Source organism: Citrobacter sp. Cb004 (assembly GCF_030337065.1).
Taxonomy (GTDB): Bacteria; Pseudomonadota; Gammaproteobacteria; order Enterobacterales; family Enterobacteriaceae; genus Citrobacter; species Citrobacter braakii.
This window is the reverse complement of sequence record NZ_JAOWCH010000056.1, coordinates 1-115,343: the sequence shown is the minus strand read 5'-3', so window position 1 is coordinate 115,343 and position 115,343 is coordinate 1. Positions and strand designations below refer to the sequence as shown.

Annotated in this window: 107 protein-coding genes, 2 tRNA genes and 2 pseudogenes; 57 read left to right on the top strand and 54 right to left on the bottom strand. The window is 51.9% G+C overall.

Annotated elements, in window-relative coordinates; translation table 11 throughout:
* Positions 1–79: 79 nt before the first annotated feature.
* The 4 genes from OGV65_RS11715 to queF form a co-directional block, all read right to left on the bottom strand.
* On the bottom strand, positions 80–1,447 hold the full coding sequence (locus OGV65_RS11715; RefSeq protein WP_019077586.1) for an L-serine ammonia-lyase: 1,368 nt from the start codon (positions 1,445–1,447) through the stop codon (positions 80–82).
* A 53-nt stretch (positions 1,448–1,500) separates the two neighbouring features.
* The gene (locus OGV65_RS11710; RefSeq protein ID WP_016154247.1) at positions 1,501–2,790 is read right to left on the bottom strand and encodes an HAAAP family serine/threonine permease; all 1,290 of its coding nucleotides are present in this window, start codon (positions 2,788–2,790) and stop codon (positions 1,501–1,503) included.
* A 562-nt stretch (positions 2,791–3,352) separates the two neighbouring features.
* Positions 3,353–4,717 (bottom strand): nucleotide 5'-monophosphate nucleosidase PpnN, encoded by a 1,365-nt coding sequence (gene ppnN / locus OGV65_RS11705; protein ID WP_003840366.1) that lies wholly within the window; start codon positions 4,715–4,717, stop codon positions 3,353–3,355.
* Positions 4,718–4,830: 113 nt separating this feature from the next.
* Positions 4,831–5,679: an NADPH-dependent 7-cyano-7-deazaguanine reductase QueF gene (gene queF / locus OGV65_RS11700; protein WP_016154246.1), complete on the bottom strand. Its 849-nt coding sequence runs from the start codon at positions 5,677–5,679 to the stop codon at positions 4,831–4,833.
* Positions 5,680–5,747: 68 nt separating this feature from the next.
* Here queF and syd point away from each other — a divergent pair, with 68 nt between their 5' ends.
* From syd to OGV65_RS11650, 10 genes are all read left to right on the top strand, one after another.
* Positions 5,748–6,293 carry a SecY-interacting protein gene (gene syd, locus OGV65_RS11695; RefSeq protein WP_131346696.1) on the top strand — a complete coding sequence of 182 codons (546 nt, stop codon included), beginning with the start codon at positions 5,748–5,750 and terminating at the stop codon, positions 6,291–6,293.
* Positions 6,294–6,924: 631 nt separating this feature from the next.
* Positions 6,925–7,254, top strand: coding sequence for a YqcC family protein (locus OGV65_RS11690; protein WP_016154244.1), 330 nt, complete (start codon positions 6,925–6,927; stop codon positions 7,252–7,254).
* A complete protein-coding gene (gene truC / locus OGV65_RS11685; protein WP_047499384.1) occupies positions 7,254–8,036 on the top strand; it encodes a tRNA pseudouridine(65) synthase TruC in 783 nt (260 codons plus the stop codon). Before OGV65_RS11690 ends, truC begins: the two co-directional genes overlap by 1 nt.
* A gap of 19 nt (positions 8,037–8,055) precedes the next feature.
* Positions 8,056–8,505, top strand: coding sequence for a flavodoxin (locus OGV65_RS11680; RefSeq protein ID WP_047499385.1), 450 nt, complete (start codon positions 8,056–8,058; stop codon positions 8,503–8,505).
* 324 nt (positions 8,506–8,829) lie between these two features.
* Complete coding sequence (locus OGV65_RS11675; RefSeq protein WP_286454979.1) at positions 8,830–10,503, top strand: DUF8093 domain-containing protein; 1,674 nt, start codon at positions 8,830–8,832, stop codon at positions 10,501–10,503.
* Complete coding sequence (locus OGV65_RS11670) at positions 10,481–10,897, top strand: hypothetical protein (protein WP_137352542.1); 417 nt, start codon at positions 10,481–10,483, stop codon at positions 10,895–10,897. Before OGV65_RS11675 ends, OGV65_RS11670 begins: the two co-directional genes overlap by 23 nt.
* A gap of 569 nt (positions 10,898–11,466) precedes the next feature.
* Complete coding sequence (gudP, locus tag OGV65_RS11665; protein WP_016154241.1) at positions 11,467–12,819, top strand: galactarate/glucarate/glycerate transporter GudP; 1,353 nt, start codon at positions 11,467–11,469, stop codon at positions 12,817–12,819.
* A gap of 2 nt (positions 12,820–12,821) precedes the next feature.
* Positions 12,822–14,162, top strand: coding sequence for an enolase C-terminal domain-like protein (locus tag OGV65_RS11660; protein ID WP_181627440.1), 1,341 nt, complete (start codon positions 12,822–12,824; stop codon positions 14,160–14,162).
* Between the two features lie 20 nt (positions 14,163–14,182).
* Entirely contained in the window at positions 14,183–15,523 is a 1,341-nt protein-coding gene (gudD, locus tag OGV65_RS11655) for a glucarate dehydratase (RefSeq protein ID WP_016154239.1), read from the top strand.
* Between the two features lie 81 nt (positions 15,524–15,604).
* Positions 15,605–16,747, top strand: a complete 1,143-nt coding sequence (locus OGV65_RS11650) for a glycerate kinase (protein ID WP_016154238.1) — start codon at positions 15,605–15,607, stop codon at positions 16,745–16,747.
* Between the two features lie 59 nt (positions 16,748–16,806).
* Here the strand turns inward: OGV65_RS11650 and barA are convergent, their stop codons facing one another.
* Positions 16,807–19,554 (bottom strand): two-component sensor histidine kinase BarA, encoded by a 2,748-nt coding sequence (barA, locus tag OGV65_RS11645; protein WP_216403491.1) that lies wholly within the window; start codon positions 19,552–19,554, stop codon positions 16,807–16,809.
* A gap of 57 nt (positions 19,555–19,611) precedes the next feature.
* On the opposite strand from barA, the gene rlmD reads away from it, so the two are divergent.
* From rlmD to eno, 5 genes are all read left to right on the top strand, one after another.
* On the top strand, positions 19,612–20,910 hold the full coding sequence (gene rlmD, locus OGV65_RS11640) for a 23S rRNA (uracil(1939)-C(5))-methyltransferase RlmD (protein ID WP_141875590.1): 1,299 nt from the start codon (positions 19,612–19,614) through the stop codon (positions 20,908–20,910).
* 100 nt (positions 20,911–21,010) lie between these two features.
* Positions 21,011–23,245, top strand: a complete 2,235-nt coding sequence (relA, locus tag OGV65_RS11635; protein ID WP_047357898.1) for a GTP diphosphokinase — start codon at positions 21,011–21,013, stop codon at positions 23,243–23,245.
* Positions 23,246–23,375: 130 nt separating this feature from the next.
* The gene (gene mazG, locus OGV65_RS11630; protein ID WP_286454977.1) at positions 23,376–24,167 is read left to right on the top strand and encodes a nucleoside triphosphate pyrophosphohydrolase; all 792 of its coding nucleotides are present in this window, start codon (positions 23,376–23,378) and stop codon (positions 24,165–24,167) included.
* Positions 24,168–24,391: 224 nt separating this feature from the next.
* Entirely contained in the window at positions 24,392–26,029 is a 1,638-nt protein-coding gene (gene pyrG / locus OGV65_RS11625; protein WP_016154233.1) for a glutamine hydrolyzing CTP synthase, read from the top strand.
* Positions 26,030–26,116: 87 nt separating this feature from the next.
* Positions 26,117–27,415 carry a phosphopyruvate hydratase gene (eno, locus tag OGV65_RS11620; protein WP_003034129.1) on the top strand — a complete coding sequence of 433 codons (1,299 nt, stop codon included), beginning with the start codon at positions 26,117–26,119 and terminating at the stop codon, positions 27,413–27,415.
* A 47-nt stretch (positions 27,416–27,462) separates the two neighbouring features.
* Here eno and OGV65_RS11615 read toward each other — a convergent pair whose 3' ends face one another.
* The 10 genes from OGV65_RS11615 to OGV65_RS11570 all read right to left on the bottom strand — a co-directional run bounded on the left by OGV65_RS11615 (position 27,463) and on the right by OGV65_RS11570 (position 37,118).
* The gene (locus tag OGV65_RS11615; RefSeq protein ID WP_286454976.1) at positions 27,463–28,098 is read right to left on the bottom strand and encodes a helix-turn-helix transcriptional regulator; all 636 of its coding nucleotides are present in this window, start codon (positions 28,096–28,098) and stop codon (positions 27,463–27,465) included.
* 249 nt (positions 28,099–28,347) lie between these two features.
* On the bottom strand, positions 28,348–28,863 hold the full coding sequence (locus tag OGV65_RS11610) for a fimbrial protein (RefSeq protein ID WP_200108213.1): 516 nt from the start codon (positions 28,861–28,863) through the stop codon (positions 28,348–28,350).
* A gap of 39 nt (positions 28,864–28,902) precedes the next feature.
* Positions 28,903–29,928, bottom strand: a complete 1,026-nt coding sequence (locus tag OGV65_RS11605; protein ID WP_286454975.1) for a fimbrial protein — start codon at positions 29,926–29,928, stop codon at positions 28,903–28,905.
* Positions 29,929–30,008: 80 nt separating this feature from the next.
* Entirely contained in the window at positions 30,009–30,509 is a 501-nt protein-coding gene (locus OGV65_RS11600; RefSeq protein WP_286454974.1) for a fimbrial protein, read from the bottom strand.
* Positions 30,510–30,540: 31 nt separating this feature from the next.
* Positions 30,541–31,077, bottom strand: a complete 537-nt coding sequence (locus OGV65_RS11595) for a fimbrial protein (protein WP_047499395.1) — start codon at positions 31,075–31,077, stop codon at positions 30,541–30,543.
* 39 nt (positions 31,078–31,116) lie between these two features.
* Positions 31,117–32,085 (bottom strand): fimbrial protein, encoded by a 969-nt coding sequence (locus OGV65_RS11590; RefSeq protein WP_286454973.1) that lies wholly within the window; start codon positions 32,083–32,085, stop codon positions 31,117–31,119.
* A gap of 67 nt (positions 32,086–32,152) precedes the next feature.
* Complete coding sequence (locus OGV65_RS11585; RefSeq protein WP_286454972.1) at positions 32,153–34,732, bottom strand: fimbria/pilus outer membrane usher protein; 2,580 nt, start codon at positions 34,730–34,732, stop codon at positions 32,153–32,155.
* A 59-nt stretch (positions 34,733–34,791) separates the two neighbouring features.
* Positions 34,792–35,466, bottom strand: a complete 675-nt coding sequence (locus tag OGV65_RS11580; RefSeq protein WP_370916317.1) for a fimbrial biogenesis chaperone — start codon at positions 35,464–35,466, stop codon at positions 34,792–34,794.
* An 88-nt stretch (positions 35,467–35,554) separates the two neighbouring features.
* Complete coding sequence (locus tag OGV65_RS11575) at positions 35,555–36,085, bottom strand: fimbrial protein (protein ID WP_047499397.1); 531 nt, start codon at positions 36,083–36,085, stop codon at positions 35,555–35,557.
* A gap of 400 nt (positions 36,086–36,485) precedes the next feature.
* Positions 36,486–37,118, bottom strand: a complete 633-nt coding sequence (locus tag OGV65_RS11570; protein ID WP_047499398.1) for a winged helix-turn-helix transcriptional regulator — start codon at positions 37,116–37,118, stop codon at positions 36,486–36,488.
* A 383-nt stretch (positions 37,119–37,501) separates the two neighbouring features.
* Between OGV65_RS11570 and OGV65_RS11565 the strand changes: the two genes are divergently transcribed.
* Positions 37,502–38,158: a winged helix-turn-helix transcriptional regulator gene (locus OGV65_RS11565; RefSeq protein ID WP_046276166.1), complete on the top strand. Its 657-nt coding sequence runs from the start codon at positions 37,502–37,504 to the stop codon at positions 38,156–38,158.
* Between the two features lie 113 nt (positions 38,159–38,271).
* Positions 38,272–38,943 carry a 7-carboxy-7-deazaguanine synthase QueE gene (gene queE / locus OGV65_RS11560; protein WP_016154229.1) on the top strand — a complete coding sequence of 224 codons (672 nt, stop codon included), beginning with the start codon at positions 38,272–38,274 and terminating at the stop codon, positions 38,941–38,943.
* 52 nt (positions 38,944–38,995) lie between these two features.
* On the opposite strand, the pseudogene OGV65_RS11555 reads toward queE, so the two are convergent.
* The 3 genes and pseudogenes from OGV65_RS11555 to queD all read right to left on the bottom strand — a co-directional run.
* A pseudogene (locus tag OGV65_RS11555) lies at positions 38,996–39,121 on the bottom strand (hypothetical protein); the annotation flags it as partial.
* Positions 39,116–39,237, bottom strand: a pseudogene (locus tag OGV65_RS25500) (hypothetical protein); the annotation flags it as partial. The pseudogenes OGV65_RS25500 and OGV65_RS11555, both read right to left, overlap by 6 nt.
* A gap of 146 nt (positions 39,238–39,383) precedes the next feature.
* Positions 39,384–39,746, bottom strand: coding sequence for a 6-carboxytetrahydropterin synthase QueD (queD, locus tag OGV65_RS11545; protein ID WP_043017394.1), 363 nt, complete (start codon positions 39,744–39,746; stop codon positions 39,384–39,386).
* Between the two features lie 305 nt (positions 39,747–40,051).
* Between queD and cysJ the strand changes: the two genes are divergently transcribed.
* The 3 genes from cysJ to cysH are packed head-to-tail and all read left to right on the top strand — an operon-like array spanning position 40,052 to position 44,313.
* Complete coding sequence (gene cysJ, locus OGV65_RS11540; RefSeq protein WP_279263816.1) at positions 40,052–41,851, top strand: NADPH-dependent assimilatory sulfite reductase flavoprotein subunit; 1,800 nt, start codon at positions 40,052–40,054, stop codon at positions 41,849–41,851.
* On the top strand, positions 41,851–43,563 hold the full coding sequence (gene cysI, locus OGV65_RS11535) for an assimilatory sulfite reductase (NADPH) hemoprotein subunit (RefSeq protein ID WP_016154216.1): 1,713 nt from the start codon (positions 41,851–41,853) through the stop codon (positions 43,561–43,563). The genes cysJ and cysI overlap by 1 nt, the downstream gene beginning before the upstream one ends.
* 15 nt (positions 43,564–43,578) lie before the next feature.
* Positions 43,579–44,313, top strand: coding sequence for a phosphoadenosine phosphosulfate reductase (gene cysH, locus OGV65_RS11530; RefSeq protein WP_103766735.1), 735 nt, complete (start codon positions 43,579–43,581; stop codon positions 44,311–44,313).
* A gap of 44 nt (positions 44,314–44,357) precedes the next feature.
* Here cysH and OGV65_RS11525 read toward each other — a convergent pair whose 3' ends face one another.
* Positions 44,358–45,401 carry an aminopeptidase gene (locus OGV65_RS11525; protein ID WP_016157334.1) on the bottom strand — a complete coding sequence of 348 codons (1,044 nt, stop codon included), beginning with the start codon at positions 45,399–45,401 and terminating at the stop codon, positions 44,358–44,360.
* A gap of 254 nt (positions 45,402–45,655) precedes the next feature.
* Between OGV65_RS11525 and cysD the strand changes: the two genes are divergently transcribed.
* The 10 genes from cysD to OGV65_RS11475 all read left to right on the top strand — a co-directional run bounded on the left by cysD (position 45,656) and on the right by OGV65_RS11475 (position 53,120).
* Positions 45,656–46,564 (top strand): sulfate adenylyltransferase subunit CysD, encoded by a 909-nt coding sequence (gene cysD / locus OGV65_RS11520; protein WP_003034152.1) that lies wholly within the window; start codon positions 45,656–45,658, stop codon positions 46,562–46,564.
* 9 nt (positions 46,565–46,573) lie between these two features.
* Positions 46,574–48,001, top strand: coding sequence for a sulfate adenylyltransferase subunit CysN (cysN, locus tag OGV65_RS11515; RefSeq protein ID WP_049040376.1), 1,428 nt, complete (start codon positions 46,574–46,576; stop codon positions 47,999–48,001).
* The gene (gene cysC, locus OGV65_RS11510) at positions 48,001–48,606 is read left to right on the top strand and encodes an adenylyl-sulfate kinase (RefSeq protein WP_019077557.1); all 606 of its coding nucleotides are present in this window, start codon (positions 48,001–48,003) and stop codon (positions 48,604–48,606) included. The genes cysN and cysC overlap by 1 nt, the downstream gene beginning before the upstream one ends.
* A gap of 47 nt (positions 48,607–48,653) precedes the next feature.
* Positions 48,654–48,977 (top strand): DUF3561 family protein, encoded by a 324-nt coding sequence (locus tag OGV65_RS11505; RefSeq protein ID WP_016154211.1) that lies wholly within the window; start codon positions 48,654–48,656, stop codon positions 48,975–48,977.
* Between the two features lie 215 nt (positions 48,978–49,192).
* Positions 49,193–49,504, top strand: a complete 312-nt coding sequence (ftsB, locus tag OGV65_RS11500) for a cell division protein FtsB (RefSeq protein ID WP_003034163.1) — start codon at positions 49,193–49,195, stop codon at positions 49,502–49,504.
* Between the two features lie 18 nt (positions 49,505–49,522).
* A complete protein-coding gene (gene ispD, locus OGV65_RS11495) occupies positions 49,523–50,233 on the top strand; it encodes a 2-C-methyl-D-erythritol 4-phosphate cytidylyltransferase (RefSeq protein WP_016154210.1) in 711 nt (236 codons plus the stop codon).
* Entirely contained in the window at positions 50,233–50,712 is a 480-nt protein-coding gene (gene ispF / locus OGV65_RS11490) for a 2-C-methyl-D-erythritol 2,4-cyclodiphosphate synthase (protein WP_016154209.1), read from the top strand. The genes ispD and ispF overlap by 1 nt, the downstream gene beginning before the upstream one ends.
* Positions 50,709–51,758 (top strand): tRNA pseudouridine(13) synthase TruD, encoded by a 1,050-nt coding sequence (gene truD, locus OGV65_RS11485; RefSeq protein WP_286454967.1) that lies wholly within the window; start codon positions 50,709–50,711, stop codon positions 51,756–51,758. Before ispF ends, truD begins: the two co-directional genes overlap by 4 nt.
* Positions 51,739–52,500 carry a 5'/3'-nucleotidase SurE gene (surE, locus tag OGV65_RS11480; RefSeq protein ID WP_047499412.1) on the top strand — a complete coding sequence of 254 codons (762 nt, stop codon included), beginning with the start codon at positions 51,739–51,741 and terminating at the stop codon, positions 52,498–52,500. Before truD ends, surE begins: the two co-directional genes overlap by 20 nt.
* Complete coding sequence (locus tag OGV65_RS11475; protein ID WP_003034172.1) at positions 52,494–53,120, top strand: protein-L-isoaspartate(D-aspartate) O-methyltransferase; 627 nt, start codon at positions 52,494–52,496, stop codon at positions 53,118–53,120. The genes surE and OGV65_RS11475 overlap by 7 nt, the downstream gene beginning before the upstream one ends.
* 32 nt (positions 53,121–53,152) lie before the next feature.
* Here the strand turns inward: OGV65_RS11475 and OGV65_RS11470 are convergent, their stop codons facing one another.
* Positions 53,153–53,380: a hypothetical protein gene (locus OGV65_RS11470; protein WP_223870215.1), complete on the bottom strand. Its 228-nt coding sequence runs from the start codon at positions 53,378–53,380 to the stop codon at positions 53,153–53,155.
* On the opposite strand from OGV65_RS11470, the gene nlpD reads away from it, so the two are divergent.
* Both nlpD and rpoS read left to right on the top strand, forming a co-directional pair.
* Positions 53,283–54,365 (top strand): murein hydrolase activator NlpD, encoded by a 1,083-nt coding sequence (gene nlpD / locus OGV65_RS11465; protein WP_230330220.1) that lies wholly within the window; start codon positions 53,283–53,285, stop codon positions 54,363–54,365. The genes OGV65_RS11470 and nlpD overlap by 98 nt on opposite strands.
* 62 nt (positions 54,366–54,427) lie before the next feature.
* A complete protein-coding gene (gene rpoS, locus OGV65_RS11460; RefSeq protein ID WP_000081498.1) occupies positions 54,428–55,420 on the top strand; it encodes an RNA polymerase sigma factor RpoS in 993 nt (330 codons plus the stop codon).
* Between the two features lie 79 nt (positions 55,421–55,499).
* On the opposite strand, the gene mutS is transcribed toward rpoS, so the two are convergent.
* The 12 genes from mutS to OGV65_RS11400 form a co-directional block, all read right to left on the bottom strand.
* Positions 55,500–58,061, bottom strand: a complete 2,562-nt coding sequence (gene mutS, locus OGV65_RS11455; protein WP_047414286.1) for a DNA mismatch repair protein MutS — start codon at positions 58,059–58,061, stop codon at positions 55,500–55,502.
* A 409-nt stretch (positions 58,062–58,470) separates the two neighbouring features.
* Positions 58,471–59,076 carry a hypothetical protein gene (locus OGV65_RS11450; RefSeq protein WP_103766740.1) on the bottom strand — a complete coding sequence of 202 codons (606 nt, stop codon included), beginning with the start codon at positions 59,074–59,076 and terminating at the stop codon, positions 58,471–58,473.
* A gap of 136 nt (positions 59,077–59,212) precedes the next feature.
* Complete coding sequence (locus OGV65_RS11445) at positions 59,213–59,887, bottom strand: Crp/Fnr family transcriptional regulator (RefSeq protein WP_103766741.1); 675 nt, start codon at positions 59,885–59,887, stop codon at positions 59,213–59,215.
* A gap of 24 nt (positions 59,888–59,911) precedes the next feature.
* Positions 59,912–60,385, bottom strand: a complete 474-nt coding sequence (locus tag OGV65_RS11440; RefSeq protein ID WP_047414279.1) for a FidL-like protein — start codon at positions 60,383–60,385, stop codon at positions 59,912–59,914.
* Positions 60,382–61,158: a winged helix-turn-helix domain-containing protein gene (locus OGV65_RS11435; RefSeq protein WP_103766742.1), complete on the bottom strand. Its 777-nt coding sequence runs from the start codon at positions 61,156–61,158 to the stop codon at positions 60,382–60,384. The genes OGV65_RS11440 and OGV65_RS11435 overlap by 4 nt, the downstream gene beginning before the upstream one ends.
* 69 nt (positions 61,159–61,227) lie before the next feature.
* Positions 61,228–62,415, bottom strand: coding sequence for an HD-GYP domain-containing protein (locus tag OGV65_RS11430; protein ID WP_047414275.1), 1,188 nt, complete (start codon positions 62,413–62,415; stop codon positions 61,228–61,230).
* Between the two features lie 68 nt (positions 62,416–62,483).
* On the bottom strand, positions 62,484–63,662 hold the full coding sequence (locus OGV65_RS11425; RefSeq protein ID WP_047499423.1) for a fimbrial protein: 1,179 nt from the start codon (positions 63,660–63,662) through the stop codon (positions 62,484–62,486).
* A gap of 29 nt (positions 63,663–63,691) precedes the next feature.
* The gene (locus OGV65_RS11420) at positions 63,692–66,196 is read right to left on the bottom strand and encodes a fimbria/pilus outer membrane usher protein (RefSeq protein ID WP_286454965.1); all 2,505 of its coding nucleotides are present in this window, start codon (positions 66,194–66,196) and stop codon (positions 63,692–63,694) included.
* A gap of 33 nt (positions 66,197–66,229) precedes the next feature.
* Complete coding sequence (locus tag OGV65_RS11415; RefSeq protein WP_223952813.1) at positions 66,230–66,895, bottom strand: fimbrial biogenesis chaperone; 666 nt, start codon at positions 66,893–66,895, stop codon at positions 66,230–66,232.
* A gap of 83 nt (positions 66,896–66,978) precedes the next feature.
* Positions 66,979–67,539: a fimbrial protein gene (locus OGV65_RS11410; RefSeq protein ID WP_131346667.1), complete on the bottom strand. Its 561-nt coding sequence runs from the start codon at positions 67,537–67,539 to the stop codon at positions 66,979–66,981.
* 917 nt (positions 67,540–68,456) lie between these two features.
* Positions 68,457–68,969: a YqeJ family protein gene (locus OGV65_RS11405; protein ID WP_016154204.1), complete on the bottom strand. Its 513-nt coding sequence runs from the start codon at positions 68,967–68,969 to the stop codon at positions 68,457–68,459.
* The gene (locus OGV65_RS11400; RefSeq protein ID WP_286454964.1) at positions 68,969–69,868 is read right to left on the bottom strand and encodes a winged helix-turn-helix domain-containing protein; all 900 of its coding nucleotides are present in this window, start codon (positions 69,866–69,868) and stop codon (positions 68,969–68,971) included. The genes OGV65_RS11405 and OGV65_RS11400 overlap by 1 nt, the downstream gene beginning before the upstream one ends.
* Before the next feature lie 342 nt (positions 69,869–70,210).
* Here OGV65_RS11400 and OGV65_RS11395 point away from each other — a divergent pair, with 342 nt between their 5' ends.
* Both OGV65_RS11395 and OGV65_RS11390 read left to right on the top strand, forming a co-directional pair.
* Positions 70,211–70,813 carry a helix-turn-helix domain-containing protein gene (locus OGV65_RS11395; protein WP_016154202.1) on the top strand — a complete coding sequence of 201 codons (603 nt, stop codon included), beginning with the start codon at positions 70,211–70,213 and terminating at the stop codon, positions 70,811–70,813.
* Positions 70,814–71,042: 229 nt separating this feature from the next.
* A complete protein-coding gene (locus OGV65_RS11390; protein ID WP_286454963.1) occupies positions 71,043–71,840 on the top strand; it encodes an EAL domain-containing protein in 798 nt (265 codons plus the stop codon).
* 108 nt (positions 71,841–71,948) lie between these two features.
* On the opposite strand, the gene sitD is transcribed toward OGV65_RS11390, so the two are convergent.
* The 4 genes from sitD to OGV65_RS11370 are packed head-to-tail and all read right to left on the bottom strand — an operon-like array spanning position 71,949 to position 75,386.
* A complete protein-coding gene (sitD, locus tag OGV65_RS11385) occupies positions 71,949–72,800 on the bottom strand; it encodes an iron/manganese ABC transporter permease subunit SitD (protein ID WP_016154200.1) in 852 nt (283 codons plus the stop codon).
* Positions 72,797–73,654, bottom strand: a complete 858-nt coding sequence (gene sitC / locus OGV65_RS11380) for an iron/manganese ABC transporter permease subunit SitC (protein ID WP_016154199.1) — start codon at positions 73,652–73,654, stop codon at positions 72,797–72,799. The genes sitD and sitC overlap by 4 nt, the downstream gene beginning before the upstream one ends.
* Before the next feature lie 2 nt (positions 73,655–73,656).
* Positions 73,657–74,472: an iron/manganese ABC transporter ATP-binding protein SitB gene (sitB, locus tag OGV65_RS11375; RefSeq protein WP_019077551.1), complete on the bottom strand. Its 816-nt coding sequence runs from the start codon at positions 74,470–74,472 to the stop codon at positions 73,657–73,659.
* Entirely contained in the window at positions 74,469–75,386 is a 918-nt protein-coding gene (locus OGV65_RS11370) for a metal ABC transporter substrate-binding protein (RefSeq protein WP_200051908.1), read from the bottom strand. The genes sitB and OGV65_RS11370 overlap by 4 nt, the downstream gene beginning before the upstream one ends.
* A 188-nt stretch (positions 75,387–75,574) precedes the next feature.
* Here OGV65_RS11370 and OGV65_RS11365 point away from each other — a divergent pair, with 188 nt between their 5' ends.
* Complete coding sequence (locus OGV65_RS11365) at positions 75,575–75,919, top strand: nitrous oxide-stimulated promoter family protein (protein ID WP_003825888.1); 345 nt, start codon at positions 75,575–75,577, stop codon at positions 75,917–75,919.
* A 106-nt stretch (positions 75,920–76,025) separates the two neighbouring features.
* Here the strand turns inward: OGV65_RS11365 and flhA are convergent, their stop codons facing one another.
* The 6 genes from flhA to hypA form a co-directional block, all read right to left on the bottom strand.
* Positions 76,026–78,104, bottom strand: coding sequence for a formate hydrogenlyase transcriptional activator FlhA (gene flhA / locus OGV65_RS11360; protein WP_046274830.1), 2,079 nt, complete (start codon positions 78,102–78,104; stop codon positions 76,026–76,028).
* Positions 78,105–78,310: 206 nt separating this feature from the next.
* Positions 78,311–79,321 carry a hydrogenase maturation carbamoyl dehydratase HypE gene (gene hypE / locus OGV65_RS11355; RefSeq protein ID WP_286454962.1) on the bottom strand — a complete coding sequence of 337 codons (1,011 nt, stop codon included), beginning with the start codon at positions 79,319–79,321 and terminating at the stop codon, positions 78,311–78,313.
* Positions 79,318–80,439, bottom strand: a complete 1,122-nt coding sequence (gene hypD / locus OGV65_RS11350; RefSeq protein ID WP_019077547.1) for a hydrogenase formation protein HypD — start codon at positions 80,437–80,439, stop codon at positions 79,318–79,320. Before hypD ends, hypE begins: the two co-directional genes overlap by 4 nt.
* A complete protein-coding gene (gene hypC / locus OGV65_RS11345; protein WP_003037411.1) occupies positions 80,439–80,711 on the bottom strand; it encodes a hydrogenase 3 maturation protein HypC in 273 nt (90 codons plus the stop codon). Before hypC ends, hypD begins: the two co-directional genes overlap by 1 nt.
* A complete protein-coding gene (gene hypB / locus OGV65_RS11340) occupies positions 80,702–81,574 on the bottom strand; it encodes a hydrogenase nickel incorporation protein HypB (protein ID WP_141875573.1) in 873 nt (290 codons plus the stop codon). Before hypB ends, hypC begins: the two co-directional genes overlap by 10 nt.
* 53 nt (positions 81,575–81,627) lie before the next feature.
* Positions 81,628–81,999: a hydrogenase maturation nickel metallochaperone HypA gene (gene hypA / locus OGV65_RS11335; RefSeq protein ID WP_016154191.1), complete on the bottom strand. Its 372-nt coding sequence runs from the start codon at positions 81,997–81,999 to the stop codon at positions 81,628–81,630.
* A 198-nt stretch (positions 82,000–82,197) separates the two neighbouring features.
* On the opposite strand from hypA, the gene hycA reads away from it, so the two are divergent.
* The 9 genes from hycA (at position 82,198) to hycI (ending at position 90,074) form a co-directional block, all read left to right on the top strand.
* Positions 82,198–82,656: a formate hydrogenlyase regulator HycA gene (gene hycA / locus OGV65_RS11330; protein ID WP_016154190.1), complete on the top strand. Its 459-nt coding sequence runs from the start codon at positions 82,198–82,200 to the stop codon at positions 82,654–82,656.
* Between the two features lie 141 nt (positions 82,657–82,797).
* Positions 82,798–83,409, top strand: a complete 612-nt coding sequence (hycB, locus tag OGV65_RS11325; RefSeq protein WP_016154189.1) for a formate hydrogenlyase subunit HycB — start codon at positions 82,798–82,800, stop codon at positions 83,407–83,409.
* Positions 83,406–85,232 (top strand): formate hydrogenlyase subunit 3, encoded by a 1,827-nt coding sequence (gene hycC / locus OGV65_RS11320; RefSeq protein ID WP_046274831.1) that lies wholly within the window; start codon positions 83,406–83,408, stop codon positions 85,230–85,232. Before hycB ends, hycC begins: the two co-directional genes overlap by 4 nt.
* Before the next feature lie 2 nt (positions 85,233–85,234).
* Positions 85,235–86,158: a respiratory chain complex I subunit 1 family protein gene (locus OGV65_RS11315; RefSeq protein WP_046274832.1), complete on the top strand. Its 924-nt coding sequence runs from the start codon at positions 85,235–85,237 to the stop codon at positions 86,156–86,158.
* Between the two features lie 17 nt (positions 86,159–86,175).
* Positions 86,176–87,885 (top strand): formate hydrogenlyase subunit HycE, encoded by a 1,710-nt coding sequence (hycE, locus tag OGV65_RS11310; RefSeq protein ID WP_016154186.1) that lies wholly within the window; start codon positions 86,176–86,178, stop codon positions 87,883–87,885.
* A 9-nt stretch (positions 87,886–87,894) separates the two neighbouring features.
* Positions 87,895–88,437 carry a formate hydrogenlyase subunit HycF gene (gene hycF, locus OGV65_RS11305; RefSeq protein ID WP_016154185.1) on the top strand — a complete coding sequence of 181 codons (543 nt, stop codon included), beginning with the start codon at positions 87,895–87,897 and terminating at the stop codon, positions 88,435–88,437.
* Entirely contained in the window at positions 88,437–89,204 is a 768-nt protein-coding gene (gene hycG, locus OGV65_RS11300; RefSeq protein ID WP_003037388.1) for a formate hydrogenlyase subunit HycG, read from the top strand. The genes hycF and hycG overlap by 1 nt, the downstream gene beginning before the upstream one ends.
* Entirely contained in the window at positions 89,201–89,611 is a 411-nt protein-coding gene (locus OGV65_RS11295; protein WP_003037385.1) for a formate hydrogenlyase maturation HycH family protein, read from the top strand. The genes hycG and OGV65_RS11295 overlap by 4 nt, the downstream gene beginning before the upstream one ends.
* Positions 89,604–90,074 carry a hydrogenase maturation peptidase HycI gene (gene hycI, locus OGV65_RS11290; protein WP_016154183.1) on the top strand — a complete coding sequence of 157 codons (471 nt, stop codon included), beginning with the start codon at positions 89,604–89,606 and terminating at the stop codon, positions 90,072–90,074. The genes OGV65_RS11295 and hycI overlap by 8 nt, the downstream gene beginning before the upstream one ends.
* Positions 90,075–90,148: 74 nt before the next feature.
* On the opposite strand, the gene OGV65_RS11285 is transcribed toward hycI, so the two are convergent.
* A complete protein-coding gene (locus OGV65_RS11285; protein WP_016154182.1) occupies positions 90,149–90,388 on the bottom strand; it encodes a SymE family type I addiction module toxin in 240 nt (79 codons plus the stop codon).
* Between the two features lie 272 nt (positions 90,389–90,660).
* Between OGV65_RS11285 and OGV65_RS11280 the strand changes: the two genes are divergently transcribed.
* Positions 90,661–91,125 (top strand): OB-fold putative lipoprotein, encoded by a 465-nt coding sequence (locus OGV65_RS11280; RefSeq protein WP_286454961.1) that lies wholly within the window; start codon positions 90,661–90,663, stop codon positions 91,123–91,125.
* A 76-nt stretch (positions 91,126–91,201) separates the two neighbouring features.
* On the opposite strand, the gene OGV65_RS11275 is transcribed toward OGV65_RS11280, so the two are convergent.
* Together OGV65_RS11275 and ascF are read right to left on the bottom strand one after the other, a co-directional pair.
* Positions 91,202–92,626, bottom strand: a complete 1,425-nt coding sequence (locus OGV65_RS11275; protein ID WP_286454960.1) for a 6-phospho-beta-glucosidase — start codon at positions 92,624–92,626, stop codon at positions 91,202–91,204.
* Between the two features lie 22 nt (positions 92,627–92,648).
* Complete coding sequence (gene ascF / locus OGV65_RS11270) at positions 92,649–94,103, bottom strand: PTS cellobiose/arbutin/salicin transporter subunit IIBC (RefSeq protein ID WP_049268536.1); 1,455 nt, start codon at positions 94,101–94,103, stop codon at positions 92,649–92,651.
* 264 nt (positions 94,104–94,367) lie between these two features.
* Here ascF and OGV65_RS11265 point away from each other — a divergent pair, with 264 nt between their 5' ends.
* From OGV65_RS11265 to hypF, 3 genes are all read left to right on the top strand, one after another.
* Positions 94,368–95,381: a LacI family DNA-binding transcriptional regulator gene (locus tag OGV65_RS11265; protein ID WP_103766755.1), complete on the top strand. Its 1,014-nt coding sequence runs from the start codon at positions 94,368–94,370 to the stop codon at positions 95,379–95,381.
* Positions 95,382–95,526: 145 nt separating this feature from the next.
* Positions 95,527–96,072 (top strand): electron transport protein HydN, encoded by a 546-nt coding sequence (gene hydN / locus OGV65_RS11260; RefSeq protein ID WP_003037366.1) that lies wholly within the window; start codon positions 95,527–95,529, stop codon positions 96,070–96,072.
* 94 nt (positions 96,073–96,166) lie between these two features.
* Entirely contained in the window at positions 96,167–98,407 is a 2,241-nt protein-coding gene (gene hypF, locus OGV65_RS11255; protein WP_286454959.1) for a carbamoyltransferase HypF, read from the top strand.
* Positions 98,408–98,518: 111 nt separating this feature from the next.
* Here hypF and norW read toward each other — a convergent pair whose 3' ends face one another.
* On the bottom strand, positions 98,519–99,652 hold the full coding sequence (gene norW / locus OGV65_RS11250; protein WP_286454958.1) for an NADH:flavorubredoxin reductase NorW: 1,134 nt from the start codon (positions 99,650–99,652) through the stop codon (positions 98,519–98,521).
* Complete coding sequence (gene norV / locus OGV65_RS11245; RefSeq protein ID WP_053389531.1) at positions 99,649–101,097, bottom strand: anaerobic nitric oxide reductase flavorubredoxin; 1,449 nt, start codon at positions 101,095–101,097, stop codon at positions 99,649–99,651. Before norV ends, norW begins: the two co-directional genes overlap by 4 nt.
* A 191-nt stretch (positions 101,098–101,288) precedes the next feature.
* On the opposite strand from norV, the gene norR reads away from it, so the two are divergent.
* Positions 101,289–102,806: a nitric oxide reductase transcriptional regulator NorR gene (norR, locus tag OGV65_RS11240; RefSeq protein WP_279263822.1), complete on the top strand. Its 1,518-nt coding sequence runs from the start codon at positions 101,289–101,291 to the stop codon at positions 102,804–102,806.
* Here norR and gutQ read toward each other — a convergent pair.
* The 7 genes from gutQ to srlA all read right to left on the bottom strand — a co-directional run bounded on the left by gutQ (position 102,803) and on the right by srlA (position 107,892).
* Complete coding sequence (gene gutQ, locus OGV65_RS11235) at positions 102,803–103,768, bottom strand: arabinose-5-phosphate isomerase GutQ (protein WP_235117352.1); 966 nt, start codon at positions 103,766–103,768, stop codon at positions 102,803–102,805. The two genes, norR and gutQ, sit on opposite strands and share 4 nt — an antisense overlap.
* Positions 103,761–104,534: a glucitol operon DNA-binding transcriptional repressor SrlR gene (gene srlR / locus OGV65_RS11230; RefSeq protein WP_003037350.1), complete on the bottom strand. Its 774-nt coding sequence runs from the start codon at positions 104,532–104,534 to the stop codon at positions 103,761–103,763. Before srlR ends, gutQ begins: the two co-directional genes overlap by 8 nt.
* Before the next feature lie 196 nt (positions 104,535–104,730).
* Positions 104,731–105,090 carry a transcriptional regulator GutM gene (gutM, locus tag OGV65_RS11225; RefSeq protein ID WP_016154172.1) on the bottom strand — a complete coding sequence of 120 codons (360 nt, stop codon included), beginning with the start codon at positions 105,088–105,090 and terminating at the stop codon, positions 104,731–104,733.
* A 97-nt stretch (positions 105,091–105,187) separates the two neighbouring features.
* Positions 105,188–105,967 carry a sorbitol-6-phosphate dehydrogenase gene (srlD, locus tag OGV65_RS11220; RefSeq protein ID WP_003037345.1) on the bottom strand — a complete coding sequence of 260 codons (780 nt, stop codon included), beginning with the start codon at positions 105,965–105,967 and terminating at the stop codon, positions 105,188–105,190.
* Between the two features lie 17 nt (positions 105,968–105,984).
* Entirely contained in the window at positions 105,985–106,347 is a 363-nt protein-coding gene (gene srlB, locus OGV65_RS11215) for a PTS glucitol/sorbitol transporter subunit IIA (RefSeq protein WP_286454957.1), read from the bottom strand.
* 13 nt (positions 106,348–106,360) lie between these two features.
* Positions 106,361–107,332, bottom strand: coding sequence for a PTS glucitol/sorbitol transporter subunit IIB (gene srlE / locus OGV65_RS11210; RefSeq protein WP_016154170.1), 972 nt, complete (start codon positions 107,330–107,332; stop codon positions 106,361–106,363).
* Positions 107,329–107,892: a PTS glucitol/sorbitol transporter subunit IIC gene (gene srlA / locus OGV65_RS11205; protein ID WP_016154169.1), complete on the bottom strand. Its 564-nt coding sequence runs from the start codon at positions 107,890–107,892 to the stop codon at positions 107,329–107,331. Before srlA ends, srlE begins: the two co-directional genes overlap by 4 nt.
* A 264-nt stretch (positions 107,893–108,156) precedes the next feature.
* Here srlA and mltB point away from each other — a divergent pair, with 264 nt between their 5' ends.
* The 8 genes from mltB to OGV65_RS11165 all read left to right on the top strand — a co-directional run bounded on the left by mltB (position 108,157) and on the right by OGV65_RS11165 (position 115,341).
* A complete protein-coding gene (gene mltB / locus OGV65_RS11200) occupies positions 108,157–109,236 on the top strand; it encodes a lytic murein transglycosylase B (protein WP_286454956.1) in 1,080 nt (359 codons plus the stop codon).
* A gap of 191 nt (positions 109,237–109,427) precedes the next feature.
* Positions 109,428–109,925 carry a nicotinamide-nucleotide amidase gene (gene pncC / locus OGV65_RS11195; protein ID WP_016154167.1) on the top strand — a complete coding sequence of 166 codons (498 nt, stop codon included), beginning with the start codon at positions 109,428–109,430 and terminating at the stop codon, positions 109,923–109,925.
* Positions 109,926–110,017: 92 nt separating this feature from the next.
* Complete coding sequence (gene recA, locus OGV65_RS11190) at positions 110,018–111,082, top strand: recombinase RecA (RefSeq protein ID WP_016154166.1); 1,065 nt, start codon at positions 110,018–110,020, stop codon at positions 111,080–111,082.
* A 69-nt stretch (positions 111,083–111,151) separates the two neighbouring features.
* Positions 111,152–111,652, top strand: a complete 501-nt coding sequence (gene recX / locus OGV65_RS11185; protein WP_016154165.1) for a recombination regulator RecX — start codon at positions 111,152–111,154, stop codon at positions 111,650–111,652.
* 128 nt (positions 111,653–111,780) lie between these two features.
* A complete protein-coding gene (gene alaS / locus OGV65_RS11180) occupies positions 111,781–114,408 on the top strand; it encodes an alanine--tRNA ligase (RefSeq protein ID WP_047499455.1) in 2,628 nt (875 codons plus the stop codon).
* A 238-nt stretch (positions 114,409–114,646) separates the two neighbouring features.
* Positions 114,647–114,832, top strand: coding sequence for a carbon storage regulator CsrA (gene csrA / locus OGV65_RS11175; protein WP_000906486.1), 186 nt, complete (start codon positions 114,647–114,649; stop codon positions 114,830–114,832).
* 336 nt (positions 114,833–115,168) lie between these two features.
* Positions 115,169–115,261: transfer RNA gene (locus OGV65_RS11170), tRNA-Ser, on the top strand.
* 3 nt (positions 115,262–115,264) lie between these two features.
* Positions 115,265–115,341 (top strand) — tRNA-Arg (locus tag OGV65_RS11165).
* The last annotated feature ends 2 nt before the right edge of the window (positions 115,342–115,343 follow it).

Below are 115,343 nucleotides of genomic sequence, written 5' to 3'. Positions count from 1 at the left end.
GTTGCGAAATAGCGTTATCCGTAGACCGGATGGCGGCGAGCGCCTCATCCGGCCTACAGATCCTGAAACGTGGTGGGACTTAATCGCAGGTGACAATCTTCATCGCCAGACCGCCGCGAGATGTTTCACGGTATTTGGCGTTCATGTCTTTACCGGTTTCGTACATGGTCTCGATGACTTTATCAAGGCACACGCGCGGTTCGCTGGTACGGCGCAGCGCCATACGTGCGGCGTTCACTGCTTTAACCGAAGCAATGGCGTTACGCTCAATGCACGGTACCTGCACCTGGCCGGCAACCGGATCGCAGGTCAGACCCAGGTTATGTTCCATACCGATTTCCGCCGCGATGCACACCTGCGTTGGGCTACCGCCCAGCAGTTCAGCCAGACCGGCCGCAGCCATGGAGCAGGCAACGCCGACTTCACCCTGACAGCCCACTTCGGCGCCAGAGATAGAGGCGTTCATTTTGTACAGTGAACCAATGGCGCTCGCGACCAGCATGTAGCGTGCCAGCGAGTTAGCGTTCACTTCGCGGATAAACTTGTCGTAGTACGCCAGCACGGCAGGAACAATCCCGCATGCGCCATTAGTTGGCGCTGTAACCACGCGTCCACCGGCAGCGTTTTCTTCGTTCACGGCCAGCGCGAACATGTTGATCCAGTCAACAACCGCCATCGGATCAGTGGTGGTTTTGTCGCTGCTGACCAGCATACGACGCAGCGCCGCCGCGCGACGTGGAACGCGCAGTTTGCCCGGCAATACACCTTCGGTGGTGATGCCGCGCTCAATCCCGCTGCGCATGACGTCCCAGACGTTGGCGAAGTGTTGTTCCAGCTCTTCTTTGCTGTGCAGCGCCAATTCGTTTTGCATCATCAGACCGGAAAGCGACAGGCCGGTTTCCTGGCAATGACGTTGCAAATCAGCCGCAGATTTATACGGATACGGCACGTTTACCGGAGAGTTGTTCGGTAAACCAAAATGTTCTTCATCAACGATGAATCCACCGCCAATGGAATAGTAAGTCTGGCTATAAATGGCTTTTTCGCCCGCCAGTGCGGTAATACGCATCCCGTTTTCGTGCAGAGACAGATTGTCCGCATGGAAATTCATGCACTTGTCGACCGGGAACTCGACCTCATGTTGACCGTCCGCCAGCAGCAAACGTCCATGAGTATTCACATCCTGGATAAAGGCCGGGATGGCATCAATGTCTACGGTATCCGGCAGATTACCCGCCAGGCCCATAATAATCGCGATGTCGGTATGGTGACCTTTCCCCGTCAGAGACAAAGAGCCATAGACATCAACCACTACGCGGGTTACGTCAGTGAGAATTCCGCGTGCAATCAGGTCATCCGTGAATTGTTTGCCTGCTTTCATCGGGCCAACAGTGTGGGAGCTGGAAGGGCCAATGCCGATTTTGAAAATATCGAATACGCTAATCATGAGGCGTCCATTGTGTATCGAGGTGCGCCGCCCCGAGGAGCGGCGCAGGGGAATTAACTGAACAGAGAGTAGAAAATAGCGGAGATAGCGATCAGGCCCATAATCACAACGAAGACGTTGCTGATATGGCCGCTGTATTTACGCATTGCCGGTACTTTCTGAATTGCATACATCGGCATCAGGAACAGAATCATCGCGATGATTGGGCCACCCAGGGTTTCAATCATACCGAGGATACTTGGGTTCAGCGTCGCCACAATCCAGGTGGTTACCAGCATGAACAGCGCAGTGATTTTGTTCAGTTTGTTGATTTCGATGGTTTTGCCTTTGCCGCGCAGAGACTTAATCACCATACCGTTGAAACCTTCACGTGCGCCCAGGTAGTGGCCGAGGAAGGATTTGGTGATAGCGATAATCGCGATGATCGGTGCCATCCAGGCAATGATCGGCGCGTTAAAGTGGTTTGCCAGGTAAGACAGGATAGAGATGTTCTGCTCTTTCGCTGCGGCCAGATCCGCTGGGGTCAGGCTAAATACGCAGCTGAAGACGAAGAACATAACGGTCAGCACCATCATGATGTGAGCGAATGCCAGAATCTTAGAGCATTTCTTCTCAGCTTCATCACCGTATTCTTCACGCTTCGCCACGGCGAAGGAGGAGATGATTGGTGAGTGGTTGAAGGAGAACACCATTACCGGAATTGCCAGCCACAGGGTCAACAGCAGTCCGTTGCCGGTGGTTGCTGCAGAGTCAAAGGACAGGGTTTCCAGAACGGCACCGCTCCACTGAGGGATCAGGTACAGCGCCAGCAGCATCAGGGCGGCAACAAACGGGAATACCAGGATGCTCATTGCCTTCACGATCATCTGCTCACCGAAACGCACGATGGTCATCATGCCGACAATCAGGATCAGAGACAGGATTGCGCGCGGCGGCGGCGTAATTGCCAACTGGTGGGTCAGGAAGCTTTCGACGGTGTTGGTGATTGCTACGCTGTAGACCAACAGAATTGGGTAGATAGCGAAGAAGTAGAGCAGGGTAATCAGTTTTCCTGCGCCTACACCAAAGTGTTCTTCTACAACTTCAGTAATGTCTTCACCCGGATTTTTACCGGACAGCACGAAGCGAGTCAGGCCGCGGTGTGCAAAGAAGGTCATTGGGAAAGCAAGGATCGCCATGATGATCAGCGGAATCATACCGCCTACGCCTGCGTTAATCGGCAGGAACAATACACCCGCGCCAATCGCCGTGCCGTAAAGGCCCAGCATCCACATGGTGTCTGTCTTGCGCCATGCGCTGCGGGTCTGGCCCGTAACGATAGTGCTGGTTTGAGTGTTTTCCATCTATTTCTCCTGGAGGAAGCTTAAAAAGTCGGGTTTGGGGTCAATCCAATGAGAAAATACCCGACTGTAAATCGAAATTCGTTGAGCGATTTTTTATATAATTTTTCGCCGTAATAATTTGCGGGCGGAAAGATACATTTTAGTAATGAATGTATCAGTGATCGCGATCCCAAATGCAATAATCCACCTTTTATGTGGATAAATTTGGACCATTAATCTGTTAAAAAATAGTCAAAGCGAATTTACGGGCGCGAAGGCTAACATTAACGACATATATCATGAAAGCGAAGGCGCGAAGATACGAGCGTTACGCTGTAAAAACTGTTGTTTTTAGAGGATTTTGGCGACTAATAATAATTTCCTAAGATAAATCACGGTTGAGTTTTAAAGGTAATCGTTTGCGTAGCGCGCTATTTTTAATGAAACATCATCGTTATTTATATTATCGTCTGAGCTATGTGGCTGGTATCACTAAAAAAAGCCGGGAGGCTGATGCGCCAAACCCGGCTTTGATATGGACAAAACTGTCACCGCGATAGCGTCTGCTGGCGGCTGTTGGAGGTTAGGCGCAAATCTCGTAGCAAGGGATATACGCGGAGCCTGGTAACTTCATACGATGCTGTGCAACAAAGCCCTGCAGGAGATCGTCCATGCGGCGCATCATTTCGCGGTCACCGTGGATTTTGTACGGGCCAAACTCTTCGATGGCGCGGATCCCGACTTCCTTCACGTTACCGGCTACAATCCCCGAGAACGCACGGCGCAGGTCTGCCGCCAGTACTTCCACGGGTTGATCCGGGTACAGCTTCAGGTTAGCCATGTTTTCATGGGACGGCTCGAACGGCATCTGCAAATCAGGCGCGATACGAATCGACCAGTTAAAGCTGTAGGCATCACCGGTGTCACGGCGGTTCTCTTTCACCAGCGGCATCGCTTTTTTCATCAGACGAGCCACTTCTGCTGCATCGTCTATGATAATGCGATAGTGGCGACGCGCATCTTCCCCCAGCGTGTGCACGATAAATTCGTCCAGCACGCGGAAGTAATCGGCGCTCTCTTTTGGTCCAGTCAGGATCAGCGGTAAAACCTGATCTTTGTTGGCCGGGTTCATCAGGATCCCCAGCAGATACAGCAGCTCTTCTGCTGTCCCTACGCCGCCTGGGAAGATGATTATACCGTGGGCGATACGCACGAACGCTTCCAGACGTTTTTCAATGTCCGGCATGATGATCAGTTCGTTAACCAGCGGGTTAGGCGGCTCAGCGGCAATGATTGACGGTTCGGTCATACCGATAAAGCGGCTGTCTTTGTATCGTTGCTGGGCGTGACCGACCGCAGCGCCTTTCATTGGCGCTTCCATCGCCCCCGGACCACAGCCGGTACAGATGTTCAGTTCGCGCAGGCCCAACTGGGTACCAACGCGACGGGCGTACAGGTACTCATTTTCGTTGATTGAGTGACCCCCCCAGCAGACGACCATGTTCGGCGCTTCACCCACGTGTAGCGCCCGGGCATTGCGCAGGATCGAGAATACCAGGTTGGTAATATGCACCGAGCTTTCAAGATCCAGATGCTGAAAGCGACCGGCGTTATGGATCTGGCCATTGACGAACAGAATGTCGCGCAGCACAGCAAACAGGTTGGCCTGCAGTGCGCGAATAATGCGTCCATCAACAAACGCATCTTCAGGCGGGTTGATCAGTTCCAGCTTCACGCCCCGTTCGCGGCGCAGCACGTTAATGTCGAAACTTTCAAAGCGTGACAGCAGCTCTTTGCTGTTGTCGGTCAAACTGCCGGAGTTCAGAACGGCAAGCGAACAGTTACGAAACAGTTGATACAGGTCGCTGCTGGCCGTGCGTTTAAGCATATCGACTTCCAGCTGCGACAACATGTCCATTGAGCCAAGCGGGCTAATATGTGTAATCAAGTAAACTCCTTATGGGACGCAACACGTCATTCCCTGTTGATTACAATAGCCCTGGCTTATGACCTTTCACAACCTTGCGCGCGGAATCCGGCACGCAAAATTGAGAAAAAAGATTACTGACGTACCAGGCGCCCCGTTGCTGGGGTGAAATCGGTGTTGGTGCGCCATGGGTTAATGTCCAGGCCGCCACGTCGCGTGTAGCGTGCGTAAACGCTCAGTTTCTCCGGCTGGCAGAAGCGCAGAATGTCATTGAAAATGCGTTCCACGCACTGCTCGTGAAACTCATTATGGTGACGGAAGGAGACCAGATAACGCAGCAGCTTCTCGCGATCGATTTTTCGTCCGCGATACTGAATCTGTATGGAGCCCCAGTCCGGCTGGTGGGTGATCAAGCAGTTAGACTTCAGCAGATGGCTGACCAGCGTCTCTTCCACCGCTTTTTCACCGCCAACGGCATTTTCCAGATACTCTGTGCTGAACTGGTAGTTATCGATGACAATATCCTGATTGTCGATACAGGTGCCGTTAAAGTGGGCTATCGGTTGTCCTTCCAGTTCGTCAAGACGGTACAGCGCTACGCTGACATCACCCTGAGCACAAGCGCGCAGATCGTTTTCCAGCGTCTGGCGTACCGCATCCCAGGAATCAAAACGCGTCTGGTTAAAACTGTTCAGGTAAAGCTTAAAGCTTTTCGATTCGATCAGATTTACGCTGGTGTAATCCAGTTCTACATGACCGACCGCTACCTGCGGTAAACCGTTGGCATTCAGCCAAGACAGTTCATATAGCGTCCAGATATCGGCACCGTGAAAAGGCAGATTATCGGCCTGTAAATCCAGCGGGTCGCGGTTCAGGCTGCGTGGAACGCCCTGCAGCAGGCTGGCATCGTAATTGTCACGGTAATCTGTTGATTTACCGAGAGTCAGGCCGTCAAGCGCCTGATGATTTTCATAAGAGGACATGTTTCACCGTCATAAACCAGATACACTATGCGACAAGTGTATCCTGGCTTTTGTGAAGAGAGAAATCAGTGGACGAATTGACAGCGCAGGCGTTGACAGCCTTTACGACACGTTATTGCGACGCATGGTACGAAAAAAACAACAGCTGGCCCCTCAGCGATGAGCTGTATGGCGTACCTTCTCCGTGCATCATTTCTTCCACAGACGATGCGGTATTCTGGCAACCTCAGCCTTTTGTCGGCGAAAAAAACCTCAATGCGGTTGAACGCGCCTTTGATATCGTGATACAACCAGCCGTTCACGCTTTTTACACCACCCAGTTTGCCGGGGACATGCACGCGCAGTTTGCGGATGAAAAACTAACGCTGCTGCAAACCTGGAGCGAAGACGACTTCAGGCGCGTTCAGGAAAACCTGATTGGTCACCTGGTTACGCAAAAGCGCCTCAAGCTGTCGCCTACGCTTTTTATTGCCACCCAGGACAATGAGCTTGACGTTATTTCGGTGTGCAATCTCTCCGGTGAAGTGTGCAAAGAAACGCTGGGAACCCGTAAACGAACGGTGCTGGCAGACTCACTTGCGGAATTTCTCACTCAGCTTAAGCCAGTTCTGTAATCCAGATTGCCCTGAACCTTGTGAGAGATCTCTTACAAACCCTGTAGGACATTGCCAGGTAATAAGTAAAGACTTAATGAACGGATAAAATAATTATCCCTTATTATTCATAAAGTTAATGTTTTATTGTCAACTTTCATACGAAAATAATCTTAAGGGAGTGTCTGTAAGCATCTTGTAAGACAAGGCGAAACAGGCGATTCTATATCTGTCGACAAGGAGTCGCACAACGAAGAGAACATCAGGATGATGGCTCTTCGGCAGGACACACCAGGACGGTGTTACAAGGACAGGCTTCAGGATGAAGCAAAGCGGAAAGCGCTGGATGCGTTAAGGGACACCTCCAGGATGGAGAATGAGAGCCGGTCAGGATGTTCGGCGGGTCAGGATGGCCAGGACACTTCAGGATGAAGTTTTCACATCGGGGTGATGTGAGCAGGATGCACAAGTTCAGGATGAACAAGGTCGCAAGACCACAGGAAAAGTTGTCACGGATGAGCAGGGAGCACTAAAAGTAGCTGGAACGCTGCGAAACGAACCGGGAGCACTGTTTTTACAGTGCTCCCTTTTTTTATTTCCCTTCACTAGTGCTATTCTTCGCGCCAGATTTTTCATCATTGAGGTTAATTTCATGACGACTCATGACCGTGTGCGCCAGCAGTTACACGCGCTTGAAGCGCTACTGCGTGAACATAATCACTGGCGGTTGGATGAGCCTGCAGAGCATCTGTTTACCAGCACGCAGCCTTTTTGTATGGATACCATGGAGCCGGTTGAGTGGCTGCAATGGGTATTGATTCCCCGCATGCATACGCTGATTGATAACGCTCAACCGCTTCCGCAGGCTTTTGCCGTCGCACCGTATTACGAAATGGCGTTGGCAGCCGATCACCCGCAACGCGAAATTCTGCTGACGGCATTGCAGGAGTTGGATGCACTGTTTACAAGTGATAACGCCTGATGCTGGAGATTCTGTATCAGGACGAATGGCTGGTCGCAGTTAACAAACCTTCGGGCTGGTTGGTTCACCGCAGTTGGCTCGACCGGGATGAGAAAGTGGTGGTGATGCAAACGGTACGCGACCAGATTGGCCAGCACGTTTTTACCGCCCACCGACTCGACAGACCGACTTCCGGAGTACTGCTGATGGGGCTGTCCAGCGAAGCCGGGCGGCTGCTGTCCCAGCAATTTGAACATCATCAAATTCAGAAACGCTATCATGCGATTGTGCGTGGCTGGCTGATGGATGATGCCGTGCTGGATTACCCGCTGGTCGAAGAACTGGATAAGATCGCCGATAAATTTGCCCGTGATGATAAAGGCCCGCAGCCTGCCGTCACCCATTATCGCGGTTTGGCGACGGTTGAGATGCCGGTAGCGACCGGGCGTTATCCGACGACCCGTTACGGATTGGTGGAACTGGATCCTAAAACCGGTCGAAAACACCAGCTCAGACGCCATCTGGCGCACTTACGTCATCCAATTATCGGCGACAGTAAGCACGGTGATTTGCGGCAAAACCGCAGCGCCGCTGAGCACTTTGGCTGTCAGCGTTTGATGCTTCATGCCAGCCAGCTTGCGCTGACTCATCCTTTTACCGGCGAACCGCTGGTTATTCGCGCCGGGCTGGATGATGTCTGGATGCAGGCGCTATCACAGTTTGGCTGGCGTGGACTTCTCCCTGAGAATGAAAGGGTTGAGTTCAACGGGCTGTCAGGTCAGGATGAGCAGATAGATTCTTAAGTCCCAGGAGATTACGGTTATGGCGGAAATTGGAATTTTTGTCGGCACGATGTACGGAAACGCGTTGCTGGTTGCCGAAGAGGCCGAAGCTATTTTGACGGCGCAGGGTCATAAAGCCACGGTGTTCGAAGATCCCGAGCTCAGCGACTGGCAGGCATATCAGGAAAAATATGTGCTGGTGGTGACCTCAACGACCGGACAGGGCGATCTGCCGGATAGCATCGTGCCGCTGTTTCAGGGGATCAAAGATAATCTCGGTTTCCAGCCAAATCTGCATTACGGGGTAATTGCGCTGGGTGACAGTAGCTATGTTAATTTCTGCAATGGCGGCAAGCAGTTCGATGCACTGTTGCAGGAACAAAGCGCCCACCGTGTTGGGGAAATGCTGCTGATTGACGCCAGCGAGCATCCTGAACCGGAAAGCGAATCCAATCCGTGGGTAGAAAACTGGGGAACCTTGCTTAAATAACCTTGCGCCCGGCAGCGCTTTGTTTGCACGGGCCTGTGACAAATGATGGACATGGAGAGAACAATCTGATTATCACTAAGGGAGATTTGCTTTAATTTATCTGTATTATAAATACAATCGCATAATTTTATTTGTAACCCGAATTTATAAAAATTAAATTCGGGTTTTTTATTATTTATGAGTTCAAAAGCACAAACAAATAACCCGGTTATCATGCTTTAATAAAAACAGGCCCAAAATCTGGATTTTGTGAATGAATTAATGAGGTGAATAAATGAGATAGAATGATAATAATTGGAAATTATTAAGCTAAGGAGATGCAATTTGTTTACTTTGTATAATTCACGGGATTTTAGCCAAAGCGCCAGATTAGAAGACTTCGAAAAAATAATTTCACCTAAAGAAGGTATTAGGTTAGCAAGGATATATTATGAACTTGATGATGATAAAAATCAGCGCTCAACTATATTTGGCCTGCCACAGAGAAAATGGAATGTAAACCGATATTCTTCTGGTGCGTATGAAAGGCCCTCTATTGGTAGATGTAATCGCATTTATGATGAGATACAACACAAATTAAGCGTGGGCTGGATAATAGCGATAGATTATGATGAGCATTGGTCCTGGGACAGAAATCCTTTTTATTTTGATCAGGACGGGGAGTTAGTTTATGAACCATTTATGCCTGATGTATTCGACAGTATCTTCGCAGAGAGAGTAAGGAGAGCTTATCAGGAAACCCTCGACAGGGGACTGGGAAGAAAAACCAGACCCACTCAAAAGATTGAGTATGGCGCACCAGGTTATCTTGAACCCACACTAAAACCTCTTGCCGTAGTACCAAGGCATTCATGTCCGGTTGAAGAGGATAAACCGTCTCGCGAACCTGTAGATGCAGGATTTTGTGTACTGCCCTATGAGGCCACACCGTCATCTTTCGAATCCAGCTTTTTTATTAATCCTCCGGATGGTACACGTGAGTTATATCACAAGCTCAATCCAGATATAAAAAAACAACCGGGTTCAATTCTGCTTGTCGTTGATCCTGAAAAGCAAGATCAGCAACAGATTGAAATATTGCAAAAAGCGCGTGATCGAATTGATAACGCGCTTGCACCATTAACACTGCCAGAAGCCCGTGTGTTACACAAAAATAGAGCTTCCGTGGATATTTTTTCTTCACAATTATACAGCGATGCTTTAGGACAAAGCGGGGATATCTTAGGTTACATAAAAGATACCGGTGGGGGGTATTATGAAGAAATAAATAAAACACTCAATGAAATACAGTCGCTTTATAAGAAAACATATAGTAGTAATTCTGGTCGTATTTCTGGAGAGGAGTTTTTTGGTCAACGAGAACGACTATTTAAAAAATTAGACGGTATTTTGAATAAATTCTCAAAAGAACGGCTAAATTTAAAACAATATGAAGATATAAAGCAGGCATTAGGTTTATCAACCAAATCGATTATGCATAAGTGGGATCAAACAGGAGTAAAGGATATTGAGGGATATGCAAGCTACATAGAAAAGTCAGCCAAACTGATAAAAATAATGAGAACAACAGGCTATGTAGGTGTTGGTCTTGATTTTGCGAGTTATACAACTAACGTTTATGAAGCTTGCGCAAAAGGACGTGAAAGCGAATGTAGAAAAGCAGCGATAACGGAGTACAGCAAATTCGGCTTCAAACAAACTGCAAGTTTTGCTGGCGGAGCTGCCGGGGGAATTATGGGGAGAGCCGCGTGTACATGGGTTCTGGGATTGATTACATCAGAAGCAGGAGGTATTGGCGCAAGTGTATGTTTGGTAAGTGGCATTGCTTCAAGTATTGCAGGAGGTAAATTTTTGGAAAAAATGGGTGAGAAACTAGGTGATAGGTTTGGTGGATTAGTGAATGACGATATTGATAATCCAGAACTTAAACTGTATGACCCAGATTCATTTAATGAAGCAGCAGGTATTCTAATATATGAAAAGATTTCTAACAGATAATCTAGATGTCATTAATATGAGCCTTGGCATAATGCTGGTTATTATAACTTTGATTTTAATACTTATTTCTTATGTGATAAATGATGAGAAGTATAAAAAAATAGTAATATTATACGAGGAGGAGTTTGGTCGTCTTCCTATCACTGCAAGTTTGGCGAGAACAGCAAGCTTAATTGGTACTCCCGGTATCTACTTTGCAAAAATAGATTTCATTATGTCTAGTCTGATTTTTCCCTATAACAGGGTTTTTAATAATGATATGAGTATTGAAGCATATCATTTTATTCGTTCCTTACCCAAAGAATTAACCACCGGGTTTAAAGTTGAAGCGGCGTTCTGGTTTGTTGAGTTTATTGTTCTGGCTTTTTTGGTGATCCTTTATTATTTTTTCTGAAAAATCGAATGTTAATAGGGACTCCAATAAACTAGAGTCCCTTTTTTATTTTTATTTTTATTTTTATTTTTATTTTTATTTTTATTTTTATTTCAATGTCCCATATTCCTGATCAACAATCTCACCATAATTAGCGGCAGGTAATAACCCCACTAAAAAACAATTGAGTCACGTTAGGAGTTGGTGCGCAATCTAAGAGATCAGCTTCCTAAACTGTTAGTCGTCATAAGTAGTAGCGCCTTAAACCCAGATGGGCACCGCTGGTTAGATGTTGCCGCTACTCGGCAACAAATCACCCACCAAACGCCAATTTCGTGAAGCATCTTCCATTCCCTTAGGCTTATGCCATAAACAACCTCATTCACCTCCCGCAATGTTGTGTTTTTGCACGGTGAGGGTAAGAGGCACTCCTTCATATACTTTTCCCGTCAGTTCCCGAAAAGGCAGCGAGTCAGAATAAAACGGCCCTGAGCTGTACCAAAACTGCCACACACTAACCTCTCATTCTGATCACCCTACAGGTGCTGTACAGAATGAACTGGCGAAAGCCAAGATTCAGGAGTGCAACAATGAGTTCATTAAGTCAGGCGGCGAGCAGCGCGGAAAAACGCACTAACGCTCGCTACTGGATAGTGGTGATGCTGTTTATCGTCACATCCTTCAACTACGGCGATCGCGCCACCTTATCCATCGCCGGCTCGGAGATGGCCAAAGATATTGGTCTGGATGCGGTAGGGATGGGGTATGTATTCTCCGCTTTTTCATGGGCCTATGTTATCGGTCAGATCCCCGGCGGCTGGTTGCTCGACCGCTTCGGTTCAAAACGTGTTTACTTCTGGTCCATTTTTATCTGGTCGATGTTTACCCTGCTGCAGGGCTTCGTCGATATCTTCAGCGGCTTCGGCATTATCGTTGCGCTGTTTACCCTGCGCTTCCTCGTGGGGTTAGCCGAAGCGCCATCCTTCCCTGGCAACAGTCGTATTGTGGCGGCGTGGTTCCCGGCGCAGGAAAGGGGCACGGCGGTCGCTATTTTTAACTCGGCGCAGTACTTTGCCACCGTAATCTTCGCGCCAATCATGGGCTGGTTGACCCACGAAGTGGGCTGGTCGCATGTGTTCTTCTTTATGGGCGGTCTCGGGATTGTTATCAGCTTTATCTGGCTGAAGGTGATTCATGAACCGAACCAGCATCCGGGCGTAAACCAAAAAGAGCTGGACTACATTGCCGAAGGCGGAGCGCTGATCAATATGGATCAGGCGGCAGCCAAAGCCAAAGTGCCGTTCAGCGTGAAGTGGGGGCAGATCAAGCAACTGCTGGGCTCACGGATGATGATCGGTATTTATATCGGCCAATACTGCATAAATGCGCTGACCTACTTCTTTATCACCTGGTTCCCGGTTTATCTGGTACAGGCACGCGGTATGTCGATTTTGAAAGCCGGTTTTGTTGCCTCGGTTCCGGCCATTTGCGGATTCGCAGGCGGCGTACTCGGCGGCATTATTTCCGACTGGTTGATGCGCCGTACCGGTTCGCTGAATATCGCCCGTAAAACGCCAATCGTACTGGGTATGCTGTTGTCGATGGTGATGGTGTTCTGTAACTACGTCAACGTGGAGTGGATGATCATCGGCTTTATGGCGCTGGCCTTCTTCGGCAAAGGTATCGGTGCGTTGGGATGGGCGGTGATGGCCGATACTGCGCCAAAAGAGATCAGCGGTTTGAGCGGCGGTCTGTTCAATATGTTTGGCAACATCTCCGGTATCGTTACGCCAATTGCTATCGGCTACATCGTAGGTACCACTGGCTCGTTTAACGGTGCGTTGATTTACGTCGGGGTGCATGCGCTGATTGCTGTAGTGAGCTATCTGGTGCTGGTGGGTGATATTAAACGTATCGAACTGAAACCTGTCGCAGGGCAATGATGATGACAACACAATCGAGTCCCATTATTACCGATATGAAGGTTATCCCGGTGGCCGGTCATGACAGCATGCTGCTCAATATTGGCGGGGCGCATAACGCATACTTTACCCGCAATATCGTCGTGCTCACCGATAACGCCGGAAATACCGGCGTCGGTGAAGCGCCGGGCGGCGAAGTGATTTATCAGACGCTGGTGGACGCGATTCCACAAGTGTTGGGCCAGGAAGTCGCGCGCCTGAATAAGGTGGTTCAGCAGGTGCATAAAGGCAACCAGGCCGCTGATTTTGACACCTTTGGTAAAGGTGCCTGGACCTTTGAACTGCGGGTAAATGCGGTGGCCGCGCTGGAAGCCGCACTGCTCGACCTGCTGGGCAAGGCGCTGAACGTACCGGTCTGCGAACTGTTAGGGCCAGGCAAGCAGCGCGATGCGGTCACCGTGCTCGGCTATCTGTTCTACGTGGGAGATCGCAGCAAAACCGATCTGCCGTATCTGGACAGCACGCCGGGTAACCATGAGTGGTATCACCTGCGTCACCAGCAGGCGATGAACAGTGAGGCGGTGGTACGTCTGGCTCAGGCTTCGCAGGATCGCTACGGCTTTAAAGATTTCAAACTCAAAGGCGGTGTGCTGCCTGGCGAGCAGGAAATCGACACCGCTCGCGCGTTGAAACAATGCTTCCCGGATGCGCGTATTACGGTCGATCCTAACGGTGCCTGGCTACTGGATGAAGCTATCTCCTTGTGTAAAGGGCTGAACGATGTTCTGACTTACGCCGAAGATCCGTGCGGCGCAGAACAGGGCTTTTCTGGCCGCGAAGTGATGGCCGAGTTCCGCCGTGCAACCGGCCTGCCGGTAGCAACGAATATGATAGCCACCAACTGGCGTGAGATGGGCCATGCGGTGATGCTCAACTCGGTAGATATTCCACTGGCCGATCCGCACTTCTGGACCCTTTCCGGCGCGGTGCGCGTGGCACAGCTATGCGATGACTGGGGACTGACCTGGGGCTGCCACTCTAACAATCATTTTGATATTTCCCTGGCGATGTTCACCCACGTCGGTGCCGCTGCGCCGGGCAACCCAACGGCGATCGACACCCACTGGATCTGGCAGGAGGGCGATTGCCGCCTGACCAAAAATCCGCTGGAGATTACACACGGAAAAATTGCGGTACCCGACGCGCCCGGCCTGGGCGTGGAACTGGACTGGGATCAGGTACAGAAAGCGCATGAAGCCTATAAGGCGCTGCCCGGCGGCGCGCGTAATGACGCAGGCCCGATGCAGTATCTGATCCCTGGATGGACTTTTGACCGTAAACGTCCCGTTTTCGGCCGCCACTAATTTTGAATAAGGACTTAATTATGAGCGCACAATTTACTACCCCAGTCGTAACCGCGATGCAGGTGATCCCGGTTGCGGGCCATGACAGCATGCTGATGAATCTGAGCGGCGCACATGCTCCGTTCTTCACGCGTAATATTGTGATTATCAAAGATAACTCCGGTCATACCGGCGTGGGTGAGATTCCCGGCGGCGAAAAAATTCGTCAGACCCTGGAAGATGCCATTCCGCTGGTGGTGGGCAAAACGTTAGGTGAATACAAAAACGTACTGAATGCGGTCCGCAATACCTTTGCCGATCGTGATGCCGGTGGCCGCGGTTTGCAGACCTTCGATTTACGTACCACTATTCATGTGGTTACCGGGATCGAAGCGGCCATGTTGGATCTGCTGGGTCAGCATCTGGGCGTTAACGTCGCATCGCTGCTGGGCGACGGCCAACAGCGTAGCGAAGTTGAAATGCTGGGTTACCTGTTCTTCGTCGGTAACCGTAACGCGACGCCGCTGCCGTATCAGAGCCAGCCGGATGAGAAATGCGACTGGTATCGCCTGCGTCATGAAGAGGCGATGACCCCGGATGCAGTGGTGCGCCTGGCGGAAGCCGCATATGAGAAATATGGTTTCAACGATTTCAAACTGAAAGGCGGGGTGTTGGCTGGGGAAGAAGAAGCGGAATCTATTGTGGCGCTGGCGAAACGCTTTCCACAGGCACGCGTCACGCTCGATCCCAATGGTGCGTGGTCGCTGAATGAAGCGATTAAAATTGGTAAGTACCTGAAAGGATCGCTGGCTTATGCGGAAGATCCGTGCGGCGCCGAGCAGGGGTTCTCAGGCCGTGAAGTCATGGCGGAATTCCGTCGTGCTACCGGCCTGCCGACCGCCACCAACATGATTGCCACCGACTGGCGTCAGATGGGACATACGCTGTCGTTGCAGTCCGTGGATATCCCGCTGGCGGATCCGCACTTCTGGACTATGCAGGGTTCTGTCCGCGTTGCGCAGATGTGTCATGAGTTTGGGCTGACCTGGGGCTCGCACTCTAACAACCACTTTGATATTTCGCTGGCGATGTTTACTCATGTTGCGGCGGCGGCGCCGGGCAAAATTACCGCTATCGATACCCACTGGATTTGGCAGGAAGGCAATCAACGCCTGACCAAAGAGCCGTTTGAAATCAAAGGCGGCATGGTGCAGGTACCGGCGAAGCCGGGTCTGGGCGTGGAGCTGGATATGGATCAGGTTATGAAAGCTCATGAGCTGTATCAGCAACATGGACTGGGAGCGCGCGATGATGCCATGGGAATGCAGTATCTGATCCCGAACTGGACGTTTGATAATAAGCGTCCGTGCATGGTACGCTAAGCGAACTGGGACCGCTCCCACAAAGGGGCGGTTTTTCTCCTGGTGTATGCTTAACACAGTCAACATGCGTAAGGATGCTTTATGAAAATAGTAATCGCACCGGATTCCTATAAGGAAAGTTTGAGTGCGCTTGAAGTGGCAACGGCTATTGAGCTGGGATTTCGTGAGATCTGGCCTGAGGCGAATTACGTGAAGATCCCGGTCGCGGATGGCGGTGAGGGAACGGTCGAAGCGATGGTTGCCGCAACGCAAGGCCACCTTGTGCATGTTGATGTTACCGGCCCTCTGGGTAAAACGATTCAGGCATTTTATGGTTTATCCGGGGATGAGCGTTCGGCGTTTATCGAAATGGCGGCCGCCAGCGGACTGGAGCAGGTTCCCGCAGGTTTACGCGATCCGCTGAAAACGACCTCCTGGGGAACCGGGGAGCTAATCCGTCATGCGCTGGACGCGGGCGTTGAACATATCATTATCGGCATTGGCGGCAGCGCCACCAATGATGGCGGTGCCGGGATGGTGCAAGCGCTGGGAGCAAAATTACTGGATGCGCAAAATAACGATATTGCTCATGGCGGGACTGGCCTTGAATCACTCGCCCGGATTGATATTTCTCAGCTAGACCCGCGCCTTGCCGCGTGCCGTATTGAAGTGGCCTGCGATGTGACTAATCCGTTGACCGGTGAAGAGGGGGCCTCTGCGGTCTTCGGTCCGCAAAAGGGGGCGACGCCGGAGATGATTCTTCGTCTTGATCGGGCGCTCACGCATTATGCGCAACTCATTGCCCGCGATCTGGACGTCAACGTGCTGGAATTGGCGGGTGGTGGCGCGGCTGGCGGTATGGGGGCGGCACTGTATGCGTTTTGCGGTGCGCAGTTACGCTGCGGTATTGAGGTCGTGACGGATGCGTTACACCTCGACGACTGCGTTGCGGATGCGGATTTAGTGGTCACGGGTGAAGGACGTATCGACAGCCAGACCATTCACGGTAAGGTTCCGGTTGGCGTGGCGAAGGTGGCAAAGCGTTACAACAAACCGGTTATTGGCATTGCCGGCAGCCTGACGGCTGATGTCGGTGTTGTACACGAGCATGGGCTGGATGCGGTTTTTAGCGTTATTTATACCGTTTGCACGCTGGATGAGGCGCTGAAGAACGCGAGTGAGAATGTGCGAATGACGGCGCGAAACGTGGCCGCGACCCTGAAAGCTGGTCAGCAATTACGTTGAATGATGTGGCATGAAGGCCGGATAAGACGCGTGAGCGTCGTCATCCGGCAATCAGATCTTTACCCTAACAACTTCTTCGCTTCGCGCGCAACGTTATCCATTTCATCCAGAAGCTCTAAAAACTCAGGCTCCAGCTCTTCTTCTTTGCTCCCGCTACGTAATTGCTGCTCAATCAGCTGACACAGGTTTTTCATGCGGGGAACGCCGCAATAACCGCAACTGCCATGCAGTTTATGGATCATATCCACCAGTCCTTCAGGGTTTTCACCTACCAGCTGTTCTTCAATTTTGTTACGCACTTCGGGCAGAAAATCGAGCAGCATTTGCAGCATATCCCGCGCCAGATCGTTTTTACCGGCGGCTTGCCTTAACGCCAGTTGCCAGTCGAGTGTGGTATTCGGATTGACGACCGGTTCAACAGCGAGCGCCCTCAGCGATGTGCTCGCGCCGGGTTTGTAGCGTAACAGCAGATTATGCAGCTTATCTTCTTCGATAGGCTTCGCCAGGTAATCGTTCATCCCGGCGCTGAGCAGCTTCTCTTTTTGCCCGGCCATGGCATGCGCGGTGACCGCAATGACCGGCGTCTGTTGTTGATGAGGAAGCTGGTGGATCAGTTCGCAGGCGCGAATACCGTCCATGTCTGGCATCTGAATATCCATCAGGATGAGATCAAACTGCATCTGTTTGGCGCGATCCACAGCCTGATGTCCGCTGTCGCAGAGCACGACGTGCTGCACTTTATCTTCCAGCAGTGCGCCAATCAGCTTGAGGTTCGCCGGGTTGTCGTCCACCGCCATGACGGTCATCGCAATTTTGCTCTCGTCTAACAGTAGCGGAGCCGCGCTGTGGTTCAGTTGACAATACTCTGTCAACGCTGGCAGTAAGCGGGTTGAGGTAAGAGGTTTCAACAGGCACGCCGCCGCGCCGCCCTGCTTTAATTTCTCAGCGTTGATCTGCGCATGGCAAGGCAGAGCCAGTAACAAAAAGTCTGTCATCGCCGCTGCGCTTGCCAGCCGCTCATGCTGCATGGTGAGCGGTTCGCGTAAAGTGACCGGTATGCCAAGCAGCAGAATATCGTAGTGATCCTTCGGCAGCCCGGAGAATGAAGGGCTGTAAATCACTTCCAGCGGTGTTTCACTCAAGATATCTAAAGTGCATTGCGCGGCAGTGGCGTTAGGTTCAACGTAGGCCAGCCGCTTTCCGGCCAGACAGTGCGTGGTTGAGCGATCCACGAGAACGTTAGGGTTGAGATCGAGGCTGATATGGAACCAGAACGTGGAGCCCCGGTTCGGCTGGCTGTGGAAGGAGATATCCCCGCCCATTTCATTGACCAGCTTTTGCGTAATGACCAGGCCCAGTCCGGTCCCGCCGTGGCGGCGGGAAATACTGGCATCGGCCTGGCGGAAGGCCTGGAACAGGCGTGACTGATCGCGCTCAGGGATGCCAATTCCGGTATCGCGGATTTGCACTTCAATTTGCACTTTCGTGTTACTGAGGGCGCGTTTCTCGACCAGAATGTCGATATTACCGCCTTCGGTAAATTTGATGGCATTGCCAACCAGATTAGTGATTACCTGCTGTAAGCGCAGCGGGTCCCCGATGACGTTGTCCGGCACGTCATTCTTAATATTTAGCGTCAGCTCAAGCCCTTTATCATGGGATGAGTGCGCTAACAGCGTGACGACGTCATCCAGCGTGCTACGCAGCGGGAATGGGATGCTTTCCAGAATCAGTTTGCCCGCCTCAAGTTTGGAGAAGTCGAGCACATCATTGATGATGGCCAACAGATTGTTGGCCGAGCGTTCAATCGTATTCAGGTGATCGCGCTGCGTCGTGTTGAGCTCGGTTTTAAGCGTCAGGCGGGTGAAGCCAATCACGCCATTCAGCGGCGTACGCAGCTCATGCGACATGTTAGCCAGAAACTCAGACTTAATACGCGCCGCTTCCTGGGCGCGTTTCTTCGCCAGATCCAGTTCGACGTTCTGGATTTCCATCTGCTCCAACGTTTCGCGCAGGTCAGAGGTGGCCTGGTCGATGTTGTGCTGCATCTCTTCATGGTAGGCCGCAAGTGACATCGCCATCGAGTTGATGCCATTTTTGAGCATATCCAGCTCGCCCAACATGAAACCTTCGACGCGGCTGTCGAGCTGGCCTCTACGTATTCGGTCAACGGTATTCACCATATTGCGAATCGGGCCAGTCACGTCGCGCATCAGACGCCAGCCAAAAATTAACGCAATACCGATACAAAACAGCATCATTACGCTGGAGATAAAGATCTCTTTATACTGCTGCAATCTTACTGACTTAAGGTCCAGTTCAAGCGCCACATACCCCAGCATATTTTCCGTATTTTTGGCGTCGCTGACGGCAGATTCATCCGGCGAATAGCTTTCCGATATAATTGGCGTTCGCAGGATCATAATATCCCCGAGCCGGGTGACGCTCAGCTTTCGGGGAAATGGTGAACCGGTTGCCAGCTGCATTTCAGACGGATCGAGATGAAAATTGGATGTGACAAACAGCCGGTTATTCTCGTCATAGACAGAAATTGCCCGCACGATATCGGAATGGCGACGATGCAGCACGCTGATAAGTTGGCCGATGGATTCTCTGTTTTGCAGATTCATGCCATATTCGCTGGAGACCGCGAGTGGCTCAATGATGCTGGCGCCAGCATCTTCCAGTTGACGCTGCAAGTCGTTATAGCGATGCACAACAAAAAAGATACTGAGCAGCAAACCAATCAGGACGGTCGGGGCCAGGATCAGAATCATCATGCGTGCGCGCAGGCTGTAGTTGGTCATGGAGTTCCGTTATGGGACAATTAGGGTCACACTGTTAAATAGAGAAATATCTCGTCGATGGCGCAATTCTACTCTGCAAAACGACGCGTGACGACGCGTCAGATCATAACCGTTACCGTCAATGACCTTGATCCTTTCGGCCAGGGCGTTGCTCGCCATAACGGAAAGGCGTTGTTTATACCGGAATTGCTACCTCAGGAAAGCGCCGAGGTGGTGATTACCGAAGATAAAAAACAGTTCGCCCGCGCGCAAGTAAAACGACGTTTAAACGACAGTCCGCAGCGTGAAGTGCCACGTTGTCCGCATTTTGGCGTGTGCGGCGGCTGCCAGCAGCAGCATGCCAGCATCTCGTTGCAGCAGCGTAGCAAAAGCGCGGCGTTGTCGCGTTTAATGAAATGTGAAGTGTCGGATGTTATAGCTGATACCCCGTGGGGCTATCGTCGTCGCGCCAGGTTGAGCCTGAACTATCGGCCAAAAGAACAAAAATTGCAGATGGGGTTTCGCAAATCCGCATCCAGCGACATTATCGATGTTAAACAATGCCCTATTTTGGTGCCCCAGCTTGAAGCGCTCTTGCCCCACATCCGGGCGTGTCTGGAAAGTCTGCAAGGGTTACGCCATCTTGGTCATGTCGAGCTGGTGCAGGCGGGGAGCGGAACCCTGATGATTTTGCGCCACACGGCGCCATTAAGTGTTCAGGATAAAGAAAAACTGGAATGCTTTTCGCATTCTCAGGGGCTGTCTTTGTTTCTGGCCCCGCAAAGCGAGATACTGGAATCAATATCAGAAGAGTCGCCCTGGTATGACTCAAATGGACTACGGTTAACCTTCAGCCCGCGTGATTTTATTCAGGTCAATGAAGGGGTAAACCAACAAATGGTGGCCCGTGCGCTCGAATGGCTGGATGTGCAACCTGAAGATCGCGTACTCGATCTGTTCTGTGGAATGGGTAATTTTACCCTGCCGTTGGCAACCCGGGCTGCAAACGTGGTGGGGGTGGAAGGGGTACCGGCGCTGGTTGAAAAAGGCCGGGAAAACGCGCTGAATAACGGATTACACAATGTGACATTCTTTCATGAAAACCTTGAGGAAGATGTTACCCGGCAGCCGTGGGCGAAAAACGGATTCGACAAAGTATTGCTCGATCCTGCGCGTGCGGGGGCTGCAGGTGTGATGCAACATATTATAAAATTAGAACCTATACGCGTTGTTTATGTATCCTGTAACCCGGCAACGCTGGCTCGTGACAGCGACGCTTTGCTCAACGCGGGATATGTCATACGGCGACTGGCGATGCTCGATATGTTCCCGCACACTGGACACCTGGAATCAATGGTCCTGTTTGAGCGTATGTAATAAATTTTGTACCCATTGGATTTCGGGTGGTAATGCAGCGTGAAAGACAATGGGTATGGCTTGTCGACTTCGACAGGCCAGGCCCCTTAAGGAGAGGACAATGGTTGCGGTAAGAAGTGCACATATAAATAAAGCTGGTGAGTTTGATCCAAAGAAATGGATCGCGAGTCTGGGGATCTCCAGCCAGCAGTCGTGTGAACGCTTAGCCGAAACCTGGGCGTACTGCCAGCAGCAGACACAGGGGCATCCGGATGCGGAACTGCTGCTGTGGCGTGGCGTAGAGATGGTAGAAATACTCTCCATGTTGAGCATGGATATCGACACGCTGCGCGCAGCAATGCTGTTCCCTCTGGCAGATGCCAACGTGGTCAGTGAAGACATCCTGCGCGAGAGCGTGGGCAAATCCATTGTTCATCTTATCCACGGCGTGCGGGATATGGCGGCAATACGCCAGCTTAAGGCCACTCATACCGATTCAGTCTCATCCGAACAGGTCGATAACGTTCGCCGCATGCTGCTGGCTATGGTGGATGATTTCCGCTGTGTGGTCATCAAGCTGGCGGAGCGGATTGCACATCTGCGTGAAGTGAAGGACGCTCCAGAAGATGAACGCGTTCTGGCGGCAAAAGAGTGCACCAATATCTATGCGCCGCTGGCCAACCGTTTGGGTATCGGGCAATTAAAATGGGAACTGGAAGATTACTGCTTCCGTTACCTGCACCCGGCTGAATACAAACGTATTGCCAAGCTGCTGCACGAACGTCGCATCGATCGCGAGCATTACATTGATGAGTTCGTCGGTCATTTGCGCTCAGAGATGAAAACGGAAGGCGTCAAAGCCGAAGTGTACGGACGTCCGAAACACATCTACAGCATCTGGCGCAAAATGCAGAAAAAGCAGCTGGCCTTCGATGAACTTTTCGACGTGCGCGCGGTGCGTATCGTGGCGGAGCGTTTACAGGACTGCTATGCCGCGCTCGGGATAGTGCATACTCACTATCGCCATCTGCCGGATGAGTTCGATGACTATGTCGCTAACCCGAAACCCAACGGCTATCAGTCAATTCATACGGTTGTGCTGGGACCGGGCGGCAAAACCATTGAAATTCAGATCCGTACGAAACAGATGCACGAAGATGCCGAACTGGGCGTTGCGGCACACTGGAAGTACAAAGAGGGCACCGCTTCAGGCGTAGCGCGTTCTGGTCATGAAGATCGTATTGCATGGCTGCGTAAGCTGATCGCCTGGCAGGAAGAGATGGCGGACTCTGGCGAAATGCTGGATGAAGTCCGTAGCCAGGTCTTTGATGACCGAGTGTACGTCTTTACGCCAAAAGGCGACGTTGTGGACTTACCTGCAGGCTCCACACCGCTCGATTTTGCTTATCATATTCACAGTGATGTGGGGCATCGTTGCATTGGCGCGAAAATTGGCGGGCGCATCGTACCGTTTACCTACCAGCTGCAGATGGGCGATCAAATTGAAATTATCACCCAGAAACAGCCTAACCCAAGCCGCGACTGGCTGAACCCTAACCTCGGTTACGTAACCACCAGTCGGGGGCGTTCGAAGATCCACGCCTGGTTCCGTAAACAGGACCGCGACAAAAACATCCTTGCTGGCCGCCAGATCCTCGACGATGAGCTGGCGCATTTAGGCATTAGCCTGAAAGAAGCGGAAAAGCACCTGCTGCCGCGCTACAGCTTCAATGAGCTGGATGAGCTGCTGGCGGCGATTGGTGGGGGGGACATTCGCCTCAACCAGATGGTGAACTTCCTGCAGGCGCAGTTTAATAAGCCAAGCGCAGCCGAACAGGATGCCGCCGCGCTGAAACAGCTTCAGCAGAAAACGCAGGCGCCGCAGAGTCGCCGTAAAGACGACGGTCGCGTGGTGGTGGAAGGGGTGGGTAACCTGATGCACCACATCGCGCGCTGCTGCCAGCCGATTCCAGGCGATGAAATTGTCGGGTTTATCACTCAGGGCCGCGGTATTTCCGTGCACCGGGCGGATTGCGAACAGTTGACCGAGCTGCGCTCCCATGCGCCGGAACGTATTGTTGATGCGGTTTGGGGCGAAAGCTACTCGGCAGGATATTCGCTGGTGGTTCGCGTCCAGGCTAACGATCGCAGCGGCTTATTACGTGATATCACCACGATTCTTGCCAACGAGAAGGTGAACGTGCTGGGGGTTGCCAGCCGGAGTGATACCAAACAGCAACTGGCTACCATCGATATGACCATCGAAATCTATAACCTGCAGGTGCTCGGGCGCGTGCTTGGCAAGCTGAACCAGGTGCCGGATGTGATCGACGCACGTCGTCTGCACGGTAATTAATTATTTAATAGGCCAGATAAGTTTGCATGCCTGGTGAGGCGCGTTAGCGTTGCCATCAGGCATTGCCATGTTGCCGGATATCGGCTGTCGTCTTATCGGGCTTCGCGTATTGAAATTTCAGGATATTCCAATGAACCAAATCGACCGACTGCTCGGTATTATGCAGCGCCTGCGCGACCCGGAAAACGGTTGTCCCTGGGACAAAGAGCAGACATTCGCCACTATTGCCCCTTACACCCTCGAAGAAACCTATGAAGTGCTGGACGCAATTGCGCGGGAAGACTTCGACGACCTGCGTGGAGAGCTGGGTGACTTGCTGTTCCAGGTGGTGTTTTACGCCCAGATGGCGCAGGAAGAAGGACGTTTCGATTTCAATGATATTTGCGCCGCCATCAGCGATAAGCTTGAGCGTCGCCACCCACATGTTTTTGCTGATGTTTCTGCCAGTAACAGCACTGAGGTGTTGACCCGCTGGGAGCAAATCAAAAGCGAAGAACGCGCCCAGAAGGCGCAGCATTCCGCGCTCGACGATATTCCCCGAAGTTTACCGGCGTTAATGCGCGCCCAAAAAATCCAGAAACGCTGCTCTAATGTTGGCTTTGACTGGAAAACATTAGGACCGGTTGTCGACAAGGTTTACGAAGAGATTGATGAAGTCATGTTTGAGGCGAAGCAGGCTGTTGTCGACCAGGCTAAACTGGAGGAGGAAATGGGCGACCTGCTGTTCGCGACGGTCAATATGGCTCGGCATTTAGGCTCTAAAGCTGAGATCGCATTGCAAAAAGCGAACGAGAAATTTGAGCGCCGTTTTCGTGAGGTTGAGCGAATTGTAGCGGCTCGGGGTCTGGAAATGACTGGTGTTGATCTGGAAACTATGGAAGAAGTCTGGCAACAGGTAAAACGGCAGGAAATTGATCTCTAAGGGATTTCGTCGGTCAAGGGCGATTTGTGTGATTTTTTAAATAACAAGCGCTTGATTTACGTCAAAAACATTTACCCCAAAGGGGCTATTTTCTCACTCCCGATGTTTATGTGAGCCTGGTGAAGAGGAGGAATAATGAAAGTTTGTGGCGCTCGTCATGTTCGGGTATACTACTTTCCCGTCTTGGTAATTCCATCGTTTCACCCTAACTTCTCAGGTCCAGCATGACAACGAACTATATTTTTGTGACCGGCGGGGTCGTATCCTCTCTGGGTAAAGGCATTGCCGCAGCCTCCCTGGCAGCCATTCTTGAGGCTCGTGGCCTCAACGTGACCATGATGAAACTGGATCCGTATATCAACGTCGATCCAGGTACTATGAGTCCAATCCAACACGGGGAAGTGTTCGTTACTGAAGACGGCGCTGAAACCGACCTGGACCTGGGTCACTATGAGCGTTTCATTCGTACCAAAATGACTCGCCGCAATAACTTCACTACCGGTCGAATTTACTCCGATGTCCTGCGCAAAGAGCGCCGTGGCGACTATCTGGGTGCAACCGTACAGGTTATCCCGCACATCACCAACGCGATTAAAGAGCGTGTCCTTGCCGGTGGCGAAGGTCATGACGTCGTTCTGGTTGAAATCGGCGGTACTGTCGGTGATATCGAATCCCTGCCATTCCTGGAAGCGATTCGCCAATTAGCGGTAGATATCGGTCGTGAACACGCGCTGTTCATGCACCTGACTCTGGTTCCTTACCTGGCCGCTGCCGGTGAAGTCAAAACTAAACCGACTCAGCACTCGGTAAAAGAGTTGCTGTCTATCGGTATCCAGCCTGACATTCTGATCTGTCGTTCCGATCGCGCGGTTCCGGCCAACGAACGTGCAAAAATTGCATTGTTCTGTAACGTGCCAGAAAAAGCCGTTATTTCAATGAAAGATGTCGATTCCATCTATAAAATTCCAGGCCTGTTGAAATCCCAGGGCCTTGACGATTATATTTGTAAACGATTCAGCTTGAACTGTCCGGAAGCTAATCTGTCAGAATGGGAACAGGTTATCTACGAAGAAGCGAATCCGGCAGGCGAAGTGACTATCGGTATGGTTGGCAAGTATATTGAACTGCCGGATGCCTATAAGTCAGTTATCGAAGCATTGAAGCACGGTGGTCTGAAGAATCGTGTCACCGTCAACATTAAGCTGATCGATTCGCAAGATGTCGAAACGCGCGGCGTTGAGATCCTGAAAGGTCTTGATGCAATCCTGATCCCTGGCGGCTTCGGCTACCGTGGTGTTGAAGGTAAGATCGCGACAGCGCGCTTTGCGCGTGAAAACAATGTTCCTTATCTGGGTATTTGCCTGGGTATGCAGGTTGCGTTGATTGAGTTTGCACGTAACGTAGTGGGTATGGATAACGCCAACTCCACGGAATTTGTGCCAGACTGTAAGTACCCGGTGGTGGCCCTGATTACCGAATGGCGCGATGAAGACGGCAACGTTGAAGTCCGTACCGAGAAGAGCGATCTGGGCGGCACAATGCGCCTTGGCGCCCAGCAGTGTCAGTTGAGCGACGATAGCCTGGTTCGTCAGCTGTACGGCGCGCCGACAATTGTTGAACGCCATCGCCACCGTTACGAAGTCAACAATATGCTGTTGAAACAGATTGAAGCTGCGGGTCTGCGTATTGCAGGCCGTTCCGGTGATGATCAGTTGGTCGAGATCATTGAGGTACCGAATCATCCGTGGTTCGTGGCCTGTCAGTTCCACCCGGAATTTACTTCCACGCCACGTGATGGGCACCCGCTGTTTGCCGGCTTTGTGAAAGCCGCCAGTGAACATCAGAAGCGTCAGGCGAAGTAAGAAGTAAAAAAGTTAGAACGGCAATGCACCCATCCGGGTGCATTGTTTGTCTGGAGTTTTAGTTTAACTTGTACTGAGGAAAATCTAATGTCCAAAATCGTTAAAATCATCGGTCGTGAAATCATCGACTCCCGTGGTAACCCGACTGTTGAAGCCGAAGTACACCTGGAAGGTGGTTTCGTTGGTATGGCAGCAGCTCCGTCAGGTGCTTCTACTGGTTCCCGCGAAGCACTGGAACTGCGCGACGGCGACAAATCCCGTTTCATGGGTAAAGGCGTACTGAAAGCTGTTGCAGCTGTTAACGGCCCAATTGCTCAGGCTCTGCTGGGTAAAGATGCTAAAGATCAGGCTGGCATCGACAAGATCATGATCGATCTGGACGGTACTGAAAACAAATCCAACTTCGGTGCAAACGCCATCCTGGCTGTGTCCCTGGCGAACGCCAAAGCAGCAGCAGCTGCTAAAGGCCTGCCGCTGTATGCACACATCGCTGAACTGAACGGTACTCCGGGCAAATACTCCATGCCGGTTCCGATGATGAACATCATCAACGGTGGTGAGCACGCTGACAACAACGTTGACATCCAGGAGTTCATGATTCAGCCGGTTGGCGCTAAAACCCTGAAAGAAGCCGTACGTATGGGTTCTGAAGTGTTCCACAACCTGGCTAAAGTTCTGAAAGCTAAAGGTATGAACACTGCAGTGGGTGACGAAGGCGGCTACGCGCCGAACCTGGGTTCCAACGCTGAAGCTCTGGCTGTAATCGCTGAAGCGGTTAAAGCAGCTGGCTACGAGCTGGGCAAAGACATCACCCTGGCGATGGACTGTGCAGCTTCTGAATTCTACAAAGACGGTAAATACGTTCTGGCTGGCGAAGGCAACAAAGCATTCACCTCCGAAGAATTCACTCACTTCCTGGAAGAACTGACCAAACAGTACCCGATCGTGTCCATCGAAGATGGTCTGGACGAGTCTGACTGGGACGGTTTCGCATACCAGACTAAAGTTCTGGGCGACAAAATCCAGCTGGTTGGTGACGATCTGTTCGTAACCAACACCAAGATCCTGAAAGAAGGCATCGAAAAAGGCATCGTTAACTCCATCCTGATCAAATTCAACCAGATCGGTTCTCTGACCGAAACTCTGGCTGCGATCAAAATGGCGAAAGACGCTGGCTACACCGCTGTCATCTCTCACCGTTCTGGCGAAACTGAAGACGCTACCATCGCTGACCTGGCTGTGGGTACCGCTGCAGGCCAGATCAAAACCGGTTCTATGAGCCGTTCTGACCGCGTTGCTAAGTACAACCAGCTGATTCGTATCGAAGAAGCTCTGGGTGAACAAGCGCCGTACAACGGTCGTAAAGAGATCAAAGGTCAGGCGTAATCCTGTTCTTTAACTCTTAACGTAAAAACCCGCTGCGGCGGGTTTTTTTATGCGTTCAGCGGAACTTGAAGCAGATAAATCTGCTGGCTGTTTTTATCGGCAAGTTTCTGAAGGAAGCAAAATAGCGCATGATTAGTTCGCAGATTAAACTTTTTGCGGATGATGTATTTATGCACATAGAGCGTTTTCTCTGAGATTGACATGTTGTGGGCAATCTCAGATGTCGTTATCCCCTGATAGATAAAGGACATAATACGCCTTTGCTGCCTGGTCAGGACTTTATGTGGACAATGAAAACATAATGTTTTCCCTGGCTGTATTTGCTTTTTTCTTGATTCCCGCCAGGCGGTTAATACTTTCTCTTTGACTGTCGACAGTGAGTCCTGTCGGTGAATAAAAATGATCCGGGCAATGCAAAAGGGCAGATCGGAAGGGGAGTCAATCACCTCATCGGTTAAGCCAATAATAATTCCTGTTGTCCTGTTTTGCAGTTCAGGAAAACACATGAGATGCTCTCCTGGAGCCAGAGAAATAACGACGATATCTGCCTTATCAAAGTTTTGTTGGGAGTAAGATGTTAAAAAAATAATGTTATTGGCGGTTATTCCAAAGAATATCTCTATAAAAAAATGTTTCAATCCATCGCAATAAAATTCGTAAGGGTCCTGTATAAGTATTATCATATTTAATATACCAGAAGCCAGCAGAGGCATTTATTAATAATAAGGGTATTTTTTATTAATTAAAATTAATTTGTACCAAAGAGTTAAACGTATTGGGAAGGGGGCAGATACCAGCCAGTAAAAAGGTCGCTGGACACAGGGGACAAAGTACCAGGATAGAATAATTCATTTGTTGCACCATGATAAATATCCTTTACACAGAAATAGTTCGGTTTACTGATGAGTCATTGTGAATTGCAAAAGGGTCACTTAATTGTAGGTAAAGTTGGCCTGAACGATACCAGAGATCGTCCCCGGCATCACATTGCCTTTGGAATAGGCCTGGGCACGTAAATTGTATGTAACGGTACGATCGGCGAGTACCGATTGAGTAATATTTGTATTATTTCCTTTCAGGTAACCGGTGCTGACCTGGATCAGTTCTATTGCAACGTTCGCCGTTCCGCTATTTTTATAGCGTACCGGAAAGTCGGGATCTTCCGTTCCGGTAAACGTCACGACTACGCTGGTGGTTCCCACCGGGCAACTGGCAAGGTTAATGGTAAAATTAACCGGGGTAGAGGTTGTACCTGCCACTGCAATATCTGCAGCCGGGATGTCTCCTAAATTAACATTGATATTGCTGCCACTGGCTACGACACACGGGGACGCAATAACTTTCCCGGTAATATTAATATTGGTGGGTTCGGCCCCGGCAATACTGATTGTCGTCCCCAGATACAGTCCTGCCAGCGCCAGATGAATGTACTTTTTATGAATATTCATTTTAATTCTCTCCTTGTATAACTCTGATGGCGAAGTTGCCTACTGATAAGTAATATTGAGCGTCGCAGTGGCGTTAGCGCTGCCTGCGGTCACGTTGTTTTTCGTCTGAAAATAGCGTGCGGTAAAGGCTCCCGGAGGAAATTCCTGCCCGCCTGCTGAGGTTTTCAGTACGATGTTGTTATCCAGCTTCAGGGGCGTATTGCCATACAGCAGTTGGATCCCGATTCCGCTCGCAACTCCTGACATTCCTGCTCCCGATAACGCCAGGATACTGTCATTGGCGGTCTCTGCACTTTGCGTCCCACTTAACGATGCGTTAATGCGGGCGCCCGCATCACAGTTCAGGTCTATCGTGAAGGTCCGATCGCCTTTGGTGGTTCCTGCTCCGGTAAAACTATCCGCTAATACCGGATCCAGGGGAACAGCGATACTCGAGTTATTTATTGCACAGGCCTGGACCGTTACCACCACTGACCCCGCACCTGACCAGATGGGATTTAAATCCCACTGCCCGCTTTGATTATTTAACGAATAGCTTGAGGTTACAGACGGTATTGTCGTTATTGCTCCTGAGGCGACATTGGGCTTTGTTTTCACAAATTGCAGTGATGCTCCCATGGATAAACCCTGCGTGTCCTTGTTAAGTATATGGCAGGTGTAAGTCCGGGTTGAGTTTGAAATATGATCGTCAAACTGCACCGGGCAAAAGGACAGTGAGCCTGAATTCAGGGCGAAATTATAACGAACGCCAATTCCGTCGATATTCGTGGGATAGACATCGGTATAACCTGCAACAGGGGCTGAATTAACCTGTAAACGCAAGTACACATCTCTGTCGGCGTCAGGATCCCCAAAGCAACCCAACCCCCATACTTCGCTGCCAATAGATCCAAATTTATCACTGAAGACATTCATGGTGGCGTCGTCACGTTGATAATTTAACGTTCCTGAGAACGTGTAATACCCGCCGGAATTATTACAGCTGGCCGCTTCAACAGAGGCAGTAAATGCATCGGTTAACCCAAGTACCAGGACGAATATATGATTCTTCTGTATCTGTAACATAACGCATACCCTCACCGCTATTTCAGGTGACTATTCTCAGCAACCCATTCAGAGCCTGGCTCTAAGCAGGGTGGTTTTGTTTATCGGTAAGTAAAATTCATTTGTACCAGGGAAGTAAACGTACCGGGGAGGGTAGTGTCAGAGACAATCACCCGACCAGCCAGTAAAAAGGTCGCCTTGCGCTGAGCGTCAACGGGGACGTTCATGCTGCTGCCGTTGCCCTGCACCTGCGCCTTGTTCGTGTCCCGGGCCATTTGCACGGCGGCGTTGGCGGCGGTCCCCGTATTGGCATACAACGTGGGATCTTCTGCTGCCGGTTGTCCGTTGAACGTCACGTCCACCGATGTCGTTCCTGCCGGGCATTTGAAAAGCCTTACCTCAAACGATTTCCACGCGGAAGCATTTCCGTCGGCGCGCATTTCATTTAAGCGGAGCTGGCCGAAATTAACGCTCTGGTTTTGCGAGGCGATATCGACTACGCAGGGAGAAGCCACAACATGACCACCGATATTGATCTCCGCGGCATATGCAGGGCACGCCAGACAAAGCGCCGGGAGAACATATTTCATTTGTTGCTGCATGATAAACACCCGTTGAGCAGAGAAGTCAGGTTTACTGATAGGTGAAGGTGACTTGTGAAACAGTCACTATCGTGCCGGGCATAACGTCTGCCGCTGCGGCAATGGCACGCGCGCCTATCGGGAAGGAGACTGTGCGGTCGGTTGCAACATTACGCTTTAATGTGGTTCCCGGACCTAAAAACTTACCGTTACCGGAACCCAGACTCTCTTTAAGCTGTACGTTAACATTGGTTGCCGTCCCGGTATTGGCATACTCCCCGGGGCTGTTCGCTGCTGGCGTTCCGGAAAAGGCCGCCGTTACCGATGTTGTGCCGAAAGGACAATCTTTTAAGATTAAATAAAAGATTTTGAATGTTGTGACGTTACCAGGCTGTGCCAGGGCGGTGGCCTGAATATCATCACCCAAATTAACATTGAGCTGTGATTTGGTGGTGTCAACGGTACAAGGTGAGGCGACGACTTTGCCGGTAATATTAATATTGACCGGATTGGCCCCGGCAATATTGATTGTTGCCGCTAAATACAGCCCCGCCAGCGCCAGATGAATGAATCTTTTATGAATATTCATTTTATTCCTCTCCTTGTATAACTCTGATGGCGGAGCCGTCTACTGATAAGTAATATTGAGCGTCGCAGTGGCGTTAGCGCTGCCCACGGTCACGTTATCTTTCGTCTGAAAATAGCGTGCGGTAAAGGCGCCCGGAGGAAATTCCTGACCGCCTGCTGAGGTTTTCAGCAGGATGTTGTTATTCAGCTTCAGGGGCGTATTGTCATACAGCAATTGGATCCCGATTCCTCTCGCAACCCCTGACGTTCCGGCCCCTGATAACGCCAGGATACTGTTATTGGAGGTCTCTGCACTTTGCGTCCCACTTAACGATGCGTTAATCCGGGTGCCCGCATCACAGTTAAGATTGATGGTAAAGGCAGTATCGCCTTTAGTTGTACCTCTTCCTGTAAACGCACTGCCTAAAGCATCAGGCAACGGTACGGTAATCGTTGAACTGTTTAGCGAACAGGCTAACTGAATAACCTGACCTGCGACGATACTTCCCCTGACAACCTCAAGGTTGTCATAGGTTTTTTGAAAATACAGTCCGCTATCAATATTTTTTGATGTTATCGGTCCGGTCTTATATAGCTCCACCGTTACGCCCTGACCCAGCCCGGAGCCATCGACAGGGATTGCACCCTGTCCCATTGTTCCTGTCCTGGGTGGGTTATCAAATGTATCTTGCGTGAACGCCGTATAATAGACCTTTATCCCGACGCCGGGGATGCCCGTATTATAGATATGGGGAAAACCGCTAATTGCATCGCGAAACATGGATACTGAAATTAATTCTCCCCCCTGACAACCGAGCCATGAGCCAGTAAAGGGCGGAAATAATTTTATCGTACCGATCTTCTGACCCACAGGAATATCACGTTGCGCATAGATTGTACCAATATCTATATTATCCCAGGCCATAACCCCCTTTTGTTGTTCGATACTGCAGGTGGCAAGCGCAGGAAATGCGCTGCATATCAGAAAAGCAGCGCTCCAGATAATTTGCTGAAATTTCATTTTGCTCATTGGTATACCTCAATACGCAACAGGTATCAGATAAAAAATTAATTTTTTGAACGGCTAAGTTATTTACTTAATGACATCGCTCGCTAATGATCTGAATATCGCTATTTTCCGGCGGCGCTTTATCCAGGGAATAATTCACCTGACACTGCTGCTCTGCACCGTTCCCCCATTTCACTCTTAGTTCGCCGCGGTCGGCCAGACCGGTCAGATACACCTGTCCGCCATCGCCAACGATAAATGCCTGGGCGCTTTTCTGCGCGGTATCGCTGACCGTCGCGCCAAATGGCACCGGCATTCCACCCTGTCGCAATAGCGTCATCATCACGCGCTGGCCCACGCTGGCGTTAAAGCTGGCCTGCACCACGGCTCCCCGCGTCGGCACCACGTTGCGGGTGGTCTGCATCAGCTCTACGTTATCGGGCAGCGTCAGCGTATTCAGCTGCACCTGGTTTTTACGGTAGGGCGAGGTATAAGGCACGATGGCATAGCCGCGCCAGTCGGTTTTCACCCCGCTCTGATTGCTCACGCCAACCCCGGAGGCTCCCGGAGCCTGAACCAGCGCCATGGTTTCACCCAGCGGTTGGCCGAAGGTGACGCCGCTGGCGTGCGCGACTATCCCGCCCTGTAGCCCGTAGTTCAGCCGCTGGCTGTTTTTGTCGTAAGCATATCCTGCAGTGACTTCAGCATAGGTTCCGCGATAGTCGGCGTTCAGATTGCCGCCGTTGCCCGTCCCCTGGCTGCCGTAACTCTGCTGGATGCTCCAGCTCAGGTTATTGCCCTCAAGCGTCGTACCATTGAGTCCCACGGTGTGATTGGTGCTCCCTTTCTGGCTGCTGCTGACGTTCCACGACGCGTGGGTATTACTTAACCAGTGGCTCAGTGGAATGCTGACGTTCAGTGAGAACACCTGGTCGCGCTCATAGACCTTTTCTTTGCCGGAGCCCCCGCTGCGCGACGTCGAGTTAATGTTATAGCTGTAATTAAGCCCGTAGCTGATGCCGTTCCAGCTATTGTTGTAACCGGCGCTCATCGACCGCAGGGTCCGGCCGCTGTTCCAGTAGTCTTCGTTTATCAGGCTCAGCGACAGCGAACCCGCTCTTTCCCACAAATTCTGGCTCAGCGACAGTTCAGTACGGTTACGCCTGCGCTCGAAAAACGTCGGGGTGTTCCCGCCGCGCCAGGTATCCATGACTTCTGCCAGCGTGTAATAGCCATCGGTCGAGTAGCGATAACCGGCAATGGCGAAGTTAGTCCCGGTTTCGACAATATTTTTGCTGTAGCGGATCCGCCATGACTGGCCTTTCTCCTTCGGCTGGCTCTGTATCTTCGACCAGCCCTGGGTGACGTCCAGCGAAAGCGCGCCAATTTCCCCCAGATTTTTACCGACGCCCAGCGCCAGCGACTGATAGTGGTCCGCGAACTGGCCGCCGCCATAGAGGGTAAAACCCCGGGGCAGGCCGTAGATCAGCGTCGCCTGGCTAAACGGCGTCTTTTCCACGCTGCGGTCATACGAACGATACTGGCCGCTGGTCAGTGAATATTTCAGCCGCTGTTCACGCTGGAGCACCGGCAGTGAGGCAAACGGTACGACGAGATTCTGCTCGCTGCCGTTATCTTCTTTAATCGTCACATAGAGATCCCCGCTGCTGCCGGTGGCGTACATGTCGTTGATTTCAAATGCGCCTGGTGCCACATAGCTCTGATAAATAACATACCCGTTCTGGCGGATAATCACCTGCGCATTGGTTCGCGCGATGCCTTTGATCGCCGGTGCATAGCCCTTCATGCTGTCGGGGATCATCTCCTCGTCGGACGCCAACTGCGCGCCGCGAAAAGGAACGCTGTCGAAAATATCGGACGGGGAGGCGCTGTCTCCCAGCACCAGCTGGCTCTTCAGGACACGAATATCACGGGACAAATAGCTATAGACGGTGTCCCAGCTGTCGCGACCGTTATTCTCCCGCTGAAAAGTCGTGTAATTACGCAGCCGCCAGGGACCGATATTCATGCCGGGACGCAGGTTGGCGTACTGGGTCGTACTGTCCGTGCCGCTACGATCCCGTGCCCGGGTACTGGCACCGTTCACGCTGTAATTAAGCAGCAGGGCGGTGATCCCATCATCCCACTGCGTTTCAGGAACGTAATCGCGTGGATTCATCACAATGGCGGCCTGCGGAATGCTCAACAGCAGTTGCTGCGCGCTAAAGCGAAACTCTGCGCGAGCATGGGGGATCGCGTCCAGCCTGGCGCACGGCGCGGCGGCATCGCCCAGATCCGGGAACAGGTCGGTTTTGACTCCCATCGCGTTAAGCTGGCTCACGCTCAGGCATGGCGACAGAAGCGCTTTCCCGTCCGGGCCGGGCTGCATGCTGAATTCCACTTCCCGGGTTTCCTGAAACTGGTTGTTAACAGAGATATCGACCCGGTAAACGCCCGGCGCCTGGCCGTTTTCCTCTTCAAATACGCTAAGATCGGTCTTTTCCTGATGCGGGTTGTCAATTTCCAGCATCAGCGGATTAAAATATTCCCTGGCGTGTGAGGCAAAAGTCGTTAAATTTAATAGTAAAAAGGGTGTCGAAAAAAGATAAATCAGCCTGCGGGTATTATTGGTTTGTGGATATTCGCGCAGGTTTTTTGGGCTCCCCATCTGTGTAGTCCTTCCCTGAAGGGTAAATAATTAACGCCGGATTCCTGTGCTGTTATTTATCAGAACGAAGCACTATGAAGCTCGCCGATTCCGCCGTAATCATTAATAATTTTCCAGCTCACGCTATTACCCGCACCGCTGGGTAATTCAAAAATGGCGCTACTCTGCGGCGCAATATACCGGGCATCTTCCAGCTCTTTACCTGCAACGGTAACGCTCTGGAAATTCATATAAAATGAGGTCGGGTTACTCACCTCCAGCCGGTTGCCGCGGCGCTGCCAGGAAAGCTTATGGGTTAACACTTCCGCGGAGCCTGTTAAACCTTCAGGGCGATAGATCAGTTTGATGCGCGTCTTGACCGCGATCTGCAGCAGGTTTTTACCCTGATCTTTTTCTATCGAGGGGATACTCTTAATATTCAGCCAGTACAGCGATTCCCTGTCCTGCGGTAGATTCCCGCCCGCCCGCACGACGCGCAAGACATTTTCCTGCCCGCCGTCCAGACGAAATAACGGCGGGGTGATCACAAACGGCGTTTTCTCTGCGCGATTAATTTCCGGTTCGACCCAGCTTTGCACCAGATAAGGTGCATGGTCCGGGTTGCTCACATTAATTGAAGACTCTTTCTTACTCCCATCGTAAATTAAGCGGGTGCCACCCACAATCAGGCCAGCCTGGGCTAACCCGGAGGTTATTATTAGTGCAGTCAGCAAGGTGAGAGGAATAAGTTTCATCATTAGTCATTCATTAAAAGAGTGAGGACGGACCGACAATAATCCATCGGTCCGAATAACAATTTCGTTATGCAGGTATGACGGGCTATTAATTATAAACAATGGTGAAACTTGCCATTGAATTAGCCTTTCCTGCGGTCACCGTTGTCGATGTGGCGATATAGCGCGCAATAAAATCCAGATTATTCACCACGCCGGTACCTGACGTCAGAGGGTATTGTTTGGATGCGTTATACAGCGGAATCGCGGTATTGGCATCGTCGTATAATTGAATCCCCACGCCGCCTGCCACGCCAGTTTCTGCGGTCAGGGCCAGCACGCCAGGACTCCCTGTCACCGGGGAGCCGTCAAACTTCACGGCCGCCTTGGTTGCGCTTACCGGGCAATCCGTGAGCTGCAACGTGAATTTGGTCGGTGCAGCAGTAGAGCCTGCGTTGGTAAAGGCGCTCTTACTGACCTGACCTAGTGTCACCGTCAGCGGACTGGCCGGACTATTGGTGACTTTACAGGCGGCATCAATAATCTCGCCGTTAAAATTCACCTCCCCATCAGCTGCCATCGCTGAAACTCCAGCCAGAGACGAAATCAGCACTCCCAGTGGCAGTAATTTGCTTTTCATGATCTATTCCTTGAGTATATTCAATTTATTAGTATTAATGTATTGCCAGGCAAACGGCAGCTTTTTGAAATTTATCAATAGAATATCGTCCCGTTTCCAGGCTCACAGATCTCTAATGATAATATTAATAAGAATGACAGTTCCCTGCTTTTATATTTAAAACGGGTTTGTCAAACGTTATAATTTGTATGAGATTATTCTTGTACATTTCAAAATATCCGGCAACACTTTTTTGGGTGTAATTTTACACCCTGTGTGTTTTCCGCGATAAAAGGGTTATGCCAGAGGGGTAGTAAGTCTTGGGAAAATAGCGACTGTCAGTTAACAAAACAAGAACATATTATAAGGGTAAACATTTCATCGAAGAGAGTACGTTATTTTTCTTCGTTGATACAATAGGTTAGTACTTTAACGGAAGATGCTCGATTGTCAAAAGGATGCCGTTTTCAATGCTGATATAGCCCCCCTTTTTAAGCTGTGCGAGGATTTTCATAATGCTGCTACGTGAAAGGCTGGTTTTCTGCTGGATATACTGCGCGGCAGAAACATCATGTCTGTATTCCGCTGGTTCACTCATCAACTCCTGTAACTGAACGCGGACAATTTCATAGGCACAGGTGGCCATGAGCCTGGTATTTATCGTATACAGTCGTGAGGTGACTCTGAGGCTATGGCAGGCCAGCAGCCTCCAGAGATTGTGCTCGGTGACGAACTGGTTGACCTTATCGGTACGGGTAATGGCGATCTCAGAGGTACTGTGGGTCTGAATAAACATCCCCGCCTCGGCGTAAAGTGTTCCACTGAGACCCATGATCCCTGGCACATACAGCGTGCCCAGCAGAATTTCACTCGTCTGATGATAGACGTTGCACACGCCGCTTCGTACCAGATAGCAGTACGCAACGCCATTATTATAAAGATATAACCGGGTGTTGGGAGGATACATAGCAAAAGTCGCCAGAGGAGCCAGGCTTTCCAGCAGTTCGGCGGTAGCGGAGAGGATCAGACTGCGATCCGGATGTTCGGTATCCATAACATACTCCTCATGTTGATTGACGCTCACTTAAAATTTGACTCAGAATTATCCGATAGATCTTAATCTTATTTCTTTTTAAATCAATATCTTCAAAGTAATATTTAATTTTGTTTATATAACAAAATAATTCTGATAAATAATTTATGGTTTTATTACTTATTTCCTTTTACTAAAATGGCTGTAATATCAAATTGGATGATTTTTAAGAAGAATGAATTCATTACCCATAATAGTATTATGGATATTTATGCAAGTTGTTTATGGGTGTAATTTTACACCCATAAACAACTTTTAAAAATCTAAAACAATTATCATAATTATCGTTTATGTGAGGGGAGTGCGTTAGGGGGATGTTCATAAGCCTATGGAGGGATTTATTTGTGAATAATAAAAAAAGAGCTACCTCAATAAGTTACAGCATCAGACACAAAAAGCCTCTGGCTGATATCAATCAACTGATAAGCATCCTTACACCTTCAGCCAATAAGTTGACGCTCGCCAATAAGCAGTCACTTAACTTTAGAGTGGAAGGGGAACATAAATGTTTTTTACTTCATCACGGTAACATTACGCTTTATCGCCATGCCGACGGTATTGCCTTAAATTCAGAATCAGCTCCCTACATATTTGGCTTAAGTACGCAGTTGCTGGAGCATGATTATTTCTATATCAGAACGAATGAGACTTCTGATATTAGCGTGCTTTCTATTGCCGATGCTAACCGGATTATCGACAGGAGTAACCTGTGGAAAGGCGTAGCCGCGCTATTAATTTATAGTGCGACAAGAATGTTCGATCACTGCACGAAGATCTCGGCATTATCTTCTTATGAGATTATATGCTATCAGCTCTATGAACTGATGGATGAAACAGAAGAAGTGAGAAATAATGTCAGCATTGTTTCTTATATTTTAAGCCGTACCTTTCTGTCACGCAGCAGCATCATGAAGATACTGGCTCAGCTGAAGACTGGAAATTATATCGAGACTGAAAAAGGCCTGCTCAGAGCGATAAACAACATACCTTCAAAATATTAAATCATCACCGCTGGCGACAGCACCTGAAGCCACAGAGGCGCGGCGGCTCCCGTACATGACCTGATGACCGAAATCTGCGATACTTATGCTTTATCCCCCTCACAGAGATGACTATGCAGTACCCGATTAACGAGATGTTCCAGACCCTGCAAGGTGAGGGTTACTTTACCGGCGTCCCCGCCATTTTTATTCGTTTACAGGGATGCCCGGTTGGCTGTGCCTGGTGCGATACCAAACACACCTGGGATAAGCTTGAGGATCGGGAAGTTTCCCTGTACAGCATCCTGGCTAAGACCAAAGAGAGCGATAAATGGGGCGCGGCGAGCAGCGAGGATCTGCTGGCGGTCATTGTGCGTCAGGGCTATACCGCCCGTCACGTGGTGATAACCGGTGGCGAGCCCTGCATTCATGACCTGATGCCGCTGACAGACCTGCTGGAAAAGAACGGCTTTAGCTGCCAGATTGAAACCAGCGGTACCCACGAAGTGCGCTGTACGCCGAATACCTGGGTGACCGTATCGCCGAAGGTGAATATGCGCGGCGGTTATGATGTGCTGTCGCAGGCGCTGGAGCGTGCGAATGAAATCAAACATCCGGTTGGTCGCGTTCGCGATATTGAAGCGCTGGATGAACTGCTGGCTACATTGAGTGACGACAAACCGCGCATCATCGCCTTACAGCCAATCAGCCAGAAAGAAGATGCCACGCGTTTGTGTATTGATACCTGTATTGCGCGGAACTGGCGTCTGTCGATGCAGACCCATAAATATCTGAATATTGCCTGATGATAATGGGTTTATCGGCCTGCATTGAGTGCTACATGCAGGCCGGACAACCTTATGCGTTAGACCAGCTCTGAATCGAATTGACGTTATTCAGGCCGCCATGCAACACTTCATACGACTTTTTCAGGATCACATCGGTGTGCTGGGTTAAATCGCGGAAAATCCCTTTGTTCAGCGCCAAAGTCTCTTTAATGCCTAATGCCATTGCGGTTGTCGAGGGACGAGGCAGGAATCCATAACGCTCGGCCAGCAGGTTATTGCCCCTTCCGCCAGTACCACATAGCGGGCACGCAGCGTAAAGCACAAGCGGTGCCCGCTATCCCTGCACCGATAATAATAATATCGAAATCGTCAGACATGTTGTGCTCCAGATATCCAGAGCACATAACCCTAACAGAGTGTTAGTTAAGGAAAATTGACCGTTGCCACAGACGATACAATCACTCGCCGCGATAAACACAACCCGCCGTGCAGGTCTCTTTCACCATTACGGCACTCAGCAGAGGGACGACCGGTTTAACCTGATCCCAAATCCATTTTGCCAGCACTTCACTGGTTGGGTTTTCTAAGCCAGGAATATCGTTCAGATAGTAGTGATCGAGTCTGTCGTAAGTTGGCTTAAACGCGGCTTTTAACTCAGAAAAATCCATGATCCAACCGGTATGCGGATCGACTTCACCGGTAATTTCAAGACGCACCATAAATGAGTGACCATGCAGGCGGCCACACTTATGCCCTTCCGGTACATGCGGCAGGCGGTGAGCGGCTTCGAAGGTGAAATCTTTAAACAAGGTGGTGGACATTTTTTACTCTCAAGAATGCGAAAAACCGCCGTAGGGTACCGTAAAGAGCGAATTTTATCATTAGTTAAAAGGGCGCTGAGTATCAGAACGACCGATTCATGATGGTAATATTTAATAATTATTGATATATCATATAGTTATCCAATCTGTTTTGCTGTTAATAACTATAACTAAAACAGGTTAGTTCATTTGGTTATTTGTTATTTCTATCCCTTCTTTAATTGTTACTATCCCCGCCGTTAACCTTATCTTCAGTTTGGGTTTTATTGCTGAAATCCGCTTTGCTTACTGGAACATGACAACGCATGACGACACAGGCCCCACCTTCCGCTCTGCTACCGCTAAACCCGGAGCAACTGGCACGCCTTCAGGCGGCCACGACCGATTTCACTCCCGCACAGCTTGCGTGGGTTTCTGGCTATTTTTGGGGCGTGCTGAATCAGCAGCCAGGCAGCAATGCGGCGACTCCTGCGCCTGCTGCTGAAATGCCTGGCATTACGCTTATCTCCGCCTCGCAAACCGGTAATGCGCGTCGTGTGGCGGAAGCCCTGCGCGATGATCTGATCGCTGCAAAGCTCAACGTCACTCTCACCAATGCTGGCGACTATAAATTCAAACAAATCGCCAATGAGAAATTGCTGATCGTAGTGGCGTCGACGCAAGGGGAAGGTGAACCGGCGGAAGAAGCCGTAGCGTTGCATAAATTCCTGTTCTCGAAAAAAGCGCCGAAGCTTGATAACACCGCTTTTGCCGTGTTTGGTCTTGGTGACACTTCTTACGAGTTTTTCTGTCAGTCAGGAAAAGACTTCGATGCAAAACTGGCTGAGCTGGGCGGTGAACGCTTGCTTGACCGCGTGGATGCCGACGTCGAATACCAGGGCGCGGCAGCCGAATGGCGTGCCCGTCTGGTTGATGTCCTGAAAGCGCGTGCGCCTGCGGCATCGTCTGTGCAAGTTGCTGCGAGCGGTGCGGTAAACGAAGTACACACCAGCCCGTACACCAAAGAAACACCACTGACGGCGTCGCTTGCGGTGAATCAGAAAATCACCGGTCGCGACTCGGAAAAAGATGTGCGCCATATTGAAATCGATCTCGGCAATTCCGGCCTGCGCTACCAGCCGGGCGATGCCTTAGGAGTCTGGTATCAGAACGATCCGGCACTGGTCAAAGAGCTGGTTGAATTGCTGTGGCTGAAAGGAGATGAGCCGGTCACGGTTGACGGCAAAACCCTGTCGCTCACCGAAGCGCTGCAGTGGCATTTCGAGCTGACGGTTAACACCGGCAATATCGTCGAGAACTATGCCACTTTAACCCGTAGCGACTCTCTGCTGCCGCTGGTGGGCGACAAAGCGCAATTGCAGCATTACGCCGCAACCACGCCAATCGTCGATATGGTGCGCTTCTCCCCAGCGCAACTGGACGCCCAAACGTTGGTTGATCTTCTGCGCCCGCTGACGCCGCGTTTGTATTCTATTGCCTCTTCCCAGGCGGAAGTGGAAAGCGAAGTGCACGTCACCGTGGGCGTGGTGCGTTATGACATTGAAGGTCGGGCCCGTGCTGGCGGTGCGTCCAGTTTCCTCGCCGATCGCGTGGAAGAAGAGGGCGAAGTGCGTGTGTTCATCGAACACAACGATAACTTCCGCCTGCCGGCTAACCCGCAGACACCGGTGATTATGATTGGACCGGGCACGGGGATTGCGCCATTCCGTGCATTTATGCAGCAGCGTGCGGCTGACGGAGCCGAAGGCAAAAACTGGCTGTTTTTTGGCAACCCACACTTTACCGAAGATTTCCTGTACCAGGTGGAATGGCAGCGCTACGTCAAAGAAGGTGTGCTGAGCCGTATCGATCTCGCCTGGTCCCGTGACCAGAAAGAAAAAATATACGTACAAGACAAACTGCGCCAACAGGGTGCGGAACTGTGGCGCTGGATAAACGACGGTGCCCACATTTATGTCTGCGGCGACGCCAATCGCATGGCGAAAGACGTTGAGCAGGCTTTGCTGGAAGTGATTGCCGAATTCGGTGCTATGGATATCGAAGCGGCGGATGAATTTTTAAGTGAGCTGCGCATTGAGCGCCGTTATCAGCGAGATGTCTACTAATGAGCGAAAAATACCCAGGACCATTGGTGGTCGAAGGCAAGCTGTCCGACGCTGAGCGTATGAAGCTGGAAAGCAACTATCTGCGCGGTACGATTGCCGAAGATTTAAACGACGGCCTGACCGGCGGCTTCAAAGGCGACAACTTCCTGCTGATCCGTTTTCACGGTATGTACCAGCAGGATGACCGCGATATCCGCGCCGAACGAGCCGAGCAAAAGCTGGAGCCGCGTCACGCGATGCTGCTGCGCTGCCGTCTGCCGGGTGGGGTGATCACCACCAAACAGTGGCAGGCGATCGACACGTTCGCCCATGACAACACGATTTATGGCAGCATTCGTCTGACCAACCGTCAGACCTTCCAGTTTCACGGCATTCTGAAGAAGAACGTTAAGCCGGTACACCAGATGCTGCATTCGGTCGGGCTGGACGCGCTGGCGACCGCCAACGACATGAACCGTAACGTTCTGTGTACCTCTAACCCGTACGAGTCCGAGCTGCACGCCCAAGCCTATGAATGGGCGAAGAAGATCTCCGAACATCTGCTGCCGCGTACTCGCGCCTATGCAGAAATTTGGCTGGATCAGGAGAAGGTTGCGACCACCGACGAAGAGCCGATCCTCGGTCAAACCTATCTGCCGCGTAAGTTTAAAACCACGGTCGTAATCCCGCCGCAGAACGACATCGATCTGCACGCCAACGACATGAACTTCGTAGCGATTGCCGAAAACGGCAAGCTGGTGGGCTTTAACCTGCTGGTCGGCGGTGGTTTGTCGATTGAGCACGGCAATAAGAAAACCTACGCCCGCACCGCGAGCGAATTCGGCTATCTGCCGCTGGAGCACACGCTGGCGGTGGCGGAAGCGGTTGTTACCACGCAGCGCGACTGGGGTAATCGTACCGATCGTAAAAACGCCAAAACCAAATACACGCTTGAACGCGTTGGTATCGACACGTTCAAAGAGGAAGTGGAGCGTCGCGCGGGTATTAAATTTGAGCCGATCCGCCCGTACGAGTTCACCGGTCGCGGCGATCGTATTGGATGGGTAAAAGGGATCGACAATAACTGGCACCTGACGCTGTTTATTGAAAACGGCCGTATCCTGGATTATCCGGGCCGTCCGCTGAAAACCGGCCTGCTGGAGATCGCGAAGATCCACAAAGGGGATTTCCGCATCACCGCCAACCAGAACCTGATCATTGCTGGTGTGCCGGAAAGCCAAAAAGCGAAGATCGAGAAGCTGGCGCGCGATCACGGATTGATGAATGCGGTGAAGCCGCAGCGTGAAAACTCGATGGCCTGCGTGTCGTTCCCGACCTGTCCGCTGGCGATGGCGGAGGCCGAACGTTTCCTGCCATCGTTCACTGATAAAGTGGAAGCTATTCTCGAAAAACACGGCATTCCTGACGAGCATATTGTGATGCGCGTTACAGGCTGCCCGAACGGCTGCGGCCGCGCGATGCTGGCGGAACTGGGCCTGGTGGGTAAAGCCCCGGGGCGCTACAACGTACACCTTGGCGGTAACCGCATGGGCACGCGCATTCCGCGTATGTATCGCGAAAATATTACGGAATCGGAAATTCTCGACTCCGTTGACGAACTGGTTGGGCGCTGGGCGAAAGAGCGCGAAGCGGGTGAAGGCTTCGGTGATTTTACGGTGCGTGCGGGCATCATTCGCCCGGTGCTCGATCCCGCCCGGGATTTCTGGGAGTAACCACGAGAGGTAATTATGTCCGTACTCGATCTAAACGCCCTTAATGACCTGCCAAAAGTCGACCGCATTCTGGCGCTGGCGGAAACCAACGCACAGCTCGAAAAGCTGGACGCTGAAGGGCGCGTGGCGTGGGCGCTGGAAAACCTGCCTGGTGAATATGTACTGTCATCAAGCTTTGGTATCCAGGCGGCAGTAAGCCTGCACCTGGTGAATCAGGTTCACCCAGATATCCCGGTGATCCTCACCGATACCGGCTATTTGTTCCCGGAAACCTACCAGTTTATTGATGAGTTAACAGACAAGCTCAAGCTTAATCTGCAAGTCTACCGGGCGAAGGAGAGCGCGGCCTGGCAGGAAGCGCGCTACGGCAAACTGTGGGAGCAGGGCGTTGAAGGCATTGAGAAATACAATGAGATCAACAAAGTCGAGCCGATGAACCGCGCGCTTAAAGAACTCAATGCGCAAACCTGGTTTGCCGGTCTGCGCCGCGAGCAGTCGGGCAGCCGGGCGCATTTGCCGGTGTTGGCTATCCAGCGTGGCGTGTTTAAAGTGCTGCCGATCATCGACTGGGACAACCGTACCGTTTACCAGTACCTGCAAAAGTACGGCCTGAAATACCATCCACTGTGGGATCAGGGCTATCTGTCAGTGGGTGATACCCATACCACCCGCAAATGGGAGCCGGGTATGGCGGAAGAAGAGACGCGGTTCTTCGGATTGAAGCGCGAGTGCGGATTGCACGAAGGGTAAAAGATAAAAGCCCGGTAATGTTTACATATTACCGGGCTTCTTCGTCAGGATTTTCCCGCCTTTGCCAGTTCTTTTACCAACGGGAGCATAATGCGTACCACGTCGCGGCTACGGTGCTCTATCCTGCCCGGTAAGGCTTTATCGATATGCTGCTGGTTATCCAGTCGCACATCGTGCCAGCTGTTGCCTGCCGGGAACGAGGCGCTTTTGGCGCGCTGTTGATAGCCATCTTTCTTGCCCAGACTCCAGTTGGTTGCTTCAACGGAGAGCACGGCAATGCCTGCGTTGTCGAAGACCTCTGCGTCGTTACAACATCCAGTACCTTTCGGATAGTTTTTGTTCAGTCCAGGATTGGTGCTGGCTACGATACCGCGGCTGTGCGCGATGGCCAGTGCCCGGTCGCGCGTCAATTTTCGCACCGCTTCCGGGGTTTTCTTACCGCTATTGAAATAGAGCTTATCGCCGACGATCAGGTTATCGAGGTTGATAACCAGCAGCGTATTTTTCTTCTCGGCGGCGCTCATTCGCTTCAGGATGTTCTCCGCGCCCAGTTTGCCTTCTTCCTCGCCGCTGGTGGCGATAAATCGAATGCCGTACTGCGTCGGCACGTCTTTGAGTTTTTCCGCCAGTTCCAGCATCACGCCAAGTCCTGCGGCGTTGTCATCAATACCTTGCAGGGTCAATCCACCCAGATTGGCATCGGAATCGGCGTCGCTCTGTGCGGCGTAGGTGTCGAGGTGCGCCATGATAATAATCTGCTGTGGCGCTTTACCCTCATGTGCGGCAATAACGGTACTCCCCGTGACGTTATGCCAGTTTTTACGGTTATTTTTGGCGGTATAAACATAACGGCTATTAAACGTTCGAATATCACTGCTGTAGCCCATCTGCTGAAATTGCTGGCGAATATAATCAGCAGACAACATTTCTGCCGGAGAGCCGGTTACGCGGCCTGGGAAAAACGTTGCGATATATCGAGCCTGGGTATTTGCGATATCTCCAGGTTTGGAAGATGTTGCCTGTGCGGGAAGGATAAAGCACGCGCCGAGCGCCAGGATTGCAAGAAGGGGGCGCGTTGCGGAAAACATAATGAGTCCTTAAATACCAAGCAGAAATTTTTAGCCGCTAGTATGAAACCGTGATCGAGGTAAAACAATTTCATTTGCTCCTAAATGCCCTAAATTCGGTAGCTTAAGCACTTTTTGATATTTGCTTTTCCGGATCGTTATTCCTTTGAGGAACTACTCATTCCAATTCGTAATTTCATTCGCCCTCTTGCCCTCCCTATAGTCAGGTTATCTGAGCATCGTTAGCAAAATAACGGCATTACATAGGAACGGTTATGGATCAAAAACGACTTACCCACCTGCGGCAACTGGAAGCGGAAAGCATCCATATTATTCGTGAGGTGGCCGCCGAGTTTTCGAATCCGGTGATGATGTATTCCATCGGCAAAGATTCCAGCGTAATGCTGCATCTGGCGCGCAAAGCGTTTTATCCTGGCACGTTGCCGTTCCCTCTGCTGCACGTTGATACCGGCTGGAAATTCAGCGAGATGTACGAGTTTCGTGACCGCACGGCGAAAGCCTACGGTTGTGAACTGCTGGTGCATAAAAACCCGGAAGGGGTGGCGATGGGCATCAACCCGTTTGTTCACGGTAGCGCCAAGCATACCGATATTATGAAAACCGAAGGGTTGAAGCAGGCGTTGAACAAATACGGTTTCGACGCCGCGTTCGGTGGCGCTCGTCGTGACGAAGAGAAATCGCGTGCCAAGGAGCGCATTTATTCTTTCCGCGATCGTTTTCATCGCTGGGACCCTAAAAATCAGCGTCCGGAACTGTGGCATAACTACAACGGACAGATTAACAAAGGCGAAAGCATTCGCGTATTCCCGCTCTCCAACTGGACTGAACAGGATATCTGGCAGTACATCTGGCTGGAAAATATCGACATCGTGCCGCTGTACCTGGCGGCGGAGCGTCCGGTGCTGGAACGCGACGGCATGCTGATGATGATTGATGACGACAGAATCGATCTGCAACCGGGGGAAGTGATTAAAAAACGCATGGTGCGTTTCCGTACGCTCGGCTGCTGGCCGTTAACAGGCGCGGTGGAGTCGAATGCGCAGACGCTGCCTGAAATCATCGAAGAGATGCTGGTCTCAACCACCAGTGAACGTCAGGGCCGCGTGATTGACCGCGACCAGGCGGGCTCCATGGAGCTGAAGAAACGTCAGGGGTATTTCTAAGGAGCCGCCATGAACACGACACTTGCACAACAAATTGCTAATGAAGGCGGCGTTGAAGCCTGGATGGTCGCCCAGCAACACAAAAGCCTGCTGCGTTTTTTAACCTGCGGTAGCGTGGATGATGGGAAAAGCACCCTGATTGGTCGCCTGCTGCACGACACGCGTCAGATTTATGAAGACCAGCTTTCATCGCTGCACAACGACAGTAAACGTCACGGTACTCAGGGCGAAAAGCTCGATCTGGCGTTATTGGTTGACGGCTTGCAAGCCGAGCGCGAGCAGGGCATCACCATCGACGTGGCTTACCGTTATTTCTCTACCGAGAAGCGTAAATTTATTATTGCGGATACTCCCGGTCATGAGCAATACACTCGCAACATGGCGACCGGTGCGTCGACCTGCGACCTGGCGATCCTGCTGATCGATGCGCGTAAAGGCGTGCTGGATCAGACCCGTCGTCACAGCTTTATCTCCACGCTACTTGGGATCAAACACCTGGTGGTGGCGATCAACAAAATGGATCTGGTGAACTTTAGCGAAGAGACATTTAACCGCATTCGCGAAGACTATCTTACTTTTGCTGAACAGTTGCCGGGCAACCTGGATATCCGGTTTGTGCCGCTCTCTGCGCTGGAAGGCGACAACGTGGCTTCACAAAGCGCCAGCATGTCGTGGTACAGCGGTCCGACGCTACTGGAAGTACTGGAAACAGTTGAGATCCAACGCATAGTTGATACTCAGCCGATGCGCTTCCCGGTGCAGTATGTGAACCGACCGAATCTGGATTTTCGTGGTTATGCCGGGACGCTGGCCTCCGGTAGTGTGAAGGTAGGGCAACGCGTCAAAGTACTGCCATCCGGCGTTGAGTCGAGCGTGGCACGGATCGTAACCTTTGATGGCGATTTACAGGAAGCACATGCGGGTGAAGCGATCACCCTGGTATTGAAAGATGAGATCGATATCAGCCGGGGCGACCTGCTGCTTGATGCCGGTGAAGCGTTACCTGCGGTACAAAGCGCTGCCGTTGATGTGGTGTGGATGGCGGAACAACCGTTGTCGCCTGGGCAGAGCTACGACATCAAAGTCGCCGGTAAGAAGACCCGCGCACGCGTTGATAACGTGCAGTACCAGATTGATATTAATAACCTGACCCAACGTGATGTTGAAGCGTTGCCGCTAAACGGCATCGGTCTGGTTAATCTGACCTTTGATGAGCCGCTGGTGCTGGATACCTATCAGCAGAATCCGGTTACGGGCGGGCTGATTATCATTGACCGCCTGACCAACGTTACCGTTGGCGCGGGGCTGGTACGTGAGCCAATCGTCCAGGATCACGCCGCGGCTTCTCAGTTCAGCGCGTTTGAGCTGGAGCTTAATGCGTTAGTGCGTCGCCATTTCCCGCACTGGGGCGCGCGCGATCTGCTGGGAGGAAAATAATGGCGCTGCATGACGAAAACGTCGTCTGGCATGCCCATCCTGTTACACCGCAACAGCGGGAACAACGCCACGGTCATCGTGGTGTTGTGCTGTGGTTTACCGGGCTGTCTGGTTCAGGTAAATCCACGGTAGCAGGAGCGCTGGAAGAGGCGTTGCACAAGTTGGGAGTGAGTACCTATTTGTTGGATGGCGATAACGTGCGCCACGGCCTGTGCAGCGATCTTGGGTTTAGCGATGCCGATCGTAAGGAGAATATTCGTCGGGTTGGCGAGGTGGCTAACCTGATGGTGGACGCGGGCCTTGTGGTGTTGACCGCCTTTATCTCTCCGCATCGCGCCGAACGCAAAATGGTCCGTGAACGCGTTGGCGAAGGGCGTTTTATTGAGGTTTTTGTCGATACGCCGCTGGCAACGTGCGAATTACGCGATCCAAAAGGGCTGTATAAAAAAGCGCGGGCGGGTGAGTTGCGCAATTTCACCGGAATTGATTCGGTATACGAAGCGCCTGAATCGCCAGAGATTCACCTTGATGGTGAACAATTGGTAACAAATTTGGTACCCCAATTATTAGACCTGCTGAGGCAGGAAGATATTATCAGATCCTGAGACACCCGAGCTTGTATGCCCGGTCAGTCACGGTCACAGGATTAGATATGCGTAACAGCCATAACATTACTATTACAGAGTCAGATACCTTCGCCGCCGACGATGAAACCACCTGGTCACTACCGGGTGCCGTGGTCGGTTTTATCGCGTGGCTGTTGGCGCTGGGGATTCCGTTTCTGATTTATGGCCCTAACACACTCTTTTTCTTCATTTATACCTGGCCCTTTTTCCTCGCATTGCTGCCCGTGGCGATTGTCGCGGGTATTGCGCTGCACTCCCTATTGAAGGGGCTGTTGCTGCTGAGCATTACCTGCACCCTACTGGTGGTTGGGGCGATGTTTGGCGCGCTATTTCTGTGGTTGTTGGGTTAGGCAAACGCCTTTTTTTAACAATCGCTGATGTTGTTCACTCTCTGGTCATAATTCAAACCGTAACCAACAATGAGATTATGTTCTCCTTACACGGGGTATACGTAACAACGGGCAAATGTGGTACATTTGCCCGCGTTGTCGCGGCATTCCCGACCGTTGATGTAAAGTTGTCTGCGGAAGTTATGGGATGTTAATGCCGTTTTTCAGGGGGCAGGATGGGTAAACTAACGCTGCTGTTGCTGGCTTTATTGGTCTGGCTGCAGTATTCGCTGTGGTTCGGTAAGAACGGCATACATGACTATAGTCGCGTCAACGATGATGTTGCTGCGCAGCAAGCTACGAACGCGAAACTTAAAGCACGTAACGATCAGCTCTTTGCCGAAATTGACGATCTCAATGGCGGACAAGAGGCTATTGAGGAGCGCGCGCGCAACGAACTCAGCATGACTAAGCCGGGCGAAACCTTTTATCGTCTGGTGCCTGACGCGTCTAAACGCGCTCAGACTGCAGGGCAAAACAATCGATAAACCGTCCAGGGATTTAACATGGCAGCCACTTTATTGGACGTTTGCGCTGTGGTGCCGGCTGCCGGGTTTGGCCGCCGAATGCAAACAGAGTGTCCTAAGCAGTACCTCTCTATTGGCAATAAAACCATTCTTGAACACTCGGTTGATGCGCTGCTGGCTCATCCCCGGGTGACGCGAGTCGTTATCGCTATCAGCCCAGGCGACAGCCGCTTTGCCCAACTTCCACTCGCCGCGCATCCGCAAATTACCGTAGTGGATGGCGGCAACGAGCGTGCCGATTCTGTCCTTGCCGGTTTGCAAGCCGCAGGTGAGGCCAGTTGGGTACTGGTGCATGACGCCGCGCGTCCGTGTCTGCACCAGGATGATTTAGCCCGTTTGCTGGCAATCAGTGAGACCAGCCGCACCGGCGGGATCCTGGCGGCACCAGTACGCGACACGATGAAGCGCGCGGAGCCGGGCCGAACAGACATTGCCCATACGGTCGATCGCACCGATTTATGGCACGCGTTGACACCGCAGTTTTTCCCTCGCGAGCTGTTGCACGACTGCCTGACCCGTGCGCTCCACGAAGGCGCAACCATTACGGATGAGGCCTCGGCGCTGGAATATTGCGGCTTACATCCTCAGCTCGTTGAAGGACGGGCTGATAATATTAAAGTAACGCGTCCAGAGGATTTGGCGTTGGCCGAATTTTATCTGACCCGGACTACCCACCAGGAGAAGACATAATGCGAATTGGACACGGTTTCGACGTACACGCTTTTGGCGGAGAAGGCCCAATTATCATTGGTGGTGTGCGCATCCCGTATGAAAAAGGATTGCTGGCGCATTCTGATGGCGATGTGGCGTTACACGCGCTAACCGATGCTCTGCTGGGCGCGGCTGCGCTGGGGGATATCGGTAAACTCTTCCCTGACACCGACCCGACCTTTAAAGGTGCCGATAGTCGTGAATTATTGCGAGAAGCCTGGCGGCGTATTCAGGCCAAAGGCTATACGCTTGGTAATGTGGATGTGACAATTATTGCTCAGGCGCCGAAGATGCTGCCGCACATTCCGCAAATGCGCGTGTTTATTGCCGAAGATCTCGGCTGCCATATGGATGATGTTAACGTGAAAGCGACCACCACGGAAAAACTCGGTTTTACCGGGCGTGGGGAAGGGATTGCCTGTGAAGCGGTGGCGTTACTCATTAAGGCACCGAAATGACTGTGTTTGACGATCTGACGTATCTCCATGGCAAACCACTGGGCCATGGCGTCCTGAAAGCGAATCCGGAAGACTTTGTTGTCGTCGAAGATTTAGGCTTCGAACCGGATGGCGAAGGCGAGCATGTTTTGGTGCGCATCCTGAAGAACGGTTGTAACACCCGTTTTGTGTCTGACGCGCTGGCGAAATTCCTGAAAATTCACGCCCGTGAAGTGAGCTTTGCCGGGCAGAAAGATAAGCATGCGGTCACGGAACAGTGGCTGTGCGCGCGCGTACCGGGCAATGCAATGCCTGATCTAAGCAAATTTGAGCTCGAAGGCTGTAAAGTGCTGGAGTACGCGCGCCACAAGCGTAAGCTGCGTTTAGGGGCGCTGAAAGGCAACGAATTTACGCTGGTGTTGCGTGAAGTGAGCGAGCGAAATGACGTTGAAGCGCGTTTGCAGGCGATTAGCGAACGCGGCGTACCGAACTATTTTGGCGCTCAGCGTTTTGGTATTGGCGGTAGCAACCTGCAAGGGGCGCTGCGCTGGGCACAAAGCGATGCGCCGGTGCGCGATCGCAATAAACGCAGTTTTTGGTTGTCGGCGGCCCGTAGCGCGTTGTTTAATCAGATAGTCAGTGAACGCTTGAAAAAAACAGACTTTAATCAAGTTGTTGACGGCGATGCGCTACAATTATCCGGACGCGGAAGCTGGTTTGTCGCCACACAGGAAGAACACACTGAATTACAGCGTCGCGTCGATGAGAAAGAATTGATGATCACAGCGGCATTACCGGGCAGCGGTGAGTGGGGAACTCAGCGCGACGCACTGGCGTTTGAAAAAGCCGCTGTTGCTGATGAAACCGCGCTGCAAGCTCTGTTATTGCGCGAGAAAGTCGACGCGTCGCGTCGCGCTATGTTGCTGTATCCACAACAATTAAGCTGGAACTGGTGGGATGACGTAACCGTCGAGTTACGCTTCTGGCTACCGGCAGGTAGCTTCGCCACCAGTGTTGTAAGGGAACTTATTAACACAATGGGTGATTATGCGTATATTGCTGAGTAACGATGATGGGGTCCACGCACCCGGTATACAAACGCTGGCGAAAGCGCTGCGTGAGTTTGCTGACGTACAGGTGGTTGCCCCGGATCGTAACCGCAGTGGCGCGTCTAACTCGCTGACGCTGGAATCCTCACTTCGCACCTTTACCTATGATAACGGCGATATCGCCGTACAAATGGGTACGCCCACCGACTGCGTCTATCTGGGCGTGAACGCATTAATGCGTCCGCGTCCGGACATTGTCGTTTCTGGTATCAACGCGGGTCCTAATCTGGGTGATGATGTTATCTATTCCGGTACCGTTGCGGCGGCAATGGAAGGCCGTCATCTGGGATTCCCGGCGCTGGCTGTCTCACTTGATGGCCATAAATACTACGATACTGCTGCCGCAGTAACCTGTCGTATCTTACGGGCGCTGAGTCGTGAACCGCTGCGCACCGGTCGCATTTTGAATATCAACGTGCCGGATTTACCGCTGGATCAGATTAAAGGTATTCGCGTCACGCGCTGCGGCAGTCGCCATCCGGCGGATCAGGTTATTCCACAGCAGGACCCACGCGGTAATACGCTGTACTGGATCGGGCCACCGGGCGAAAAGTGCGACGCCGGGCCGGATACGGATTTTGCCGCCGTCGATGAAGGCTATGTTTCTATCACGCCGCTGCATGTCGATTTAACCGCATACGGCGCGCATGAAGTGGTTTCTGACTGGTTAGACAGCGTGGGAGTCGACACGCAATGGTAAGCAGACGCGTACACACTCTTCTTGAACAATTACGTGCGCAGGGCATCAGAGATGAGCTTGTCCTCGATGCGCTCGCCGCCGTGCCGCGTGAAAAATTCATTGATGAGGCGTTTGAACATAAGGCCTGGGACAATATTGCCCTGCCGATTGGTCAGGGGCAGACGATTTCGCAGCCTTATATGGTTGCGCGAATGACCGAACTGCTTGAGCTAACGCCGCAGTCTCGGGTGCTGGAAATTGGTACTGGCTCTGGCTACCAGACGGCGATTCTGGCGCACCTGGTGCATCATGTGTGCTCCGTTGAGCGCATTAAAGGTTTGCAATGGCAGGCGCGTCGCCGCCTGAAGCAGCTTGATTTACATAATGTTTCGACCCGTCATGGTGATGGATGGCAAGGCTGGCAGGCGCGAGCCCCGTTTGACGCTATCATTGTAACGGCAGCGCCGCCCGAGATCCCAACCGCATTGATGATGCAACTGGATGAGGGCGGCATTCTCGTCTTACCCGTGGGCGATGAGCACCAGTTTCTGAAGCGGGTGCGTCGTCGGGGAGGCGAATTTATTATCGATACCGTGGAGGCCGTACGTTTCGTTCCCTTAGTGAAAGGGGAACTTGCGTAGATAGCGCTGCTGAATACCTGGAGTTTTCCTGGTTATTCTCGAAAGAGTAAGCGTATTGTGACGGGGCCTTGCACGGTGATTACGTCACTGGTTTTAACCAATTTTCCTGGGGGATAAATGAGCGCGGGAAGCCACAAATTTACCGTTCGCCGCATTGCGGCATTGTCACTGGTTTCACTATGGCTGGCAGGTTGTTCAAACACCTCGAATCCACCAGCGCCGGTCAGCTCGGTTAACGGTAGTGCATCAACGAACACCAGTTCTGGCATGCTGATTACGCCTCCACCTAAAATGGGCTCGACGTCGACAGTTCAGCAGACGCCACAGATCCAGTCGGTGCAGCAACCAACCACACAGCCAACGCAAATCCAGCCTGTTGCTCAACAGCCTGTGCAGATGGAAAACGGTCGTATTGTATACAATCGTAAGTATGGGAATATTCCGAAAGGTAGCTACACGGGCGGCAGTACCTATACTGTTAAGAAAGGCGATACCCTTTTCTATATTGCCTGGATCACCGGGAACGATTTCCGTGACCTCGCACAACGCAATAACGTTCCGGCCCCGTATGGCCTGAATGTCGGTCAAACTCTGCAAGTGGGCAACGCGTCTGGTGCACCGATTACCGGTGGCAATGCCATCACCCAGGCGGATGCAGCACAGCAAGGAGTTGTGACCAACCCTGCACAAAATTCCACCGTTGCTGTTGCTTCGAAACCAACAATTACGTATTCTGAGGATTCAGGTGAACAAAGTGCTAACAAAATGTTGCCGAACAACAAGCCTGCTGGGACTGTGGTCACAGCGCCTGTAACGGCTCCAGCAGTTAGCACAACCGAATCAACTGCAAGCTCAACGTCGACTAGCTCGCCAATCTCTACCTGGCGCTGGCCGACTGACGGCAAAGTGATCGAAAACTTTGCGGCTACCGAAGGTGGCAATAAAGGGATCGACATTGCAGGCAGCAAAGGACAGGCTATTGTCGCGACCGCAGATGGACGCGTCGTCTATGCCGGTAATGCGCTGCGTGGTTACGGTAATCTTATTATCATCAAACATAACGATGATTACCTGAGCGCCTACGCCCATAACGATACAATGCTGGTCCGGGAACAACAAGAAATCAAGGCGGGGCAGAAAATAGCTACCATGGGTAGCACCGGAACCAGTTCAACACGCTTGCATTTTGAAATTCGTTACAAGGGGAAATCCGTAAACCCGCTGCGCTATTTACCGCAGCGATAATTAGGCGGAACCAGGCTTTCACGTGCTAGTTCCGTTAGGGATCACGGGTAGGAGCCACCTTTATGAGTCAGAATACGCTGAAAGTTCATGATTTAAATGAAGATGCGGAATTTGATGAGAACGGAGTAGAGGCTTTTGATGAAAAAGCCTTGAGTGAAGAGGAACCCAGTGATAACGACCTGGCTGAAGAAGAGCTGTTATCGCAGGGGGCCACACAGCGTGTGTTGGACGCGACTCAGCTTTACCTTGGTGAGATTGGTTATTCACCACTGTTAACAGCCGAAGAAGAAGTTTATTTTGCGCGTCGCGCACTGCGTGGAGATGTCGCATCTCGCCGTCGCATGATTGAAAGTAACCTGCGTCTGGTGGTGAAAATTGCTCGTCGTTATGGCAATCGTGGTCTGGCATTGCTGGACCTGATTGAAGAGGGCAATTTAGGGCTTATCCGTGCCGTCGAGAAGTTTGACCCGGAACGTGGGTTCCGCTTCTCAACATACGCAACCTGGTGGATCCGCCAGACGATCGAACGGGCGATTATGAACCAAACCCGTACGATCCGACTGCCGATTCACATTGTAAAAGAGCTGAACGTCTATCTGCGTACCGCGCGTGAGTTGTCGCATAAACTGGACCACGAACCGAGTGCAGAAGAGATTGCTGAACAACTGGATAAACCGGTTGATGACGTCAGCCGTATGCTCCGACTCAACGAGCGTATTACCTCGGTAGACACCCCGCTGGGTGGCGATTCCGAAAAAGCGTTGCTGGATATTCTGGCCGATGAAAAGGAAAACGGTCCAGAAGACACCACGCAAGACGATGATATGAAACAGAGCATCGTCAAATGGTTGTTCGAACTGAACGCCAAACAGCGTGAAGTGCTGGCACGTCGTTTTGGTCTGCTGGGGTACGAAGCTGCGACACTGGAAGATGTGGGCCGTGAAATTGGTCTCACTCGTGAACGTGTTCGCCAGATTCAGGTTGAAGGTCTGCGTCGTCTGCGTGAAATTCTGCAGACTCAGGGACTGAATATCGAAGCGCTTTTCCGCGAGTAAGCACAAGTTCTATCAAGAAAGGCCAGTCTCATTGAGACTGGCCTTTTTCTTTAGGGCTACTGCTATCGGGCTCTTTTTGCTACACCAGACTTTTCAATCGGTAGATCCACTCCAGCGCCTGGCGAGGCGTTAGCGAATCCGGGTCGAGGTTTTCCAGCGCATCAACGGCGGGTGACGTTTCTTCCGGTACTGACAGCAGCGACATCTGCGTGCCGTCGACCTGGGTTGCGGCAACATTTGGCGCGATGCTTTCCAGTTCGCGCAGTTTTTGCCGTGCGCGTTTGATCACCTCTTTCGGTACGCCAGCCAGGGCAGCGACTGCCAGACCATAGCTCTTGCTCGCCGCGCCATCCTGCACGCTGTGCATGAAGGCGATGGTATCGCCGTGCTCTAACGCATCCAGATGCACATTAGCGACGCCCTCCATCTTCTCCGGTAACTGCGTCAGTTCGAAGTAATGGGTCGCAAATAAAGTTAATGCTTTGATTTTATTTGCCAGATTTTCTGCGCATGCCCATGCCAGCGACAGGCCGTCGTAGGTGGAGGTGCCGCGTCCAATCTCATCCATCAGCACCAGACTGTTCTCGGTGGCGTTATGCAGAATGTTGGCGGTTTCGGTCATTTCTACCATGAAGGTGGAACGACCTGATGCCAGATCATCCGCCGCGCCCACGCGGGTAAAGATACGATCGATAGGCCCGATCTCGACTTTCTGCGCCGGAACGTAGCTACCGATATAGGCCAGTAGCGCAATCAACGCAGTCTGGCGCATATAGGTACTTTTACCCCCCATGTTTGGGCCGGTGATGATCAGCATCCGTCGCTGAGGCGAGAGGTTAAGCGGGTTGGCGATAAACGGCTCGGTCAGCACCTGTTCAACCACCGGATGACGTCCCTCGGTAATACGAATGCCGGGTTTATCGGTGAAGATCGGACAGGTGTAATTCAGGGTATAAGCACGCTCCGCGAGGTTGACCAGCACGTCCAACTCCGCCAGCGCGCTGGCGCTTTGTTGCAAATCAGCCAGGTGTGGCAGCAGCATGTCGAACAGTTCGTCATACAGCTGTTTTTCCAGCGCCAGCGCTTTGCCTTTTGAGGTCAGAACTTTGTCTTCGTACTCTTTCAGTTCCGGAATAATGTAGCGTTCGGCGTTTTTCAATGTCTGGCGACGTACGTAGTTAATTGGCGCCAGATGACTTTGCCCACGGCTGATCTGAATGTAGTAGCCGTGCACGGCGTTAAATCCTACTTTCAGCGTGTCCAGACCGGTGCGTTCGCGTTCGCGGATTTCCAGTCTGTCGAGGTAGTCCGTGGCGCCATCAGCCAGCGCTCGCCACTCATCAAGCTCTTCATTGTAGCCTGGGGCAATGACGCCGCCGTCACGGACGAGCACCGGCGGAGCTTCCACGACGGCACGTTCCAACAGTTCACGCAGCTCAGTAAACTCACCCATTTTCTCGCGCAGCATCTGCACGGGGGCACTGTCTACGTTTTCCAGTTGTGCGCGCAGTTCGGGTAATTGCTGGAAGGCATGACGCATACGGGCCAGATCGCGCGGGCGCGCAGTACGCAGGGCCAGACGCGCCAGAATACGTTCCAGATCGCCTACCTGACGCAGCACGGGTTGTAATTCGCTGGTGGTATCCTGCAGCGCGCCGATGGTCTGTTGGCGCTCGATGAGGATTTTGGTGTCGCGGACCGGCATATGCAGCCAGCGCTTGAGCATACGGCTACCCATCGGTGTCACGGTGCAGTCGAGTACTGAAGCCAGCGTGTTTTCCACCCCGCCCGCCAGGTTCTGGGTGATTTCCAGATTGCGGCGTGTGGCGGCGTCCATGATGATGCTGTCCTGCTGACGCTCCATGGTGATGGAGCGAATATGCGGAAGCGAAGTGCGTTGGGTATCTTTTACGTATTGCAGCAGACAGCCGGCAGCGCATAACCCGCGTGGGGCGTTTTCCACGCCAAAGCCAATCAGATCCCGCGTGCCGAACTGCAGATTTAACTGCTGACGGGCGGTATCAATTTCAAATTCCCACAGCGGACGACGACGCAGGCCGCGACGTCCCTCTATCAGCGAGGTTTCGGCAAAATCCTCGGCATACAGCAATTCAGCGGGGTTGGTGCGCTGCAATTCCGCGGCCATGGTTTCGCGGTCAGCGGGTTCACTGACACGAAAACGCCCGGAGCTGATATCCAGCGTAGCGTAGCCGTACCCTTTACTGTCTTGCCAGATGGCGGCCAGCAGGTTGTCCTGGCGTTCCTGCAACAACGCTTCATCACTGATGGTGCCTGGTGTGACAATACGTACCACTTTGCGCTCAACCGGGCCTTTGCTGGTTGCCGGATCGCCTATCTGTTCACAAATAGCAACAGACTCACCCTGATTGACCAGCTTGGCGAGGTAGTTTTCTACCGCATGATGAGGAATGCCTGCCATCGGGATTGGCTCGCCCGCAGATGCGCCGCGTTTGGTCAGGGAGATATCAAGCAGCTGAGACGCGCGTTTCGCATCGTCATAAAACAGTTCGTAAAAGTCGCCCATGCGGTAAAACAGCAGTATTTCCGGGTGCTGAGCCTTCAGCTTGAGATACTGCTGCATCATGGGGGTATGGGAGTCTAAGTTTTCTATTGTACTCATTGGTTTATGATGTCCATTTTCTTAATTTTTAATGAGTTAGTGATTTTTTGGTTATCATTAAGTTTCACGTTGTCTCATCGAATATCATGAAATCCTACATTTAAAGGTGGGTTAACGTGTGCCTTGCCAACCTATACCTGGGTAAAATATGGGCATATACAGAGTAACCTACCTTGATGTTCATGACTGCATAAGGTGCATGATAACGGAGTCTTTATGGCAGGAAAACAAGAGGGAAAGCTACTTTCGTTTAAAGCGGGAGAAATGATGAAGCCTGGCGACAAAGATAAGTCCATAAATGACTCTGAGGTGTCTGTTAAATCCGTAGTGATTCAACCTGTACGACAACCGGGGTGATATCTCAGTCCGGAGGCCATTAGACAGGCCTCGTCGTGAGGATCGAATCTGCTTACAGATGTAGGGTCGATCCATTATTCTGGAATACACCGGTATCAGGACGATGTTTCATGCAATTTATCTGCTGGAGTTCCTCAATGGTATATTCGCGGTACAAGAAATACTGGATTTGGGTACCGTATCTGAGGTTCATTTTCTGAGCCAAGGCTGATACCCGCTGATACACTGCTTTCGTTGAGCAGTGCAGAAGTTGGGATGTGGCAGTAATATTTATTTGTCGGCGTAACGCACAGGCTACGGAAATCTCGGTATGGGTAAGGTTACGTAGCTCCCGCAAAGAATCAATTATGGTGAGTATATGATAGACAGTATATCTTCGGCCTTCATTAATATACCGGATAAACTCCGTTACAGAGGCGGTTCTGGAGATACCCTCCAGTGATGAAAGCACCTTTGATAACATTCCACGGCCTTTTACAAAAATGATAGAATAGCCGTCGGTCAGTTCATTGCAAACACGATGTTTAATATCATGCAAGCTGAAGAAAGATTCAATATCAATAATACATAAGTTCTCTTCGCGCAGGCTATCTATTGGCATCAGCCCTCCCGCAGACCGGGTAAAAAAAATATCATCAGAGAATACGACAAACGACATTGGGAAAAACCTTAACTCTTTGTTTTTAAGAAAAATGAGTCCGGTGCTTTCCTCAAAGGGATACACTGGACAATAAATGATTTACGGATTTTTTGAGATGAAACTAAGAAATTACAAGAAGATCCTCATTCAGACGCTATTTTTTGTCTGACATCATTAGCGTTATCTCTTTTTTATTTAGCATGGAAATAATCCCCTGATCCTTCAGGCTATCCAGGGCACGCGACAAGGTGGATATCGAAATGCCCAGAACCTGGGCCAGTTCTTTCTTACTGATCGGTAACTCAAGGTTGAGATGCTCAAAGCCATACTCTTTATAAGTGCGAGACAACAGTTGCAGGAAATATTGAACCTTCTGCAAGGTATCACTTTTGGTCAATACTGAAATAAATTGCTGTTTTTCCTGCGCCGAACGTGACAGGATCCTGACAATAAAATCTGTAAATCCTGGCATCAGCTGGCTCATTTCGTAGAAATGATCGCTTCTCAGTACGCAAACTTCTATTTCCGTTGCGGCTTGAATATCCTGCTGACTGTAACCGATGTGCAGCTCCTCCACGCCCATCACCTGTCCTGGCAAAACGATCCCCATCAGCTGCCCGCGCGTATCGTAAACCTTAGCGGCCCCGCTACGTAGGGCATATAGCGCGTCTATTTTCTCTCCCCGACGATAAATATATTCACCTCTGGCAATCTTCTTTTTTGTCTCCAGATTGCGGATAAACAATGGATCTTTCTGCCTGAACAGATAGGCAGAGCACAGTTCTGCAAAACCGCACTCTTCACAATTGACACAATTATTTCTTTTCATAGTGAATGTATAACACTATCCCTGTTATTGAATCACACAGTTCATTAAGGGTGATAAGGTATTTGCAATCGTAATATAGTTATTGTCTTTTTTGTCTAAGGAGATAACGTATTCGCCTTCCATCCCAAATATTTTTGTTGTCAGCAGGGTAATGTCTTCCGGCACATTATCGTGAGCCATGATATCTTTTGTCGTCGTATTCATACGATACTGGTTGCCACTGACGTTATGATAGGTAAATGTTATATAACGCGACAATCGATATTGACGCCCCTGATAGTCAATGTTGCCGGAAAGATTAAATACGCCCGTTTCGTTCTTGTTAAATTCAAACGTGATATTTCCTTTGAATAAGAGAGCGTGATCTGAAGCGTCAACATAGGTGATATTCGCAAAGCAGCGTTTGTCAAAATAAACACCCGATCGCAGGCTTAGTTGCCATGTTAACAGACAAATCAACGCGACCACTGCCAGCACTAAGGTTGTCATCAGCTTCATTTTAATTTCCAGTTAAAAGCATAATAGTTCTCACAATAGACAATTTTTGCTGTTGCCTTATCTGTTGGACAATAAGAGTAGAAAAACCGACCATGACTACCGTAAAGAACACTGGGTTGAAAATAAACCATAATCTGCGCGGGTTTCTGGGCGCACTTTAGCTCAAGTTCAGGCTGTAGCTGACGGATAATATTCATGACCTGAGGGTCAACTTCCTCCGATAAATCTTCATAGGCAGTAAATTTGCAGTTCCCGATTTCACCAATACGGTATTCGGCTGCAAAACGCGGTGAACCCTGTTTCTGGCTGAGTATCCAAAGGTTGGCCAGCAGCAAAAACGCGATAGCCGCAATCAGCCAGAGGTTTTTTTTATCCTTCGTTGCCGCCTTACGCAGGGATACCGGAAGAGGTGTGGTACTCACCATTTCTTCATCATTCTGCAGTTCAACGGCGATTTCCGGTGAGAAGTAAAAGCCCACCTTGGGTACGGCTACAATAATTTCCTCAATGAATATTAAGGATGTTAATGTTTTTCTGAGGATACTAATGTACTGGCTCAGCGATGAACTGGAACCCGGATGGCCCGCTTCCTCCCAGACTTTATCCAGAAGATAATCACGTTCAAGTACCCGGCCTGGCGACGCAATCAGTAACGAAAGAATACGGTTAGCGGTATTTGTTAGCCTTTTACTTTGCTCGTTTCCGGGTTCCTTGACCACAAGTTCCCCGCTCTCGCTATCGTAAATGACTCTATTGGCTATCAAATATTTCATTCGCGTTTTCTTTCGGTAAATTTATACAATATGCATTCTGCGCGGCTGCGATTTCGGGTTATGCCTGGCTTAGTACATCGCAACCAAAGGTCTGAGCACTGCAATATTATGGCTTAGCAGATCGACAATGTCCCGATCCAGACGAAAATTTGACGCCTCTTCCTCGAGAATAATCAATGCTTTTTCGCTGGACATCCCCTGACGATAGGGGCGGTTCTCGGTCATCGCGGTGAAAACATCAGCCACAGCAATAATACGCGAAGGGATATCCAGCGCAGCCGCACCCAGACGAAAAGGGTAGCCGCTGCCGTCGAGGCGTTCATGATGTCTTGCCGCCCAGTGTACGATTTCACCCAGCTCTTCAATAGGGTGTAGCATCTCCAGCGTCTTATAGCTATGGCGCTTCATTTGCGCATACTCGTCCGGCTCCAGCTTTCCCTGCTTCTCGAGGATTTCCAGTGGAATACCCAGCTTGCCAATATCGTGCAGGTACCCCGCGATGCGGATTTTATCCTGGGTGTAGCGATCGCAGCCGTACAGCTCCGCAAGCTTCGCCGCCACGTGAGCCACGCTGGTACTGTGAGTCTGCGTAAAGCTGCTGTATTTATCGACGATATTCGAAATCAGCAGGCAGACCTCCAGAAAATCATGGTGATCCAGCACCACATCATTGAGCGGGCTGATAACACGCAGCACCTGTTGTAATGAGGGCGAACTCAGGCGAAACCAGAAGCCATCCTCATGGCTGGCATCCTGTAGCGCCTCGACCAGGCACGATGGCCATAGTGGGCTACTGGCCAGAAAACCGGAAACAATATTATGCCGTTGGGCCACATAGTCACCTTCAATCCCGCGCAGCCACAGCTCAAACTCATCGGCCAGATGCACCAGATGCCAGGTATTCAGCATTGTATTCTGCGTGTAACCCAAGGCATCCGCGTGGCGCGTTTCAAGAATTGCGGTCACTGGCTGTAAAAAACGTACGCCGGACATCATTGAGGCGCCAAGCCGTCCATGCTCTTCAATAAAGGCTTTACCATGGGCGCCACTGAAGGGATGCACTTTGCTCAGCGCCCCGATATTGTGCAACATACCCGCAAGCCAGGCGTTATTGATGGCTGCACTGTCAAAACCGGCTCGATTCCCGAGATACCAGCAAATGAGACCCGTGCGTTGCAAATGATGCACCAGTTCAGGAGAAAGCGGGTGCATAATGCTGTGCAGAAGATCAAGCACGGTTTGAACAGATATTTTCATAAAATCCTTTAAGAGAATTAAATTAAAAACTTACTGTAGCCCGTCTGGGCCACAGTAAAATAGGGGGGTTAATCGTAGCCAAACATTATCTGCGCAGTCGCCACCACGCTACCGGTTGATAATGCTGATGCGTTATAAACTTTGTAATAAGCATGAAGATAAATGTATTGCGTATTGCTTATATCATCATCTTTAGCGATATCTAATATTTGTGAGGCATGTTCCATATTATTGCTACTGGATATTTGCACCTCATCATAGTCACCCATAAACATCCGGCTACGAATGGCAATACCTACCCCTCCCGCCGTGGTTTCATCGTTGACCATTATCTGGTAGCTGGTATCCGAACTGACTAAATCATTGCTGGATAACCAGGCCTTAACATTGCGGGTAGACGTTTTAATTCCGGCCAGGTTGCCACACTTCAGCGGGATCGTGAAATCGGCACCAGCTGCCTTTCCATTTTTTTTCAGGACGCTAAACGGAGCGGGGGGTAATTTCACGCTCATGTCCCGCGTCATATTGCAGGTTGTTTCTTTTGGCTCAAACTGAATCGTCAGCTTCTCATAAGCAATAAAATAATCGGTATTCCAGCTTTTGCGTGCGGTTTCAGACATCATATTGGACCAGGCGCGATAAGCATATGTTTTGCTGGAAAGGAACGGTGAGCTGGAGCCGCTTCCGGTACCGCTCATCACCGCAGGTATGACCGACAGTGCGCCGCTGGTTGTGGTTTTGGTATAGCTTTCCATGCCCACAGGCGGAGCCGACATTAATTCCGCTCGCAGCGTATATTGTGTCTGATATGACAGAGAGTGAATGCCCACGATACCGCTGACAGTCACTTTGGTATCGCCACTAATGGTGGACGTTAATTTTATCCAGTAGCTACTTTCACCATCCACACTGTTGAAATTCAAATAAACAGGAGAACCGTTGAAACCGGTAAAATAATATAAGTGGTCTTGCGCCAGACCACCGATCCCAATATTCCCGTAAGTACAGGTCATACTACCCGACCAACTGGTGGTATAGGAATATTCAACGACGTTTGAATTCACGAAAGCCGATGAAAGATTTAGCGACTTATCCGATTCTGCGACGCTGGTAAAAAGTATACCGGAATTACGGCAGGTATCGCCTGTTACACCGCGAGACTGAGCCTGCGACTGTGCTTGTGCAGATAATATTGGGATTGCGGTCAGTATTATGGCCGTAACCATAAAATAAAATAATTTTTTCATGATTGATTCTGTTAGCTGAGTAAACTGAGTTAGCGACAAATATTTTCAGCATGCTCTGCAGGCTGGGAAATAGTGCAGAATTTTTTAGTCTTACCTTTGCTGATATTCACCTTCAGGCTGGCGGGAAGCGTCTCTGACTTAATAAAAATCTGACTCCCCTGTGCGACATAGCCGACTTCTTCATTCCCGGCACCGCTGACAACCGCGCCAAACGGCAACTGACCCCCTTCAGCGGTTTGCACATCAAAAGTGAAGAGTCTGCGCGTGTCAGTTTTGTACTTCAGCCAGCTGATACTGCCTTCGTACGGCGCCACATTGAGTAAATTACCTTCAAGGTCGACGTCGCTTTTTTGGGTTCCATCCTGCTCCAGATGGAAATTATTCTGTCGGTACGGTGTCGCGCTGGTGATGAGGGCGATACCTTTGCTGTTGGTGTGTGCGGAGGTATCGCCGTTAACGACCGCGTTCACCACTCCTGGCGCTTCAATAATGACAAAATTACGTCCGTTATGAGGAGACGCCAGCAGCCCACCCTTCCATGCCAGCAGATTGCCGCTGGCACCCAGGCTTAGCTGGCGATATTCACGGGCCAGCGTCGCGCCGCTGTTCATGCTGGTATAGTCATTTTTCCAGCTGGTGTAGAGATCGGCTGCTCGCGAATCGTTGTCACTGTCGTGGCTCAGCATCAGGCTGTAGTCAACATCATGCATATTCCCGCTCATGCTGACGTCAGAAGAGGAATATTTGCCGTTCTGCACGCTGGCATGAGAAGACAGGCTGCCGCCGCTGCCGAATATCGACATCGGTATCGTGACAGAAAAATAGAGGTTGTTTTCCGTCTTACCGCGTGAACGCAACGCGCTCACCAGGTCGCCTTCATAATTGGTTTCATAGTCGTAATAGGACTGCGTAACCTCCGAGCGGCGCAGCGAAACCGAGTAGTTGACGCCGTGACTGGCATTGCTCCAGGTCAGGTTGTACTGACGGCTACTTTTCTGACCGCGCCAGTAATCGCGCCAGTAGGCTGAAAGCGACAGTCTTCCAAATTGTTCCCCCAGCGGCTGATTAATATTGGCGCTAAAGGCTTGTTTGCTGTTGATCGTTGAGGTGCCCGTTCCGCCATAATCCTTAATATTGGATTTGGTCAGGATATAATCGCTAAAAGAAGCGTAATCCTGAGTACGGTAATAATACGAAGCCAGCGAAATATTGGTGCGGGTCGGGAAGTATTTACTCCAGGACAGCGCGTATTTTTCTCCGTGGCGACGGCTATCGCCAGGCAGACGATACTGCGACTCCTCCACGGAAGCCGAGAGTGACCCAGCGTAGGGGACGGAAACCGCTCCTCCCAGAAGCAGAGACTGATAATCCTGGCTCCAGATCCCGCCCGCTGACGCGGTGAGGTAGTTATTCACCCCGCGTGAATAGCTCACCTGGGCAAAATGGCTGCTATCGTCGACGTTGCGCATGTCCACCGCCCCGACGTTAATCTGATAGTCGCTGCTGCCGGGGCGCTGCATATCCGGGATCGAGGAGAATGGCACAATGAAGCGCTCAATGTTGCCGCCGGTGTTTTTTACCTCGACGGATAAATCGCTGCGTGAGCCGGTAGGCATCAGATCGCGGATGGCAAAGGGGCCTGGTGGGACATTGATCTGGTGGATGATATGACCATCCTGGGAGATACTGACCACCGCTGAACTGGTTGCAACACCTTCGATCACTGGCATATAAACGTTTTCGCTGTCCGGTAACATCTGACGACTTTTATTCAGTGTCACCCCACGAAAACGGACCGTGTCAAAATAATCAGACGTCGTATAGCTTCGACCAATGCGCAGTACCGAATCGATTGCCGCAATTGGTTTTTCAACAAAACGCGTGGTATTTATCCAGCTACCTTTGTTCATTGCGCTGTAGCGCATCCACGATGAGCTATCGAGAAAATGCCAGCCATACATGTTTAGTCCGCTGTTCAGCGATAAATACAGATTATCGCTGTCACTATAGCCATTCTGCAGGCCGTGAAAATTGTAATAGTTGAAATTGTAATTGGTATACAGGCCATTAATTCCCTGATCCCATTTTTGCGGTGACACCCAGTTACGGCTATATTCTTTTACGAAAGCCTGAGGTACTTCTAAATCCAGACGCAGTGTGCCGGGTATCAGGGCGCTTTTCCCTCCGTGTAGCAGGGTATTAACATCGAGCTTTTCAGCGGTGCTTTTATTTACAATATCATCCAGCCCCTGAATATCCAGTAGAGATGCGTCGTCTTTATTAATAAGCAGAGTACCTTTATCGTCATTAGCGACGGAAATATTAAATTTCCCGCGCCAGACGTTATTCACATAAACATCCAAATCATAAGCCCCCGGCGTCATAACCAGCCGAGAATTACTCCAGTCCATATCTGCTGAATTACCTACCAGCAGGCTGCTATTAAAATCCTCCGCCAACGCGCCGTATGAAAATATCGCGAGGCTGACAGAGTGAACTAGCAAACTTATACGAAACAGAGAACTGTTTTTCATCAGAATTGAACCTGGAGTCATTTATCTGGGATATCAGTGGATAGTGCTGAATCTCTTTGCGCCATAATCATCAAGCCAGGTAAGGCGATATTGCCCACCGGACTGAATTTTGCTGGATACCAGCGCGCAGCCAAACGGCGGTATAAACGCAGTCTCAGCCAGTAAATTATCTTTTCGGCTTTGCTTTAGCTCGCCCCCCTGCCAGGTCACGACCTGAGGGATGGTCATGTAATATGGCGAATTATTCTTCAGGCAAGTGTGACCGCCAGAAGTCGAAACGGTAATTTTCTCCGCCACGCTGCTGTCGAGATCGCTCAGTTGATCCGGACGATAGAACAGTTTTATACGATTGCGAATGGCCACTTGTAGGTAGCTATCTCCACTCCCTTCAGGGACGGGAGGGACATCCAGAACGTTAAGCCAGAACACACTTTCGCGGTCTTTTGGCAGCGAATGGGTGTTCATCGCCGAGATTTTCAGAGCCTGTCCGGCGTGTCCGCTCATTTTTACGACCGGAGGCAGCAGAGAAAACGGCACTTTGACTTTCTCCGGCGCGGCGGAAGCATCGCCCTCGTCAATCCAGGACTGCACCAGATGGGTTTGTTCGCTGTCGTTTACCAGTTGCACCGACACAAATTTGGCGCTGGCCGGATAAATAACACGCGTTTCGTTGATCACAACGCTTGCGCTGGCATTCATGGAAATGAACGTAGCCGCAAGAAAAAATATCAGAGTTTTCATAATGTCGTAGAGGAGAGCCGGGGAGACCCCGGCTGAATGAGTTAGTCGTAGCTGAAGGAATAAGTTGCGTCAGTAACTACTTTACCGGTTGTTACGGCCGCGCCACCGTAGTTGTAGTAGTTGGCATACATGGTCAGTGTGACGCCATCTTCGGTGGCAGCGTCAGCGGAACTCAGACCAGTATCGAAAGCGGTATCAAACGGTACGGCAGTGTTACCGTCTTTGGTTAGCGCAATACCCACACCCTCGGCGCCATTGTCGCTGTAGTTTTTCAGGTATTTAGCGTCATCCGACAGGTTGCTGCTGCTGAAAGTGATTTTAAGCGTTTTAGCTTCGTCCGATGCCGCAGAGCAGTTTTTCAGATTCATGGTGAAGTCTTTGGCGTTGGTTTTAACAACACCGGCGGTGGTGCCCATATCACCCACAGCAATAGGGGAAAGGTTTACCGTGAAGTCTGAACCGTTATTGGTCACCACGTTACAGGTGGTATCGGACACTGAACCGTTAAAGGTAATAGTGCCACCCGCTACGCCGGTTGATTCAGCTGCAAATGCAGAGCCGGAAACCATCAATGCCACTACGATGAATGTTTTGTTAAACATTTGTGTATATCCCATTTTCATAATCAAATTTACTTTTGTCAGTAGCGTGAAACTTTTTCCCTGCTCCCTGGTTCGCGCTACATCATCCCTGGCATCTGAACAGATGTTGATGATTCATTTCACCTTCTCTGGAGTGGCGCATTAGGTTGCAGAACAACATTTCGCGTCACGCTGTAAGGTTGGAATATAAGACCATTGTTTGAATATTCGGTAAATGTAAATATCGATTAAATTGTTTTTTTAAGATTAAAACGCTATTTTTAATGTTGTTTATAAATTTATATCATGAGCGAGGGGGTGAAGAGGCTAGCGTTAAGAAAGTAATTACTGGTTAGATGATGGACAAAAGCTGCAAATGACGTTTTTGCAGAACAGCGGAATAGGCGAATGAATAAATTAATTAACTAATTGTTATCAAAAGCTTAATAAAATAAACGTGTTAGATACAATTACTGTGTCGGCCCTGGGCTAAAGTGGACTCCCGGGCAGGGCAATCAATCGGGTTATGAACATGCTCAATACCTGTCTGACCGGATGATTGTGCCGCATTGCAGAATATCAGCTTGGCACACCGTCAAATTTCACCGCTAACTCTGCGCCTGAAAAGTCGCCCGAGCTATAAAATCATCGTTGCATCAATATACAACTGTCGGTGACATTTATTACTGGCGGTCAGAGAGGGAAGGGATTTTTGGAAAACCAGAAAGTTATAACGCTGGACGAGCAGGGTAACAATGTTCGCATAATCAGCGAGTTATGGTAGTGTAGGTTAGAATAGGGTTTTTATATTATGAGAGAAAATAATCTTTATGAATCAGCATTAACACACCAAGGCATCTTGGGCGTGTAGTTCGTGATGCCCGTATCAAGTGACTCTTTCAAATCGTTTTTGCTCTTTTTTAATCTTCGCTTATTGATTATTCATTTTCCGGCAACGCATAATTCTGGCAGTACAGATAGGGGATCCCCTCTTTGGTAATCAAATACGTCTCTCTATTCAGCGCAAAAAAATCGACATTGGATACGCTGGTGTTGGTCAGGAAGAAGTCGGGGAGGAGTTCCTGAATGAGACTGGCGGGTGCTGTTTCGCGATTGGAGATTTGGATTTTCTGCGAAATCCAAACCGGGCTTGAGCCGTAGCTGGATTGTGTAAAAAGTACCATGCGTTGCACGGTCTGCTCATTATTTTCGGCATCTTTGATAATGCCATCAATATTCACAATACCTTTGCTGCCGCCGGTTTTGATATCAATGATCCCTCGGAATGAGCTTGTATTGCGTACAATCTCGATGGCAGACCGACAGGTCAGATTATGTAACTGACCATTGTTTTTACTGTACCGGTAGACGGCGGTAACAATTAGCGCAGCAAAACAAAGCAACAGGATAATACCTGTCTGGATGCGGGGCGTTCGGGAATAAAAATTCATTAGCTATCATACCGTGGGTAATAAACCGACTGACAGGCGTTTTCCTGCCTGTTTTTCATCGGTGAGCGACATACAAGCACGGATAATTTTTTGGATTCAGGGTAGGTGGTGATATAGATAAATTTATGGCTCTGACACAGCCCAGGATTTTTGTTGATAAATGCCGTATGTCGGGAGAAGTTACTGGCATCATTATTAAAATAGTACTGACAGTCAGTGGGGGCGTTGTCTGCGGTGATATAGCCGGAGAAATAGTTATCACTGGTTTGCCACGGATACATCATAAGCACACAAATTATCAGGGTAATAGCAAGTATTACCATTTCAGCAGTGGTGATCAAAGGTTGGCGCGCTGTGTCATCTGACAGTTCTTCGATGGCGACATCCGGCACTAAGGGTTCTGCTGTAAAAGATACGCTCTCCTCCGGAGTTTCAATCACCTGAATATTGAACTCTTCCTGGATGATCAGCCCTTTGCGGGGGATCGTGGTGATAAGCGGTTGCTCCAGTTCCAGCTGCAGCAAACTTTTGCGCAAAGAGAGAATGCTTTGATAAAAGGCGTTGAAGCTCACCTGGCGGTGATTTTTACCCCAGCCGAATTCCAGTAGTTCGTTTTGGGAAACCACTTGCCCACGATGTTGAATAAGTAATAAAAGACATAATGACGCCGAGTGTTTGAGTTTTATCCGCTGATTGGGTTGATCTATCCGCGCCAGCGATTGTGTAGCTGGCGTAAATATTATTATTTTTTCAATCAGATAACTGACATTGCCAGTCTCAGACATGATGTTTCTACTCTTGCTGGTGCGCCAGGCGGTTGGCGAGTCATGATACCACTTAGCCCATAAAGACCACCAGTATGGACCCGACCCTGCAGCGAGAACCGCGAAGTGTTTCAATTTCGTATCATAATATAACAACAATGATAACTTTTTAATGAAAATAAACTATATATAAATCAATGTATTGTATCTTTTTGGCTACATTGCAAAGAACAGAAAGATGAAATAACAACGACAAAGATGATTGCCATTAATTCTTTATGGACAGCGTCATATACTGCCTGGCGCCACCACGCGAAAACAGCATGAGTCTGAACGCGTCAACGGCACCAGGGAATGCCGGTGGTAGATGTAGATGGGAATAAATGTCAGCTTGTTGGTGAGCTGACATTTATTTTTCGTGTTGAGTAAAATTCCACCCTCGTTTTGACAAAGCCATAATTTGCGGTAGAGAGTCCCATGTTTCAGAAAGATATTGAAAATGCTGTAGTGCTTGTTGGTGATGAAATGAAAAAGTCAGATAATGCCTGGCTGTCCTTACGCAAAAAACGCCAGCGTATTGATCTGAAGAGTGATGGAAATATCTTGTTTCTGGAGAAAGGGGCCGTCTCTGTTCATCGTGTGGAAAATGATTTGGTGATGGTAAGTATATCTGCACCGGCCATCCTCGGCTTGCCACAAATGCGTACGGAAGTTGCCGGACACTATTTACGTTGTGATACCGATTGTGAAATGTGGGCGATGAGTGCACCCAATGCCGAACTTTTGTTCACTGCGAAGAATCTTTGGAAACATGCATTTGATATTTTAACGCTACATCTGCAACGCTATTTTCAGCGAGAAAAATTGCAATCGCATCGCACTATCCGTGAATTGATTATTGAACACCTGAAGTATATTTGGTCGATGGAGCCTGAGATGCGTGAAAACACATCTGTGTATACATTCATTCTCGCTCGAAATCATATCTCACGCAGTGCTATCCACAAAGTATTGCAGGAGTTAGTGAGTGACGGAAAAATAATTATGAAGCGAGGGAAACTCTCTTTTTTTGTATGTTAAAGTTAACATTAAAAGCATCTGACGTGTTTTTTTTGCACTCAGCTGGAATGATAATGAAAAAACTGGGTTTGTGATTTTTGTTGATTATCAGTATGTTGGTTTTTGTCTTTTTCTTCACCGCTGATGCCAGCTACGCGGAATGTCCATTTTTATCTATAAATTAGTATTTATTTATTAATTTGATATGAATATGATGTTCCCTCCAATAATAACAAAAGTCATATCGCCAATGACCAACGGCAGGCCGGAAAACCTTGAGGCACAGCATAGCCGACTGTTTGGCAACCCTACTACCGATACAACGGATGTTCGCGCTGCACTGCAAAACGCGTTGGATCACAATACCTTTGTCCTGCTGGCCCAGCCTATCGTCAGTACTCGTGGTGATGAATCCTATCATGAGATATTGATCCGCATGCTCAATGAGCACGGGGAGTTTATTTCCCCTGACCATTTTCTGTCGGTTGCACGCGACACAGGGTTAGCACCCGATATCGATCTTTGGGTTATTGAGAACACCCTGAAGTACATGCGCTACCATCCGCTGAGTTGTTTTTCCATTAACCTTGCGCCAGTGACGCTATGTCGTTCAGGTATCGTTGCAAAGATAACTGCGTTGTTGCAGGAATATGTGGTGATACCGCAACGGATTATTTTTGAGATAACCGAGGCTGATACCCTGTCAGATAAAGAACACGCGGCAGATACACTACGCTTACTACGTCAATTGGGATGCCGGATCGCGATTGATGACTTCGGTGCCGGGTTTGCAAGCTATGAACGCCTGATGAACATTGAAGCAGATATTTTGAAGATTGATGGGTCTTTCGTTCGTGGGATTATAAAATGTGAGGTTAGTCGCTATATCATCGAATCTTTCTGCCGGGTTGCGGCAATGAAAGGTATGCAGGTTGTCGCCGAGTTTGTTGAAAGTGCCGAAATCCAGATGCACCTGGAACACATGAATGTCGGGTGGTTACAGGGATACCACATTGGCAAGCCACAACCGTTGTTCACGTTAGAGTAATCTATAATCCGTTTATTTAAACGTATCATCACGATGCTGTAATCTGCCGATAATATAACCTCCTGGCGGAGGCTATATTAATATCAAGAACATTAGCTGACCAATAATTTACGGATCCTGTAGCTGAAGCTGATTCTCTAAACGCCGATCGCGCAGGGTTGCATAAATAAAGGTAATCACAAACAGCAGGGAAAATAGTACGACGATGGTGGGAGCCGGCGCGCTGTCGATGAAAAATGACAGGTACACGCCCATAAATGAGGTAATGACCGACATCGCCACCGCCAGCCATAAGGCGTGGGAAAATTTGCGCGTCATTAAAATCGCGATGGCGCCAGGTGCAATCAGTAATGAAATTGACAAAATAATCCCTACCGATTTTAGCGTGGCGACAATCGTCAGGGCGATCATGCACAACAGGCCGTAATGCAGCAGTGCGGTGTTAAGCCCACTGGCCTTTGCCTGATGTGGGTCGAACGCATGCAGTAGCAAATCTTTCCATTTAAGTCCGATGATAAGCGCGATCCCCAGAGTAATAACCGCGGTTTGCATGATATCGCTTAACGATACGCCCAGCATGTCGCCGAACAGAATATGATCGAGATGGACTTCTGACTGGATAGAGACGTACAGCACCAGACCCGCACCAAACATCCCGGAGAAAACAATACCCATGATGGTGTCGCGCTTGATGCGGCTGTTATCGTCGAGGTATCCGGTCGCCACCGCGCAGAACAGACCGGCGATAAACGCGCCAATTGCCAGCGGGATGCCCGCAATCCACGCCAGGACAATCCCTGGGAAAACCGCATGACTCATGGCATCGCCCATCAACGCCCAGCCTTTGAGTACTAAAAATACCGACAGCAGCGCGCAGGGCACAGCGACGATGGTAGAGATGACCAGCGCATTAACCATAAAGCTAAACTGAAAAGGTTCCAGCAGCGTTGTTAAGATCATACTTGCTCCTTGTTCACCAGACGGGCGCGGCGGCGATTCGCCAGCAGACCGTGTTTTGGTGCGAAGACAAATGCCAGCAGGAACAGCAGCGTTTGCAGAACGACGATAATTCCGCCGGTTGCCCCGTCCAGCCAGTAGCTTAGCCAGGCGCCGAAAAAGCTGGTCAGGCTGCCGAGTGCCACGGCGATGGTGAGCAGGCGAGGAAAACGATCGGTCAGCAGCCAGGCCGTCGCACCGGGCGTAACCACCAGGCAAATCACCAGAAAGGCGCCGACGGTTTGCAGTGCGGCGATCGTGGAAACGGAGAGCAGCGTAAAAAACAACAGCTTCAGCCGACCCGGGTTCAGACCGATAGACCGCGCGTGGTTTTCATCAAAAAAGACCACCATCAGATCTTTCCACTTCAAAAACAGAATGGTCAGCGAAACCACGCCGATGATCGCCAGTTGCAGAATATCTTCCGGCGCAATCGCCAGGATGTTACCCAGAATAATGGTCTGGATGTTCACCGACATCGGATTAAGCGACACCATAAACAGCCCGATACCGAAAAAGGACGAAAAAATCAGCCCGATAATGGCATCTTCCTTCAGGCGTGAACGCTGATTGAGAAACAGCATGCTGCCCGCCGCCAGTCCACCGGAAAGAAATGCGCCCAGCGCAAAGGGAAGCCCTAACATATAGGCTCCGGCCACGCCTGGAACGATCGAGTGCGACAGCGCATCGCCAATCAGCGACCACCCTTTGAGCATCAGATAGCAGGAGAGAAATGCGCACAGGCCGCCGACCATCGCCGAAACCCACATGGCGTTGAGCATGTACTGGTAGCCAAACGGCTCCGTCAGCCAGTTCATGATTACTCCCCCTCGCTTGCCGCGCGTCGCGAAATAAACGGACGTTCATCATCGGTAATCACGTGTTGTTCACCGCCGCTCAGCGCGACGTGACGCAGAACGCCGCTGAATGCCAGTTCGAGATTCTCGTGGGTAAAGGTGGTTTCGGTTGGTCCACTTGCCAGCACCGTGCCCTTAATCATCACCGTGTAATCGCAAAATTCGGTGACGGATCCCAGATTATGGGTAGAGACCAGCATAGTCCGGCCTTCATCACGCAGTTCACGCAGTAGATCGATGATCCGGGCCTCGGTTTTCACATCCACGCCGGTGAAGGGTTCATCCAGTAAAATAACCTGCCCGTCCTGTGCGATGGCTCTTGCCAGAAAAACGCGTTTTTTCTGCCCGCCGGACAGTTCACCTATCTGGCGATGGCGATAGTCCAGCATATCTACCCGCGCCAGCGCCGCATCCACGCAGTCGTGGTCGATTTGTTTTGGTCGACGCAGCCACCCCATATGGCCAAAGCGGCCCATCATCACTACATCTTCCACCAGTACCGGAAACGACCAGTCCACCTCTTCTGACTGGGGGACATAGGCGATAAGATTCTGTTTGAGCGCCTTATTAACCGGTTGTTGCAGAATAGATATTTCCCCTTTCGCCAACCGGACAAAACCCATCAGCGCTTTAAAAAGCGTTGATTTTCCCGAACCGTTTACGCCGACCAGAGCGGCAATTGAGCCGCCCGGAACCTGAAAAGTGGCATCCCGCAGCGCGGTGTGGCCGTTGCGATACGTCACCGTAACCTGATTCACGGTAATCGCAGATTGACTCATTTTTGGCTCCTTAACCCGTCGTTGATGCCGCTGAGGATGGTTTCTGTCGTCACGCGTAGTAAATCCAGATAGGTCGGTACCGGACCATCGGCAGCGCTGAGCGAATCGACATACAGCACGCCGCCGTAATACGCGCCAGACTCGCGGGCGACCTGACGCGCAGGTTTGTCGGACACGGTGCTTTCGCTAAATACGGTAGGGATTTGATGTTTTCTGATCGCATCGATCACTTTGCGTACCTGCTTGGGCGTGCCTTGCTGATCGGCATTGATCGGCCACAGATACAGCTCTTTCAGGCCGTTATCACGCGCGAGGTAAGAGAATGCGCCTTCGCTGGTGACCAGCCAGCGTTTATCAGCAGGGAGCTTCGCCAGTTCTGCATGCAGTGGCGCCAGAGTCTGCTGGATTTTCGCTTTATAATTCTCCGCATTTTTCTGGTAGGTTGCGGCATGGTCGGGATCGTATTTCATCAGCGCATCGCGAATGTTATCCACGTAGATAAGCGCGTTCTCTGCTGACATCCAGGCATGCGGATTCGGTTTGCCGTTGTATGGCCCTTCGCTGATACCCATTGGCTGCACGCCATTTGAGACCATGACCTCCGGTACGCCGGACAAATTTTGGTAGAAGCGGGCAAACCATAGTTCGAGATTAAGGCCGTTGGAGAGAATAAGCTGTGCGCCTTGCGCCCGTTTAATATCCCCCGGTGTGGGTTGATATTCGTGAATTTCTGCCCCGGGTTTGGTGATGGAACTGACGTCCGCCGCGTCACCTGCCACGTTGCTTGCCATATCGGCAATCACCGTAAAGGTGGTTATCACTTTGAACTTTTCTTTCGCCCAGGCAGGTGACAGCGTAAGCGCCGTTAACACGCTGGCAAGGAGAAAGGACTTTAGATGGGGCAGATGCGGCATAGTATCCCTCACAACAAAGTGGTTAATTTATCATCGAATATAGCCTTTGCTATGTTATATAGCACATGGCATAAACAAATGAAAATAATTCTTATTTGCGTAGGATGCTAAGGAATGTATCACCGCCAGGTAATAGTCCTGCGCTTAGTTAAGGTGTATTATTTATGCAACTTAATTATGGAGGCATCATGTCCGGCAAACGTATTGCACGTGAGAAAATGACGATCCAGAGAATGATCTCGCTGTATGAGAGCCAGTGTCCGCAGGCTTCAGATGAACCGGGGCATTACGATGCGTTGTTTGCCTATGCGCAAAAGCGCCTGGATAAATGCGTATTTGGTGAGGAAAAACCGGCCTGCAAACAGTGTCCGGTGCACTGTTACCAGCCCGCTAAACGCGAAGAGATGAAGCAAATTATGCGTTGGGCTGGACCCAGAATGCTCTGGCGTCATCCGATTCTGACCGTGCGTCATCTGATTGATGACAAACGTCCGGTGCCGGAGTTACCCGAGAAATACCAGCGGAAGAAGTGATTTAGCTATTCTATGCCGGGTGGCGGCTGCGCCTTATCCGGCCGACAAAGACAAACGCACCAGTGGCGTAGGCCCGATAAGCGTAACGCTATCGGGCAATAATCCGTTAAACCAGTGCGTCCTTATCAATGCCCAGGCGCTTCATGCGCGAGAGTAACGTTGTGCGTTTCAACCCCAGTCTTTGTGCCGCGCCTTTAGGACCGGCGACAACGCCATTGGTTTCTTTCAGAACGCGCATTATCAGCTGGTATTCATCTTCGCCATCCTGCGCGACTTCGGTCGCCACCGGCGGCGTAGACGGCGCCATAGCGATTACATCCGGCAGGGACAGTTGCAGCACGTTGCCCCGGGTGAGCAGAACCGCGCGTTCTACGACGTTTTCCAGTTCGCGCACGTTACCCGGCCATTCCATGCTGCTCAGCGTACGCAGGGCTTCGGCGGGAATGCTGTCGATATTGCGCCCCATCCGGCGGGCAATTTTGAAGGTGAAGGCTTTCACCAGCAGCGGAATATCTTCCGGGCGCTCGCGCAGCGGCGGCAGATGGATCGGGAAGACGTTCAGTCGATAGTAGAGATCGTTACGAAACTCGCGATCGGCGACCATCTTTTTCAGATCGCGGTTAGTGGCAGCGATCAAGCGAACGTCGGTCTGGATCAGTTTATTGCTGCCCAGACGTTCAAACTCCTGCTCCTGCAGAACGCGCAGCAGCTTGGGCTGAAGCTCCAGAGGCATGTCGCCAACTTCATCGAGAAATAACGAACTTTTGTCCGCCAGTTCAAAGCGTCCAATCCGCTGCGTGCTGGCCCCGGTAAATGCGCCACGCTCATGGCCAAACAGATCGCTTTCCAGCAATCCGGCAGGCATTGCCGCGCAGTTCATTTTCACCATCCGACGGGCGTTACGTCCGCTCAGGTTGTGAATTGCTCGTGCAATCAGCTCCTTACCCGTCCCGGTTTCACCAAGAATCAGGACAGTGCTGTCGCTTTGCGCCACCATTTCGACCTGTTTGAGTACGCTGTACATCGCTTCGCTGCGGCCAATGATTTCTCCGAACTCACTTTCCACGTTGTTGAGTTGTTCAGTCAGCGCCAGGTTTTCATCGACCAGCCGCTCCTTCAGGCGGTGGATCTCCTGGTAGGCGAGGGCGTTATCCACGGCGATCGCCACGCGTTCTGCGATTTGGCGCAGCAGTTTGAGATTGGCGGTGGTGAATACTTTCTCTTCGCATTGCGCCAGCTTAAGTACGCCGAGCATATTATTGCCGGACATCAGCGGCAGCAGGCACAGAGTCTGTAGCTGGTTGCCCCAGGTTTCGAACAACATTCTTTCGTAAGGGGCCAGGGTATCGCGTTCGCTCAGGTTAATCAGCAGCATCTCTTTACTTTTGAAGACCCGTTCAGAGAGCGTGCCGGCTTCGTCCACTTCACTTTGTTCGTGTGCCGGATGATGTTCATCCAGATAGTGAGTGGAATAAATGCTGAGCTTGTTTTTGCGATCGCTGCGTAACACGATGCTGATGGCATCAATGTCGAAGTAGTGATGGATCTCTTTGGCGACTTCGCTGACCAGCTCATCAATATCCAGGCGGGAGAGCACAGCATTGGTGATGGCGACCAGGATGCGAAAGTTATCACGCTCACGGCACAGGAGATCGTAATCGACATTGTTGCTGACCCGGCTTTGAATTTGTTCAGCAACGACGCCGACTATTTGGGTGAAGGTCTGCAGCCGGTTGTACTCTTTTTCACTCCACGGTTGGTCTTCGTTACGGATAAATTCGCAACCGCCAAAGATTCGCCCATCTGCTGCCAGCGGTAGCAGGCAGTAGTGACCAAATTTAGAATACAGCCCGCCAGAGGCCAGCTGTGGCCAGGTTTCGTTAAACTCGTGATAGTTGCAGTGCAGCGCATCGGGGCGAGACAAAATACGGCGTACCGGGCCATGCGCCAGCACCGTTTCGTCTTCATAATCGATGGGGTTACCATTTTCACGCGTCGCAAAATAACGCGCACGCTGCGTTTGTGCCTGCCATAAGACAATAGCCGCGCAGTCGGCCAGCGCTGAACGCTTGACCAGTTGCGAAAGCGCCTCGCTGAGAGACGGCAGGTCGGGCTGCTGTAATAATGTACGAGTAATATCGAACAGGCCTTGCTGTCCGAGGTCACTCATCGGTGTATACGACATATTGCTTTTCCAGGAAAAGCACCGCAGAACGGTGCGAAAACGGTAAATGAATTATAGGTATAAGTCGTAAATTATTGCCGGACTGGTCCCGCTACACGAACCGTAGACCCGATCGGCAAAACGCCATCAGGTGATAATGCAGCGTTAAGGCCGGATGTCGACGCAAATGCGTCTTACCCGGCCTACAGCTTGCTGCCAACCGGCTGTTAGCATATACGAGGTAATGGTTCGGCGTGTGGTAAATCGAGAGTGCGTTTCACGCCGTAGAGTCCGGCAAGACGCACACCTTTGCGTTCTACCACTTCACCAATCATTGCGGCATCGCGTCCTAACGGATGTGCGCGCAGCGCGGCAAGCACCGTTTCAGCAGCCTGACGCTCAACGGCAATCACCAGCTTGCCTTCGTTAGCAAAGTTAAGCGCATCCAGACCCAGCAGTTCGCAAACGCCACGCACCGCGGGCTTCACGGGCAGGGCCGCTTCAGACAGCTCAATACCAAACCCGCATGAGGCGGTAAATTCATGCGTTACCGCATTTACGCCGCCACGGGTCGCGTCACGCAGCGCCTTCACGCCGGGAATATCACGCAGCGTCTGGATAAGCGGTGTCAATACCGCGCAGTCGCTGACCAGTTCGCCATCAAGACCCAGCTGTTCGCGCAGGTTAAGGATAGTTGCGCCGTGATCGCCAAGCGTACCGCTGACCAGCAGCACATCGCCTGGGCCGAGGGTCTGTGCGCCCCAGTGAATGTTGGCGGGGATCGCCCCCATTCCGGCCGTGTTGATGAACAGCTTGTCTGCAGCGCCGCGCTGCACGACTTTGGTATCGCCGGTCACGATGGCGATGCCCGCTTCACGCGCGGTCGCCGCCATACTGTTGACGACGGTTTTCAACGTCTCCATCGGCAAACCCTCTTCGAGGATAAAACCGCAGGAGAGGTAGCGAGGGATCGCGCCGCTGACCGCCACGTCGTTAGCCGTACCGCAGATGGCCAGCTTGCCGATATTGCCACCCGGGAAGAACAACGGATCGATAACATAGCTGTCGGTTGAAAACGCCAGACGATCGCCTTCTGCAACCAGTTGCGCCAGGTCCAGACGGGCCTGATCTTCTTGTTCCGCCAGCCACGGATTAGCAAAAGCCTCCATAAACAGACTGTTGATCAACTGCTGCATAGCCTGACCGCCGCTACCGTGGGCGAGTTGTACGCTGTTCATGCTTCACACTCCTGCTGACGATACTGATACCAGGCGGCACATGCGCCTTCTGAGGAGACCATCAGGGCGCCAAACGCGGTCTCCGGGTTACAGGTTTTGCCAAATAGCGGGCACTGATGCGGTTTGCATCTGCCGGTCAATACCTCGCCGCAACGCGCGCGCGGATCGTCATACACCTGCTGCGGCGCTGGCTGGAAATGCGCTTCGGCATCAAAGCGCTGATAGTCTGGCGTCAGGTGAACGCCAGAGGATTCAATGACGCCCAGACCGCGCCATTCGCTATCGCCATTGACGCAGAACACTTCGGCGATGGCCTGTTGCGCTAACAGGTTACCGGCGTCCGGCACCACGCGGCGATACTGGTTTTCAACCTGGCTATGCGCGGCAATCTTCTGTTCAATCAACATCACCACGCCCTGCAACAGATCGAGCGGTTCGAAACCGGCGACCACCAACGGACGATGGAAATCTGAAGCAATGAAATTATAGGCATCAGTGCCAATCACCATGCTGACATGGCCCGGCGCTAAGAAGGCGTCGATGCCGTTGTCCGGCTGTTCCAGCAGGCTGCGCAGCGTGGGGATAAGCGTGATGTGCTGGCAGAAAAAGTAAAAGTTCTGCACGTCACGCTGTTTTGCCTGCTGAAGGGTGATGGCGGTGGTTGGCATTGTGGTTTCAAAACCCAGGCCAAAGAACACAACCTTACGCGTTGGGTTTTCCTGCGCCAGCTTCAGCGCATCCATCGGTGAATAGACGATGCGGATATCCGCGCCGCGCGCTTTGGCTTGTAGCAAAGAACCTTGTTTACCCGGAACGCGCATCGCATCGCCAAAGGTGCAAAAAATCACTTCCGGATGGCTGGCGATTTCCACACAGCTGTCGATTCTGCCCATCGGCAGAACGCAAACCGGGCAGCCCGGACCATGAATAAACTCGACGTTGTCAGGCAACAATTGGTCGAGACCGAACTTGAAGATAGCGTGGGTATGACCACCACACACTTCCATGATGCGCAGCGGACGTTCAGCAGTGTAGGGGAGGTGTGCGGCACGTTCACACAGGTGCTCTATCAACTGCATCACCTGTTCTGGTGCGCGGTATTCGTCAACAAAACGCATTATTTTTCCTCGCCATACAACAACGCGCCGACATCCGGCTCAACGTCAAACATGTTTTGCAGCGCGTCGAGCGTGTCGCGCGCTTCAGCTTCATTAATGATGCTCATGGCAAAGCCGACGTGGACCAGTACCCACTGGCCCAGACGGGGTTGGCCGTGTTCATCGCAGCTTCCGACCAGCGTCAGGTCGACGTCGCGCTGAATACCGCAAACGTCGACTTTGGCCTGGTTGCCATCAATGGTGCGGATTTGACCCGGAACACCTATGCACATCGCTGCGTCTCCAGCCAGGAGAGCCATTGGTCCATGCCTTCGCCACTGGTGGCGGAAATCAGGATAATCTCAATTTCCGGGTTCACTTCCCGGGCGCTGGCGATGCACTTTTCTACGTCAAAATTGAGGTACGGCAGTAGGTCTACTTTGTTGAGCAGCATCAGCGACGCGGCGGCAAACATATGCGGGTATTTCAGCGGCTTGTCTTCGCCTTCGGTGACGGAAAGCACCGCCACTTTATGGCGTTCGCCGAGGTCGAAGCTGGCCGGGCAAACCAGGTTCCCGACGTTTTCAATGAACAGGATGCCGTTGTCTTCAAGCGGCAAACGTGGCGCGGCGTCAGCAATCATTTGTGCGTCAAGGTGGCAACCTTTACCGGTGTTGACCTGGATGGCGGGCGTACCTGTGGCGCGAATACGGGCGGCATCGTTAACCGTCTGCTGGTCGCCTTCAATGACGGCGCAAGGCACGCTGTCTTTGAGCTTCATCAGCGTTTCGGTCAGCAGCGTGGTTTTACCGGAGCCTGGGCTTGAGACAAGGTTTAATACCAGATGTTGACGGGCAGCAAAGCGGGCGCGGTTGCGCTCGGCCAGACGGTTGTTTTTATCCAGCACGTCAATTTCCACTTCCAGCATCCGGCGCTGACTCATGCCTGGCGCGTGGGTGCCTGCTTCACCGTGACCGTAATGCAAATCGCCTTCTTCATTCTGGCTCGGTGTGAAACTGGAGGTCTTCACCCCGGTAATATTCAGCGCCGGACGAGCCGCTGGGGCAAATGGCGCGCTGCGAAACGCCGAGTGGGGATTATGCTCATCACCCTCTATATAAAGGTTGCCTTCAGCGCAACCACATGTCGTACACATCGCTCACTCCTGATCTTATTACTTGCGATACTTCAGTTGCCGGATGATGACGCTTAGGCGTCGGCATCCGGCGCTGGAGTTTCATCTATTTCAATACGTCGAATCTGTAAGCCGTCATCGGCCACAATTCTCAGCATATCGCTGTTGCATTGCGGACATCTGCGCACGCGTTGCGTCAGTAAGGTGACGTATTGCTGACAAGATTCGCACCAACATTCGGCTTCTTGTTCTTCGAGGTGGAGTTTACAACCTTCTGCAAGGGTCCCGCGGCATACCAGATCAAAACAAAAGGCGAGAGCGCTGGTTTCTACGCAAGAAAATGCGCCAATTTTGAGCCAGACCCCAGTTACTCGTTGAGCACCGTATTGCGTGGCCTGTTGTTCAATCAATTCCAGTGCCCGTTGGCAGAGGGTTATTTCGTGCATACCGCCTCCTGTGAAGTTGCCGTATTAAAAGCAATAAACATGCCAGCTTGAATTTTTTCGATCGTGACAATGACGACGATGACGAAATGACATGTCGTCACCGCTCTTTGATTTTTTATCTATATGAAAATTAAGGTTTTTAATTTTGGCATGAAATGTGCTTAAAGCTGTTCATCTCTGCTAAACGGGTAACCTGACATGACTATTTGGGAAATAAGCGAAAAAGCCGATTACATCGCTGAACGGCATCGTCGCCTACAGGACCAGTGGCGTATTTACTGCAACTCGCTGGTTCAGGGGATCACCCTGTCAAAAGCGCGTTTGCATCATGCAATGAGCTGCGCACCGGACAAGGATCTCTGCTTCGTCCTTTTTGAACACTTCACTATCTACGTCACGCTGGCGGACGGCTTTAACAGCCACACCATCGAGTACTACGTTGAAACGAAAGACGGTGATGATAAGCAACTGATTGCACAGGCTGAGTTGACCATCGACGGTAAGGTTGATGAGCGTATCAGCAACCGCGATCGCGAGCAGGTGCTGGAGCACTATCTCGAAAAAATCGCCACCGTCTACGACAGCCTCTATACCGCGGTTGAGAACAATATGCCGGTGAATTTAAGCCAGCTGATTGAGGGACATAGCCCGGCTTAAGCCTTGGGTGTGCCCACTTTTGTCATGATGCGCTTTCATACTGCGTCACGACGTTTAGGGAATGGGCATGTCGAAAAATGTCGAAATGACATTTTCCAGACATGTTTTCGTCAAAAATGACTATCACCTGAGGAATGCCTGGTGAATCGTTTTGTAATTGCTGACTCCACTCTTTGCATCGGCTGCCACACCTGTGAAGCCGCCTGCTCAGAGACACATCGCCAGCATGGCCTGCAGTCAATGCCGCGCCTGAAAGTGATGTTAAATGAAAAAGAATCCGCCCCGCAGCTTTGCCACCATTGCGAAGATGCGCCTTGCGCCACCGTTTGTCCGGTTAATGCGATTAATCGCGTTGATGGTGCCGTGCAGCTGAATGAAAGCCTGTGTGTAAGCTGCAAACTGTGCGGGATTGCCTGTCCGTTTGGCGCGATTGAGTTTTCCGGTAGCCGTCCGCTGCATATCCCGGCAAACGCCAATACGCCAAAAGCGCCTCCGGCTCCGCCAGCGCCTGCCCGCGTGAGCACGTTGCTGGACTGGGTTCCGGGTATTCGTGCCATCGCGGTGAAATGCGATCTGTGCAGTTTTGACGAGCTTGGTCCGGCCTGCGTACGCATGTGCCCGACCAAAGCCCTGCACCTGGTGAGTAACGTGGATATTGCCCGCGCCAGCAAACGTAAGCGTGAGCTGACTTTCAATACCGACTTCGGCGATCTCACCTTGTTTCAGCAGGCTCAGAGTGGGGATGCAAAATGAGCGCAATTTCACTGATTAACAGCGGCGTAGCCTGGTTTACGGCGGCTGCGGTTCTGGCATTTCTGTTTTCATTTCATAAACCGCTGAGCGGCTGGATTGCCGGGGTTGGCGGTGCGGTTGGCAGCCTGTGTACGGCGGCTGCGGGTTTCACCGTACTGACTAATGCTCTGGCGGTAAGCGGTGTGATGCCATTTATTGGTCACAGTGTGCAAATTACCCCGTTGAACGCTATCTGGCTGATTACGCTGGGCCTGTGCGGCCTGTTTGTCAGCTTGTACAACATTGACTGGCATCGTCATCCGCAGGTAAAAGCCAACGGGCTGCTGGTGAATTTGCTGATGGCCGCGGCGGTATGTGCGGTGGTTGCCAGCAACCTCGGAACGCTGGTGGTGATGGCGGAAATCATGGCGCTGTGTGCCGTGTTCCTCACCGGCTGCAGCAAAGAGGGCAAACTGTGGTTTGCGCTGGGCCGCGTCGGCACGCTACTGCTGGCTATTGCCTGCTACCTGGTGTGGCAACGCTACGGCACCCTGGAGCTGCGCCTGCTTGACCTGCGCGCACAGGAGCTGCCGCTCGGGTCTGATATCTGGCTGCTGGGCGTGGCGGGTTTTGGCCTGCTGGCCGGGATTATTCCGCTGCACGGATGGGTGCCACAGGCACACGCCAACGCCAGTGCACCGGCTGCGGCGCTGTTCTCTACCGTCGTCATGAAGGTGGGTCTGCTGGGTATTCTCTCCCTGTCGCTGCTGGGCGGTAACGCGCCGCTATGGTGGGGCATTACGCTGCTGGTGCTGGGAATGATCACCGCGTTTGTCGGCGGTCTGTATGCGCTGATGGAACACAACATTCAGCGTCTGCTGGCATACCACACGCTGGAAAACATCGGCATTATTCTGCTGGGTCTGGGCGCAGGAGTAACCGGAATTTCCCTGAATCAACCTGCGCTGATTGCCCTGGGTTTGACTGGCGGTCTGTACCACCTGGTAAACCACAGCCTGTTCAAAAGCGTTCTGTTCCTGGGCGCAGGCAGCATCTGGTTCCGTACCGGTCATCGTGATATCGAAAAACTGGGCGGTATCGGTAAACGTATGCCGGTTATCTCTCTGGCGATGCTGGTTGGCCTGATGGCGATGGCCGCACTGCCGCCGCTGAACGGTTTTGCCGGTGAGTGGGTTATCTACCAGTCCTTCTTTAAGCTTGGCAACAGCGGTGCTTTTGTCGGTCGTCTGTTAGGACCGTTGCTGGCGGTAGGACTGGCGATTACCGGCGCGCTGGCGGTGATGTGTATGGCGAAAGTCTATGGCGTTACGTTCCTTGGCGCACCGCGCACGAAGGAAGCTGAAAATGCCTGCTGCGCGCCAATCCTGATGGGCGTTAGCGTAGTCGCGTTGGCTATCTGCTGCGTGATTGGGGGCGTTGCTGCGCCGTGGCTGCTGCCGATGATCTCCGCTGCCGTTCCGCTGCCGCTGGAAACCGCGAACACCACCGTTTCTCAGCCAATGATCACGCTGCTGCTGATCGCATGTCCGCTGCTGCCGTTCATCATCATGGCGATTTTCAAAGGCAACCGTCTGCCGTCGCGTTCACGCGGTGCGGCATGGGTGTGTGGTTACGATCACGAGCAGTCAATGGTCATTACCGCACACGGTTTTGCCATGCCGGTGAAAGAAGCCTTTGCGCCGGTACTCAAACTGCGCAAATGGCTGAATCCGGTATCACTGGTTCCGGGCTGGCAGAATGCGGCTGCACCGGTGCTGTTCCGTCGCCTGGCGCTGATTGAGCTGGCGGTACTGGTGGTGATTGTGGTTTCACGAGGAGCCTGAGAATGAGTGTTTTATATCCGTTAATTCAGGCGCTGGTGCTGTTTGCCGTTGCGCCGCTGCTGTCCGGTATTACCCGCGTGGCACGTGCGCGTTTGCACAATCGCCGCGGTCCGGGCGTTTTGCAGGAATACCGCGACATTATCAAACTGCTGGGCCGTCAGAGCATTGCGCCTGCGGATTCCAGTTGGGTTTTCCGCCTGACGCCGTTTGTGATGGTGGGTGTGATGCTGACTATCGCCACCGCGTTGCCGGTAGTGACCGTTGGCTCACCGCTGCCGCAACTGGGCGATCTGATCACCTTAATTTATCTGTTCGCCATCGCCCGCTTCTTCTTCTCTATCGCGGGCCTGGATACCGGTAGCCCGTTTACCGCTATTGGCGCCAGCCGCGAAGCGATGCTCGGCGTGCTGGTTGAACCTATCCTGCTGCTGGGTCTGTGGGTTGCGGCGCAGGTTGCTGGCTCAACGCATATCAGCAATATCGCCGATACCATTTATCACTGGCCTGCTGCACGCAGCATTCCGTTGATTCTGGCGCTGTGCGCCTGTGCTTTCGCCACCTTTATCGAAATGGGCAAACTGCCGTTCGATCTGGCAGAGGCAGAGCAGGAGCTGCAGGAAGGTCCATTGACCGAATACAGCGGCAGCGGTTTTGCGGTGCTGAAATGGGGCATTAGCCTTAAGCAACTGGTCGTTCTGCAAATGTTCGTTGGCGTGTTCCTGCCGTGGGGACAGATGGAAACCTTCACCTCGGGTGGGCTGCTGCTGGCACTGGTAATTGCCGTCGTCAAACTGGTTCTCGGCGTGCTGGTCATCGCCCTGTTCGAAAACAGCATGGCGCGTCTGCGTTTTTGTGCCACTTCACGCGTGACCTGGGCCGGTTTTGGGTTTGCGTTTTTAGCATTCGTCTCCTTGCTGGTGGCGTGATTTAAGAGAGTTTGAGCATGTCTGAAGAAAAATTAGGTCAACAATATCTCGCGGCGCTGCACCAGGCCTTCCCGGGCGTCGTGCTGGATGAAGCCTGGCAGACCAAAGATCAGCTGACGATCACCGTCAAGGTGAACTACCTGCCGGAAGTGGTGGAGTTCCTGTACTACAAACAGGGCGGCTGGTTGTCCGTGCTGTTTGGTAACGACGAACGTCAGCTGTGTGGTCATTATGCCGTGTACTACGTGCTGTCGATGGAGCAGGGTACCAAGTGCTGGATTACCGTGCGCGTTGAAGTCGATGCTAATAAGCTGGAGTTCCCGTCCGTCACGCCGCGCGTGCCTGCTGCGGTCTGGGGCGAGCGCGAAGTGCGCGATATGTACGGTTTGATCCCGGTTGGTTTGCCCGATGAGCGTCGTCTGGTACTGCCGGATGACTGGCCGGACGAACTCTACCCGCTGCGTAAAGACAGCATGGATTATCGCCAGCGCCCCGCGCCGACTACCGATGCTGAAACCTACGAGTTCATCAACGAACTGGGCGACAAGAAAAACAACGTGGTGCCGATTGGCCCATTGCACGTCACCTCTGATGAACCCGGTCACTTCCGTCTGTTTGTTGACGGCGAGAACATCATCGACGCCGACTACCGTCTGTTCTATGTCCACCGCGGCATGGAGAAGCTGGCGGAAACCCGCATGGGTTACAACGAAGTGACCTTCTTGTCCGACCGCGTGTGCGGCATTTGCGGCTTTGCGCACAGCACCGCCTATACCACCTCCGTCGAGAACGCGATGGGCATCGTCGTGCCGGAACGTGCGCAGATGATCCGCGCCATTCTGCTGGAAGTTGAACGCCTGCACTCGCACCTGCTGAACCTCGGCCTGGCCTGTCACTTTACCGGTTTTGACTCCGGCTTTATGCAGTTCTTCCGCGTGCGTGAAACCTCCATGAAGATGGCGGAGATCCTCACCGGGGCACGTAAAACTTACGGTCTGAACCTGATCGGCGGTATTCGTCGTGATCTGCTGAAAGAGGATATGATCCAGACCCGTCAACTGGCGCAGCAGATGCGTCGTGACGTGCAGGAACTGGTCGATATGCTGCTCAGCACGCCGAACATGGAACAGCGTACCGTAGGTATTGGTCGTCTTGATCCGGAAATTGCCCGTGATTTCAGTAACGTCGGCCCGATGGTACGCGCCAGCGGCCATGCGCGTGACACCCGCGCCGATCACCCGTTTGTGGGCTATGGTCTGCTGCCGATGGAAGTTCACAGTGAGCAGGGTTGCGACGTTATTTCTCGTCTGAAAGTCCGTATCAATGAAGTCTACACCGCACTGAATATGATCGACTTTGGTCTGGACAACCTGCCAGGCGGCCCGCTGGCTGTGGAAGGTTTTACCTACATTCCACACCGCTTTGCGCTGGGCTTTGCTGAAGCGCCGCGCGGGGATGACATCCACTGGAGTATGACTGGCGACAACCAGAAACTGTATCGCTGGCGCTGTCGCGCGGCGACTTACGCCAACTGGCCGACGCTGCGCTACATGCTGCGTGGCAACACCGTTTCCGATGCCCCGCTGATTATCGGTAGCCTCGATCCTTGCTACTCCTGTACCGACCGTATGACCGTGGTCGATGTGCGTAAGAAGAAGAGCAAAGTCGTGCCGTACAAAGAACTTGAGCGCTACAGCATCGAGCGTAAAAACTCGCCGCTGAAATAAGGAATCGCCATGTTTACCTTTATCAAAAAAGTCATCAAAACCGGGGCGCCGACATCGTCGTATCCGCTGGAGCCGATTGCGGTCGATAAAAACTTCCGTGGCAAACCGGAACACAATCCGCAGCAGTGCATTGGCTGTGCGGCCTGTGTGAATGCGTGCCCGTCGAACGCGCTGACGGTAGAAACCGATCTGGTCACCCATGAGCTGGCGTGGCAGTTCAACCTCGGCCGTTGCATCTTCTGCGCCCGCTGCGAAGAAGTCTGCCCGACTGCGGCAATCAAGCTGTCGCAGGAGTATGAACTGGCGGTGTGGAAGAAAGAGGATTTCCTGCAGCAGTCCCGCTTTGCGCTGTGTAATTGTCGCGTATGTAACCGCCCGTTTGCGGTACAAAAAGAGATCGATTACGCCATTGCGCTGCTTAAGCACAACGGTGACAGCCGTGCGGAAAACCACCGTGAAAGCTTTGAGACCTGCCCGGATTGTAAGCGCCAGAAATGCCTGGTGCCGTCTGACCGTATTGAACTGACTCGCCATATGAAAGAGGCCAGCTGATGAGCAATTTATTAGGCCCACGTGACGCCAACGGTATTCCGGTACCGATGACGGTGGATGAATCCATTGCCAGCATGAAAGCGTCGCTGCTTAAAAGCATCAAGCGTTCAGCGTACGTTTACCGTGTGGACTGCGGCGGCTGCAACGGTTGTGAAATCGAAATCTTCGCTACGCTTTCTCCGCTGTTTGATGCCGAACGTTTTGGTATCAAAGTTGTACCATCACCGCGCCATGCGGATATCCTGCTGTTTACCGGCGCGGTAACGCGTGCCATGCGCTCTCCGGCGCTGCGCGCCTGGCAGTCTGCGCCAGATCCGAAAATTTGTATCTCTTACGGTGCCTGCGGTAACAGCGGCGGTATCTTCCACGACTTATACTGCGTATGGGGCGGCACGGATAAAATCGTACCGGTGGATGTGTATATTCCTGGCTGTCCGCCAACGCCTGCGGCTACGCTTTACGGTTTTGCAATGGCGCTGGGTCTGCTGGAACAAAAAATTCACGCGCGTGCGCCAGGTGAACTGGACGAACAACCGGCTGAAATTCTGCATCCGGATATGGTTCAGCCGCTGCGCGTGAAGGTGGATCGTGAAGCCCGCCGTCTGGCGGGCTACCGCTACGGTCGCCAGATTGCTGATGACTATATGACACAGTTAGGGCAGGGCGAGCATCAGGTGGCGCGCTGGCTGGAAGCGGAAAACGATCCGCGTCTGACCGAGATCGTCACGCATCTTAATCATGTTGTCGAAGAGGCGCGTATCCGATGAGTGAAACGGTGGTGTTCAGTCAACTGAGCCGTAAGTTTATTGATGAGAACGATGCAACGCCCGCTGAGGCGCAGCAGGTTGTCTATTACAGCCTGGCGATTGGTCACCACCTTGGGATCATCGATTGCCTGGAAGCGGCGTTAACCTGTCCGTGGGATGAATATCTGGCGTGGATTGCCACGCTTGCCGAAGGCAGTGAAGCCCGCCGGAAAATGGAAGGCGTGCCGAAGTACGGCGAGATCGTCATCGACTTCAACCATGTGCAGATGCTGGCGCGCGCGTTCGATGATGCGCGTGCCGTGCAGACCCCGCAGCAGCAGGAGTGGAGCAAGCTGATGCTTAGCATGCTTCACGATATCCACCAGGAAAGCGCCATCTATCTGATGGTGAGGAGACATCGTGACTGACGTTTTATTATGTGTGGGTAACAGCATGATGGGCGATGACGGCGCGGGGCCGCTGTTGGCCGAAATGTGTGCTGCAAATCCTCAAGGTCAATGGGTTGTCATCGACGGCGGTAGCGCGCCGGAAAACGACATCGTCGCCATCCGTGAGTTGCGTCCGCAGCGTCTGTTGATTGTGGATGCCACCGATATGGGGCTAAATCCTGGTGAAATCCGCATTATCGATCCTGATGATATTGCCGAGATGTTCATGATGACCACCCACAACATGCCGCTGAACTACCTGGTCGATCAGCTGAAAGACGACGTTGGCGAGGTGATTTTCCTTGGCATTCAGCCGGATATTGTCGGTTTTTACTACCCGATGACACAGCCGATCAAAGATGCGGTAGATACCGTCTATCAGCGATTAGCCGGGTGGGAAGGACACGGTGGATTTGCTGAATTAGAGGCACCGGAAGCCTGAGCCTGAGGGCACTGAATACCGGATGGTGTGTCGCATTACCACCATCCGGATAACGTCGACACCCTCGAAACAGACTATTCACCTGCTTGTTCAATAATTAATTTCCCCTGCGTAACCGATACTTTTACCGACGTGCCCGTTGGGAACCCCGCCTGTTCCAGCCAGTCTCCGTTCATCGTGAGTGAAGCATGGCGGCTTATACGTCGTGTAAAACCGGTCTTGCGATCTTCATGCCGTACTCTGACATAGCTGACTTTAAAATGACGTAATGGCTTGTTGATAACCGCTTCGGCATTACCATTTTTACCAGACATAAACACTCCCTTGTTACGAATAAAACGATGGAAAACTACTGAATAAAATGCCAGTAAAAAGGCGGGAGGGCAAACCCGAAACTGGAAGGCAGATCCATAAAATAGAATGCAAATAATGAAAAAGATGAGAAGTTGATAATAGCTGGGGGGAGAATATTCTCTTCTTTTACTAATACGGGAGTTATATTATATTTCGGCGTTGTTCAGGGAGGTTATATACTCGAATTATTTAGAATTTGAATGTATGGGAAATTAATATACAGGAGTTATTTATGCGTTCAAGTATTCGTTTGGTAAATTTAATTATTATTTCCTCTCTTCTTAGCGGGTGCGAGACGGCGGCTGACGCGTTCTTCTCTGCGGGAGACCGATTATTTCAACCGGGGGAGTCATCAGCTGCGTCAATGCCAACCTTGTCCGTCGCTGATTTTATCGCGCCCTATACCTTAAATCCTGTTAAAGCCAATAAGGACTATCTTGGTGAATGGGTGAAGCTGCGGGGCGTGGTCATTGATATTCGTAAGATTAATGGTATTTCCAATGCTTATTCTTATCTTGTCAGCCTGAAAGACGAAAATAATAAAACGAACAACGTGATTCAGTTCCAGTTTGGCTCCCATAATAGTACGAATGTTGAGTCATTACAGATTGGCCGGAGCGCGACAATTATTGGTCAGGTCCACGCGTTGGGCGAAGCGCCTTTGCCGCTGCTGCAAAATCCTAAAGTTGTACAATAAAAATGATAACAGACAGCGGGTATATATATTCTGAATAATACGTGTTGCCGGATGGTGGCGTCATCCGGCAATATTGTTATTCCAGATCGGTCCCGTTGCTCGCAATCACTTTCTTATACCACCGGAACGATTTTTTGCGTTTACGCGCTAACGTGCCGTTGCCCGCGTCATCGCGGTCCACATACACAAAACCGTAGCGTTTGCTCATCTCACCGGTTGAGGCTGAAACCAGATCGATACAGCCCCAGGTGGTGTAGCCCAGCAGCGGCACGCCATCTTCAATAGCATCTGCCATGGCGCGAATGTGCTCGCGTAAATAGCTAATGCGATAGTCGTCATTGATTTCGCCGTTAGCATCGATCTCATCTTTCGCCCCCAGCCCGTTTTCCACCAGAAACAACGGCTTCTGGTAGCGGTCATACATCATATTCATGGTGATGCGCAGACCGAGTGGGTCGATGCCCCAGCCCCATTCGCTGGCGGCAATGTACGGATTACGCAGCGACTTCACCACGTTAGCGGCGCTGGTATTGCCAGTATTCATTTCAGCGGAGGCGCAGCGCGATGCGTAATAACTAAACGAGACGAAATCGACGGTGTTTTTCAGGATATCGTCATCTCCCGCCGCTTTTTCTATCACCACGCCTTTTTCGCGAAACACACGGGCAGAGTAAGCGGGGTAAGCCCCGCGCGCCTGCACATCAATAAAGAACAGGTTTTCGCGGTCTTTTTCCAGTGCGGTCCACACATCTTCCGGTTTACAGGAATAAGGATAAAAATTACCGCCCGCCAGCATACAGCCGACCTGGTTTTGCGGATTAATTTCATGGGCAATTTTAGTTGCCAGGGCGCTGGCAATCAGTTCGTGGTGGGCGGACTGATATTTCACCTGATCCTGATTCTCACCTTCTTCAAACACCAGTCCGGCGCCAGAAAAAGGGCTGTGCAGCATAATGTTGATTTCGTTGAACGTTAGCCAGTACTTCACCAGACCGTCAAAGGCCTCGAAGCAGGTACGGGCGTAGCGGGTAAAGAACTCCACCATTTTGCGGTTACGCCAGGAGCCATACTCGCTGACCAGATGCATCGGCACATCGAAGTGACACAGCGTAACTAACGGCTCAATACCGTATTTTTTACACTCGGCAAACACGGCCCGGTAAAACGCGATACCCTCTTCATTAGGCGTCAGCTCGTCGCCGTTGGGGTAGAGACGGCTCCAGGCAATGGAAGTACGAAAAACCGTAAACCCCATTTCCGCCATCAGCGCGATATCTTCTTTATAGCGATGATAAAAGTCGATTGCCTGATGGCTGGGATAAAATTCGTCATCCCGCAACGTAAAGCGTTTTTCCTGACCCAGTTTGACGGCCATGCGGTTTGTGCCGTGGGGGATCATATCGACGGTGGTCAGCCCTTTGCCGCCTTCCCGGTATGCCCCTTCAGACTGGTTGGCGGCCAGTGCGCCGCCCCATAAAAATCCTTGCGGAAAAACAGACATAGTTAACCTCAGTTCATACCAGTCAAATGCTGGCTCTATTGATATTGCCTGGTTGCGCGGCCTGGTTGCTTCTGGCCTGCGCGGCTGCATCTTCGACAGGAATATCTTCAAAGCCGAGGAGCAGTGTTAATACAAAGGAAAGCACGACCGCCAGCGCCATCACGCCAAACACCCAAACGATGGTCATCGGATTGGCTGGATCGAAAAACTGTACGCTGGTGAACAAGCCTGGAGCCGCCATGGAGTGGCTCGCCAGTCCGGCCATTCCGGCAACGGCACCGCAGATAAAGCCGCTGATAAGACTCGCAATCAGTGGGCGTTTCAGGCGGATCGCCACGCCATACAGCGCGGGTTCGGAAATGCCTGCCATGATGGCCGAGGCGGCTGCCGCTAACGCCGTCTGACGCAGTTCCGGGTTTTTGGTTTTCCATGCCACTGCCAGCGATGAACCGCCCAGCGACAAATTGGCGCCGATTTCCGACGGCATCACCATGCCTTCTTTTCCGGTTTCGGCAATGGTCTGAATAATGGTTGGCGTGAAGACGCGGTGCATACCGGTCATCACCAGCAGCGGCCACAATGCGCCCATAATGGCCACCGACAGCCAGCCGAGATAGCCGTGAATGGTATAAACCAACGCAGAAATTGCACTACCGATCCAGATGCCGATCGGGCCAATGATGACGATGGCGAGTGGGGCGGCGATCAGCACGATTAGCATCGGTTTAAGGAAGTTTTTGGTTACCGCCGGAGTGATGCGATCGACCCAGCGTTCGATGTAGGACAGACACCAGGTCATGACCAGCGCCGGGATCACCGTGTAGGTGTATTTCACCGCCGTCACCGGGATCAGGGCAAACTCAACGTGCTCACCCTGCGCGGCCTTCGCCATCAGTTCGATGAAGCTGGGATGCACCAGTACGCCTGCGATGGCGATTGCCAGCGACATGTTAGTTTTGAATTTTATGGCTGCTGAGGCGGCGACCATCAGTGGCAGGAAGAAGAAGGCGCCGTCGCCGATTACGGTCAGAATAGTGAGCGTGGACGATCCTTTCACCAGCACGCCGGTCATTTCGAGGATCATTGCCAGCAGCTTGAGCATTGATCCGCCGATAATAGCCGGGATCAACGGGGACATTGTGCCGATCAGCGCGTCGAGGATCCCCGCGCCAATCCGCTTCAGCGTCAGCCGAGGTTTGGTTTGCGGCTCTGCAGGTTGCATATTGGCAGGTAACAGGCTGACTACCTCGCGATACGCCTGCGAAACGGTGTTGCCGATGATCACCTGGCACTGGTTATCGCTGCGCACCACGCCGAGCACGCCAGGGAGCGTCTTCAGCGTCGTGCTGTCGACCTGCGAGTCATCTTTGATAACGAAACGCAAACGGGTCATACAGTGGGTCACTGCTGTGATGTTGTCCACGCCTCCCAGAGCCGTCACAACCGAGCGCGCCAGCGCTGCATAATTTTTGGACATCGGATTTAATCCTGTTTTATCAGTAGAGTACGTTATGTTTTATCCGTTCACGTTGGTCACTTTTCTGGGTTGATGAATCGCAGATAGGAAACCGGTTCCACAAAATCATGTTTAAATTACACACAATGGGCAAGTTTTAATTTTGATCATTTTTTATAATTGTGACTCCGATCACCAGATGTCAGCGTTTGCAATTTAGCAGCAAGGACAGCGGCGAAACGGTGCAGTACACTGCGTCACATTGAGAGAAAAGGGATGAGTAATATGACCACGATGCTGGAGGTGGCGAAGCGTGCCGGGGTGTCAAAAGCGACGGTTTCCCGGGTGCTTTCCGGGAATGGCTATGTCAGCCAGGAAACCAAAGACCGCGTGTTTCAGGCCATTGAAGAGAGTGGTTACCGCCCTAACTTGCTGGCACGCAGTCTGGCAGCGAAAACCACGCAGACGCTGGGTCTGGTGGTAACTAACACCCTTTATCACGGCGTCTATTTCAGCGAACTGCTGTTTCATACCGCGCGGATGGCGGAAGATAAGGGACGCCAGTTGTTGCTGGCTGACGGTAAGCACAGCGCAGAGGAAGAGCGTCAGGCGATCCAGTACCTGCTCGACCTGCGCTGTGACGCGATTATGATCTATCCGCGTTTTCTTAGCGTGGATGAGATAGACGATATCATTGACGCCCACGCCCAGCCGATTATGGTGCTTAATCGGCGGCTGCGGAAAAATACCAGCCACTGCGTGTGGTGCGATCAAAAGCAAACCAGTTTTAACGCCGTTACTCAGCTCATTGCCGCCGGGCACAAAGAGATTGGTTTTATTACTGGCTCGATGGATTCGCCAACCGGCGTGGAGCGACTTTCAGGCTATAAAGACGCGCTGGCACATCATGGCATTCCGCTTAATAATGATTTGATTGTTAAAGGGAAATGGACGCCAGCCTGCGGCGCGGCGGGAGTCGATACTTTGCTTTCGCATAAGGTCAATTTTACCGCGCTGGTGGCCAGCAATGATGATATGGCGATCGGTGCGATGAAGCAGTTGCACGCGCATGGCGTGCGCGTCCCTGCTCAGGTGTCGGTGATTGGCTTCGATGATATCGCTATCGCGCCATACACTATTCCGGCGCTTTCCAGCGTCAAAATCCCGGTAACGGAAATGATTCAGGAAACGATAGGCCGCCTGATCTTTATGCTGGATGACGGGGCGTTTACCCCGCCAAAAACCTTCACCGGTGAACTCATTCAACGCGACTCTGTTGCGCCGCTCGTTTTGCGCTGACGGCTGTCATTTGTCATCGTCACTAGTGACGATGACACGGCTTCTCTGCATTCATCAAAATAAAAAACCTTTAATAACAGTCAATTAAATTCTGGCACGATTTATGAATGCTTCGGCAGATAATCTGTCATTGCTGGAGAAATTGATGAACCGTTTCATCATTGCAGACGCCAATAAATGCATTGGTTGCCGTACCTGTGAAGTGGCCTGCGTGGTATCCCATCAGGATAACCAGGACTGCGCATCGCTGACCCCTGAAACCTTTTTACCCCGCATTCACGTCATCAAAGGCGTTAATGTCTCCACGGCGACGCTGTGCCGCCAGTGTGAAGACGCGCCGTGCGCTAACGTCTGCCCGAACGGTGCAATCAGCCGTGATAAAGGCTTTGTTCACGTGATGCAGGAGCGCTGCATTGGGTGTAAAACCTGCGTTGTGGCTTGCCCTTATGGCGCAATGGAAGTAGTCGTGCGTCCGGTTGTTCGTAACAGCGGGGCAGGTCTGAACGTCCGGGCAGAAAAAGCCGAAGCCAATAAGTGCGACCTGTGCCACCATCGTGAGGCCGGTCCTGCCTGTATGGAAGTCTGCCCGACTCACGCGCTGATTTATGTGGATCGCAATAAGCTTGAGCAACTGAGCGCTGAAAAACGCCGTCGCGCGGCGCTGGATTCCACTGCATCTTTGCTGTTCTGATATCTGAAAATCCGCGTAAAATACGTGCCGGATAAGGCGAAGCCGCCATCCGGCAAACGGACATTTCAGGGATACAATACCGCGGGAATTCATCATGACAATAAACAACCACTCCGGCGTACAGCTGCGTATTCGCGGTAAGGTACAGGGCGTCGGATTTCGCCCCTACGTCTGGCAACTGGCGCAGCGGTTACAGCTACATGGCGATGTGTGTAACGACGGTGACGGTGTGGTTGTGCGTATACAGGAAGATCCGGCAGAGTTTATTGCGCAATTGCATCAACACTGCCCGCCGCTAGCGCGCATTGACAGCGTTGAGAGCGAACCGTTCGCCTGGACGCAGCCGCCTGCCGATTTCTCGATTCGGCAAAGTGCTGGCGGAACGATGAATACGCAAATCGTTCCGGATGCCGCGACCTGTCCAGAATGTCTGGTTGAAATGAATACCCCCGGTGAACGCCGCTATCGTTATCCCTTTATCAACTGCACCCACTGTGGCCCGCGCTTTACGATTATCCGCGCCATGCCCTACGATCGCCCGTTTACCGTGATGGCGTCATTCCCACTCTGTGCGCAATGCGATAAAGAGTATCGTGATCCGTACGACCGTCGCTTCCATGCCCAGCCCGTTGCCTGTCCGGCATGCGGTCCCCACCTCGAATGGTTTAGCGCGGGTGAGCGGGCGGAGAAAGAAGAGGCGTTGCAGGCGGCAGTATCGCGCCTGAAAGCGGGCGGTATTGTGGCCGTTAAAGGGATTGGTGGGTTTCATCTGGTGTGCGATGCACGAAATGATGACGCCGTAGCGCTGCTCAGGCTGCGCAAACACCGTCCGGCAAAACCTCTGGCAGTGATGCTGCCCGGTGATGACGGACTGCCTGAACCCGCTCGTCGTTTGCTGACAACCCCAGCCGCGCCGATCGTGTTGGTGCAGAAACGCTATATCGCAGCATTGAGCGAGGGCATTGCGCCAGGGTTAACGGAAGTGGGCGTCATGCTGCCAGCGAATCCGTTGCAGCATTTGCTCTTACAAGAGATGAATTGTCCGTTGGTAATGACCTCCGGCAATCTCAGCGGCAGACCGCCCGCTATTACCAACGCGCAGGCGCTGGAAGATTTACACGAAATTGCCGATGGTTTCCTGCTGCATAACCGCGAAATTGTGCAGCGGATGGATGACTCTGTGGTACGCGACAGTGGGGAGATGCTGCGTCGTTCACGGGGTTACGTGCCGGATGCGGTGGCGCTGCCGCCAGGATTTCACGACGTGCCGCCGATGCTTTGCCTGGGCGCAGATCTGAAAAATACCTTCTGCCTGGTGCGTGGTGAACAGGCGGTTATCAGCCAGCATTTGGGCGATCTCAGCGATGACGGCATTCAGCAGCAGTGGCGTGATGCGCTGCGCCTGATCCAAAACATTTATGACTTTACGCCGCAGCGTATCGTGCATGATGCACACCCTGGTTATGTTTCCAGCCAGTGGGCCAGCGAAATGAATCTGCCAACCGAAACGGTGCTGCATCACCATGCGCATGCCGCTGCGTGTCTGGCCGAGCACGGCTGGTCGCTCGACGGTGGTGACGTGATTGCCCTGACGTTAGACGGTATCGGCATGGGGGAAAACGGCGCGCTGTGGGGGGGAGAGTGTTTGCGGGTCAACTATCGTGAATGCGAACACCTTGGCGGCTTGCCAGCGGTAGCGCTGGCGGGGGGCGATCTGGCGGCAAAACAGCCGTGGCGCAATTTGCTCGCGCAGTGCCTGCGTTTTGTTCCTGACTGGCAGCGCTACCCGGAAACATCGGTGCTGCAACATCAAAACTGGAACGTGCTGGCGCGCGCCATTGAGCGGGAGATTAACGCACCGCTGGCGTCATCGTGCGGACGGCTGTTTGATGCCGTTGCCGCCGCGCTTCAATGTGCGCCGGAATCGCTGAGTTATGAAGGTGAGGCGGCCTGCGCGCTGGAGGCGATGGCATCGCAATGTGCTGGCGTTGAGCACCCTGTCACGGTGCCGCTTGATGGCAATCAGCTGGACTTAGCGGTTTTTTGGCAGCAATGGCTGACCTGGCAGGCCAAACCTGCCGAAAGAGCGTGGGCGTTTCACGACGCGCTGGCGCGTGGGTTTGCTACCCTGATGCGTTTGCAGGCCGAAGAGCGGGGGATTAAGACGCTGGTATTCAGCGGAGGTGTGATGCATAACCGCTTATTGTCAGCCCGGCTGGCGTTTTATCTGCATGATTTTACCTTACTGTTCCCGCAGCGTTTACCGGCGGGCGACGGCGGGTTGTCGTTGGGGCAGGGCGTGATTGCCGCGGCGCGGGCGTTGGCGCAAAAATAAAAAAAAGCCCCGGGACTGGCGGGGCAAGAACTACAGGTCGGGGCATACCGACAAGTGGCAACGCACATCCATGTGCGTGAGGTTAATAAATCAAGCAACGGTATCCTGTACTTACACGGGCAGCGTTTTCAGCAGCGCAAAGGCCTCTTTCATGCGGTCTTCGCTGACGACAAAGGCACATAGCTGGCCTGCGTCGTTCATCCCTCTGGCCACCATCCCTTGCGCTTCGGCGGCAATATGCCAGTTCAGATCGCGGCTCTGGGTATCCCCAGCCAGATGCAAGGGTAATTCCGGCGTTTTGACTTTTACCAGCATGGCAGGCAACTTCAATGGTGCATTGCCGCCGAGCAGGTTTTTCGCCAGATACATGGCGCTCAACTGAATCGGTTGCAGGAACGGGAGTACCTGACCGTTAATTTCTGCACAGTCGCCGAGAGCATAAATGTCCGGGTGGCTGGTTTGCAGGTAGCTGTCGACGCAGACGCCGCGATTGATGTTCAATCCGGCGCGACGCGCCAGCGCGGTTTCAGGGCGCAGACCCGTAGCGGCGATCACCGCATCGACTTCTACGCTGCGGCTACGATCGAGCGTGGCGCGAATCCCCGACTCCGTTTTCTCCAGCCCCTGAAGCTGCGATTTCAGCAGCAGGTGTACGCCCATATCGGTCAGACGATGCTGTAAGCGACTGCTTACTTCTGGCGGCATCAGCGAAGCCAGAATGCTGGCGGCGTTGTCGATAAGCGTCACCGCTTTACCAGCACGACAAAAATCCATCGCCAGTTCGCTACCAATCAAGCCGCCGCCGACAATCAGCACCCGTTGGGCGTCACGCAGTTGTGTTTCACAGGCGCGATACTCTTGTTGGCTGTTCAATGTGAGCATTAACTCACGTCCGGTAATCGGCGGTACGAACGCCGACGCTCCCGTCGCCAGCACCAGTTTGTCGTATGGCCACTGTTGCTCCTGGCTTTTCACTACGTGAGCATCGGCATCGATGTCGGTTACCCAGGTGTGCGGAAAGAGGCGCAAATTAAACTGTTCGGCAAACTCCCCCGCCGACTGGCGGGTGAGGTCGTCTGCACGTTGCGACTGACTAATAACATGGCTGAGATCGGGCTTGTTGTACTCATCCATACTGTCTGCAGCAACCAGGGTCAGCGGGACATTTGCATCCTGCTTACGGATATTTTTGACTAACTGGCGGGCGGCGAAGCCTGAACCAATAATGACAATTCCGCGGCTCATTTTGCCTCCGTTGCCAGTACGTCAAAGACGTCTTTACCTAATGAACATTCCGGGCACAGGAAGTTATCCGGCACGTCGCTCCACGGTGTTCCCGGCGCGACATCCTGCAGCGGTTCACCTTTTGCCGGGTCGTAAATCCACTGGCATACGCTGCACTGCATGCTTGGACCAAGATCAGCGGCAACCGCCGCGGCACAGGCGCACTCTTCCTCTTTGGTTGCCGTTTTGACGATTGTTTCCGGCAGCGGAGCAAGCGCCCACTGACGTGCGATTTCACGGCCATGCTGGCGACACAGTTCCAGCGCGTCCAGATCCGGACGCCATTTCGCTTTCAGACTCAGCGACATCTCGAAACCGGCATCCTGCAAGCGTGTGGACAAACGGTCTACCGCACCGCCGCTCCAGCCGTGTGAACCAAAGGCGCTGGCGCGTTTGTTACGAAAACGCAGGCCGGTCATCTCTTCTACCAGACCGGCGATTTTTGGCATCATTACGTTGTTCATCGTTGAAGTACCAACCAGCACGCCTTTAGAGCGGAAGACGTTAGTCAGGACTTCGTTTTTGTCGCTACGGGCGACGTTAAAGATTTTCACCGCCACGTTCGGGTCAACTTCGTTGATGCCCTGGGCAATGGCGTCCGCCATCATGCGGGTGTTGTTGGACATGGTGTCGTAGAAAATGGTGATACGGTCTTCCTGATAGTCAGCCGCCCATTTCAGATACATTTCAACGATTTGTGTCGGGTTGTCGCGCCATACCACGCCGTGGGAAGTGGCAATCATATCCACCGGCAGGTTGAAGCCGAGAATCTCAGTGATTTTCGGTGTAACCAGACGGCTGAACGGCGTCAGGATGTTGGCGTAGTAACGCTGGCACTGTTCGAACAGTTCGGTCTGGTCAACTTCGTCGTTAAACAGACGTTCATCACAGTAGTGCTGGCCGAAGGCGTCGTTACTGAACAGCACCGCATCGCCGGTCATGTAGGTCATCATGCTGTCAGGCCAGTGCAGCATCGGCGTTTCAACGAAGATCAGCTGCTTACCGTTGCCAATGTCCAGCGAGTCGCCGGTTTTCACCACGTTGAAGTTCCACTCCGGGTGGTGGTGGTGCCCGTTGATAGAGTCAATAGCGTTGGCTGTGCAGTAAATTGGCGTATCCGGGATGCAGGACATCAGTTCAGTCAGCGCACCGGCATGGTCCTCTTCCGCGTGGTTAATGATGATGTAGTCGATATCTGCCAGGTCAATTTCACTGCGCAGGTTCTGCACGAATTCACGGCTAAACTTGTGGTCTACTGTATCGATCAGGACATTTTTTTCTTCACGGATGAGATAGCTGTTGTAGCTGCTACCGCGCAGCGTTTTATATTCAGTCCCGTGGAAATCACGAACTTCCCAGTCACGTTGGCCAACCCAATGAATGTTATTTTTAACCAGAATAGACATAGCAACCTCAGTAATTAATTCAGCGTTTTTCTAAAAAAGATGTTTTGCTTATTGCAGGTTGCGTGCCAACTTTTTATTTTGTTGATTTTAAAGGGTTTGTTTTTTAATGCCTATAAGGTGGTAGTCAAAATGACTATTCATTTTATTGTCAATATGACAATATGAATTGTCAAAATGACAATGAGGTCGTCATGAGTTTTTCCGTAGACGTGCTGGCGGGTATCGCCATTGAATTACAAAGCGGTATTGGACATCAGGACCGTTTTCAACGCCTGATAACCACCTTGCGTCAGGTGCTGGAGTGCGACGCGTCGGCATTGCTGCGCTATGAGTCGCGACAGTTTATTCCGCTGGCGATCGATGGGCTGGCGCAGGACGTTCTCGGCAGGCGCTTTACCCTGGAAGGGCATCCTCGTCTGGAGGCGATTGCCCGCGCCGGGGACGTGGTTCGTTTCCCTGCCGACAGCGATTTGCCAGACCCTTACGATGGGTTGATTCCGGGCCAGGAGAGCCTGAAGGTACACGCCTGCATTGGCTTACCGCTGTTCGCCGGTCAAAATCTGATTGGCGCGTTAACGCTGGATGGCATGGAGCCCGATCAATTCGATGTTTTCAGCGATGAAGAGCTTAGGCTGATTGCCGCGCTGGCGGCGGGCGCGCTGAGCAATGCGCTGCTGATTGAACAACTGGAAAGCCAGAATATGTTGCCGGGCTCGTCGACGGCCTTCGAGCAGGTGACTGAAACCCAAATGATTGGCCTGTCGCCCAATATGCTGCAGTTGAAAAAAGAGATTGAGATTGTGGCGGGATCCGATCTCAACGTACTGATTAGCGGCGAAACGGGGACCGGGAAGGAGCTGGTAGCTAAGGCTATCCATGAAGGTTCGCCGCGCGCGGTGAATCCGCTGGTGTATCTGAACTGCGCGGCGTTGCCGGAAACCGTAGCGGAAAGTGAGCTGTTTGGTCACGTAAAAGGCGCCTTTACCGGGGCTATCAGCAATCGTAGCGGTAAGTTTGAAATGGCTGACAATGGGACGCTGTTTCTCGATGAGATTGGCGAGCTCTCGCTGGCGTTACAGGCTAAGTTGCTACGTGTGTTGCAGTACGGCGATATTCAGCGTGTGGGTGACGATCGCAGCCTGCGCGTGGATGTTCGGGTGCTGGCGGCAACGAACCGTGATTTACGGGAAGAGGTGCTGGCCGGGAATTTCCGTGCGGATTTGTTCCACCGTCTGAGCGTCTTTCCCCTTTCCGTACCGCCCCTTCGTGAACGCGGCGAAGATGTGGTGCTGCTGGCCGGTTATTTTTGCGAACAATGTCGGCTGCGGCTGGGACTTTCCCGCGTGGTGTTAAGTCCCGGCGCGCGTAGTCATCTGTTGAATTACGGCTGGCCCGGGAACGTGCGTGAGCTGGAACATGCCATTCACCGGGCGGTTGTTCTGGCCAGGGCCACCAGGGCAGGGGATGAAGTGGTGCTTGAGGCGCAGCATTTTGCCCTGCAGGATGAAACCCCGGTTCTGCAGGCGGAGGTTGTTGCGGAGATCCCGCAGCATCGCAACCTGCGTGAGGCAACGGAGTCATTCCAGCGGGAGATGATCCGCCGGGCGTTGGCGCAAAATAATCACAGTTGGGCGGCAAGTGCGCGGGCGCTGGAAACAGACGTCGCCAACCTGCACCGGCTGGCGAAACGTCTGGGGCTGAAGGATTAGAGAATACCTGCCTGATAGAAATCCTGCAGGTTGATAGCACCGGTGAGTTTACCGTTTTCATCTACCACCGGTGCGGCAGTGATTTTGCGCTTCATCAGGATCTCTTTGGCGTCAATGGCGCGGCTCTGCGCCTGCAGCGTAATGCCATTATGGGTCATTGCTTCGCTAACCTGAGTGGTGAGCGCTCCGCCGCCAACCAGCCAGCGGCGCAGGTCGCCGTCGGTAAAGACGCCTTTCACCAGCGACTCGTCGTTGCAGACTGCCACCAGACCAAGACCCGTACGGCTTAGTTCCAGCATCGCGTCCATGACGCTGGTGGTGAGCGTCACCTGCGGAATGGCATCGTCACGGCGCATCAGATGATGCACTTTATTTAACAGGCGAGCGCCCAGTGCACCCGCCGGATGCGAGCGGGCAAAATCTTCTTCGTTAAAGCCGCGCGCCTGCATCACGGCGATTGCCAATGCGTCGCCCATCATCAGAGTGTTCACGGTACTGGAAGTCGGTGCCAGGCGCATCGGACAGGCTTCGCGCTCAACGGAAATATCCAGCACGGCTTTGGCTGCCAGACCCAGCGGTGAGGTCGGTTTTCCGGTCATTGCCAGCAGAGCGACGGATTTGTCTTCCAGGCGCGGAATGATGAGATCCAGTTCTTTTGCGCCGCCGGAGTAGGAAATAAACAGCATGACATCACGGCTTTCAATCATCCCTAAGTCGCCGTGCAGCGCTTCAGCCGGATGCACAAAAAAGGCGGGCGTGCCGGTACTGGCGAGGGTCGCGGCTATTTTTTTGCCAATATGGCCTGATTTGCCAATCCCGGAGACAATCACTTTGCCTTCGCAGTGGATGATAGTATTGGCGGCGCGGACAAAATCATCGCCCAGTCGTTCAGGCAGTCGGCTGGCTTCCTGTAGCTCCAGCATTAACGTCTGACGGCCCGCGTTCAGTAGTGCATCACTCATTGGTTTCTCCGGTTATGATCACTTCAATCCCTTTTGCTTCCAGCGCCTGACGAAACGCAGGGTCGATACCCGCATCGGTAATCAGCTTGTCGACGCTTTCCAGACTGCACACAACATTGGGGCTTTTACGCCCAAATTTTGACGAGTCAGCCATCAGAATCACTTCGCGAGCGGCATTGCACATCGCTTTACTGACGCTAAACACCTCATTAAAGGTGGTCACGCCGGCATTGAGGTCAATGCCGTCGGTGCCCATGAAGAGTTTATCAAAGCTGAACTGCTCAAAGGCGTTTTCTGCCAGCTGACCGTGAAATGACGCAGATTTTTTGCGAAAGGTCCCGCCGGGCATCAGGATAGTTTGCTCGTTGTCCAGCTCTGAAAGGGCGTTAACAATGTGCAGACTGTTGGTCATGACGGTGATGTTGCTAAAGCGGGTGAGCATCGGCACCATCTGCAATACGGTGCTGCCCGCATCCAGAATAATCGAGTCGCCATCGTGAATAAAACGGACGGCGGCTTCGGCAATCTGCTCTTTTTTATGCGTATTGATTAGCGTTTTGTGATCGATTGGCGGGTCGGATTCATCTTTATTTAATACCACGCCGCCATAGGTACGAATGACGGTTCCGGCATTCTCCAGAATGACCAGGTCTTTGCGAATGGTCGTGCCGGTTGTGTCAAAGTAGTGGGCCAGTTCTTCAACCGAGCATTTCCCCTGCTTTTGCAGGTGCTCCAGTATGGCTGCCTGTCGCTGACGAGGTTTCATAGGCGTGATTACCCTGACTTATATATACCCGTCATACTTCAAGCTGCATGTGTGTTGGCTTTCCTCGCTCACCCTAGTCACGTACTTATGTACGCTCCTGGGGATTCGCTGCGTCGCCGCCTTCCTGCAACTCGAATTATTTAGGGTATAGGTTGCAAAATGATAATTTCGCAAGCTATTAGCATTCACAACGAAATTACCCATGTTTCAGTTTAAGCGCCAATGATAGTGCATTCTGCGCTAACGGATCATGGGGAAAGATCACATCAGGCTGTAAATCATCAAGATGTTTGCCCATTATCGTGGCAATTTTACCGGGCCTGGCAAATACAGTAAGACCTTTCATAAATAACGAATCGGTAACCCGCTGCTGCTCATCCAGCGCGATGGCGACCACCACGCGGGGTTTAAACCGTCCACCGGAACGACCTACGCCAACCCGACCCCGCTGGCAGAGTTGATCAAACGCCCGGTTAAAGCGGGATATTTGCCAGCCGCCGAGCGCCAGTTGCAGGCACCAGGCGATAGCAGCGACGGTAATCAGTGCGGAAACCATAATGTGCTCCTTTGATTTTGCCGGATGGCGGCTGTGCCTTATCCGACCAGATGTGTGTAGGCCCGGTAAGCGCAGCGCCACCGGGCAATCATGTTTCTTAGAACATCACCTGACCACCGGTCACGTTAATGGACTGACCGGTGCAGTAAGAGGCTTTCGGGCTGGCGTAAAACAGCAGCATGTTCAGCACGTCCTGATAATCGCAGCCGCGCTTAAGCGGAACCTTATCAATGTAGTACTGCTCGACTTCGTCTGGCTTAAGGCCAAGCTTGGTCGCATATTGCGGTAATAATGACTGAAACATCGGTGATTTCAGCAGATTGCCGAGCATCAGTGAATGCACGGTGATCCCGTATTCCGCCAGATCCAGCGCCAGCGACTGGGTTAAACCTACGCCGCCAAATTTTGCCGCGCTATAGCCTGAGTTGTGTTTACTGCCCACTTTCCCTGATTTGGAGTTGATCTGGATAATGCGTCCCTGGACGCCATCGCGGATCATCAGGCGTGAAAATTCCCGTGCGCAGAGGAAGTAGCCGACCAGATTCACCTGCAACGAGCGATCGAAATCCCCAAGCTGAAAGTCGCTGATAAACGCGGCTTTAGCGATACCCGCGCTGTAAACCAGCAGATCGACGCGGCCAAATATTTCATCCACTCCGCGCGACAGCGCCAGCACACTTTGTTCGCTGGTGGCATCAGCGCCAAAACCGTAGGCGGTACCTTCGCCAAACTCGGCGTTAATTTCCTGCGCGACGTTGGCGGCTTTATCGCTTTGGATATCCACCACCGCGACGCGGTACCCTTCTGTCGCAAGCCCACGGCAAAGGAATGCCCCCAGGGTCTGGCCTCCACCAATGACAACGGCAACCTGATTCATCTTTATCTCCTTCAATCTTAAGCAATAAACTTCAAAATACAGCCCGGTGCGATACCGTCCGGTACGGGGCCCGCAACGTGTACGGTGCCGGGAAATTCCGCTTCACTCAGTCCGTCAAAACGCAGAGTGATATGCCCCAGTTCACGTAAGTTTTGTTCCGCCACGCTGCCAACGGCTGTGACCGGGTAGTGATGCTGGCCTAGCTCAAATTGGATCCCAGCCTGCAAAGAGCCGTTCAGCTCCCCATGGCAATGGATGAAGCAAAATTCTTCGATATCCGCAGGCGCGCCTTCACGAAAGGTAATTAGCATCTGGTCGCAGAGTGCATCCGGGGCGCACTGGCCGATGCGGGTGATGGTGGTTTCATAAATCACGGTCATTTTTGAGTGCCTCTTATTGGTAAATAAAGCCGGAAACAAACCAGGCGATTAGAACGGTCGGTGCGCCGGTCAGAAAACGACTCACCAGTACAGATGGCACACCGACGCGGACCGTGTCCTGGCGCGCTTCGGCTAGCGACAATCCGACTGGAATAAAGTCGCATGCCGCCTGAGCGTTAATGGCGAACAAGGCAGGTAGCGCCAGATGCGGAGGAATGTTCCCCAAACCAATCTGTACGCCGATCAGGACGCCGATAACCTGGGCGATGACCGCACCAGGGCCGAGGAAAGGGGACAGCAGCGGGAAAGAGCAGATCAGCGCCAGGGTTACCAGCCCCAGCGGATGGCTGGCCAGCGGTGCGAGTCCATGGGCAATCCAGTCCCCCAGGCCAGACGCCATAATGATGCCGATCAGCGCCGAGACGAACGCCATAAACGGCAGAATGGTTTTCAGGACGGTATCGATAGTGTCTCGCCCGGCCTGAAACAGAACCGCAACGGCTGAACCCATTCCCATGCCGACTTTTGCCAACAGACCGTCGCTTTGTTCGGTAATTTTCTTGCTGGTGTCGTACTCGCGACCCATCGTGCTGTTTGCAGGCGTTGGCGCAGCGGATGCTTCACCGATAACGGTAATGTTTTCTTCTTTCACGCCAGAGACATAGATATCTTCGATAATATATTGGGCCAGCGGACCGGATTTACCCGTCGCGTGAATATTCACTGTTGGTATACGACGTTTTGGATAGATCCCGCAGCGCAGCGTGCCGCCGCAGTCGATGATCGCCACGCCAATTTCGTTCTCTGGCGGCTCGCCTTCTTTGAAGCCATCAACGGCCTGCCAACCTGTCAGGCTGGCTATCCTGTCGACTATTGCGGGGCGAGTCCCTGCGGTGATATAGACAATTTTCTTGCCTGGCACGGCATCCAGTTCAAGCGGGCCGCCCCAGCCGCCGGTGCCTTTTTCAATACGAATACGCGTCATGATGCTGCTCCCGCCAGATGTACTTTCTGCTCAAGTTGAATGCCCATTTTTTTCTCAAAGATGGTGGTGGTGAAATCGGTCACCCAGCCGCGGAAGAAGTTGGTCACCAGGCCGACCAGCAAATAGCTCACCGCCAGCGGGCCGAGCGGAAGACCCAGCGTGGTCAGTCCGCTGGCGATCCCCAGATAGACGAACAGCTCACCGGGGTTGATGTGGGGAAATAAGCCGTTCATTGAATGGCAGCTGTAAGAGGCGGCTGCGTAGTAGCTGGGCTTGAACTTTTCCGGCATAAAGCGGCCCAGGCTCAGCGTCATAGGATTACAAAACACAAATGTGCCGATGCATGGCAGCAGTAGATAGCGGGACAGCGGGTTTCCGGCGCAGCGCTGGGCAAAACGTTCAATACGTTGCTGACCGATAAAGTTAATCAGCGCATTCATGATGACCAGCAGACTGATCAGCAGAGGCAGAATACCGGTCACCATGCCGGTAAACACCTCTCCGCCTTTCTGGAACAATCCGATAAACCACTCAGCACCGAGTGTGATGGTGTCGATCATTATTCTCTCCTGTAGGGGTTTTAGTTATCTTGCCAAACGGTAACTAATTTTAATCAGATCGAAAGATTTAAAAGTGTTATTTTGATCGCAAAATGAAAGATAAATATTTTAATTTGAAAGATTGTGCGTGAGAACGCGCAAATGTGCCGGTCAGGAGTGCAAGAGGGGAGAAATTCTGTGAAGGAGAGCGACTACTGCTTCCTTGTGTGGCGGAGGATGCTTTACCATACTTCTCCCAGGCTGAATTTGTTTAATGGATGTCTCATGTTCAAGCGTCGTTATGTAGCGTTACTGCCCCTTTTTGTATTGCTTGCTGCTTGTAGCAGCAAACCTAAACCTTCAGAGACTCAAACGACTACGGGTACGCCATCCGGCGGCTTCCTGCTTGAGCCACAGCACAATGTCATGCAAACGGGCGGCGATTTTGCCAATAATCCAAACGCGCAGCAGTTCATCGAGAAAATGGTGAACAAGCACGGCTTTGACCGCCAGCAGCTGCAGGAGATCCTGTCGCAGGCCAAGCGTCTGGACTCAGTATTGCGTTTGATGGACCGTCAGGCGCCGACGACTCAACCGCCAGCCGGACCTAACGGTGCATGGCTGCGGTATCGTAAACAGTTCATCACTCCGGATAATGTACAAAACGGTGTGGCCTTCTGGAACCAATATGAAGATGCGCTGAACCGTGCATGGCAGGTCTACGGCGTACCGCCGGAAATTATCGTTGGCATTATTGGCGTAGAGACTCGCTGGGGCCGGGTGATGGGTAAAACGCGGATTCTGGATGCGCTGGCGACGTTGTCGTTTAACTATCCTCGTCGTGCGGAATACTTCTCTGGTGAACTGGAAACCTTCCTGCTGATGGCGCGAGATGAAAGCGACGATCCGCTCGATTTGAAAGGTTCTTTCGCAGGGGCGATGGGCTACGGCCAATTTATGCCATCTTCCTATAAGCAATATGCCGTTGATTTCAATGGCGATGGTCACATTAACCTGTGGGATCCGGTTGATGCTATCGGTAGCGTGGCGAACTATTTCAAAGGCCACGGCTGGGTAAAAGGCGATACGGTCGCGGTTCCGGCGAATGGCCAGGCGCCTGGGCTGGCGAACGGCTTTAAAACCCAGTACAGCATTTCTCAGCTTGCCGCCGCAGGCCTGACGCCGCAGCAGTCATTGGGGAATCATCAGCAGGCCAGCCTGCTGCGACTGGATATCGGTACCGGTTATCAGTATTTGTATGGACTGCCGAACTTCTACACCATCACCCGCTATAACCACAGTACCCACTATGCAATGGCCGTGTGGCAATTGGGTCAGGCGGTCGCGCTGGCGCGCGTGCAGTAATCATTTGTTATCGGTCTACAGGGGCAATCCCTTGTAGACCGAATAGGCTATCCTGGTGCGTTATCCGGTACTCTTTTGAATGCGGTTTATCTATTTTCTGAATGCCCCTCGTAAAATTGTCTCCTCATCCCCATCTTGGTTATGAAAGTGCTATCTTGTCCGGCATATTTTTTTAACTGACAGAGGCTGAAATGACCGACAGTGAACTGATGCAGTTAAGCGAGCAGGTTGGCCTGGCGTTGAAAGCGCGCGGGGCAACCGTGACGACGGCGGAATCCTGCACCGGCGGCTGGGTAGCTAAAGCAATTACGGATATTGCCGGCAGCTCCGCCTGGTTTGAACGCGGGTTTGTGACCTACAGCAATGAAGCCAAAGCGCAGATGATTGGCGTGCGCGAAGAGACGCTGGTCCAGCATGGGGCGGTGAGCGAACCTGTGGTGGTGGAGATGGCGATTGGCGCGCTAAAAGCGGCCCGCGCGCATTTCGCTGTTTCGATTAGCGGTATTGCGGGGCCAGATGGCGGCAGTGAAGAAAAGCCCGTGGGGACGGTATGGTTCGCTTTTGCCAGCGCGAGCGGCGAGGGGATTACTCGCCGGGAATGCTTCAGCGGCGATCGCGATGCGGTACGTCGACAGGCGACCGCCTACGCGTTACAAACCCTGTGGCAACAATTTCTACAAAACACTTGATACTGTATGAGCATACAGTATAATTGCCCCAACAGAACATTATCTATCACGTTTCGCGGTTTAACCCGAAAGCGGCATGACAGGAGTAATTAATGGCTATCGACGAAAACAAACAGAAAGCGTTGGCGGCAGCGCTGGGTCAGATCGAAAAGCAATTCGGTAAAGGCTCCATCATGCGCCTGGGTGAAGACCGTTCCATGGATGTGGAAACCATCTCCACCGGTTCGCTTTCTCTGGATATCGCATTGGGCGCGGGCGGTTTGCCAATGGGCCGTATCGTTGAAATCTACGGGCCTGAATCTTCCGGTAAAACGACGCTGACCCTGCAGGTTATTGCTGCCGCACAGCGCGAAGGTAAAACCTGTGCGTTCATCGATGCGGAACACGCACTGGATCCCGTCTATGCGCGCAAGCTTGGCGTTGATATCGACAATCTGCTGTGCTCTCAGCCTGATACCGGTGAACAAGCGCTGGAAATCTGTGATGCGCTGGCGCGCTCCGGTGCGGTTGACGTTATCGTTGTCGACTCCGTTGCCGCATTGACGCCGAAGGCAGAAATCGAAGGCGAGATTGGTGACTCTCACATGGGCCTTGCGGCACGTATGATGAGCCAGGCCATGCGTAAGCTGGCCGGTAACCTGAAGCAGTCCAACACGCTACTGATTTTCATCAACCAGATCCGTATGAAGATTGGCGTTATGTTCGGTAACCCGGAAACCACCACCGGTGGTAACGCCCTGAAATTCTATGCTTCTGTTCGCCTGGATATCCGTCGTATTGGCGCGGTGAAAGAAGGCGACAACGTGGTTGGTAGCGAAACCCGTGTTAAGGTCGTGAAAAACAAAATTGCAGCGCCGTTCAAACAGGCTGAATTCCAGATTCTTTACGGTGAAGGTATCAACTTCTACGGCGAACTGGTTGATTTGGGCGTGAAAGAGAAGCTGATTGAAAAAGCCGGTGCATGGTACAGCTACAACGGTGAGAAAATTGGTCAGGGTAAAGCGAATGCCACTAACTGGCTGAAGGAAAACCCGGCAACTGCGAAGGAAATTGAGAAGAAAGTACGCGAGTTACTGCTCAATAACCCGGATTCAAAACCAGACTTCTCTGTTGATGACAGCGGTGAAGATGTAAAAGAAACGAACGAAGATTTCTGATAATCTGACGTTATCGCACATAGAAGGGCTGCATACCATGCAGCCCTTTTCCATTTCTGAAGGCTCACTATGACAGAAGCAACTTCCCGCCGCTCCGCTTATTCCCGACTTCTTGACCGCGCTGTACGTATACTGGCGATGCGCGATCACAGCGAGCAGGAACTGCGGCGTAAGCTGGCCGCTCCGGTGATGGGAAAAAATGGACCGGAAGACATTGATGCAACGCCGGAGGATTACGACAAGGTCATCGCTTGGTGTATTGAAAGTCGTTATCTGGATGATGACCGCTTCGTTCAGCAATTTATCTCCAGCCGTAGCCGTAAAGGTTATGGACCCGCGCGTGTGCGTCAGGAATTAAACCAAAAAGGGATTTCGCGGGAAGCCGTTGAACGAGCCATGCGCGAGTGTGAAATTGACTGGGCAGCACTTGCGCGCGCGCAGGCCATTCGTAAATACGGAGAACCTTTACCTGTAGATTTTTCAGATAAGGTAAAGGTCCAGCGCTTTTTGCTCTACCGTGGCTATCTGATGGAAGATATTCAGGCAATATGGCGAAATTTTGACGATTGAGCGCATACGGGATTTTACTTCCCAGTAAAGAAAACTTATCTTATTCCCACTTTTCGATTGCCAGAGGCGCAGTTTACGTGCCGATGCTGGTAATGACATTTCGTTAGCTTGATTTCTTCAGGATAATTATGAGCAAGAGCACCGCTGAGATCCGTCAGGCGTTTCTCGATTTTTTCCATAGTAAAGGACATCAGGTAGTTGCCAGCAGCTCCCTGGTACCGAACAATGACCCTACTTTGTTGTTTACCAACGCCGGGATGAACCAGTTCAAGGATGTGTTCCTTGGCCTCGACAAGCGTAATTATTCCCGCGCAACCACCTCGCAGCGTTGCGTGCGTGCGGGCGGTAAGCACAACGACCTGGAAAACGTCGGTTACACTGCACGTCACCATACTTTCTTCGAAATGCTGGGCAACTTCAGCTTCGGCGATTATTTCAAACATGATGCTATTCAATACGCATGGGAACTGCTGACCGGTGAAAACTGGTTTGCCCTGCCAAAAGAGCGTCTGTGGGTCACCGTCTATGAAACTGACGATGAAGCCTATGAAATCTGGGAAAAAGAAGTCGGCATTCCGCGCGAACGTATCATCCGTATCGGTGATAACAAAGGCGCGGCTTATGCTTCCGACAACTTCTGGCAGATGGGTGATACCGGCCCTTGCGGTCCGTGCACCGAAATTTTCTACGACCATGGCGACCACATTTGGGGTGGCCCTCCGGGAAGCGCAGAAGAAGATGGCGATCGCTACATTGAGATCTGGAACATCGTCTTCATGCAGTTCAACCGTCAGGCTGACGGTACCATGGAACCGCTGCCGAAGCCGTCCGTGGATACCGGTATGGGCCTTGAGCGTATTGCGGCCGTGCTGCAACACGTTAACTCCAACTATGAAATCGACCTGTTCCGTTCACTGATTGAGTCCGTGGCGAAAGTCACCGGCGCGACCGATCTGAGCAACAAGTCGCTGCGTGTTATCGCTGACCATATCCGCTCCTGTGCATTCCTGATTGCCGATGGCGTTGTCCCGTCGAATGAAAACCGTGGTTATGTGCTGCGTCGTATCATTCGTCGCGCGGTACGTCATGGCAACATGCTGGGCGCGAAGGATACCTTCTTCTACAAGCTGGTTGGTCCGCTGGTGGACGTCATGGGCTCCGCAGGTGAAGAACTGAAGCGTCAGCAGGCTATGGTTGAGCAGGTTCTGAAAACCGAAGAAGAGCAGTTTGCGCGTACACTGGAGCGTGGTCTGGCGCTGCTGGATGAAGAACTGGCAAAACTGTCCGGTGATACACTGGATGGCGAAACCGCATTCCGTCTGTATGACACCTACGGTTTCCCGGTTGACCTGACGGCGGACGTTTGCCGCGAGCGCAACATTAAGGTTGACGAAGCGGGCTTTGAAGCTGCAATGGAAGAACAGCGCCGTCGCGCGCGTGAAGCCAGCGGCTTCGGCGCAGACTACAATGCGATGATTCGTGTTGATGGCGCCTCTGAATTTAAAGGCTACGAACACCTGGAACTGAACGGCAAAGTGACCGCGCTGTTTGTTGATGGTAAAGCGGTAGACGCAATTAACGCAGGTCAGGACGCAGTTGTCGTCCTGGATCAGACTCCGTTCTATGCGGAATCTGGTGGTCAGGTTGGCGACAAGGGTGAACTGAAAGGCGCAGGCTTCGCGTTTGCCGTGAGCGACACGCAGAAATATGGCCAGGCCATTGGTCACATCGGTAAGCTGTCTGCGGGTTCTCTGAAAATTGGCGATGCAGTACAGGCTGATGTTGATGAAACTCGTCGTGCGCGCATTCGCTTGAACCACTCCGCAACGCACCTGATGCACGCGGCGCTGCGCCAGGTACTGGGCACGCATGTGGCACAGAAAGGCTCGTTGGTTAACGATAAAGTGCTGCGCTTCGACTTCTCTCATACTGAAGCTATGAAGCCTGCTGAAATCCGTGCCGTTGAAGATCTGGTGAATGCGCAAATTCGTCGCAATCTGCCGATTGAAACGAACATCATGGATCTCGAAGCGGCGAAAGCCAAAGGCGCAATGGCGCTGTTTGGCGAGAAATATGACGACCACGTGCGTGTTCTGAGCATGGGGGATTTCTCTACCGAACTGTGTGGTGGTACTCATGCCAGCCGTACGGGTGATATCGGTCTGTTCCGTATTGTGTCTGAGTCAGGCACTGCGGCGGGCGTTCGTCGTATCGAAGCTGTGACCGGTGAAGGCGCTATCCAAACCGTGCATGCTGAGAGCGATCGCTTAAGCGATATTGCGCAGCTGCTGAAAGGCGATAGCCAGAATATTGGTGACAAAGTTCGTTCCGTGCTGGAGCGTACGCGTCAACTCGAAAAAGAATTGCAGCAATTGAAGGAACAGGCTGCGGCGCAGGAGAGTGCAAATCTCTCCAGCAAAGCGGTTGATATCAATGGCGTGAAGCTGCTGGTCAGCGAACTCGCGGACGTTGAGCCGAAAATGTTGCGTACCATGGTTGATGATCTGAAAAATCAACTGGGGTCTACCGTTATCGTTCTGGCAACGGTAGTGGAAGGTAAGGTTTCTCTGATTGCGGGTGTGTCTAAGGACGTGACAGATCGCGTGAAAGCAGGGGAACTGGTTGGAATGGTCGCTCAGCAGGTAGGCGGTAAGGGTGGTGGTCGTCCGGACATGGCGCAAGCCGGTGGTACGGATGCTGCGGCTCTGCCAGCAGCGTTAGCCAGTGTGAAAGGCTGGGTCAGCGCAAAACTGTAATAATTATAAGCGTAAGTCGACGCTGCGGACTTCAATCCGCAGCGTTTGTATCAACGCTATCGACAACGATAAAGTCAGGTTGAAGTTGTGTATATCGGCTAAACTTAGGTTTAACAGAATGTGATGCCGTGACTGCTTACACTTAGGTGTTTGTCATCGCTTACTTTTTGGCGTTATATGATGGATAATGCCGGGATACAGAGAGACCCGACTCTTTTAATCTTTCAAGGAGCAAAGAATGCTGATTCTGACTCGTCGAGTTGGTGAGACCCTCATGATAGGCGATGAGGTCACCGTGACAGTTTTAGGGGTGAAGGGCAACCAGGTGCGCATTGGCGTAAACGCCCCGAAAGAAGTTTCTGTCCATCGTGAAGAGATCTACCAGCGTATCCAGGCTGAAAAATCCCAGCAGTCCAGTTACTAAGGTTTTCGCGTCTCACCTTTCTGGTGAGGCGCAACCTGATTGAATTATCCCTTTTCTTCTCTTTTCTTCTTCGTCTTCCTCATTTTTTCGATTCTCATCCGCGCATTGCCTTTCCCTGCGATTTTTCCGTTTGTTCATTGCCTCAGGAAATTGCCAATTTATCTGTTGATAAAACACTCTTTTTGCCGTTTTTGCAGACTAATTGCGCGTGAAATGTGCAAACGATAAAAGCGCTGGAAAAATTGTTTGACTTATAAGTCCCAGAAAGTAATATGTGCGCCACGCAGCGACGATGAGCAGAAACAAGTTCTTCGAAGCACTCGCAAGAGGCGTGTTGGTGAGGTGGCCGAGAGGCTGAAGGCGCTCCCCTGCTAAGGGAGTATGCGGTCAAAAGCTGCATCCGGGGTTCGAATCCCCGCCTCACCGCCATTTGCATCCGTAGCTCAGCTGGATAGAGTACTCGGCTACGAACCGAGCGGTCGGAGGTTCGAATCCTCCCGGATGCACCATC

What these genes read in the sequence shown, in the direction of transcription:
- OGV65_RS11710 (WP_016154247.1), bottom strand. Translation starts at nt 2,790, where the DNA reads ATGGAAAACACTCAAACCAGCACTATCGTTACGGGCCAGACCCGCAGC.
- recX (WP_016154165.1), top strand. Translation starts at nt 111,152, where the DNA reads ATGACAGAAGCAACTTCCCGCCGCTCCGCTTATTCCCGACTTCTTGAC.
- alaS (WP_047499455.1), top strand. Translation starts at nt 111,781, where the DNA reads ATGAGCAAGAGCACCGCTGAGATCCGTCAGGCGTTTCTCGATTTTTTC.
- truD (WP_286454967.1), top strand. Translation starts at nt 50,709, where the DNA reads ATGACTGTGTTTGACGATCTGACGTATCTCCATGGCAAACCACTGGGC.
- OGV65_RS11450 (WP_103766740.1), bottom strand. Translation starts at nt 59,076, where the DNA reads ATGTCGTTTGTCGTATTCTCTGATGATATTTTTTTTACCCGGTCTGCG.
- OGV65_RS11690 (WP_016154244.1), top strand. Translation starts at nt 6,925, where the DNA reads ATGACGACTCATGACCGTGTGCGCCAGCAGTTACACGCGCTTGAAGCG.
- hypD (WP_019077547.1), bottom strand. Translation starts at nt 80,439, where the DNA reads ATGCGTTTTGTTGACGAATACCGCGCACCAGAACAGGTGATGCAGTTG.
- rpoS (WP_000081498.1), top strand. Translation starts at nt 54,428, where the DNA reads ATGAGTCAGAATACGCTGAAAGTTCATGATTTAAATGAAGATGCGGAA.
- hycA (WP_016154190.1), top strand. Translation starts at nt 82,198, where the DNA reads ATGACTATTTGGGAAATAAGCGAAAAAGCCGATTACATCGCTGAACGG.
- norR (WP_279263822.1), top strand. Translation starts at nt 101,289, where the DNA reads ATGAGTTTTTCCGTAGACGTGCTGGCGGGTATCGCCATTGAATTACAA.
- cysC (WP_019077557.1), top strand. Translation starts at nt 48,001, where the DNA reads ATGGCGCTGCATGACGAAAACGTCGTCTGGCATGCCCATCCTGTTACA.
- hypE (WP_286454962.1), bottom strand. Translation starts at nt 79,321, where the DNA reads ATGAACAGCGTACAACTCGCCCACGGTAGCGGCGGTCAGGCTATGCAG.
- OGV65_RS11590 (WP_286454973.1), bottom strand. Translation starts at nt 32,085, where the DNA reads ATGAGCAAAATGAAATTTCAGCAAATTATCTGGAGCGCTGCTTTTCTG.
- OGV65_RS11315 (WP_046274832.1), top strand. Translation starts at nt 85,235, where the DNA reads ATGAGTGTTTTATATCCGTTAATTCAGGCGCTGGTGCTGTTTGCCGTT.
- hydN (WP_003037366.1), top strand. Translation starts at nt 95,527, where the DNA reads ATGAACCGTTTCATCATTGCAGACGCCAATAAATGCATTGGTTGCCGT.
- norW (WP_286454958.1), bottom strand. Translation starts at nt 99,652, where the DNA reads ATGAGCCGCGGAATTGTCATTATTGGTTCAGGCTTCGCCGCCCGCCAG.
- OGV65_RS11430 (WP_047414275.1), bottom strand. Translation starts at nt 62,415, where the DNA reads ATGAAAATATCTGTTCAAACCGTGCTTGATCTTCTGCACAGCATTATG.
- barA (WP_216403491.1), bottom strand. Translation starts at nt 19,554, where the DNA reads ATGACCAACTACAGCCTGCGCGCACGCATGATGATTCTGATCCTGGCC.
- eno (WP_003034129.1), top strand. Translation starts at nt 26,117, where the DNA reads ATGTCCAAAATCGTTAAAATCATCGGTCGTGAAATCATCGACTCCCGT.
- cysD (WP_003034152.1), top strand. Translation starts at nt 45,656, where the DNA reads ATGGATCAAAAACGACTTACCCACCTGCGGCAACTGGAAGCGGAAAGC.
- OGV65_RS11445 (WP_103766741.1), bottom strand. Translation starts at nt 59,887, where the DNA reads ATGAAAAGAAATAATTGTGTCAATTGTGAAGAGTGCGGTTTTGCAGAA.
- cysJ (WP_279263816.1), top strand. Translation starts at nt 40,052, where the DNA reads ATGACGACACAGGCCCCACCTTCCGCTCTGCTACCGCTAAACCCGGAG.
- srlR (WP_003037350.1), bottom strand. Translation starts at nt 104,534, where the DNA reads ATGAAACCTCGTCAGCGACAGGCAGCCATACTGGAGCACCTGCAAAAG.
- OGV65_RS11425 (WP_047499423.1), bottom strand. Translation starts at nt 63,662, where the DNA reads ATGAAAAAATTATTTTATTTTATGGTTACGGCCATAATACTGACCGCA.
- sitD (WP_016154200.1), bottom strand. Translation starts at nt 72,800, where the DNA reads ATGATCTTAACAACGCTGCTGGAACCTTTTCAGTTTAGCTTTATGGTT.
- OGV65_RS11410 (WP_131346667.1), bottom strand. Translation starts at nt 67,539, where the DNA reads ATGTTTAACAAAACATTCATCGTAGTGGCATTGATGGTTTCCGGCTCT.
- OGV65_RS11715 (WP_019077586.1), bottom strand. Translation starts at nt 1,447, where the DNA reads ATGATTAGCGTATTCGATATTTTCAAAATCGGCATTGGCCCTTCCAGC.
- hypC (WP_003037411.1), bottom strand. Translation starts at nt 80,711, where the DNA reads ATGTGCATAGGTGTTCCGGGTCAAATCCGCACCATTGATGGCAACCAG.
- OGV65_RS11505 (WP_016154211.1), top strand. Translation starts at nt 48,654, where the DNA reads ATGCGTAACAGCCATAACATTACTATTACAGAGTCAGATACCTTCGCC.
- OGV65_RS11395 (WP_016154202.1), top strand. Translation starts at nt 70,211, where the DNA reads ATGTTTCAGAAAGATATTGAAAATGCTGTAGTGCTTGTTGGTGATGAA.
- OGV65_RS11420 (WP_286454965.1), bottom strand. Translation starts at nt 66,196, where the DNA reads ATGAAAAACAGTTCTCTGTTTCGTATAAGTTTGCTAGTTCACTCTGTC.
- OGV65_RS11680 (WP_047499385.1), top strand. Translation starts at nt 8,056, where the DNA reads ATGGCGGAAATTGGAATTTTTGTCGGCACGATGTACGGAAACGCGTTG.
- hycG (WP_003037388.1), top strand. Translation starts at nt 88,437, where the DNA reads ATGAGCAATTTATTAGGCCCACGTGACGCCAACGGTATTCCGGTACCG.
- srlB (WP_286454957.1), bottom strand. Translation starts at nt 106,347, where the DNA reads ATGACCGTGATTTATGAAACCACCATCACCCGCATCGGCCAGTGCGCC.
- hypB (WP_141875573.1), bottom strand. Translation starts at nt 81,574, where the DNA reads ATGTGTACGACATGTGGTTGCGCTGAAGGCAACCTTTATATAGAGGGT.
- sitC (WP_016154199.1), bottom strand. Translation starts at nt 73,654, where the DNA reads ATGAACTGGCTGACGGAGCCGTTTGGCTACCAGTACATGCTCAACGCC.
- OGV65_RS11570 (WP_047499398.1), bottom strand. Translation starts at nt 37,118, where the DNA reads ATGGATACCGAACATCCGGATCGCAGTCTGATCCTCTCCGCTACCGCC.
- mutS (WP_047414286.1), bottom strand. Translation starts at nt 58,061, where the DNA reads ATGAGTACAATAGAAAACTTAGACTCCCATACCCCCATGATGCAGCAG.
- gudD (WP_016154239.1), top strand. Translation starts at nt 14,183, where the DNA reads ATGAGCGCACAATTTACTACCCCAGTCGTAACCGCGATGCAGGTGATC.
- rlmD (WP_141875590.1), top strand. Translation starts at nt 19,612, where the DNA reads ATGGCGCAATTCTACTCTGCAAAACGACGCGTGACGACGCGTCAGATC.
- OGV65_RS11575 (WP_047499397.1), bottom strand. Translation starts at nt 36,085, where the DNA reads ATGAAAAGCAAATTACTGCCACTGGGAGTGCTGATTTCGTCTCTGGCT.
- OGV65_RS11405 (WP_016154204.1), bottom strand. Translation starts at nt 68,969, where the DNA reads ATGAATTTTTATTCCCGAACGCCCCGCATCCAGACAGGTATTATCCTG.
- hycF (WP_016154185.1), top strand. Translation starts at nt 87,895, where the DNA reads ATGTTTACCTTTATCAAAAAAGTCATCAAAACCGGGGCGCCGACATCG.
- srlE (WP_016154170.1), bottom strand. Translation starts at nt 107,332, where the DNA reads ATGACGCGTATTCGTATTGAAAAAGGCACCGGCGGCTGGGGCGGCCCG.
- sitB (WP_019077551.1), bottom strand. Translation starts at nt 74,472, where the DNA reads ATGAGTCAATCTGCGATTACCGTGAATCAGGTTACGGTGACGTATCGC.
- OGV65_RS11390 (WP_286454963.1), top strand. Translation starts at nt 71,043, where the DNA reads ATGACCAACGGCAGGCCGGAAAACCTTGAGGCACAGCATAGCCGACTG.
- norV (WP_053389531.1), bottom strand. Translation starts at nt 101,097, where the DNA reads ATGTCTATTCTGGTTAAAAATAACATTCATTGGGTTGGCCAACGTGAC.
- queF (WP_016154246.1), bottom strand. Translation starts at nt 5,679, where the DNA reads ATGTCCTCTTATGAAAATCATCAGGCGCTTGACGGCCTGACTCTCGGT.
- truC (WP_047499384.1), top strand. Translation starts at nt 7,254, where the DNA reads ATGCTGGAGATTCTGTATCAGGACGAATGGCTGGTCGCAGTTAACAAA.
- OGV65_RS11280 (WP_286454961.1), top strand. Translation starts at nt 90,661, where the DNA reads ATGCGTTCAAGTATTCGTTTGGTAAATTTAATTATTATTTCCTCTCTT.
- hypA (WP_016154191.1), bottom strand. Translation starts at nt 81,999, where the DNA reads ATGCACGAAATAACCCTCTGCCAACGGGCACTGGAATTGATTGAACAA.
- gutM (WP_016154172.1), bottom strand. Translation starts at nt 105,090, where the DNA reads ATGGTTTCCGCACTGATTACCGTCGCTGCTATCGCCTGGTGCCTGCAA.
- pyrG (WP_016154233.1), top strand. Translation starts at nt 24,392, where the DNA reads ATGACAACGAACTATATTTTTGTGACCGGCGGGGTCGTATCCTCTCTG.
- hycE (WP_016154186.1), top strand. Translation starts at nt 86,176, where the DNA reads ATGTCTGAAGAAAAATTAGGTCAACAATATCTCGCGGCGCTGCACCAG.
- cysH (WP_103766735.1), top strand. Translation starts at nt 43,579, where the DNA reads ATGTCCGTACTCGATCTAAACGCCCTTAATGACCTGCCAAAAGTCGAC.
- gudP (WP_016154241.1), top strand. Translation starts at nt 11,467, where the DNA reads ATGAGTTCATTAAGTCAGGCGGCGAGCAGCGCGGAAAAACGCACTAAC.
- cysN (WP_049040376.1), top strand. Translation starts at nt 46,574, where the DNA reads ATGAACACGACACTTGCACAACAAATTGCTAATGAAGGCGGCGTTGAA.
- OGV65_RS11475 (WP_003034172.1), top strand. Translation starts at nt 52,494, where the DNA reads ATGGTAAGCAGACGCGTACACACTCTTCTTGAACAATTACGTGCGCAG.
- OGV65_RS11275 (WP_286454960.1), bottom strand. Translation starts at nt 92,626, where the DNA reads ATGTCTGTTTTTCCGCAAGGATTTTTATGGGGCGGCGCACTGGCCGCC.
- ispF (WP_016154209.1), top strand. Translation starts at nt 50,233, where the DNA reads ATGCGAATTGGACACGGTTTCGACGTACACGCTTTTGGCGGAGAAGGC.
- cysI (WP_016154216.1), top strand. Translation starts at nt 41,851, where the DNA reads ATGAGCGAAAAATACCCAGGACCATTGGTGGTCGAAGGCAAGCTGTCC.
- pncC (WP_016154167.1), top strand. Translation starts at nt 109,428, where the DNA reads ATGACCGACAGTGAACTGATGCAGTTAAGCGAGCAGGTTGGCCTGGCG.
- flhA (WP_046274830.1), bottom strand. Translation starts at nt 78,104, where the DNA reads ATGTCGTATACACCGATGAGTGACCTCGGACAGCAAGGCCTGTTCGAT.
- ascF (WP_049268536.1), bottom strand. Translation starts at nt 94,103, where the DNA reads ATGTCCAAAAATTATGCAGCGCTGGCGCGCTCGGTTGTGACGGCTCTG.
- ftsB (WP_003034163.1), top strand. Translation starts at nt 49,193, where the DNA reads ATGGGTAAACTAACGCTGCTGTTGCTGGCTTTATTGGTCTGGCTGCAG.
- OGV65_RS11265 (WP_103766755.1), top strand. Translation starts at nt 94,368, where the DNA reads ATGACCACGATGCTGGAGGTGGCGAAGCGTGCCGGGGTGTCAAAAGCG.
- mltB (WP_286454956.1), top strand. Translation starts at nt 108,157, where the DNA reads ATGTTCAAGCGTCGTTATGTAGCGTTACTGCCCCTTTTTGTATTGCTT.
- ispD (WP_016154210.1), top strand. Translation starts at nt 49,523, where the DNA reads ATGGCAGCCACTTTATTGGACGTTTGCGCTGTGGTGCCGGCTGCCGGG.
- surE (WP_047499412.1), top strand. Translation starts at nt 51,739, where the DNA reads ATGCGTATATTGCTGAGTAACGATGATGGGGTCCACGCACCCGGTATA.
- OGV65_RS11415 (WP_223952813.1), bottom strand. Translation starts at nt 66,895, where the DNA reads ATGAATGCCAGCGCAAGCGTTGTGATCAACGAAACGCGTGTTATTTAT.
- OGV65_RS11650 (WP_016154238.1), top strand. Translation starts at nt 15,605, where the DNA reads ATGAAAATAGTAATCGCACCGGATTCCTATAAGGAAAGTTTGAGTGCG.
- OGV65_RS11285 (WP_016154182.1), bottom strand. Translation starts at nt 90,388, where the DNA reads ATGTCTGGTAAAAATGGTAATGCCGAAGCGGTTATCAACAAGCCATTA.
- OGV65_RS11435 (WP_103766742.1), bottom strand. Translation starts at nt 61,158, where the DNA reads ATGAAATATTTGATAGCCAATAGAGTCATTTACGATAGCGAGAGCGGG.
- csrA (WP_000906486.1), top strand. Translation starts at nt 114,647, where the DNA reads ATGCTGATTCTGACTCGTCGAGTTGGTGAGACCCTCATGATAGGCGAT.
- srlA (WP_016154169.1), bottom strand. Translation starts at nt 107,892, where the DNA reads ATGATCGACACCATCACACTCGGTGCTGAGTGGTTTATCGGATTGTTC.
- hycC (WP_046274831.1), top strand. Translation starts at nt 83,406, where the DNA reads ATGAGCGCAATTTCACTGATTAACAGCGGCGTAGCCTGGTTTACGGCG.
- queD (WP_043017394.1), bottom strand. Translation starts at nt 39,746, where the DNA reads ATGTCCACCACCTTGTTTAAAGATTTCACCTTCGAAGCCGCTCACCGC.
- OGV65_RS11585 (WP_286454972.1), bottom strand. Translation starts at nt 34,732, where the DNA reads ATGGGGAGCCCAAAAAACCTGCGCGAATATCCACAAACCAATAATACC.
- OGV65_RS11440 (WP_047414279.1), bottom strand. Translation starts at nt 60,385, where the DNA reads ATGAAGCTGATGACAACCTTAGTGCTGGCAGTGGTCGCGTTGATTTGT.
- relA (WP_047357898.1), top strand. Translation starts at nt 21,011, where the DNA reads ATGGTTGCGGTAAGAAGTGCACATATAAATAAAGCTGGTGAGTTTGAT.
- OGV65_RS11370 (WP_200051908.1), bottom strand. Translation starts at nt 75,386, where the DNA reads ATGCCGCATCTGCCCCATCTAAAGTCCTTTCTCCTTGCCAGCGTGTTA.
- OGV65_RS11525 (WP_016157334.1), bottom strand. Translation starts at nt 45,401, where the DNA reads ATGTTTTCCGCAACGCGCCCCCTTCTTGCAATCCTGGCGCTCGGCGCG.
- srlD (WP_003037345.1), bottom strand. Translation starts at nt 105,967, where the DNA reads ATGAATCAGGTTGCCGTTGTCATTGGTGGAGGCCAGACCCTGGGGGCA.
- OGV65_RS11605 (WP_286454975.1), bottom strand. Translation starts at nt 29,928, where the DNA reads ATGTTACAGATACAGAAGAATCATATATTCGTCCTGGTACTTGGGTTA.
- hypF (WP_286454959.1), top strand. Translation starts at nt 96,167, where the DNA reads ATGACAATAAACAACCACTCCGGCGTACAGCTGCGTATTCGCGGTAAG.
- queE (WP_016154229.1), top strand. Translation starts at nt 38,272, where the DNA reads ATGCAGTACCCGATTAACGAGATGTTCCAGACCCTGCAAGGTGAGGGT.
- OGV65_RS11295 (WP_003037385.1), top strand. Translation starts at nt 89,201, where the DNA reads ATGAGTGAAACGGTGGTGTTCAGTCAACTGAGCCGTAAGTTTATTGAT.
- recA (WP_016154166.1), top strand. Translation starts at nt 110,018, where the DNA reads ATGGCTATCGACGAAAACAAACAGAAAGCGTTGGCGGCAGCGCTGGGT.
- OGV65_RS11670 (WP_137352542.1), top strand. Translation starts at nt 10,481, where the DNA reads ATGAAAAGATTTCTAACAGATAATCTAGATGTCATTAATATGAGCCTT.
- OGV65_RS11580 (WP_370916317.1), bottom strand. Translation starts at nt 35,466, where the DNA reads ATGAAACTTATTCCTCTCACCTTGCTGACTGCACTAATAATAACCTCC.
- gutQ (WP_235117352.1), bottom strand. Translation starts at nt 103,768, where the DNA reads ATGAGTGATGCACTACTGAACGCGGGCCGTCAGACGTTAATGCTGGAG.
- OGV65_RS11595 (WP_047499395.1), bottom strand. Translation starts at nt 31,077, where the DNA reads ATGAATATTCATAAAAGATTCATTCATCTGGCGCTGGCGGGGCTGTAT.
- OGV65_RS11365 (WP_003825888.1), top strand. Translation starts at nt 75,575, where the DNA reads ATGTCCGGCAAACGTATTGCACGTGAGAAAATGACGATCCAGAGAATG.
- mazG (WP_286454977.1), top strand. Translation starts at nt 23,376, where the DNA reads ATGAACCAAATCGACCGACTGCTCGGTATTATGCAGCGCCTGCGCGAC.
- OGV65_RS11610 (WP_200108213.1), bottom strand. Translation starts at nt 28,863, where the DNA reads ATGAATATTCATAAAAAGTACATTCATCTGGCGCTGGCAGGACTGTAT.
- OGV65_RS11660 (WP_181627440.1), top strand. Translation starts at nt 12,822, where the DNA reads ATGACAACACAATCGAGTCCCATTATTACCGATATGAAGGTTATCCCG.
- OGV65_RS11600 (WP_286454974.1), bottom strand. Translation starts at nt 30,509, where the DNA reads ATGCAGCAACAAATGAAATATGTTCTCCCGGCGCTTTGTCTGGCGTGC.
- OGV65_RS11615 (WP_286454976.1), bottom strand. Translation starts at nt 28,098, where the DNA reads ATGATAATACTTATACAGGACCCTTACGAATTTTATTGCGATGGATTG.